This window comes from Streptomyces sp. NPDC045899 (assembly GCF_056431485.1).
Genome location: NZ_JBWKKP010000021.1, coordinates 1 through 112,341 on the forward strand (window position 1 = coordinate 1; position 112,341 = coordinate 112,341).

A 112,341-nucleotide genomic window follows, 5' to 3' on the forward strand; every position below is an offset into this window, starting at 1 on the left:
ACCGAGTTCCAGAACACCATCGCCCCCTTCACCCCGACCGGCGCGGACGAGGCCGAGGACACCGGCGCCCGCGAAACCGTCGTCGTCGAGGTCGGCGGCAAGCGGCTGGAGGTGTCGCTGCCCGCGTCCCTGGGCGTGGCGTCGGCACCGGCGGCCGCGGGGGCGAAGAAGCCCAAGCGCAAGGCGTCGAAGAAGTCCGGCTCCGCCGCCTCGGGCGACGCGCTGGCCTCGCCGATGCAGGGCACCATCGTCAAGATCGCCGTCGCCGAGGGCGACACGGTGGCCGAGGGCGACCTCGTGGTCGTGCTGGAGGCCATGAAGATGGAACAGCCCCTCAACGCCCACCGGGCGGGCACCATCAAGGGCCTGAGCGCTGAGGTCGGCGCCTCCCTCACCTCCGGCGCGGTCATCTGCGAGATCAAGGACTGACCCCGGCGGAACACACGGAAGCGGCGCGGCCCGGCCCACCGGGTCCGCGGCGCTCCGCGTTTGCGGGACAACTCCACGGCCGCCCGCGGACGTTGCGGTCCGCCCCGCACACGGTGCGCCGAACACCACTGCCCCATCAGAAGGTTGCTCCCCGGCGCCACGGCCACCGTCCCGGCATCCGGACGAGATCGGTCCGGCCGTTCGCCCTGTGATGGCATGCTTGACCTACGGGCAGCTACGGCCACGGCAGGGAGGACCGCGATGGCGATCGAGACGGCACAGACGCCACCGCGCCCCATGCGCGCGGACGCCCGGCGCAACTACGAGCGGCTGCTCGCCGAGGCCCGTACGGCCTTCACCCACACCGGCACCGATGCCTCGCTGGAGGACATCGCACGCCGCGCCGGTGTCGGCATCGGCACCCTCTACCGCCACTTCCCGAACCGCACCGCGCTGATGGGCGCGGTCTTCCAGGGCGAGATGTGCGCCCTGCTGACCCGCTCCCGTGAGCTGGCCGAGGCCCCACAGCCCTGTCACGCCCTGGTCGACTGGCTGCGGGCGATCATCGACCACGCCAGCACCTACCGCGGTCTCGCCCAGGCCCTGATGGCCTGCTCGACCGACGAGAGCTCGGCGCTCTCCCGCGGCTGCAACCTCCCGCTGCGCGAGGCGGGCAGCGAACTGCTCGCCCGCGCCCAGCGGGCCGGGGCCGTACGGCCCGATGTGGTGATCGCCGACCTGATGCAGCTGACCAACGCGATCGCGCTCGCGGTGGAGCAGTCGCCCGACGACCCCGGACTGGCCGACCGGCTGCTGGCGCTCACCTTCACCGGCCTCAAGGCCCGCTGAGCCTCAGCGGCGGCGCGGTGCCAGATCCGCCACCCGGCCCGGCTGCTGCTCCGCGAGCGGCACCGCGCTGCGCAGCTGGGGGCTGGACGGATGCGGGTGGTTACGGCGCGGTCCCGGCAGCGGAAGCCCGTCCTCACCCGCTCTGGGAGGAGGGCCCAGGCGCCCCGGGCGCCCCGGGCCACCTCCCTCACCGCCCACCCCCGTGCCCGGTCCTGCCACGGAGATCTGCACCCCCTGGTCGGCCAGGGCCTGGAGCTCGGTGAGCGCCCGGTCGTCATGGCCCGGTGGCTCATCGGTGACCAGCCGCGTGATCACATCGGTGGGCACGGTCTGGAACATGGTGTCGGTGCCCAGCTTGGTGTGGTCGGCGAGCACCACCACCTCCGCCGCGGCCTGCACCAGCGCCCGGTCCACACTGGCCGAGAGCATATTGGAGGTGGACAGCCCCCGCTCGGCCGTCAGCCCGCTGCCGGAGAGGAAGGCACGACTGACCCTCAGCCCTTGCAGGGACTGCTCGGCACCGCTGCCGACCAGGGCGTAGTTGGAGCCGCGCAGGGTGCCGCCGGTCATCACGACCTCGACCCGGTTGGCATGCGCCAACGCCTGTGCGACCAGCAGGGAATTGGTGACCACGGTCAGCCCCGGCACCCGCGCGAGCCGGCGGGCCAGCTCCTGCGTGGTCGTACCGGCGCCCACCACGACGGCCTCGCCCTCGTCGACGAAGCCGGCCGCGAGATCGGCGATGGCCGTCTTCTCCGCGGTCGCTAGATGGGATTTCTGCGGGAAGCCGGACTCCCTGGTGAAACCGCCAGGCAGCACCGCACCGCCGTGCCGGCGGTCGAGCAGTCCTTCTGCCTCCAGCGCCCGCACATCACGCCGGACGGTCACTTCGGAGGTCTGGACGACGCGGGCGAGCTCCCGGAGCGATACCGCTCCGTTCGCGCGCACCATTTCAAGGATCAATTGGCGACGTTCTGCAGCGAACACGAAACTGACAGTAACGCCAACGACCGTCTGCTTTCAGCAGCTTGCACCAATTAGCAGAAGTTGTTCATCTGCGTGGCCAAGAGCTGCTATAAGGGGGCCGACTACGCCTCACCCTGCGTCTTGCGGGTGTGCAACTGCCGCGCCACCTCGGCGATCGAGCCGGACAGCGACGGATAGACGGTGAACGCGTTGGCGATCTGCTCGACCGTCAGGTTGTTGTCCACGGCCAGCGAGATCGGGTGGATCAGCTCGCTCGCCCGCGGCGAGACCACCACACCGCCGACCACGATGCCGGTGCCCGGACGGCAGAAGATCTTCACGAAGCCGTCCCGGATGCCCTGCATCTTCGCCCGCGGGTTGCGCAGCAGCGGCAGCTTGACCACCCGGGCGTCGATCTTCCCGGAGTCCACATCCGCCTGGGAGTAGCCGACCGTGGCGATCTCGGGGTCGGTGAAGACATTGGCCGAGACCGTCTTCAGGTTCAGCGGGGTGACCGCGTCCCCCAGGAAGTGGTACATCGCGATCCGGCCCTGCATGGCCGCCACCGACGCCAGCGCGAACACCCCGGTGCAGTCACCGGCCGCGTAGACGCCCGGTGCGCTGGTCCGGGAGACCTTGTCGGTCTTGATGTGCCCGGACTCCCGGAGCCGGACCCCGGCCTCCTCCAGGCCCATGTCCGCCGTGTTCGGGATCGACCCGACCGCCATCAGACAGTGGCTGCCGGTGATGACCCGCCCGTCGGCGAGGGTGACCTCCACCCGGTCCCCCACGCGCTTGGCGGCCTGCGCCCGCGAACGGGACATCACGTTCATCCCCCGGCGGCGGAAGACGTCCTCCAGCACCGCGGCCGCGTCCGGGTCCTCGCCCGGCAGCACCCGGTCGCGGCTGGAGACCAGCGTGACCTTCGACCCCAGCGCCTGGTACGCCCCGGCGAACTCGGCACCGGTGACACCGGAGCCGACCACGATCAGCTCCTCCGGGAGCTCGTCCAGGTCGTACACCTGCGTCCAGTTCAGGATCCGCTCACCGTCCGGCTGCGCGTCCGGGATCTCCCGCGGATGGGCACCGGTGGACACCAGCACCGCGTCCGCGACCAGCGTCTCCTCGGACCCGTCCGCGGCCCGGACGGTCACCCGTCGCGATCCGTCCGGCGACTGCGAGGGCTCCAGCCGCCCGCGCCCGCGCATCACCCGGCCGCCGGCGCGCGTCACCGAGGCGGTGATGTCGTGCGACTGCGCCAGCGCGAGCCGCTTCACCCGGCGGTTGACCTTGCCCAGGTCCACCCCGACCACCCGGGCCGCCTGCTCCAGCGGCGGGGTGTCATCGGCCACGATGATCCCCAACTCCTCGTACGAAGAGTCGAACGTCGTCATCACCTCCGCGGTGGCGATGAGCGTCTTCGACGGCACGCAGTCGGTGAGCACCGACGCCCCGCCCAGGCCGTCGCAGTCGACGACCGTCACCTCCGCACCGAGCTGCGCGGCGACCAGCGCCGCCTCATAGCCGCCGGGTCCGCCACCGATGATCACGATCCGAGTCACATGCCCCATTGTCCCGCACCCGCTCATCCGGCCACCCCCGGGGGTTGTCCAGCCCTCTCCCGTACCCTCGACCCATGTCGCTCTACGCCGCGTACGCCGGCAACCTCGACGCGCGGCTGATGTCCCGCCGCGCCCCGCACTCGCCGCTGCGCGGCACCGGCTGGATCACCGGCTGGCGCCTCACCTTCGGCGGCGAGCAGATGGGCTGGGAGGGCGCTCTCGCCACGATCGTGGAGGCCCCGCGCTCCCAGGTCTTCGTCGCCCTGTACGACATCGCCCCCATGGACGAGGACTCCATGGACCGCTGGGAAGGCGTCGGCCTCGACATCTACCGCCGGATGCGGATGCGTGTGCACACCCTGGACGGCGAGGAACCCGTCTGGCTCTACGTCCTCAACGGCTACGAGGGCGGCTTCCCCTCGGCCCGCTACCTCGGCGAGATCGCCGACGCCGCCGAATCCGCCGGAGCACCCCACGACTACGTCATGGAGCTGCGCAAGCGCCCTTGCTAGCCCCGCGTGCGAATCACAATCCGAACACCGCGGCCGATTACGTCTACGCGCGTAGGCAGTAAGCGGCTACCCTCGACCGCGTGAACGCATCAGTTACTTGGGACAGCCAGGGCGACCCCCACGCCGCCGCCGACGCCGCCGCCGCGCGCCTGCGCGAGCTGACCGGCGCGGAGACCCATGACGTCGCCCTGGTCCTGGGCTCCGGCTGGGTCCCCGCCACCGACGCACTCGGAACGCCGGAGCACGAGTTCCCCGTCACCGAGCTGCCCGCCTTCCCCCCGCCCGCCGTCGAGGGCCACGCGGGCACGATCCGCTCGTACAAGATCGACAACAAGCGGGTTCTGGTCTTCCTCGGCCGCACGCACTTCTACGAGGGCCGCGGTGTCGCCGCCGTCGCGCACGGCGTCCGCACCGCCGTCGCCGCCGGCTGCAAGACCATCGTCCTCACCAACGGCTGCGGCGGCCTCCGCGAGGGCATGCGCCCCGGTCAGCCGGTACTGATCAGCGACCACATCAACCTCACCGCCACCTCCCCGATCATCGGCGCCAACTTCGTCGACCTCACGGACCTCTACTCCCCCCGGCTGCGCGCCCTGTGCCAGCAGATCGACCCCACCCTCGAAGAGGGCGTCTACGCGCAGTTCCCCGGCCCGCACTACGAGACCCCGGCCGAGATCCGCATGGCCCGCACCATCGGGGCGGACCTCGTCGGCATGTCCACCACGCTGGAGGCCATCGCCGCCCGCGAGGCGGGCGCGGAGGTCCTGGGCATCTCCCTGGTCACCAACCTGGCCGCGGGCATGACGGGTGAGCCCCTCAACCACGAAGAGGTCCTCCAGGCGGGCCGCGACTCCGCCGCCCGCATGGGCAGCCTGCTGGCCCAGGTCCTCAACCGCCTGTGACCTAGCCGGTCGGGCCACCGGGGCAACGCTCGGGTGCTGCCCGCCCGGGGGCAGCGCCCCCGCGCCCTTCCCGGCGGGGCACACCCGGAAGCCTTGCCGGACCACCGACGGGGTGCCGGGGACGCCCCGGCACCCCTGACCGCACCACCGGCCGGGGCCCGGACAGCACCGGCCGGAAGCCGGAACAGCGCCGGAAACCGCCGCACCACCAAGGGAAAGCCGGGGACTCACCGCACCACCGACAGGAAACCGGCTCCGGAAACCGGACCGCACCACCGGCCGGAAGCCGGGGAAGCACCGGAAACACCGGAAACACCGGAAACACCGGCGGAAGGCCAGCGCACCACCGAGCAGGAAACCGGACAGGCCCCGGAAACTCGACCGCACCACGGCCGGAGGCCGGGACAGCACCGGAAACCTGGCCACACCACCCCGGCGGGGAGCCAGGCACACGCCCGAACCGCCGGCGGACGACCGGCCGGGAGCCGGGCACGCACCGGAAGCCGCTGCCGGGCCACCGGCGGTCAGCCGGCGACGAGACGGGAGGGGCCGGGGTCGCAGGGGTGGGGTCCTGGACGCTGAGGGGTCCCCCATGCCGAAGGCCAGGGGCGTATTTGTGGCGCCAATCTCCGGCCCAGGCTCACGCCCCCGGGCACCGGCGCCGTAAATATACGGTCCAGGACCCCGCCCCGGAGGCCCCGGACCCGCACCCACACGACACCGCATCCACCCCCGCACCCAGGAGACCTCATGGAGCCCGACCTCCTCACCCAGGCCCGCACCTGGCTCGCCGAGGACCCCGACCCCGACACCCGGGCCGAGCTCGGCGAACTCCTCCGCACCGAGGCGCTCGACGAGATCGCCGACCGCTTCTCCGGCACCCTCCAGTTCGGCACCGCCGGCCTCCGCGGGGAACTCGGCGCGGGCCCGATGCGCATGAACCGCGCCGTCGTCATCCGTGCCGCCGCGGGCCTCGCCGCGTATCTCACGCACGAGGAGGCACACGGCTCGGACCACGAACCCGCCCCCCTCGTCGTCATCGGCTACGACGCCCGCTACAAGAGCGCCGACTTCGCCCGTGACACCGCCGCGGTCATGACCGGCGCCGGTTTCCGCGCCGCCCTGCTGCCGCGGCCCCTCCCCACCCCCGTCCTCGCCTTCGCCATCCGCCACCTCGGCGCCGTCGCGGGCATCGAGGTCACCGCGAGCCACAACCCGCCCCGCGACAACGGCTACAAGGTCTACCTCGGCGACGGCTCCCAGATCGTGCCGCCCGCCGACGCCGGCATCGCCGCCGAGATCGCCGCGATCGGCAGCCTCGACGACGTCCCGCGCCCGGACAGCGGCTGGGAGACGCTGGGCGACGACGTGCTGGAGGCGTACCTCGCCCGCACCGACGCCGTCCTCACCGCCGGCTCCCCGCGCACCGCGCGCGTCGTCTACACCCCGATGCACGGCGTCGGCCGCGACACCCTCACCGCGGCCTTCGCCCGCGCGGGCTTCCCGGCCCCGACCGTGGTCGCCGCGCAGGCCGACCCCGACCCGGCGTTCCCGACCGTCGCGTTCCCGAACCCGGAGGAGCCGGGCGCGATGGACCTGGCGTTCGCGACAGCCCGCGAACTCGCCGCGACGGCTGACGCCACCGACACCGCCACCCCCACCGCCCCGGCCGACATCATCATCGCCAACGACCCGGACGCCGACCGCTGCGCGGTGGCCGTACCGACCCCCTCCGGCGACTGGCGGATGCTCCGGGGCGACGAGGTCGGCGCGCTGCTCGCCGCCCACCTGGTGCGCAAGCGCGCCCACGGCACGCTCGCGACGACGATCGTCTCGTCCTCCCTCCTCTCCCGGATCGCGGCCGCCGCGGAGCTGCCGTACGCCGAGACGCTGACCGGCTTCAAGTGGCTCGCGCGCGTGGACGGGCTGCGCTACGCCTTCGAGGAGGCGCTCGGCTACTGCGTGGACCCCGAGGGCGTACGTGACAAGGACGGCATCACGGCGGCGCTGCTGATCGCGGAGCTCACCTCGGAGCTGAAGGAGCAGGGCCGCACCCTCTCCGACCTCCTGGACGACATCGCGCTCACGCACGGACTGCACGCGACCGACCAGCTGTCCGTCCGCGTGGAGGACCTGTCCCTGATCGCCACGGCGATGAAGCGGCTGCGCGACCAGCCGCCGGCCTCCCTCGCGGGGCTGGCCGTGACGACGACGGACGACCTCTCCCAGGGCACGGAGGCGCTGCCGCCGACCGACGGCCTCCGCTACCACCTGGCCGGGAACGGCACCATCCGCTCGGCCCGGGTGATCGTCCGCCCGAGCGGCACCGAGCCGAAGCTGAAGTGCTACCTGGAGGTGGTCGTGGACGTCCCCGGGACGGACGCGCTGACCACGGCCCGTACGACAGCCGAAACGACGCTGGCATCACTCAAGACGGACCTCGCGACAGCGGCAGGCATCTGAACAGGCACATCTCAAGCACATCCAGCGACGGGCCCGAGGCACCTCCGCAAGGGGGCGCCCCGGGCCCGTCGTCGTCACCCGCCGCCCACGTGACCACCACGCGCCCGGAAAGGACGGCTCATCCGATTAATGGCGCGTTCGGGTGAACGTGTTCACCTCATCTGGACGAGGGCGCCAGGAACAGCGTTACTGGGGTCGTAACCCGTTGGGCCGCCCATCCTCTTCGGGGCGCACCGATCGACGCCCGAAGCCTTGTTCGGTGTGGCGACGCGCGGCCCCGGAGCACCAGAGCTCCCTTGCCCGGACCACGCCGCCACTGGCATGTCGTGTGCTCGGCTGCACCGCGTTCGCCGGTGAAGGGACTCCGCATATGAGGTCGGGCACGAGAAGCGACCACCCGCCAGATCACCCCGTCCCGCGCAGGCGCCTTCACGGCGCTGCGCGCCAACGCGTCGGCCTGGGAGCGCCCGCGCGCCCCCGGGACCCGCACCCCGGAAACGCGTCCACTACGGGCCGGAGCCAGTGCGGCACCGCAAGGGGACCGCGTACCGCACCCGTTGGCAGCGCGCGCGGGCCCGAAGCGTCCGGGCCCGAAGCGCACAGGCCCTGGAGCGGCCTCCCGCCCCCACTCCCTGAAGGAGCCATGTCCATGAACAAGACCCCTTTGCCCCGGCTGGCACGGTCTCTGGCCGTCGCCGCGGCGATGGCGACAGCCGTGATCGCTGTTCCCGCCGCCACACCGGCCTACGCGGCCTCGGTCCCGTGTAACGACGCCCAGCTCGTCTCCGCCGTCGCCGCCGTCGCCAACACCGGCGGCACGCTCAGTCTGGCCCCCAACTGCACCTACACCCTCACCACGGCCCAGACCGACCAGGACGGCCTGGCTCCCATCACCGGCGCGGTCACCATCCAGGGCAACGGCGCGACGATCACCCGCAGTTCCGTCGACCCCTTCCGGATCTTCGACGTCAACGGCGGCAGCCTGACCCTCAGCAACCTCACCGTCGACAACGGCTCGGTCACCGGCATTTCCGAGTACGGCGGCGGGATCCTGGTGCGGAACAGCGGAACGCTCAGAGGCAGCTCGGTGACCCTCTCCGACAACTCCGCCGAGCGCAACGGCGGAGGGATGACTGCCTTCCAGAACAGCACCGTCGTCCTCTCCAATCCAACTCCCTCGTGACCGGCAACCAAGCACTATTCGGCGGCGGGCTGAACTCCCTGAGCGGCAGTCTGACGATGTCGGGCACCACCGTGCGCGACAACACGGCCGGTTTCGAGGGCGGCGGCCTCGAGGTCGACGGAACGGCGACCTTCACCGGCGTCTCCATCACCGGCAACACCGTCACCGGTGTGGAAGGCGGGGGAGGTGTGTACATCGGTGGCGGAACCCTGACGCTGCAGAGCAGCACCGTCAGCGACAACGAGTCCACCCATGCTTCGGGACTGGGCGGTGGCATCGAACTCGACACCGGCACTCTCATCTCCAGGAGCTCCCGGATCACGGACAACACCAGCGCGGGCCCCGGCGGCGGGGTGGCCGGCGACGACTCCGGCGACCAGGCGACCTTCAGCTCCACCGTGATCAGCGGCAACAGCGCCGAAACCGGCGGCGGCGTGTACAACGAATCGGGCACCATGTCCCTGACCAGCGGCGCGGTGACCGGCAACACGGCCGTCGACGCGGGCGCCGGTCTCTTCAACACCGGCCAACTCACCCTCACCCGGGTCTCCGTGGGCCAGAACATCCTGACCGGCGCCGGGGCGACCGGTGCCGCCATCTTCAACACCGGCACGCTGGGCATCACCGGGGCCTCGATCCTCACCAACCGCGCCACCGGAGCCGGTTCCGTAACGGGCGGCCTCTACAACGACGGCGGCACGGTCACGCTCTCCGGCAGCAGCATCTCCGGCAACTCGTCGCTTGCCGCCCCCGGTGGCGTCTACACCACCGTCCCCTTCAGCGCCGTCGGATCCGCCATCGTCGGCAACACCCCCACCAACTGCGCCGGTCACGCTCCCGTCCCCACCGGCTGCGTCAACTGACAGCGCTCCGCACGGGCTCGCGGTCGCCGCGCCCTGCCTCACGGCGGGCGGGGCGGCCGGAGCGATGTGCCGGCCGCCTCGGCGTAATACCGGTGCCCGATGGACACCGGCGGGCCTGCCCGGGAGCCCAGGGCGGTCCCGGGCAGGCCCCACCCGCCGAACCGGCCGCCGCCCCACCAGCGGCTCAGCCGGCACCCAGGCGCTCAACCACTTGATCCACTTCAGCCGCTTCGGCCGCGTCGGCCGTCGCTCAGCCGATGGCCAGCATGATCACCAGCAGCACGGCCCCCGCCACCGCCGGTGCGATGACCTCGACCGCCCAGCGGACCTCAGGGGCCCCCTGCGCACCGTCCCGCCCCGCGTTGAGCTCGGCCATCTCCCGCAGGTCGCCGATCGCCGCGTCGGACGGCGCGCGCCGGTCCTCGTGGGTGTCGACGGCGACATGGGCGGAGGTGCGGCTGTAGGGGTCCTCGGCGGCGGACCTGGCCTGCCGCCGCGCGGCCCGCTTGCGCTGGCGCAGCGAGACGGGGATCGCCCACAGCTGGTACTTGCCCCCGGCGGCCAGCACCTCGCTGGTGTAGCCCGCGCGCAGCGCGTCGACCGAGGCCCACGGCAGGGTGATGGTGCGGAAGGGGTTGCGGACCAGCAGCCGGTCCGCGCCCGCGTAGACGGCGGGGCGGACGGTGAAGGCGATGACGACCGGCACCGCGAACAGCAGCCCGGCCAGGGCCAGCCAGGGCGTCCGCCCCTCGCCGCGGATCATCGCGTCGATGCCGAGCCAGGCGCCGACCGCGAGCAGCAGCACCCCGCCGGCGATACCGGCCGTGGACCGGTAGACGCGGTCGGCGAAGGTGCCCTCCTGACCGTCGTCCGAGGACTGCGGGGCCGCGTCCGGACCCGGCGCGGGGGCCGGGTCGCGGCCCGAGTCGCGGGCCGGGTCAGAGGTGGAGTCATCCGGGCTCGTCATGCGCCCGATTGTGCACCACGCCCCCGCGGCACCGGACCCCGGAGCGAAGGACCCGCCCTCCTCAACGGACGACCGAAGGATCCGCCATGGATCCGCCGAAGGATCCCCACCCCGGGGGTGACATCTGCTACGCGCGTAGATATGCTCAGCTGGTGACCATGCCCAGCACAGTTCCCGCATACGGCAAAGAGGCCGCGGAGCGACTCGCGTCCATGGCGGACGTGACCGCCTCGGACGGCGCGCTGCGCCGCTTCCTGCACGGCCTGCCGGGCGTCGACGCGGTCGGCCTCCAGGCGCGCGCCGCGACCCTCGGCACCCGCTCGATCAAGACCACGGCGAAGGCGTACGCCATCGACCTGGCGATCTCGATGATCGACCTGACGACCCTGGAGGGCGCGGACACCCCGGGCAAGGTCCGGGCGCTGTGCGCGAAGGGGGCCGGCCCCGACCCCACCGACCGTACGGTCCCCAAGGTCGCGGCGATCTGCGTCTACGGCGACATGGTCGCGACCGCCAAGGAGGCGCTGGCCTCCGCGGGCGGGAGCGACATCCACGTCGCCGCCGTCGCCACCGCCTTCCCCTCCGGCCGCGCCGCGATGCCGGTGAAGCTGGCGGACACCCGGGACGCGGTGGCCGCCGGGGCGGACGAGATCGACATGGTGATCGACCGCGGCGCCTTCCTCTCCGGCCGCTACCTCGACGTCTTCGAGGAGATCAAGCAGGTGAAGGAGGCGTGCGCCCGCCCGGACGGCGGCGCGGCCCATCTGAAGGTCATCTTCGAGACCGGTGAGCTCCAGACCTACGACAACGTCCGCCGGGCGTCCTGGCTGGCGATGCTGGCCGGGGCCGACTTCATCAAGACCTCCACCGGCAAGGTGGCGGTGAACGCCACCCCGCCGGTCACCCTGCTGATGCTGGAGGCCGTGCGCGACTTCCGCGCCGCCACCGGGGTGCAGGTGGGTGTGAAGCCCGCGGGCGGCATCCGCACCTCCAAGGACGCCATCAAGTACCTGGTGATGGTCAACGAGACGCTGGGCGAGGAGTGGCTGACGGCCGACTGGTTCCGCTTCGGCGCCTCCAGCCTGCTCAACGACCTGCTGATGCAGCGCCAGAAGCTCCGCACCGGCCACTACTCCGGTCCCGACTACATGACGGTGGACTGAGACACCCATGGCACCCACGACTCCCACGAAGCCCATGACCTTCGCCTACGCACCCGCACCCGAGTCCCGGTCCGTCGTCGACATCGCCCCCTCCTACGGGCTGTTCATCAACGGTGAGTTCACCGAGGCGGCCGACGGCAAGGTCTTCAAGACCATCTCGCCCTCCTCCGAGGAGGTGCTCTCCGAGGTCGCCCAGGCCACGGCCGAGGACGTCGACCGCGCGGTGAAGTCCGCCCGCAAGGCGTTCGAGAGCTGGTCCGCCCTGCCGGGTTCGGAGCGCGCCAAGTACCTGTTCCGGATCGCCCGTGTCATCCAGGAGCGCTCGCGCGAACTGGCCGTGCTGGAGTCCCTGGACAACGGCAAGCCGATCCGTGAGTCCCGGGACGCCGACCTCCCGCTGGTCGCGGCGCACTTCTTCTACTACGCGGGCTGGGCCGACAAGCTGGCCCACGCGGGCTACGGTCCCGACCCCCGGCCGCTGGGCGTGGCCGGTCAGGTCATCCCGTGGAACTTCCCGCTGCTGATGCTGGCGTGGAAGATCGCCCCGGCCCTCGCCGCGGGCAACACGGTGGTACTCAAACCCGCCGAGACGACGCCGCTCTCCGCCCTGTTCTTCGCGGACATCTGCCGCCAGGCCGGACTGCCCAAGGGCGTGGTCAACATCATCACCGGCGACGGCGCCACCGGCGCCGAGCTGGTCGGCCACCCGGGGATCGACAAGGTGGCCTTCACCGGTTCCACCGAGGTCGGCAAGGCCATCGCCCGCACCGTGGCGGGGACGTCGAAGAAGGTCACCCTCGAACTGGGCGGCAAGGCGGCCAACATCGTCTTCGATGACGCGCCGATCGACCAGGCGGTCGAGGGCATCGTCAACGGGATCTTCTTCAACCAGGGCCATGTCTGCTGCGCGGGCTCCCGCCTTCTGGTGCAGGAGTCGGTCCAGGACGAGCTGCTGGACGCCCTCAAACGCCGGATGCGGACGCTGCGCGTGGGCGATCCGCTGGACAAGAACACCGATGTCGGCGCGATCAACTCGGCCGAGCAGCTGGCCCGTATCCGCACGCTCGCCGAGGCGGGCGAGGCCGAGGGCGCCGAGCGCTGGGCCCCGGACTGCGAACTGCCGGGCTCCGGCTTCTGGTTCGCGCCCACGCTCTTCACCGGCGTGACGCAGGCCCACCGGATCGCCCGCGAGGAGATCTTCGGCCCGGTGCTGTCCGTGCTGACCTTCCGTACCCCCGAAGAGGCCGTCGCCAAGGCCAACAACACCCCCTACGGCCTCTCCGCCGGGATCTGGACGGAGAAGGGTTCGCGGATCCTGTGGATGGCGAACCAGCTCCGCGCCGGGGTGGTGTGGTCCAACACGTTCAACAAGTTCGACCCCACCTCGCCGTTCGGCGGCTACAAGGAGTCGGGCTACGGCCGCGAGGGCGGTCGCCACGGCCTGGAGGCGTACCTCGATGTCTGACCGCAATGAGCGACTGTCCGTGCTCAAGACCTACAAGCTGTTCGTCGGGGGCAAGTTCCCCCGGTCCGAGAGCGGGCGGGTGTACGAGGTGACCGACGCAAAGGACCGCTGGCTGGCCAACGCCCCGCAGGCGTCCCGCAAGGACGCCCGGGACGCCGTGGTGGCCGCCCGCAAGGCGTTCGGCGGCTGGTCGGGGGCCACGGCCTACAACCGCGGCCAGATCCTCTACCGCGTGGCCGAGATGCTGGAGGGCCGCCGCGAGCAGTTCGTCCGCGAGGTGGCCGACGCCGAGGGGCTCTCCAAGTCCAAGGCGGGCGCCCAGGTGGACGCGGCGGTCGACCGCTGGGTCTGGTACGCGGGCTGGTCCGACAAGGTCGCCCAGATCGCCGGATCCGCCAACCCGGTCGCAGGGCCGTACTTCAACCTCTCCAGCCCCGAACCCACCGGGGTCGTCGCGGTCCTGGCCCCGCAGGACTCGTCCTTCCTCGGCCTGGTCTCGGTGATCGCGCCGGCGATCGTCACCGGTAACACCACGGTGGTCGTCACCAGTGAGGACCGCCCGCTGCCCGCGCTCTCCCTGGGCGAGGTGCTGGCCACCTCCGATCTGCCGGGCGGCGTGGTCAACGTGCTCTCCGGCCGCACCGCCGAGATCGCGGCCCCGCTCGCCTCGCACCAGGACGTGAACGCGATCGACCTCACCGGCGCGGCGCCCGGGCTCGCCGCCGAACTCGAGGCGGCCGCGGCGGAGAACCTCAAGCGGGTCGTCCGTCCACAGGCTGTGGACTGGACGGCCGATCCGGGCACCCGCCGGATGCTGTCGTTCCTGGAGACCAAGACGGTCTGGCACCCCATGGGCGTCTGAGGTCGTCCGACCCCGACGGCCCACCGGCCCCCGCTCCTCCCGTCCGAGGATGCGGGGGCCGGTGCACATCACATCCCCCCCCGCCGCATTTGTCCGGACCCGGGAGGTCACAGCGGCGGCGCCATACGCCACACTGGTCTTCCGTGACCTTCGATCCCGCCCCCGCCCGTGTCGTCCTGCTGACCGGCCCGTCCGGCTCCGGCAAGTCCTCGCTCGCGGCCCGCACCGGGCTGCCCGTGCTGAACCTCGACGACTTCTACAAGGAGGGCGACGACCCGACCCTCCCCCAGCTGGCGGAGGACGGGAGCACCGACTGGGACTCCCCGCTCTCCTGGGACGCGGACGCGGCGGTGGCGGCGGTCGAGGAGCTGTGCCGTACGTCGCGGACGACCGTGCCGGTGTACGACATCGCCTCCAGCTCCCGCGTGGGCGCGGAGCCGTTGCACATCGGGCGGACCCCGCTGTTCGTGGCCGAGGGGATCTTCGCGGCGGACATCATCGGCCGGTGCCGGGAGCTGGGACTGCTGGCGGACGCGATCTGTCTGCGGGGCCGTCCCTCGACCACCTTCCGGCGGCGGCTGCTGCGCGATCTGCGGGAGGGCCGCAAGTCGGCGCCGTATCTGGTGCGGAGGGGCTGGCGGCTGATGCGGTCGGAGCGCGGCATCGTGGCGCGGCAGACGGCACTGGGCGCGTACGCGTGCGGCCGGGACGCGGCCCTGGGCCGGATAGCGGCGGCGGCCGTGGCGGGCCGGCGGCCCGCGGGGGTCAGGACCTGAGTTTTCCGGACACCCCGAGAATCCCCCTTGAAATAATGCGGCGGAGCGCCCCGGAATCGGGACGCTCCGCCGTGGTATTCAGCCCGCGGCCGGAACGGACCGCCGAATGGCTGATTTACCAGGGGTACATGATGACCGCGTCGCCGTGCGGCACGCAGTTGAACCCGGTGAGCTCACCCTGCTGGGCCAACTTGTTGCCCAGCGTCTGGCACTCGAGGTAGGAGTTCGTCCAGTGCGGGAGGAGACGGGTCTCGGCCGAGGCAGTGTTCGCCATGGCGACCGGCAGGGCAACGGCGGCTGTGGCGACGGCGGCTACGGCGAGCGCCTTCGCGCGTCGGGTCTTCTTCATGTGAGCCTCCAATGAAGTGGGGGATACACAACAGAGCCTTTTCCAACCACGGTCGGCCACGTCTTCACAGCGGCATTCCGCCACCGGAATTCCGGGCCGCCGTGGCGACGCGAAAGACGCTATCAGCGCACTTGGCGCTTTCGTCCGACCGACAATAGCGAAACAAGGGGAAGGCAATTCTCGCGATTTCTGGAACCTGGAATCCCCCCAGCGCGTCAGGCGCTGTGCACGCGCACACACGCGAGCGGGACCGGATGGACCCCCCGGCCCTCCGGTCCCGCACTTGTTCCCCCGTGTCCCCCATACTCCCCCGCGGATCCCCCGATCCCCGGTTCCCCCGTACCCCCCGTTTTCCCCCGATCCCCCGTACTTTCCCCCGTGTTCCCCCGTTTCCCCCGCCTTCGATCTCCCGCCGCCGTCAGGCGACCAGTTCGCCGAAGGACTCCTCTTCATCGCGGCCGAAGCTGAGGGCTTCGTCCTCGCGCAGCCGCCGCAGCGACCGCCAGATGCTGCTCTTGACCGTTCCGACGCTTATGTTCAGTATGTCCGCGATCTCCGGGTCCGTGCGGCCCTCGTAGTACCGCAGGACGAGCATCGTGCGCTGGAGCTCGGGGAGCCGGGCCAGGGCCTGCCACAGCACGGCGCGCAGCTCGGTGCCGCGCATCGCGTCCTGGTCGCCCGCCGTCTCCGGCAGCTCCTCCGTCGGGTACTCGTTGAGCTTGCGGCGCCGCCAGGCGCTGATGTGCAGATTGGTCATGGTCCGCCGCAGATAGCCGCCGACCGCCGCCTTGTCACTGATCCGGTCCCAGGCCCGGTAGGTCGAGAACAGCGCGCTCTGCAGCAGGTCCTCGGCCTCGAACCGGTCTCCGGTCAGGTGGTAGGCCGTGGCGTACAGGGAGGCGCGGCGCTCCTGGACGTAGGCGGTGAACTCCGCCTCCGACGCAGTGCGCCGCTCCCCCATTGCCTCCCCGTACGAGCCGCCCCCGTTTCCCCCGTGCCCCCCGAGGCCGCCGGTGTCCCCCTCGGCCTCCGTCTTCGCGTCAATGGCCACCATGTAAGGAGGCCGCTGACGCCCGGCGCCGCGAGCGCACCCCCGCCCGCTCACGGCACCGGACTTCTCGTGGTTCCGGCCGGCGTCGTGAAGGCGTGTGCGAACTGCGCTGGTGGTAGTGAAGTGCAGTGTGCTCATCTCGCGCCCCCCGTCGGTGGAGCCGGTCCGTCCGGTCTGGTTCTGGTTGCTCCGGCCGGTGTACCGCCCCGGTGCACAGATGACTCTGCCGGGCCAGTTTCATCGCGCTGTCTGTCGACTGTCACAGGCTCGTCACAGGGGATCGGGCCGATAAACCCCCGGCGGTCGAACTACAGGCCCCTTGTAGGCCAGAATGACCAACGTGCCTTTCCTGTTGCTGATCGAGGACGACGACGCCATCCGCACGGCCCTCGAACTCTCACTGTCCCGCCAGGGCCACCGTGTGGCGACGGCGGCGACAGGCGAGGATGGCCTGAAACTGCTGCGCGAGCAGCGGCCGGATCTGATCGTGCTGGATGTGATGCTGCCCGGGATCGACGGCTTCGAGGTGTGCCGTCGCATCCGCCGCACCGACCAGTTGCCGATCATCCTGCTGACCGCACGCAGCGATGACATCGATGTGGTGGTCGGGCTGGAGTCGGGAGCCGATGACTATGTGGTCAAGCCTGTGCAGGGGCGGGTGCTCGACGCCCGGATCCGCGCGGTGCTGCGCCGGGGCGAACGGGAGGCGAACGACGCCGCCTCGTTCGGCAGCCTGGTGATCGACCGTGCCGCCATGACCGTGACCAAGAACGGTGAGGATCTCCAGCTCACCCCCACTGAGCTGCGGCTCCTGCTGGAGCTCAGCCGCCGACCGGGGCAGGCGCTGTCCCGGCAGCAGCTGCTGCGGCTGGTGTGGGAGCACGACTACCTCGGCGATTCCCGGCTGGTCGACGCCTGTGTGCAGCGACTGCGCGCCAAGGTGGAGGACGTGCCGTCCTCGCCGACGCTGATCCGTACCGTGCGCGGAGTGGGTTACCGGCTGGACGCTCCGCAGTGAGCGCAGCCGGGGCCCGGAGCGCAGGCGCCGAGATCCGGGGCGGAGACGTAAGGAATTGAGCGGGGTGAGCGAGGAGCCCGGTCGTGCGCGGGGCTGGACCGCGGGTCTGCTGCGGTGGCTGAGTCTGCGGCTGCGGCTGATGCTGGTCTTCGGTCTGGTGGCGCTGGCCGCCGCCGTGTCCGCCTCGGCCATCGCCTACTGGCTGAACCGTGACGCGGTGCTGACCCGTACCCAGGACGCGGCGCTGGACGAGTTCCGCAAGGCGCTCAAGGAGGACACCGACCCGCTGCCCGCCATACCGACATGTCCCGAATTGCAGGACGCGGCGGACCGTATGTCGGACAACAGCCAGAAGTACGAAGTGCTGCTGATCTCCGGTACGCGCGGCGGCGGGACCTGTGTCGCGGCCTCGGACGAGGCGCTGTTCACACAGAAGGTGGTGCCGAGGTCGCTGCGTCACGCGGTGGACCAGCGGCGCGCGAGGGACGGCTCCAACGAGGCCCCGTATCACCTCTACTGGCAGCGGATCACGCTGGACGGTACGCCGTACCTGGTCGGCGGGGCGAAGGTGAACGGGGGCGGCCCGACGGGCTACATGCTCAAGTCGCTGGACACCGAGCGCCAGGACCTCAATTCGCTGGCCTGGTCGCTGGGGATCGCCACCGCCCTGGCGCTGATCGGTTCCGCGCTGCTGGCCCAGGCCGCCGCGGCCACCGTGCTGCGGCCGGTGCAGCGGCTCGGCGAGGCGGCGCACCGGCTGGGCGAGGGGCAGTTGGACACCCGGCTCCAGGTGTCCGGCTCCGACGAGCTGGCCAATCTCTCCCGCACCTTCAACCGGACCGCGGAGCGGCTGGAGACGCGGGTGGCGGAACTGAGCGCCCGGGAGGCGTCCAGCCGCCGCTTCGTGGCGGACATGTCGCACGAGCTGAGGACCCCGCTCACCGCGATCACGGCCGTCACCGAGGTGCTGGAGGACGAGGCCGATTCGCTCGACCCGATGATCGCCCCGGCGGTGCAGCTGGTGGTGAGCGAGACCCGGCGGCTGAACGACCTGGTGGAGAACCTGATGGAGGTGACCCGCTTCGACGCGGGCACGGCCCGTCTGGTGCTGGACGACGTGGACGTGGCGGACCAGGTGACGGCGTGCATCGACGCGCGCGCCTGGCTGGACGCGGTGGAACTGGACGCGGAGCGCGGGATCATGGCCCGGCTCGATCCGCGGCGGCTGGACGTGATCCTGGCGAACCTGATCGGGAACGCGCTGAAGCACGGCGGTTCACCGGTGCGGGTGTCGGTGCACACCGACGGCGACGACCTGCTGATCAGGGTGCGGGACCACGGCCCCGGTATCCCCGAGGACGTCCTGCCGCATGTCTTCGACCGCTTCTACAAGGCGAGCGCCTCCCGGCCCCGGTCGGAGGGGAGCGGACTCGGTCTGTCGATCGCCATGGAGAACGCGCATATCCACGACGGTGACATCAGCGCGGCCAACTCCGAGGAGGGCGGGGCGGTCTTCACCCTGCGGCTGCCGATGGACGCCTCGCAGCTCGCCTCGGAGGAGCGGCGCAAGGACGAGGAGTGCAAGACCGAGCGGCGCAAGGGCTCCGAGCAGCGCAAGAACGAAGGGGGCGCCCGATGAAGCGGGCGGTCGACCGGCGCCGTACCCGTCCGGCGCTCGCACTGCTGACCGCGGCGGCCGCGCTGCTGGCCACCGGCTGCGGAATCCGGGGGACATCAGTGCCGGTGGACGCGGGGGCCGCGCCCTCGCGCGCGTCGTGCGAGGCGCCGGAGCCGGATCGGTCGGCCGAGCGGACGGGCCGCGTCTCGATGCGGATCTATCTGCTGTGCGGTTCCCGGGTGCTGTCGGTGAGCCGCGAGGTGCGGATGCCGGACGAGAAGCCGCCGGCCGAACCGGTGCAGATCGGGCGCACGCTGCTGGAGCAGTTGCGGCAGCCGCCGTCGTCGGCCGAGACGGGGGCCGGGTTCGCCACCGCGGTGGAGGACTGGGTGCAGGTCTCCGCGCCCGCGCAGGACGATCCGGACCGGGCGCTGCGGCTCAACCGGCCGCCGGAGGAACTGCAGTCGATGGCGCTGGCCCAGATCGTGTGCACGCTCGCGGAGTCCACCGCGGCGGACGAGCACCACCGGGTGGTGCTGGGCGGTCCGGAGAGCGACCGCGATCCGCTCAAGCGCTACACCTGCTCCGAGGAGATGCGCCGCCATCCCGAGATCGCGGTCAATTCCGGGGTGCTGCTCTCCTGATCACCTCTGACCGCTTCTCGTATCGCGGACGACCGCTCGTGATCGCGTGAGGATTCGTTACGTTTCATCAGCCGGTCACCCCAGGTCGGGCCCCTCTCGGTAACAAGCTGCTGACCAGCGGGGCACAGGCGGAACCGGCACCCCCGCACGGCGCGTCCTGTGATGCGTGCAGGGTCGTTCCGGCCGAAGGGCCGCCTTCCGCTACCGCGCCACGGGCGTCGTACTCCTTGTCGTACACCTGTCGTTCGTGGGCTGGCTGACCCTGCGCCCGCTCACCGCGCCCTGGGTGTCCGCCGAAACCCTGGAGCCGCTGGCCACCATCCGCGCCGATCTGGCGCTCAGCCCGTGGGCGGCGATCCGCTCGATCGGCGGCGAACTGCTGCTGCTCGCACCGCTGGGGCTGCTGCTGCCGCTGGCCGCGGGCCGGGTGGAGGCGTATCCGCTGACCTCACTGGCGCGTACGGTGCTCACCGGGGCGATGGCGGCCCTGGCGGTCGCGCTGCTGCGCAGCGAGGTGACCGGGCAGATCATGAACGTGGACTCGGTACTGCTGAACACCGCCGGGGTGGCGCTCGCGCATGTCCTGGTGGTCCCCGCCGTCAGGGGCGGACTCCGCCGCCGGGCTGACCGGGCGCGCTCCACGGCCCTCCCCCGGGAGGAGGGCACGCCGACGGTGACCCCGACGATTCACAGGGTCGGGCTGGCACCCTGGAGCGACGCCTCGACGGGCTCGCGTCCTTAGCGTTGGAGGTATCGGGAAGAGCTTCCCGGGTACCCCGGCCTCCGGTCCACCACGGATCGCACCGGTCCGGGAGTCCGACGAGACGAGGAGTCACACCATGGCCGCCGCACTGTCCCGCCCCCGCCACCAGAAGATGATCGCCGGAGTCTGCGCGGGGCTGGCCCGCCGCTTCGGCACCACCCCGACCACGATGCGGGTGATCTTCGTGGCTTCCTGTCTGCTGCCGGGTCCGCAGTTCGTGCTCTATCTGGCGCTGTGGTTCCTGCTCCCGGCGGAGGACGGCCACCGCGAGGCGTGGTGACGCGGGGCGGTGCGACCCGCCCCGGGCGCACCGCGCCGCACCGCGGCTACAGCCCCGCCTTCTCCAGCTTCGCGAGCTGCTTGTCGACGATCACCCGCGGCACCGGGAACTCACTGAGCCCCTTGAAGTCCACACCCATGAAGAGGGCGACGGTCGAGCCGGAGCGCACCGCGACCACCCGCATCGGGATCTTCGTCCCCTGGGCGGAGGCGGTCAGTCCGTAGCCGACGCTGTCGTCCCCGGCCGCCTTGAGGGGCTCCTGCCGCACCTCGCTGTAGCGCACGGTCCGCCCGCTGAGCGTGGTGCTGAACCCGCCGGCGCAGTCGTCGAGCGCGGCTTTCAGCTCGCGCATGAAGGTCTTCGCCTCCGCCGCGCCGTAGCTGCTGATCCCGGCCGTGACGCCCTTGTACGGCGCCTTGTGGCCGTTCACCCCGCGCCGCACGGTCTCCTTGGCCTCGGGACTCGGCTCGTCACCGGTGGCGTCGGCGAGCGGCTGGCAGGCGCGGGTGCCGGACTTCGGCTGACCGCTGGCCCAGTTCTCGGCCTTGCGGGTGGTGACCCGGTAGCCCTTGAGATCGCCCTGCGCCAGGGCGGCCTTCTCCAGCCGGGTGGGGGCCGGAGCGGCGGACCGGCTGCGGTCGGCGGACGGGGTGGCCTTGGCGTCACCGTCGTCCGAGCCCCCGCCGCACGCGGTGGTGAGGGCCAGGAGGGGACAGGCCAGGAGGGCCGTCACGCTGGTCGCGCGGGTCCGCCCGGACCGCGCCGCCGGTCTGTTCGTCGATGTCCGCACGGGAGGCTCCCCCACAATCGGCCGCCGGTCTGTCGCGGCATGTCGGCATGATCCTGGCATACGGCGCGGCCGGGCCGCACACCCCTGTACGGGGCGCGCGGCCCGGCCGGTCGCCGGTACTGCGGATCAGCCCAGGCGCAGGCCGTTGCCCAGCACACCGCCGACCGGGAGCTTGCCGAGCAGCCCCTGGTCGGGCGCGGCCTTGCCGGCCGCGGGCTTGCCGGCGCCCTGACCGGGGATCTGCGGGGTGGCCGCGCCACCGCCGGGCACCGGGGCGTGCGAGACCGCCGACGCGGTGCTGCCTCCGGCGATGATGGCGACCGTGCCGAGGGCAACGACGCCGAGGGTCTTCAGGGTTCCCTGCTTCATCAAATCTGTCCTTGAGACGGGGGCTTGACCGACACGAAAACGTAGTCATGGATTTCGCCTGCCCGCAAACACCGGAAACGGCTGCCGTGACATGACTCCGCATCGGTCAACTCCGCGCCCCGCCTCGCGAGATCAGCTCTCGTCGCGGACAGAACCCCTGGTCACAGCGGACTCGGAAGCCACCTGACGGAACAGCCATTCGGACTTCAATTCAGCGTACCCAGGCTTGATCACGTCATTGATCATCGCCAGACGTTCACCAAAAGGAATGAAGGCCGACTTCATGGCATTGACCGTGAACCACTGCATGTCGTCCAGCGAATAGTGGAATGTTGATACGAGATGCTGGAATTCAGCACTCATACTCGTTCCACTCATCAGACGATTATCCGTGTTGACGGTGGCCCGGAAGTGCAGCCGGCGCAGCAGTCCGATGGGGTGCTCGGCGTACGAACTGGCCGCGCCCGTCTGGAGGTTGGAGGTCGGGCACAGCTCCAGCGGGATGCGCTTGTCCCGGACGTAGGAGGCGAGACGGCCCAGGGTGATGCTGCCGTCGTCCGCCACCTCGATGTCGTCGATGATGCGGACGCCGTGGCCGAGCCGGTCCGCACCGCACCACTGGAGCGCCTGCCAGATGGACGGCAGCCCGAACGCCTCACCCGCGTGGATGGTGAAGTGGTTGTTCTCCCGCTTCAGGTACTCGAAGGCGTCCAGGTGGCGGGTGGGCGGGAAGCCCGCCTCGGCACCCGCGATGTCGAACCCGACGACGCCGAGGTCGCGGTAGCGGTTGGCGAGTTCGGCGATCTCCAGGGCACGGGCCGCGTGGCGCATCGCGGTCAGCAGGGCCCCCACCCGGATGCGGTGGCCGTTCTCGCGGGCCCGCCGCTCACCCTCGCGGAAGCCCTCGTTGACGGCCTCGACGACCTCCTCCAGGGACAGCCCCTTCTCCAGGTGCTGCTCGGGGGCGTAGCGCACCTCGGCGTAGACGACCCCGTCGGCGGCGAGGTCCTCGGCGCACTCGGCGGCGACCCGGACCAGCGCGTCCCGGGTCTGCATGACGGCGCAGGTGTGCGAGAAGGTCTCCAGATAGCGCTCCAGCGAACCGGAGTCGGCGGCCTCGCGGAACCAGACGCCCAGCTTGTCCGGCTCGGCCTCGGGCAGCGCGTCGTACCCCGTCTCGCGGGCGAGGTCGATGATGGTGCCGGGGCGCAGCCCGCCGTCGAGGTGGTCGTGCAGCAGCACCTTGGGGGCGCGGCGGATCTGTTCGGGGGTGGGTTGGTGGGTGTGCTCGCTCGTCATCTGCGAAGCCTAGCCCCTACGCGCGTAGATCGGGGTGGATAGATACGGAACAGTGACCCGCACGGGTAGTGGAGTACACCTGTCCTTCTGCGATCGTGTCGGCATGGTTCAGCAAGCGTTGCCCGAACGGGGCGCACGGCTGGGGCGGCCGATGGGCGCGGCCGCCGCGCGGAGGACCGTACAGGGTGTGGTGCTGCTGCTCCCGGGCGGTGAGGCCGTCGGGACCCGGCGCCCCTCCCGGATGTCGGCGGCGGCCGTGCTGCCACTGGCCCGAAGACTGGTGCGGGCCGGTCAGGAGGAGGGTCTGACCGCCCATGTCGTCCGCTACCGGCGGCGCGGCTGGAACGGCTCCGCCGCGGACCCCGCCGCGGACGCCGCGTGGGCGGCGGACGAGGTGGGACGGCTCTACGGCGATGTGCCGGTCTGTCTCACCGGTCACGGCATGGGCGGCCGGGCCGCCCTGCACGCCGCCGGACACCCGGCCGTCACCTCGGTGGTCGCCCTCGCCCCCTGGCTGCCGGAACCGGCCACGGACCTGGCCCCCGAACCGGTGAAGCAGCTCACGGGGCGGCAGGTGTTGATCGCTCACGGAACCAATGACGAGCGCACCGACCCCGATCTGTCCTACCGGCTGGCGGAACGGGCCAAGAAGATCAACCGGGATGTGTGCCGGTTCGAGGTGCACACCGACGGCCACGGTCTGCACCAGCACCGCTCCGAAGTCCAGGCCCTCACCGCGGACTTCCTGCTCGGCTCCCTCTTCGCCACCGGCTACTCCCGCCCGGTGGCCGACGCCCTGGCGGCTCCGCCGCCGCTGGGCCTGCGGATGCCGCTGGCGGCGGGCTTCGGCTCCACGCTGCGCCACTGAGCGCTGCGCGGGGCCGTTGCCGTGGTGCGTCCGCGGCCACGTCGTGGCCGGCCGCCCCCACACGGCGGAGCCGTATGTCGACACGGCCCCGTGCCCCTTCGGGCCCGCCCCGGGAGGCCGGGTGTCCCGCGCCGTACCGGCCGGGGGCACCGGTGCGCGGTGACCATGCCGGAACAGCGGCCGGAACACGCCACCGGCGCACGGACGGCCACCGCCGCCACGGGCGGACCGTGTCCGGCGCACTCCGGAGGCGGCTCCGCCGTGCGAGTGCCGCACCGGGCCCGGAAGGGGCGGAGCGGCCGCTCGCTGGACAGGGGCGAGCGGCCCCTCCGGGCCTGTGGGGGGCCGTTCAGGCGCGGACGGGGACACCGCGCAGGGCCTGGCGGGCCACCTCCGCACGCCGCTCCACCTGGGCCCGACGGGTGCCGTAGAGCGTGATCCCCGCCGCGCCGGTCACGGCCGCGAGGCCGAGCACGACCACACCGGACCATCCGGCCGCGTGGAAGGCGAGGGCGCCCAGCGCCCCGCCGGCGCTGCTGCCCAGGTAGTACGACGCCTGGTAGAGCGCCGCGGCCTGGGCCCGCCCGGTCTTCGCGGTGCGGCTGACCGCCGAGGAGGCCGCCGCGTGGCCCGCGAAGAAGCCCGCGGTGATCAGCACCAGACCGAGCAGCACCGCGCCGATCGAGTCCAGCAGGGACAGCAGCAGTCCGGCCGCGGTGGTGGTCACCGCGACGTACAGGGCGCCGCGGCGGCCCAGACGGCCGACCAGCTTGCCGGTCGCGGCCGAGGAGACCGTGCCGACCAGGTAGATCAGGAAGATCGAGCCGATCACGGACTGCGAGAGGCCGAAGGGCTCGGCCACCAGCCGGTAGCCGATCACCGTGTAGACGGCGCCGAAGACGGTCATGAAGAGCGCGCCGATCGCGTACAGCCGGCACAGCAGCGGGTCGCGGAGGTGTCCGGCGACGGTACGGCCCAGGTCGCGCGGGCTCACCACGGTCGGGGTGAAGTGCCGGGCCGGGGGCAGCAGCAGCCGGAAGGCCACCGCACACAGCAGCGCCATGACGCCGACCGCGGCCAGCGCGGTCCGCCAGCCCCAGCCGTCGGCCACCCAGCCGGTGAGGATCCGGCCGCTCATACCGCCGACACTGTTGCCCGCCACGAACAGCCCGATCGCGCCGATCAGCGCCTTGGGCTGCACCTCCTCCGAGAGGTACGCCATCGCCGAGGCGGGGATCCCGGCCAGGGCCGCGCCCTGGACCGCGCGCAGTCCGATCAGCCAGTCCAGGTCGGGTGCGAACGGCACCAGCAGGGCGAGCGCCACCGCGATGGTGAGCGAGCCGGTCATCATCGCGCGGCGGCCGAACCGCTCGGACAGGGCGCTCAGCGGGAGCACCGCGAGCGCCAGGCCCGCGGTGGCCGCGGAGACGCTCCAGCTGGCCCGGTCGGCCTGGACATGGAGGTCGCCGGAGATGGCGGGCAGCAGCGCCTGGGTCGAGTAGAGCAGGGCGAACGTCGCGATCCCTGCGGTGAAGAGGGCGAACCGCATCCGGACGTAGCCGGGGCGGCCCGGGCTCATCCGCTCGGGAGCGGGCGCGGCGGCGGTGGAGAGAGGTGCGGAGGACAGCGCGGGGGAGGCGTCCACACGGTGGTTCCCGGTGGACGCCCCGGTATCAGCGGGAGGCATGGTTCGACCGTATGTACCCACAGCTGATGCGTCCAATGCACGGAATCAAGATAATCGTTCCACCACAGCATGAGCCGAGGTCAGGGGCGCACGTGTCACGCATCAGTTACGAACACGACATTCCGGTGACAGGAGGAATGGAGGCGGAGGAGGAGTCATGGGCGGTGGCGCTCACCCCGCGGCTCGCCCAGTTCGCCGCCGTCGCCCGCCACGAGCACGTCACCCGGGCCGCCCAGGAGCTCGGGGTGCCGCAGTCCACGCTCAGCCGGGCGATGGTCCGGCTGGAGGAGGACCTCGGGGTCGCGCTGTTCGCCCGGCGCGGCCGCACGGTGGCGCTCACCCCGGCGGGCCGGACCTTTCTGCGCTCGGTCGAACGGGCCCTGGCCGAGGTGGACCGCGCCGCCGAGTCGGTACGCGCGGACGCCGATCCCGCCGCCGGACGGGTCTCGTTCGGCTTTCTGCACACCCTCGGCTCGGAGACGGTGCCCGGACTGATCCGCGCCTTCCGGGTGGACCATCCCCGGGTCCGCTTCCAGCTGGTGCAGAACTACGGCGAGGCGATGATCGAGCGGATGCGGGCGGGCGGCCTCGACCTCTGTCTGACCTCCCCCGTCCCCGACGCCCCCGATCTCGTCGCCCGCCGACTGGACGAACAACGGCTGCGGCTGGTGGTGCCGGACGGCCACCGGCTGGCGAACCGCCGCCGGATCCGGCTGGCCGAGGCCGCCGCCGAGGTGTTCGTCACCCTCGAACCGGGCTACGGGCTGCGCCGGATCACCGACGCGCTCTGCGCCGAGGCGGGGTTCACCCCGAAGATCGCGTTCGAGGGCGAGGAGGCCGAGACCATCCGCGGTCTGGTGGCGGCCGGACTGGGGGTGGCGCTGCTGCCGCCCCCGGCGGTGCGGCGCCCCGGAGTGGCCGAACTGACGGTCACCGCGCCGCGCGCGGTGCGGGAGATCGGCGTCGCCTGGCTGGACGGCCATCCGGACACCCCTCCGGTGGCGGCCTTCAAGCGGTTCCTGCTGAGCAGGAGGGGGCAACTGCTGGACTGACGCCCTGGACTAACATTCGATCAACTCGGGCCGCCGGCGGGCGAAGCCCGGCATCGACAAGAGTTCTTTCTCTGAAAGGGCAACGGGGACTTGCGATCCAACAGAAAGCTGCGCTCCAGCAGGAAGCGCCGGATATCCATCGTCGCGGTGTGCGCCGCGGCGGCGATCACCGGCGGCGTGCTCTCGTCCAGCGCGTTCGGCACCGGCGACGAGGAACGGCCCGCGGCGGCGAAGCCGTCCACGCCCTCCCTGCCGGTCACGGACAACGCCGGGGCCGCCACCGATGACGCCACCTTCGACAAGGGCGTCATGACGCTGAAGGCGGCGCCCGCCGCGCAGCGCAAGGCCGCCGCGGCACAGCCCCACGGTGAGGGCTGGAAGCTGGGCGGTCCGGGCAAGGCGCTGGCCACCGGCTACACGATCAAGTTCTACGACCAGAAGTCCGCGGACTGGCTGTCCCGTTACGCGAAGGCGACCGCGGCGGACCTCCGACGGGTCACCCATCTGCCGATCACCGTGGACACCACACCGGTCGGCTGGGAGTACGAGCGGCCCAGGGGCGAGATCGTCATGGGCGTGCTCAAGCGCCCCTGCGTGCCCCCCGCGGACGGCGGCAGCCACGGCTGGAAGGTCGTCCACGACGGCTCCGGCACCAAGAACCTCAGCTGCGGCTTCTACTCCTCGTCGGTGGCCGACACGGTCACCAGCGGCCACGCCTACATCGACAGCTCGTTCTTCACGGCGGAGGGCAAGCCGCTGCCGTCCTGGGGCGAGACGTTCATGCGCAACCACATCAGCCATGAGCTCGGGCACACGATGGGTATGACGCACGCCAACCGCAGCTCCGCGCGCGGCGACTGCGTCAAGGGCGGCGACTCCGGCCAGAAGCCGGTGATGTGCACCCCGGCCGACGCCTACCAGGACAAGCGCGCGGGCACCTACGTCCAGCAGTTCGACGTGCAGGGCCTGCGCCACCTCGCCAAGGGCGCCGGGGCCACCCTCTCGCCGCAGGGCAGGGTGACCGGCCTGGGCGCCAAGTGCCTCGACGTCAAGGGCGGCAAGGCCGCGGCCGGCACCCAGATCCAGCTCTACCGCTGCAACGGCGGTGCCGCCCAGTCCTGGCTGCTGGAGCAGGACGGCACCTTCCGCGCCCTGGGCAAGTGCCTGGACAACGCCGGCAACGCGGCCACCGACGGCAACAAGATCCAGCTCTCCGACTGCACCGGCAAGGCGTCGCAGAAGTGGTCGGTCAACGCCAAGGGCCGGATCGTCCACGTCGCCTCGGGCAAGGTGCTCGACGTGACCGGTGGCTCCACCGCCGACAGCACCAAGGTCCAGCTCCACTCGGCCAACAGCAACAAACGGCAGGTCTGGGTCACCCCGAAGTAGCGCCTACACGCCGAGAGGGCCGGACGGGGAACTTCCCCGTCCGGCCCTCCGCGTCGGTGCGCCGCGCGTTACGCGATGCGTTCCATGACGATGGGCGAGGCGGTGAACCCGGTACCGGCCGGGGCGTAGTCGACCGCGCCGTCCAGGGCCTGGAGGGCGTAGTCGAACTTCTCGGGGGTGTCGGTGTGCAGGGTCAGCAGCGGCTGACCGGCGGTGACCCGCTCCCCCGGCTTGGCATGGATCTCGATACCGGCGCCCGCCTGCACCGGGTCCTCCTTGCGGGCGCGGCCCGCGCCCAGCCGCCAGGCGGCGACGCCGACCGCGTAGGCGTCCAGCCGGGTGAGCACCCCGTCGGCGGTGGCCGGGACCACCTGCCGCTCACGGGCGACCGGCAGCTCCGCGTCCGGGTCGCCGCCCTGGGCGGCGATCATGCGGCGCCAGTGGTCCATCGCGGAGCCGTCCGCGAGGGCCTTGGCCGGGTCGGCGTCGGGCAGTCCCGCCGCGTCGAGCATCTCCCGGGCCAGGGCGAGGGTGAGGTCCACGACATCGGCGGGACCGCCGCCCGCCAGCACCTCGACGGACTCGCGGACCTCGAGCGCGTTGCCCGCCGTCAGACCGAGCGGGGTGGACATGTCGGTGAGCAGCGCGACGGTGCGCACGCCGTGGTCGGTGCCCAGGCCCACCATGGTCCGGGCCAGCTCCCGGGCGGCGTCGATGTCCTTCATGAAGGCGCCGGAGCCGACCTTCACGTCGAGCACCAGCGAACCGGTGCCCTCGGCGATCTTCTTGGACATGATCGACGAGGCGATGAGCGGGATGGACTCGACGGTGCCGGTGACATCGCGCAGCGCGTAGAGCTTCTTGTCGGCCGGGGCGAGCCCGTCACCGGCGGCGCAGATGACCGAGCCGACGTCCCGCAGCACGTGCATCATCTCGTCGTTGGACAGCAGCGCCCGCCAGCCGGGGATGGACTCCAGCTTGTCGAGGGTGCCGCCGGTGTGGCCGAGACCGCGGCCGGAGAGCTGCGGTACGGCGGCGCCGCAGGCGGCCACCAGGGGCGCCAGCGGCAGGGTGATCTTGTCGCCCACCCCGCCGGTGGAGTGCTTGTCGGCGGTGGGGCGGGCGAGCGAGGAGAAGTCCATCCGCTCACCGGACGCGATCATGGCGGCGGTCCAGCGGGCGATCTCCGAGCGGTCCATCCCGTTGAGGAAGATCGCCATCGCGAGCGCGGACATCTGCTCGGGGTCGACCTCGCCGCGGGTGTAGGCGTCGATGATCCAGTCGATCTGGCCGTCGTCGAGGCGGCCGCCGTCGCGCTTGGCGCGGATGACGGAGATGGCGTCCATGGTGGGGTGCGGGCCCTTTCTCAACGGGTGCGGGCGCCGCATGTTCGGGGCGCCGGGGAAGGAGGGGGTGCGGCCCGGTGATGGCCGGACCGCACCCGGAAGGCCGCCGTCAGGCGCCGAGGCGTTCGAGGTCGGCCGGGCCGAAGGCGTCCGGCAGCAGCTCGGAGAGCGGTCGGACGCCGGAGGCCGTGTCGATCCGGAGGGCGGGGCCGCCGTGCTCCCACAGCAGCTGGCGGCAGCGGCCGCAGGGCATCAGCACCGCGCCCTCGCCGTCGCAGCAGGTGAAGGCGGTGAGCCGGCCGCCGCCGGAGGCGAAGAGCGCCGAGACCAGTCCGCATTCGGCGCACAGGGCGACACCGTACGCCGCGTTCTCCACATTGCACCCGGTGACCGTGCGGCCGTCGTCGACGAGCGCCGCGGCGCCCACCGGGAAACGGGAGTACGGGGCGTAGGCCCGGGACATCGCGTCCCGGGCCGCCGCGCGCAGCGACTCCCAGTCGGGAGCCGCCGCAGCGGGTGCCGTCATGTGCCCTGTCCCTTCCGGTAGGGCCGGTTGTTGGCCTTGGGCATCCGCAGCCGTTGTGAGGCCAGGGCCATCACCAGCAGGGTGACGATGTACGGGGTACCGGCGACCAGGTCGTTGGAGACGGTGTCGGTCAGCAGGTACCAGACCATCAGCAGCACCGCACCGGCACCGGCCGTCGCGCCCGCCAGATAACTCTTGCGGAAGAGCCGCCAGCCCGCCAGCAGAGCGAGGCCGAGTGCCACCAGCAGGAGCAGCGCGTGCACGGTGGCACCGCCGTTGCGCAGCTGGAGGGCGTCGGAGTAGCCGAAGAGACCCGCGCCCATCGCCAGCCCGCCGGGCCGCCAGTTGCCGAAGAGCATCGCGGCGAGACCGATGTAGCCGCGGCCGCCGGTCTGGCCCTCGTTGTAGATGTGCGAGCGGACCAGGGCGAGGAAGACCCCGCCGAGGCCGGCCAGGGCACCGGAGGTGATCACGGCCGCGTACTTGTACAGGTAGACGTTGACGCCCAGGGACTCGGCCGCCGTCGGGTTCTCACCGCAGGACCGCAGCCGCAGTCCGAACGAGGTCTTCCACAGCACGAAGAAGCTGCCGACGACCAGCACGAGGGTCAGCACGGTGAGCGCCGAGATGTCGGTGACCAGACCGCCGAGGATCCCGGCGACGTCCGAGACCACGAACCAGTGGTGGTTCTCCAGGGTGGACAGCCAGTCGGACAGACCGGGCACGGTGAACGTCGGGAGGTCGTCGACCTGCGGGGAGTTCTTGGGCGAGCCGCCGATGTCGCTCAGCGGTTCGAACCAGCGCTTGGCCAGATAGGTGGTGGCACCGAGCGCGAGGATGTTGATCGCCACACCGGAGATGATGTGGTCCACCCCGAAGGTGACGGTGGCGACGGCGTGGACCAGACCGCCGAGGGCGCCGCCGAGGACACCCGCGAGCACACCTATCCAGGGGTTGCTCTGGTAGCCGGCCCAGGCGCCGAAGAAGGTGCCGAGGATCATCATGCCCTCGAGACCGATGTTGACCACACCGGCCCGCTCGGCCCACAGACCGCCGAGGCCCGCGAGCCCGATGGGCACCGCCAGGCCCAGCGCGGCGCCGATCTGGTCGGCGGAGGTGACGCGGTCGAAGTCCGCCTGCTGGGCGGCGTCGACGAAGGTCCGCAGCACCGACAGGGCGATCAGCGCCCCGGCGATGATCAGCAGCACCTTGGCCAGGGACATCCGGGAGGCGGGCCCCGCGGCCTTGCCCGGCGTGTCCGTGCTCTTGGTGGTGGTCACCGTGGCACTCATGCCGGCACCTCCTGCTTGTCACTCTTGGCGGCCTTGGCCTGGGCGGCGAGCTCCGCACCGACCTTCTGCTGCTGGCGCTTGAGGCCGTAGCGGCGCACCAGTTCGTACGCGATGACGACGCACAGGACGATCACGCCCTGCATCACGCCGACGATCTCCTTGTCGTAGCCCTCGAACTCCAGCCGGTTGGCACCGCGCTCCAGGAAGCCCCAGAGCAGGGCGGCCAGGGCGATGCCGACCGGGCTGTTGCGGCCGAGCAGGGCGATGGCGATACCGGTGAAGCCCACGCCGATGGGGAAGTCGGCGGTGAACTGGTGGGTGTCGTTCAGCACGGTGGGCATGCCGATCAGACCGGCCATCGCGCCGGAGAGCAGCATGCTGGTGAGGACCATGCGCTTGACGTTGACACCGCTGGCCTCGGCGGCGGACTCGGAGCGGCCCACCGCGCGCAGGTCGAAGCCGAACCGGGTGCGGCCCAGCAGGAACCAGAAGCCGACCCCGGCGAGGACGGCGACGACGATGAAGCCCCAGATCGGGTCCAGGTCGCCACCGGCCGGGATGGTGAAGAAGTGGCTGGACTCCGGCAGCGCCTTGGTGGCCACGATGTTGGTCTGCTTGTCCAGGACGCCCAGTCGGCCGTCCACCAGCAGATAGCTGATGAGGATGCCCGCGAGGGAGTTCAGCATGATGGTGCTGATCACCTCGCTGACGCCGCGGTAGACCTTGAGCAGACCGGCGATCGACGCCCACATCGCGCCGACCAGCATGGCGACCAGGATGATCAGCGGGATCTGCACCAGACCCGGCAGCCCCATCGCGCCACCGGCGGCGGCGCCGAAGAAGGCGCCCAGCCGGTACTGGCCGTCGACGCCGATGTTGAACAGGTTCATCCGGAAGCCGATGGCCACCGCGAGACCCGCCAGGTAGTACGTCGTCGCCTTGTTGAGGATGTAGACCTGGCTGTCGGACTTCACCCCGTACTCGAACATCACGCCGAAGGCTTCGAACGGTGCCTTGCCGGTCGCCGCCAGCACCAGTGCGGTCAGCAGGAACGCGCTGACGATCGCGAGCAGCGGGGCCGCGACCGCGAGGAGCATCCGCTCCTTGTCGAACTTCTTCATCGGTCCTCTCCCCCAGCCGGGGCGGCGTCGGCCGGTGCGGCGGCCGGGACGGTGTCGGCCGGTGCGTCGGCGTCGGCCGAGCCCTCCAGATGGCCGGACGCCGCGCCGGTCATGGCCGAGCCCAGTTCCTCCGGGGTGATCGTGCAGGGGTCGGCGTCGGCGACCAGCCGGCCGCGGTACATCACCCGCAGGGTGTCGGACAGGCCGATCAGCTCATCGAGATCGGCCGAGATCAGCAGCACCGCCAGGCCCTCGCGGCGGGCGGCCCGGATCTGGTCCCAGATCTGCGCCTGGGCGCCGACGTCCACACCACGGGTGGGGTGCGCGGCGATCAGCAGCTTGGGGTGGTGGCTCATCTCCCGGCCGATGATCAGCTTCTGCTGGTTGCCGCCGGACAGGGAGGCCGCGGTGACCTCGATACCGGGGGTGCGCACGTCGTACTCGGCGACGATGCGCTCGGTGTCACGGCGCGCGGCGCCCGGGTTGAGCAGTCCGCCCTTGCTGTTGGGCTCCTCGGTGACATGGCCGAGGATGCGGTTCTCCCACAGCGGGGCCTCCAGCAGCAGGGCGTGCCGGTGGCGGTCCTCGGGGATGTAACCGATGCCGTCCTCACGCCGCTTGCGGGTGGGGGCGTGCGAGATGTCGGCGCCGTCGAGGGTGATGACACCCGCGTCGGGGTCCCGGATGCCCATGACGGCCTCGACCAGTTCGGCCTGGCCGTTGCCCTCCACACCGGCGATGCCCAGGACTTCGCCCTTGTGGATGGTGAAGTCGATGCCGTCGAGCACCGCGCGCTCCACACCGTCCACATCGGTGGCGGTCAGCCGCAGACCGTCGACGGTCAGCATCTTCTGGTCGGTGACGGTGGACTCGCGGGTCTCCGGGGAGGGCAGTTCGCTGCCGACCATCAGCTCGGCGAGCTGCCGGGGGTTGGTCTCGGAGGGGACGACGGAGGCCACCGTGGTGCCGCGCCGGATGACGGTGATGTCATCGGCCACCGAGAGCACCTCGCCCAGCTTGTGGGAGATGAAGATGACGGTGAGGCCCTCGGACTTGAGCTCGCGGAGGTTGTCGAAGAGCGCGTCGACCTCCTGCGGCACCAGGACCGCGGTCGGCTCGTCGAGGATCAGCGTCCGGGCGCCGCGGTAGAGGACCTTGAGGATCTCCACCCGCTGGCGGTCGGCGACACCGAGCTCCTCCACGAGGGCGTCGGGGCGCACCCCCAGACCGTAGGAGTCGGAGATCTCCCTGATCCTGGCGCGCGCCTTGGCGCCGATGCCGTGCAGCTTCTCCGCGCCGAGGACGACGTTCTCCAGCACCGTGAAGTTGTCGGCCAGCATGAAGTGCTGGTGCACCATGCCCACGCCGCGGGATATCGCGTCCGCCGGGGAGTGCAGTTCGACCGTGTCGCCGTCGAGCGCGATGGTGCCCTCGTCCGGGCGCTGCATCCCGTAGAGGATCTTCATCAGGGTCGACTTGCCCGCACCGTTCTCGCCGACGAGGGCGTGGACGGTACCGCGGCGCACGGTGATGTCGATGTCGTGGTTGGCGACGACTCCGGGGAACCGCTTGGTGATTCCGCGGAGTTCAACGGCGATGTCCTGGACGTCGCCGGCGGGGGCGCCCTGGGGCGGGCTGGCGGCTTTGATGGCGCACTCCTGAGGGGCGTGAGCGGTGGGGCTGGCCGGGGAGTGCCACGGACCCGGGCGGACGGCGGGTCCCCCGGGTCCGTGGCGGAAGGAGATCAGTCCTTGTAGGTGTCAGCCACCTTGATCTTGCCGTCGATGATCTTCTTCTTGGCCGTCTCGATCTTCGGCTTGATGTCGTCGATGAATCCGCCGGAGTAGGAGAGGGAGACGCCGCCGCGCTTCAGGTCGTAGGACTGGATGCCGCTCTCGGGCTTCTTGTCCTTGGCCACGCTCTTGATGAAGTCGTAGACCGAGCCGTCCACGGTCTTGATCATCGAGGTCATGATCGTGTGCTTGTACTGGGCCAGGCCCTTGTCGTAGTACTGGTCGCCGTCGACACCGATCGACCAGGTGCCCTTCTTCTTGGCGGTGGCCTCGATGGCGCCCGCGCCGGAGCCGCCGGCCGCCGAGAAGATCACGTCAACCTTGTTGGAGAGCATGCCGTCCGCGATGTCCTTGCCGCGGTCGGGCATGCCGAAGCCCTTGGCCGAACCGACCTGGACCCACTGGACGTTGAGCGACGCCTTGGGGTTGGTGTCCTTCAGGCCCTGCTGGAAGCCACCCGCGAACTTCTTGATCAGCGCGCTGTCGGTACCACCGATGAAGCCGACCTTGTTGGTCTTGGTCTTCAGGCCGGCGGCCACACCGGCGAGGTAGGAGCCCTCGTGCTCGGCGGAGACCAGGCTCGCGACGTTCTTGAGGTCGACGACCGAGTCGACGATCGCGAAGTCGGTGTCCTTGTACTTCTTGGCGGCCTTGGAGAGCGAGGGGGTCCACGCGTAGCCGACGCCGATGACCGGGTTGTAGCCCTCCTCGGCGAGGCTGGCGAGCTTGTCGTAGCGGTCGGCGTCGGTGTCGCCGTCCTTCGCCGTCAGCTCCTTGCCGCCGATCTTGAAGTCCTTCTTGGCCTTGTCGTAGCCCTTGGCGGCGGAGTCGTTGAAGGAGTGGTCACCGCGGCCGCCCACGTCATAGGCCAGGCCGATGCCCTTGTCCTTGCTTCCTGATTCCGAACTGCTGCCACAGGCGGTGGCGGAGAATGCGAGGGCCGCGGTGGCAAGCCCCGCGACAACTATCCTGGATACCCGGCGCACGAGGGTCCCCTCTGACTCGAAGCGCCTCCTTTGGCGCTGGCTCCGCCGCATCGTAACGCGCGTAGATGTCAGATAAAGCCCCCCTCGGAAGCCGTTATCGGATCGTCGCGAACGTGCCTTGACCGAGGGGGCGCGAGGGGGTGACGGGGCGGTGACGCGGGGTCTACAGAAGGTTCCGGTCGAGCAGCGCGGCCGCGGTGAACAGCTCCACGCCGACCTGGATGGCGCCCTCGTCCACATCGAAGTCACCGCAGTGCAGATCGCGCCGGGTGGTGTCGCCGACCCGGCGGACGCCCAGCCGGGCCATCGCGCCCGGCACCCGCTCCAGGTACCAGGAGAAGTCCTCGCCGCCGAGGCTCTGTTCGGTGCCCTCGACCGCGGTCGAACCACGCCGGGCGACCATGGCGTCACGCAGCAGCTCGGTGGAGCTCACCTCATTGACCACCGGGGGGACCCCTCGGATGTAGTTGATCTCCGACTTGGCCCGGTGCAGGGTGGCGATCTCGTCCACCGCGGCGTGCACCAGGTCCGGGGCCTCGCGCCAGGCGGGCAGGTCCAGACAGCGCACGGTTCCGGACAGCTCGGCGTGCTGCGGGATGACGTTGCAGGCGTGACCGGACTCCACCCGCCCCCAGGTCAGGGCGAGCCCGGAACGGGCGTCGGCCCGGCGGGCCAGCAGTGCGGGCACCTCGGTGATCACCTTGGCGGTGGCGGTCACCAGGTCGGTGGTCAGATGCGGGCGCGCGGTGTGGCCGCCGGGCCCGTCGAGGGAGATCTCCAGCCGGTCGCAGGCCGAGGTGATCGGCCCGGTGCGCAGCCCGATCCGGCCGACCTCGACCTTGGGGTCGCAGTGCAGGGCCAGGATCCGGCCCACGCCGTCCAGCACCCCCGCCTCCATCGCGTCGGCCGCGCCGCCGGGCAGCACCTCCTCGGCGGGCTGGAACAGCAGCCGCACGGGGCGGTGCAGCCGCCCCTCACGGGCCAGCTCGGCCAGCACCAGGCCGGCGCCGAGCACCACGGTGGTGTGCACATCGTGGCCGCAGGCGTGGGCCCGGTCGGCGAAGGTCGAGCGGTAGGGGACGGTCTTGGTGTCCGGGATCGGCAGTCCGTCGATGTCGGCGCGCAGCGCGAGCAGCGGCAGTGTCGTCGACAGGCTGTCCTGGGGGCCGATGTCACAGATGAGACCGGTGCCGGAGGGAAGCACCCGCGGAGTGAGGCCCGCACGCTCCAGCCGCGCCTTGATCGCGGCCGTGGTGCGGAACTCGCAGTTGCCGAGCTCCGGGTGCATATGCAAATCCCGCCGGAAGGCGATCAGTTCGGCGCGGAGCGCGTCGGGGAGCGCACCGGGCAGTGCCGCGTCGGCGGTGGGTGTGGCATCGGTCTCATCGAGGGACATCAATTGCTTCACCTGAAGAAGCGTAGAACGGCGACCCGGCCGTCCGAATGTCGATCAACAAAACTTCAACCGGATCGGGGAAGGAAAAGTCCCCCTCCCGGCGCATGATCTCCCTAGTCAGGGGGTATAACAGTCCGCTTTGTCGTGAGAAGCGCCACACGCCCGTCCGAGCGATGCTGTCAGGAAGCTGCCACGGCGGTCCCGGGGGTCGCGGGCCGCCCCGGGGACGACGCGGGCGGTGTCGGCGGCACCGGCGGTGCCGGGGCCGTCCCGGTCGCCGCGCCGGGAGACGGGCCGGGAGACGGGCCGGTCGCCGCCCCGGGGGGCGGGCCCAGCCGGGTCACGTCCCGGGCGGTACCGGTGACGCCCGACAGGAAGCCCTGCGCGCGCGGCGAGGCGTCGCTCGTCAGCCAGGCGGGGTCCACATCGCAGACCGCGACCTGCACCCCGGTGCCCACCAGCGCCAGCGGGAGGGTGTGCACCACGGTCGAGGGGAAGCTCACGATGGTGTGGCCGATGGGGCCGCGGCGCGCTATCAGCTCCAGCGGCAGATCGGGCCGTACGATCTCCAGCCCCACCTCGGCCGAGACCCGGTGCAGCTTCTCGGCGCTCTCCCGGCGGTGCGCGAAGTAGCGGGTGGCGCCGTGGGCACGGGCCAGACCGGCGACCGCCTCCAGATAGCGCTCCAGGTCCACCACCCCGGTCTCCACCAGCGAGGTGCCCACCAGATCGGTACCGCGGGTGAGCCGGGGCGGGCCGAAGCGGGACCGGGTCCAGGCGAAGTCATGGGCGGTGACGGTCACGCCGGGGGGCGGTTCGACCGGCATGGAGCTGAAGACCTCGACCCGGCGCTTGTCGCCCGGGGTGAGCCGACGGCGTGCGGTGGCCGACACCGGCGCGAAGACCAGCTCGCGCGCCCCTCGGCCGCTGCCGCGGCGGTGCCAGCGCTCCAGCCGCTCCCCGCCCGCGAGCTGGGAGATGAACTCCATGGTGGCCGTGCCGTCGTCCACCACGACCAGGTCCCGGGCGCGGGTGAGGGTCAGCAGCAGCTGGACGTAGCGGGAGAAGGGATCGCCGATGACGATCCGCCCGGCGCGGCGCAGCGGTCCGCGCAGTCCGCCGATGGTCTTCAGCGGGGCGCCCGCCCCGCCGCGCGCGTCCTCCCAGCGCACCGTGAGGCCCTCGTCGCGGGCCAGCTCGGCCATCCGGCGCAGCTGGCCGCGGGTCATCGGATCGTGCGGGGAGAGCACCACCACGGTGAGGTCCAGGGCCGCGCCCAGCGACGGCGGCCGCTCCGGTCCCGTAGTACCGCGCCGCACGTCCGCGTACGCCCACTCCAGCACGTTGAGCAGCTGGACCGGGCTCTCCACGAAGGCGAGGGTGCTCGGGGGTGACGAGGGGGCGGGGGGCATCACACCGTCCACGAGGGCATCGCACCGTCCGGGGGAAGGGCCCGGACCCGGCGGGCGGCTCCCGAGTGTTCGGGGCCGCCCGCCGTCTCCGGGCGCGGGCCGGTCTCACCGGCCGGTGGGTTCACGTCGAGGTGTCTCAGACCGCGACCGGCTCGCGCTCGGCGGTCTCGCCCTCGGCGACGACACCCGGGACCCGGCGCAGCTTCTTCATCGGGCCGAGCTCGCTCTCGTAGACCTTCTTGACGCCGTCGCCCAGCGACTCCTCGACCACGCGGATGTCACGGACGAGGCGCGTCAGGCCCTGCGGCTCCACCGACGCGGCCTGGTCCGAACCCCACATGGCGCGGTCCAGGGTGATGTGGCGCTCGATGAAGGTCGCGCCGAGCGCGACGGCGGCCAGCGTGGTCTGCAGACCGGTCTCGTGGCCGGAGTAGCCGATCGGCACGTTGGGGTACTCGGCCTGGAGCGTGTTGATCACGCGCAGGTTGAGCTCCTCGGCCTTCGCCGGGTAGGTGGAGGTGGCGTGGCAGAGCAGGATGTTGTCGCTGCCCAGCACCTCGACCGCGTGACGGATCTGCTTGGGGGTGGACATGCCCGTCGACAGGATGATCGTGCGGCCGGTCGCCCGCAGGGCGCGCAGCAGCTCGTCGTCGGTCAGCGAGGCGGAGGCCACCTTGTGGGCCGGGACGTCGAACTTCTCCAGGAAGGCGACGGCCTCGGTGTCCCACGGGGAGGCGAACCAGGAGATGCCGCGCTTCTTGCAGTGCTCGTCGATGGCGCGGTACTCGTCCTCACCGAACTCCACGCGGTGGCGGTAGTCGATGTAGGTCATCCGGCCCCAGGGGGTGTCGCGCTCGATGTCCCACTGGTCGCGAGGGGTGCAGATCTCCGGGGTTCGCTTCTGGAACTTGACCGCGTCGCAGCCCGCGTCGGCGGCCGCGTCGATCAGCTTGAACGCGTTCTCCAGGTCGCCGTTGTGGTTGATGCCGATCTCACCGGTGACGTAGACCGGCTGACCGGGGCCGGCGGTCTTGTCGCCGAGGGTGCGGAGGCGGGAGATGGAGCTCACTTAAGACAGTTCCTTTCCGAGAATCCACGAGGCGATCTCGCGGATCGCGCCGTCACCGCCGGGGGTGGAGGTGACCGCGCGCGCTGCGCCGCGCACGACGTCGTGCGCACCTGAGACCGCCACGGGCCAGCCGACGAGGCCGAAGCACGGGAGGTCGTTGACGTCGTTGCCGACGTAGAGCACGCGCTCCGGCGCGATGCCCTGCTCCTCGCACCACTGCTTCAGTGCGAGATCTTTTCGGTCGATGCCGTGGAGCACGGGGACCTGGAGTTTGCGGGCCCGTGCGGCGACGACCGGGTTCTTCTCCGTGGACAGGATCAGCAGCGCGAGCTCCGCCCGGCGCAGGGCGGCGATCCCGAGCCCGTCACCGCGGTGCACGGCGACGAGTTCACGTCCTTCGGAGTCGATCAGCACCCTGTCGTCGGTCTGGGTGCCGTCGAAGTCGAGTACCACCGCGTCGATGTCGTCGCGGGTGGGGAGGGAGCCCGCCCGGCCCGGGTCCAGCAGCGGCGCCAACGCGCGGGCGCGGGCCAGGTCGTGCGGATCGTCGACCTCCAGCACCCGGGCGGCGTCGGTGCGCACCAGGTCGGTACGGCCGAAGAAGCGGTGCCCGGCCTCGCGGAAGCCCCGGGCGTCCATCGCGTAGGCGGCGCCGGTCTCCAGGAAGTCCTGCGGGCGGTCCTGACGGCGCGGGCGGTACGCCTTGTCGTGGTTGACGCCCATGCCGCCTGCGGCGGCGGGGACCGGGTTCACGCCTGCCGGCGCGGCGGGCGCCGCGTCGGGCATGGCGGAGGCTGCCGCGGTCCCGCCCCCCGGCTCGGCGTCGGCCGGGCTCGCGGCGTCACCCGCGGTTCCGGCCGCGGCCGGAACCGCGCTGCCCGGGACGGAGGAGACCGCCGTCGGTGCGGTCGGGGCGCCGCTGTTCTCGTCCTCGCGCCAGACGAAGCCGTGGAACGGGGCGACGGTCAGGGCGCTGTCGGCGCCCTTCTCGACCACCGCCGCGGCCACTCCGTCGATGTCCTCGCGGACCAGGAACGGGCTCGTGCACTGGACCAGCAGCACCACGTCCACCGGTCCGCCGCCGAGCGCCTCGCAGCTGTCCATGGCGTGGATCACCGCGGCCTCGCTGGTGGCGGTGTCGCCCGCGATGGCCGGGGGCCGGTGGACCACCTCGGCGCCCGCGCCGCGGGCCGCGGCGGCGATCCCGGAGTCGTCGGTGGACACCACCACGTCCGTCACCAGGCGGCTGGCCCGGCACTCCCGGACGGCCCGCGCCACCAGCGGTACGCCGCCGACGGCGGCCAGGTTCTTGGCGGGGACGCCCTTGGATCCGCCGCGGGCGGGGATCACGGCGAGTACTCGCCGGTCGGAGGACGGGGGCATCGCGGCTCCTTCGGTGCGTGGGCAGGTGGTCGCGGGGGCGGTGGTCGCCGGGGCGGTGGTCGCGGGGGTGGTCACAGCTCCCCCATCCGCCGGATGACGGGTGCCACGCGCTGGACGCCGTGGCGGTAGGCGCCGCGGGCCGCCTCGCGCATCGTGTGGCGCACCACCCGGCGCAGCCCCCCGGCCCCGTCCTCGGGGGCGGCGCCGGGGCGCGGCCGGCCGTCCGGTGCGAAGCCGTAGCGGGCCAGCCGTCCGGGCAGATAGCCGGGGGCGGTGGCACGGGTGTAGTAGGGGTCGAGCGGCGGCAGGGTGTCCGCGGCGACCAGTGCGGCGACCCGCTCCCGGGCGGCGTCGAACCAGGTCTCGTACGGCCCGTCGGCGGCGACGCCCTGTCGGGCCAGCCACCCGGGGTCGGGCTCGGGCCGGTGCCCGGCGTCCAGCTGGTCCCAGGAGGCCAGACAGCCGGAGCCGAGGAAGTGGTGGTTGCCCAGGGCCTCGCGGATCCCCAGGTCGGTGAGGACGGCGGTGGGGACGCCCCGGTGCAGGGACTCCAGGGCGGCCGTGGAGCTGACCGTGACCAGCAGGTCGGCGGTGTCCAGGACCTCGCCCATGTTCCCGTACGCCAGGCGGAGGTTGGCGGGGACGCCGTCGCCGAGCCGGTCGATCAGCTTCTGGTAGGGCAGTTCCTCGATATGGGTGGTGTGCTCACCCGGCTTGCTGCGCAGTTTGACCACGACCTCGCGGTCGGGGTGGCTGCGGGCGTGCTCCACCGCGCGGCGCAGCAGATAGGTGCGGTCCGCGCGGTTGTCGGGGACGGACGGCTGGACGGCGAAGACCACGGTGCCGCCGGGGTGGGCGCGGCCGAGCCGGGCCCGCTCGTCGTAGCGGGCGCCGCCGAGGAACGGCAGCGCGCACTCCACGACGCTGTCCGCCGGGGCGCCCACGCCCCGGTAGACCTCGCGGAACCGCTCCGCGTCATGGCGGGAGTTGGCGAGCACGACATCGGCGCCGTGGCGCAGCAGCAGTCCGTCGGCCAGCTTCTCGTAGACCACGCCGACGTAGCCGGTGACGACCACCGGGCGGCGGGCGGCCCCGCGCCAGGTGTGTGCCAGACCGTGCACCATGGCCTGGACGGCCCCGCCGACCAGCGAGAGCACGATGACGTCGTAGTGTTCACGGTCCATCGCGCGGACGAACTCGGGTCCGGTCACCTCGCGCAGCGCGTCGGCGCGCACCCCCACCTCGGCGAGCTGCCGGACGGTCGGCGTCGCCCGACCGCGCAGCAGGAAGCCGTCCAGGCGGCCGCCCGTCTCCGGACCTTCGGGGACGAGGCGCTGCGCGGTGAGCGCGCCCCATTTCCACCGGGTGTCGGAGTCGGCGAGCACGGCCACTCGCGGGGATGCAGGGATAGGTGAGGACACGTCGAAGACGCTAGGAAGCGATATCGATTCACGGCCCAACGCGGGAGCAACAAAGGGTTAACAGCGCGTCGACGATTGGCGAATCGGCCGCCGGGAAGAGCGGGTTAACCGTTCCGACGTTCTTCGTTCACCTTCAGGTACTCCACTGGTCAAGACGAATGCCGGACGGCGACCTAGCGTCACCCGCGTGGTTAAGCTCTCCGTCATCGTGCCGTTCTACAACGTGCAGACCTATGCCCCCGACACGCTCAGAAGCCTGCGTGCGAACGCGCGCGAGGACTTCGAATTCATTCTCGTCGACGACTGTGCCACCGATGGGACACCGGAGATCCTGGAGCGCGCCGAGCGCGAGCTGCCGGGTGCGGTGTACCTGCGGCACGAACAGAACGGCGGGCTCGCCACCGCGCGCAACACCGGGCTCGACGCGGCCCGCGGCGAGTACCTGACCTTCCTCGACGGCGACGACTGGCTGGCCCCCGGGTACTACGCCCGGCTGCTGGCCGCCATGGAGGACCTGGACTGCGACTTCGTCCGTACCGACCATGTGCAGTGCACCGGCCGCGCACGGTCGGTCCACCGGGTGCCGCACGGCCGCCGCGGGGTGGTGCTGGACCCGCGGGAGGCCATCCTGCCCGCCGACCGCTCCACCTCGGTGGACTACGCGTTCGCCTGGGCGGGCATGTACCACCGGCGGCTGCTGGACGAGGGGCTGCTGCACTTCACCCACGGGCTGCGCACCGCCGAGGACCGGCCCTGGATCTGGCGGCTGCACCGTGAGGCGCGCACCTTCGCCGTCCTCGGTCTGTACGGGGTGTTCTACCGGCGCGGGGTTTCCTCGTCGCTCACGCAGATCGGCGATGTGCGCCAACTGGACTTCATTCGCGCATTCGATCAGGTCATCGAGGAAACGGCCCGCGACCGGGACGCCGACACCCTGCTCCCGAAAGCGGTCCGCACCTATTGCGCGATCATTTCCCATCACCTCGGAAACATCGAGAGATTCGAACCCCAAGTGGCCAGGAAACTCCGTTCCCTGTCGGCGGCCGCGATGAAACGAATGCCCCAGGACGTACTGAAGGACGCGCTGGATTCCATGGACTACGAGCGCGCCGCACGACTGCGGCGGGTCAAGCGCCGCCCCGCACCGGAGGTGGCGGCCTGATGTCCGGCTACACCCCCCGCGCCGAGCGCGGACGCACCCAGATCTTCCTCGCCTCGACCCTCTACGGCGCGGCGACCCTGGCGGCCGCCGTCGACGCGGGGAGCATCGGACCGGCCGACCGCCGGCTGCTGCTCATCAGCAACAACGCGGCGACCCCGGAGACCACCCCGGCCGTGGACGAGATGCCCGGCTTCGAGCGGCTGCGCGGCCGCTTCGACCGGGTGCTCTCCTGGAACGAGACGATCAGCCCGTTCCACCCCGGCGGCTGGTCACCGCGGTCCGACGACACCCCGCTGTGGGAGCGCCATCTGCGGCTGCTGTGGAACCTCGGCGAGGACGACATCGAACTGGTCCTGGAGTCCATCCAGGTCAACCCGGCGATGGCGGTGGCGGGCGTCTTCCAGGGCGCGCCCATCGACGTCTACGCCGACGGCCTGATGAGCTACGGCCCGACCCGCAACAAGCTGGACCCGCTGATCGGCACCCGGATCCGGCGGCTGCTCCATCTGGACCTGGTGCCGGGCCTGCGGCCGCTGCTGCTCACCGAGTTCGGGGTGGAGCCGGAGGTCCTGCCGACCGAGGTGTTCACCAAGGTGCTCGGCGAGGTCGCCGACGCGGCCCCGCGCGGGGTGGCCTCCGCCAGCGAGCGGATCGCCACCGGCGACGGACCGGCGCTGATGCTCGGCCAGTACCTCTCCGCGCTGGACATCCTCACTCCGCAGGAGGAGGAAGAGCTGCACGTACGGATGTTGCGCGGCGCCGTGGCGCTCGGCCACCGCACGGTGGTCTTCAAACCGCATCCCACCGCCCCGGCCCGCTGGTCCCGGCTACTGGAGAAGAAGGCCGCGGAACTGGGCGCGGAGCTGACCGTGCTGGACACCCCGGTCCTGGCCGAGGTGCTGTACCAGCGGATGCGCCCGGCGCTGGTGATCGGCTGCTTCTCCACCGCGCTGCTCACCGCGAGCGTCTTCTACGGACTGCCCGTCGCCCGGATCGGCACCGAGGTGCTGCTGGAGCGGCTGGCGCCGTACCAGAACAGCAACCGGGTGCCGGTGACCATCGTGGACGCGCTGCTGCCGGACCTGGAGGACCACCGCGCGGTGGCCGCGGGCGCCGCGCCGGTCGACGAGCGCGCCGGACGGCGGCTGACCGGGCTGGTCTCCGCGGTGGGCTTCGCGATGCAGGCCAAGATCTACCCCGGGCTGCGTCCGGCCGCCGAACGCTATCTGTCGGCCCACCTGGACGCCCACACCTGGCGCTACTTCAAGCGGCGCAGGCTCACCGCGCTCGCCCTGCCCGGTGCGGTCCCCTCCCAGCTCGCGTTCATCCCGCGCAACGAGGCGGTGCGCCGGGTCGCCCGCCGGGCCCGCGCCCTGAAGCGGTCGGCGCTGAAGCGGACGGCCACCGGATGAGCCGGACGCCCTGCATACGGTGCCCGCGTCCGGGGGCGGGCGGATGAGCGCCACCACCGTCCCCGACGCGGGCCCCCGGTCCCTCTCGTCCTCCCCCGCGCGCCCGGCCGGAGCCGAGGCACGCCCTGCGCGCACCGCCGGTCCGCCGCGGCTGCGTGCCCTGGACGGGCTGCGGCTGCTGGCCGCCCTGATGGTCGCCGCGTACCACTACGGCGGCCGCACCGGTGAGATCGGCCAGGCGTGGGGCACCTCGCCCCGTGAGCAGTTCCCCACCGCCTCGTCCTTCTTCGCCTACGGCTGCCTGGGCGTCCAGGTCTTCTTCGTCATCAGCGGGTTCGTCATCTGCATGAGCGGCTGGGGGCGCCCGCTGCGCTCGTTCTTCGCCTCCCGGGTCTCCCGGCTCTTCCCCGCCTACTGGGCCGCGGTCATCCTGGTGACGGCGGTCTTCGCCCTCCCCTGGGTCGTCTACGAGGCGGTCTCGCCCAGTGACGCGCTGGTCAACCTGACCATGCTGCAACAGCCGCTCGGGGTGGACCGGGTGCTGGGCGTGTGCTGGACCCTCTGGGCCGAACTGCGCTTCTACGCCCTCTTCGCGCTGTTCGTCGTCCTGCCCGGCGCCAACCGCCGCCGGGTGGTGCTGTTCTGCGCCGTCTGGACCCTGGGCGCGGCCGTGGCCGAGGCGGCGGACCTGCCGCTGCTGGACGTGGTGCTGATGCCCGAGTACGCCTCGTACTTCATCGGCGGCATCGGCCTGTATCTGGTCCACCGCTACGGCCATGACGCCCTGGCCTGGGGCATCGTCGCGATCAGCTTTCTGATCGGCCAGCACTACGCGATCGCCGGGCTCTGGCACCCGGCGGACGTGGACGCCTTCTCCTACCGCTCGTCCACCGGCATCATCGCCGTGGTGGCCTTCGGCTACGCGGCCGTCGCACTCATCGCCCTCGGCGGACTGCGGTGGGCCGACTGGCGCTGGCTGACCGTGGCCGGGGCGCTGACCTACCCGTTCTACCTGGTGCACGAGCATCTGGGCTGGGTGGTGGTCGGGGTGCTGCACCGGAAGCTGGGACTTCCCTCCTACGCCACCCTGGTGCTGACCGTGTCCCTGATGCTGGGCCTGGCCTGGCTGCTGTACCGCTTCGTCGAGCGTCGTCTGACCCCGGTGCTCAAGCGGTCGCTGTCCGCCGTCCGGCTGCCGTAGCCGCACCGCCGTCACACCGCGGGCGCCCCTCCCGGGCCGAGGTCCGGGAGGGGCGCCCGCGTCGTCCGGCGACTGGCCGCCAAGCAGCCGCGCGACGTCCGGTGCCTTTCGGGTGCGCCCCGAAGGGGCGCGGGGAACTGCGCGACCGGCCACGACGCAGCCGCAGACATACGACGGCATCGCTCGGACGTCCTGCGGAGCTCAACCGCAGTGCTGGGCCTTCTCCTCCTCCGTCATCGGGCGGGTGTGCTGGGTCTTGGTGCTGGACGCGTCCTTCTTGGGCGCGGTCGACTCGAACGGCACGTACCAGATGTAGTGACCGTAGAACCGGTCCTCGAAGTGCAGTTCGTAGGTGCCCTTGACCTTCTCCAGGGTGGGTTCGCGGGTCACCCAGCCCACCTCACCGGGGCGGACGTCGACATTGGTGGTGTCGGTCTCGGTGTGCGAGGTCTCCCAGGTGTGCCCGTAGCTGGTCTCGATGCTCACCTTGAAGACCTCGGAGAAGCCGTACTCGGCGCTGAGCGAGACCCCGAGGCTGTTGGACTCCCCGGTGGTGTCGGCCCACGCGATGCTCGACCGCTGGAGGTCCTCGGTGCAGTTGTAGGCGGAGTCACCGACCTGGTGCGCCTCCCCCATGGAGTCCGTGGGGGCGCCCTCGGGATGGAAGACGCAGGAGTCGGTGCCGTTGTCGCACTTGTCGAGCAGTTCGCGCAGGGTCGGCGTCTCCTCGGCCTGTGCGCCGGGGGCCATGGCGACGCCGCCCAGGACGGCCACCGCGGACAGCAGAACGGCGGCGCGGGTGCGACGGATCCGGTGGGGACGGTCGCCGGTGCTGGTGCGTATGCGGTTGTTCATGTGCAGCCCTCCCGTGGGGGGTGTGCGATGAAGGGGGATACCGGGCGCCGGTTCAGCGCGGTGGCGGTCAGCTGAACCCGATCGACTGGGTGCGGTCGTTCATCATCTGGCCGACGTCCGCGGTGTTCTCGTCGAACGGGCCGTCGCGGTCACCGCCGAGACCCGGCTCCGGGTAGAGCCAGATCGCGCAGTTGCCCCACGGCTGCACCGAGGAGACGCGGTTCTTCCAGTCGTCGGCCAGGTCGGCCTGGTAGTCGACCCAGCCGTCCTTCTCGCACAGACCCGGACCGGTGATGGTGAGCGAGGAGCCGGTGAAGCCCTTCTCGTCGAAGAACGTCCCCTGGATGACGTCCCCCTCCGCCGCCTTCGACCGGGCCCCGGACGCCGCCGCGGTACGGGCACCGGTCAGCTCCGCCCGGAAGGACGCCGACGCCGCGGCCTCCCGCGGGGTGGCGGGGGCATCGGTGACCCGGCCGTGCGTGGCTCTGTCGACGGCCGCGGTGAAGGTCGCGAAACAGCTCTGCTGTCCGGAGCGGGCATCCACCACGCAGTGCCGCGGGGCGGGTTCGGCGGCGGTGGCGGTCTGCGTCCACGGAACGCAGACCACACCGGTGACGACGGCGACGGCCGCCCCGGCGAACCGGGCGCGGAGGGTCTTGATCGCCATGCGAACACCTCCTGACTGTGTGTCACGGGCAGTTCTCACCACCGCGTGTGCTCGCCCTGGTACGGACCAAAACTACGAAGTCCCCTAGCAGATCTAGGGATTCCCTCAGGGCGCTTTCCAGCCAGTGAGCGAAACCTCCGAGGTCAGCGCCAGACCGGAGCGTCGGTTCCCCAACGGCCGGGCGGGCGACTCCAGTTGAAGCCCCCGCCGCCGGGCCGGACGAGTGGCGAACGGGCGTACCGCAGCGTGCCGTACGGCGATTCCGTCTCGGCCAGCCATGGGGCCGGGTCATGGCCGGGCCCTTCCTCCGCGACCGGGGTGATCCCGTGCAGCAGCCAGGACGCGGTGCCCGCGAGCGAGAGGCGCAGACGCCGCCCGGCGCCGGTGTCCTGGCGCTCGGTCAGTGCGCGCAGCACCGCCGCCGCGATCAGATAGCCGGTGCCGTGGTCCAGCGCCTGCGCGGGCAGCGCCCCCGGGATGCCGTCCGGTCCGGCCTCGAGCGCGGCGATCCCGGTCCCCGCCTGGACCAGGCTGTCGAAGCCGCGGCGGCCGGTCCACGGTCCGGACCAGCCCCAGGCGCACAGATGGACGGCGATCAGCCCGGGGTACCGGTCGGCCAGGGTGTCCGGGTCGAGGCCGAAGCGGTCCAGCGCACCCGGGCGGTAGCCGCTGACCACCACATCGGCACGGGCGAGGAGTTCCCCGAAGGTCCGCCGGTCCCCGGGGTCACCGAGGTCCAGCCGGGCGGAGCGTTTGCCGAACCCGGTGTCGGCGTGCGAGTCCGGGTCCTCGGGCAGTCGCGGCGCGTCGATCCGCAGTACGTCGGCGCCGAGCGCGGCGAGGGTGCGGGTGGCCACCGGTCCGGCGAGGACCCGGGTCAGATCGAGCACCCGCACCCCCTCGGCGGGCAGCGGCGCGGCGGGCAGCGGACGCGCTCCGGCGTCCGGTCCCGGCCGGGCCTCGACCAGCGGGAGTCCGTCCAGCGGCATGGCGGTGGCACCGGGCCGGGCCACGGCCACCGCCAGGGCACCCGCCGGGTACGCCGTCTCCTGCACCTCGTGCGCGCGGCGGCCCGCCAGCTCCGCGCGCAGCCGCTCCACCAGCTGGTCCGGGGTACCGCGGGCGGGGATGCCGAGGGCGGCCAGCAGCCGGGCGCGGTGGTGGGGGTAGTTGGCATGGGTGCGGACCCAGCCGTCGGCCGTCCGCCAGAATCCGGACAGCGGTGCGAACGCGGTCGGCTGCCGTCCGTCGATCCGCAGCAGCCGCTCGCTGTGGAACGCCGTGGCCACCGCGGCCTCGGCCACCCGGATACCGCCCTCCCCCGCCGGCGGACGGCCGGAGCGCCGGGCGTCCAGTTCGGCGGCGGCCAGTGAGCACACCCCCACGGTGGCGCGGGCCATCTCCCGCACCGGGAGCCCGGCGGGCAGCGCTCCGGCCGCCGGTGCGTAGCTCACGGCGGCGGCCGGCTCCGGCGCCCCGCCGAGGGCGGCCCAGGCGTACGCCGTCGCGCTGTCGGCCCCCGCGTGATCGTCCCCGTGGTCGTGCGCGCGGTCATCCCCGTTGTCGTCCATGGGCTGATTCTGTGCCGGGGCGATCACGGGTATGCGGCGTCCGCGTGTGACATGAGCCGGGGCCCGTCCGGCCGACCGGTGTGGTCGATCGGACGGGCCCCGGACCCGTGGCGCGGAGGGACTACTTCTTGAAGCCGTAGTCCATCAGCTTCTTGGCGTCGGAGGTGCGGGCGTCCACCGAGGTGGAGGCGAGCACCGTACCGATCATCGTCTTGCCGTTCCGGGTGGCGGCGAAGACCAGGCAGTACTTGGCCTCCGGACCGGAGCCGGTCTTGACGCCGATCGTGCCCGAGTAGCCGCTGAGCAGGTTGTTGGTGTTGCTCCACGACATGTAGCGGTAGCCGCCGCTCTTCGTGGTCACCTTCTGCTTGGTCGACTTGGTCTTCACGACCGACCGGAAGGTCGAGTACTTCATCGCGTTGCTGGCCAGCTTGGTCAGATCACGCGGGGTGGAGTAGTTCGCCCCGTGCCCGATGCCGTCGAACGAGTCGAAGTGGGTGTTGGCCAGACCCAGGTTCCTGGCGGTGGTGTTCATCTTGCCGATGAACGACTTCACCCGGGCGGACCGCGTGGAGCCACTGCCGAACTTGTCGGCCAGCGCGTACGCCGCGTCACAGCCGGACGGCAGCATCAGCCCGTAGAGCAGCTGCCGGACGGTGACCTTGTCGCCGACGATCAGCCGCGCCGAGGAGGCGTAGTTGTTGTCGACGATGTAGTCGCTGTACGCCTTCTGGACCGTGACCTTGGCGTCGAGGTTGAGGTTCGGCTGGGCGAGCACCACCCTCGCCGTCATGATCTTCGTGGTGGAGCCGGTGGAACGACGGGTGTCCGCGGCCTTGGTGTACAGGCTCTTGCCCGTGCCGTTGTTCATCACATAGCCGCCCTTGGCGGCGATCGAGGGCGTGGCGACCGCGGCGGCCTGCGCGGTGGCGGAGAACGCCCCCGCCGCCAGCACGGCTCCCGCGGTGACGACCGCCGCGGTGGCGCGACGTACGCTCTTCATGCCGTATCTCAAGATAAAACTCCAAATGCCCCTGCCGTACGGCGGCATAGCAATGCCGCTCCACTTGATGACGCGCGACAGGGGCTGATGGATGTGCTCCATGCGGATGTTTTTTCCGCACACTTCCCCGACGGGGCCCGGAGCGCGGAGCGCGGCCCTCCGGGCAGGGGCCTCAGAGCACGAGTGAGAGCAGCATCACAAAGCCGAGCCCGGTCACGGAGATGATGGTCTCCATCACCGACCAGGTCCGCAGGGTCTGCCCCACACTCATCCCGAAGTACTCCTTGACCAGCCAGAACCCCGCGTCGTTCACATGGCTGAAGAAGAGCGAACCGGCGCCGATGGCCAGCACGAGCAGGGCCGTGTGGGTGGTGGACATATCGGCTGCCAGCGGTGCCACCAGACCCGCGGCGGAGATGGTGGCCACCGTCGCCGATCCGGTCGCCAGCCGGATGGCGACCGCGATCAGCCAGGCCAGCAACAGCGCGGAGATGTTCCAGTCCTTGGAGAAGTCCAGGACCATCTGACCGACGCCGATGTCGATGAGCGTCTGCTTGAAACCGCCGCCCGCGCCGACGATCAGCAGGATCCCGGCGATGGGGGCGAGCGAGGTCTCCACGGTGGTGGTGATCCGCTCCTTGGTGAAGCCCGCGGCCCGGCCGAGGGTGAACATCCCGACGATCACCGCGGCCAGCAGCGCGATCAGGGGCGAGCCGATGACGTCCATGGTGCGCTGGACCCCGGCCTCCGGGTCGTCCACCACGATGTCGGTGAGCGCCTTGCCCAGCATCAGCACCACCGGCAGCAGCACGGTGGCCACGGTGGCGGTGAAGCCCGGCCGCCGCTCCAGGTCCTCCGAGGGGCGCTGCGGGATCATCCGGTCCGGCGGGGTGATGTCCACCCAGCGGGCGGCGTACCGGGCGAACAGCGGTCCGGCGATGACCACGGTGGGCAGCGCGACCAGCACCCCGAGGGCCAGGGTGACGCCCAGGTTGGCGTGGACGGCGTCGATCGCGGCCAGCGGACCGGGGTGCGGCGGCACCAGGCCGTGCATCACGGACAGGCCCGCGAGCGCCGGGATGCCGATGCGCATCAGGGAGTAGTTGCCGCGCTTGGCGACCAGCAGGACGACGGGGATCAGCAGCACGATGCCGACCTCGAAGAAGAGCGGCAGTCCGATCAGTCCCGCGATCAGCGCCATCGCCCAGGGCATGGCCCGTCCGCTCGCCCTCGCCAGGATGGTGTCGACGATCTGGTCGGCACCGCCGGAGTCGGCGAGCAGTTTGCCGAGTATCGCGCCCAGCGCGATCAGGACTCCGACACCCGCGACCGTGGTGCCGAGTCCGGCCGTGAAACTGGCGATCGCCTTGTCCAGCGGCGCCCCGGCCGCGGCGCCCAGCACCAGTGAGCCGATGGTCAGCGACAGGAACGCGTGCAGCTTGAACGTGGTGATGAGCAGGACGATGACGGCGATGCCGAGGAGGACGGCGATCCCCAGCTGTGCGTGACCGGCCGAGGTGATCGGCTCGACGGTCTCCGCTGCCAGCATCTCGACGCTGAGTCTGGTCACGGGATGTTCCTTACGTAGCGGTGTCAGTTCTGCGCGATGCGCCGCCGCAGCTCGGCGGCGGCCCGCTCGGCGATGGCCTCGGGCTCCGGGGAGATGTCCACGGCCATGCCGTTCTCGTCCGGCTCGAGCGGTTCGAGCGTGGCGAGCTGGGATGCGAGCATCCGGTCGGAGAAGAAGTGGCCCGTGCGGGCCTTGATCCGCTCGGCGATCCGTGCGCGGTCGCCGGTCAGATGGAGGAAGACCACCTCGGGGTTGGCCGCGCGCAGCCGGTCCCGGTAGCCGCGTTTGAGGGCGGAGCAGCTGACCACCCCGCCACCCGCGGCGTGGTCCCGGGCCCATGCGCCGATGGCGTCGAGCCAGGGCCTGCGGTCCTCGTCGTCCAGCGGGGTCCCGGCCGACATCTTGGCGATGTTGGCGGGCGGGTGGAAGTCGTCGGCCTCGGCGTACGGCACGCCGAGCCGGTCGGCCAGCAGCGGCCCGACCGTGGTCTTGCCCGTTCCGGACACTCCCATGACGACAACTACCTGGGGGACGTGCATTGCGGTGAAACCTCGCTGTCTTCGTCGACCTCGGCGCCGCGGCACACTCAACCTCACAGATACGACGTATTCAAGAGTCCGTGACTCAAAAGTCATACTTATTTGCTCCGAGCGGGGCACGTAGGCTGATCCCATGGACAACCAGGGGCCGGACGATCAGGGGTCCAAGGGGCGGGGGCCGCACGCCCGGGTGCTGCAGACCCTCGGGCCCGCGATCACCGCGGGTGACTATCCGCCGGGCACCGTGCTGCGCACCGATGAGCTGGAGCAGCGGTTCGAGGTGTCCCGCACGGTGGTCCGGGAGGCGGTGCGGGTCCTGGAGTCCATGCACCTGGTGGAGTCCCGGCGCCGGGTCGGGGTGACGGTGCGCCCCGCGGAGGACTGGGATGTCTTCGATCCGCAGGTCATCCGCTGGCGGCTGGCCGGTCCCGACCGCCCCCGCCAGCTCCGCTCGCTGACCGCGCTGCGGTCGTCGGTCGAACCGGCCGCGGCGGCGCTGGCCGCCGAGCACGCCACCCCCGAGCAGTGCGCCGAGCTGACCGAGCACGCCCTCGGCATGGTGGCCACCTCACGCGGGCAGCAGCTCGCCGGATACCTGGTGCACGACATCGCGTTCCACCGGGTGATCCTGCGCGCCTCCGGCAACGAGATGTTCGCGCGGCTCGGCGATGTGGTGGCCGCGGTGCTGACCGGCCGTACCGAGCACGAGGTGATGTTCACCGACCCCGACCCCGAGGCGGTCACCCTGCACGTACGGGTCGCCGAGGCGGTCCGGATGCGGGACGCGGAACGGGCGGAGGCGTACACCCGCGAGATCACCGTGGGCGCCCTGCGCGAGCTGGACATCCTGGCCCCCTAGCCCGTGTCCGCAGCGCCGGACCGCGGGGCGGCCGCCGGCGGCGGCGGGGCCCGGTGCGAGACTGCCCCGATGGCCCTCACCACCGCCGCGCCCTCCGTCGATCCGGTCCGGCTCCGCCCCGGGCTCGCCCCGCACGCCCGCACCACCGTGCGGCTGCATCCGCGGCGCGGCACCCCCGGAGTGACGGACAGTCATCTGGGCGGACCGCTGTACTGGCCCGTCGGTGAGCCCTGGCCGCACTGCGCGGACCACCGGGATGTGGGCGGTCGTCCCCTCGGGCCGTACCCGATGGTCGCGGTGGCCCAGCTGACCGCGGCCGACTTCCCCGAGATCACCTTTCCGGCCGGAACCGATCTGGTCCAGGTGCTGTGGTGCACCGACTGGCACGACCAGCCGCACCCCGAGGGCTGGGGCCAGTCCTGCCGGGTGTTCTGGCGGCGGACCGCGGAGATCACCGCCGTACGGGAGCCCGCCGCCGGGGAACCGGGCACCGGTGACGCGCACGACGAGGACATGGTGCCGCGGCCCTGTGTGCTGCGGCCGGAGCGGGTGGTGGAGTACCCCTGGTACGAGGAGCTGCCCGGCGGACTGGGGGAAGGACTCGGCGAGTGGTACGAGGAGGTGTCCACGTTCCCCGGCTGCAAACTGGGCGGCGCGATGGGCTGGGCGACGACCGATCTCCCGGCGGCGCTGGACTGCGGCGACTGCGGCCGGCCGCTCGCGCTGTTCCTCCAGTTCGACACCTATGAGTTCCTGGGCGGGCCCGAACCCGACCGCTGGTGGCCGCTGGAGGAGCGTCATCTGGTGCCGGGGACCGCGGAGTTCACCGCGGCGCGCGAGCCGACGGGGATGACGGTGGGGCGGGGCGGCCACGCCGGGCTGTTCCTCTGCTCGGCCGACCCCGCCCACCCGCCGTCCTTCTTCACCCAGTAGGACGCACCGGGCGGTCGTTCCGCAGCTGCTCGAAGAGCCGTTGCGCACGCCTGTCGTCCCACTTCACCGCGCTGCCCTTGGACGTCGGGAAGCCGAGGCTCGCCACGGGCACGTTCAGCTGCCTCCCGGACCCGCCCGCGACGCCCCGCATCGCCTCGAACATGGACTTGAGCGTCGGCAGGTCCATGTCCTCGTCCACGATGAGGGTGTCCAGACCGGCCCCCACGGTCGGGAAGACCTTCCACGGCACCAGGGCCTGGCCCGGCTCCGCGGCCTTCTTCGCGAGGGCGGACAGGAACTTCTGCTGGTTCGCGCTCCGGCCGAGGTCACCCTTGGCCTCCTGGTGGCGCTGACGGACGAAGGCCAGCGCCTGGGCGCCGTCCAGGGTCTGGCACCCGGCCTTCAGATCGGCGCCCGACTTCTTGTCCTTGATGGCCCGGTCGAGGCACATCGGGACCCCGCCGACCGAGTCGACGACGTTCACGAAGCCCGCGAAGCCGATCTCCGCGTAGTGGTCGATCCGCAGTCCGGTGTTGTGCTCCACGGTCCGCACCAGCAGCTCGGGACCGCCCAGCGAGAACGCGGCGTTGAGCTTGTTCTTCGACGCTCCGGGGCGTTTGCCGGTCATGGGGTAGGTGAACGGCGGGAGGGTCACCCATGAGTCGCGTGGCAGGCTCATCAGCGTGCTGCCGTGGGCCCCGGTGTGCAGCACCATCATCGAGTCGGTACGGCGCCCCTCGGCCGAGCCCGTGGTCAGATCCTTCTTGTCCTTGCTGGAGAGCCCGTCCCGGCTGTCGGAGCCGACGATCAGGTAGTTGGTGCCCTCGCCCTTGGCGGGGCGGTCCTCGACCCGGCTCAGATCGACATCGGTGTTGAGCTGGGACGTGGCCCAGCCATAGGCGGTACCGGCACCGGCGAGGGCCAGCGCGAGTACGACGACCACCGTCCGCCGCAGCCGCCGGGGCCACCGGCGGCGGGGCGTTCCCCGGCCGCCCTCGCCGCGCCCGCCGCTCGCGGGTTCCTCGCGCGGCCGGTACGGATCCGGCGGTATCCGCCGCAGCGGTACCGGCCGCTGGCGCTCCGGTGGCGGGTCGACGCCCTGGGCGGGCGCGTATCCGGGGTCGGTTCCGTCGTAAGGCCACGGGTTACCGTGGTACGGCCCGTTCCCGTGGTACGGCCCGTTCCCGGCGTACTGCCCGTTCCCGTCGTACGGCCACTGGTTCGGCATGGTCCTCCTCGGCCCGCTCATCGGGATGACAGGCTCTCCGGCCGCGCGGCCGGGTCGTAGGTCAGCTGGTCACCGGCCGAACCGGAGCGCTGCATGCGGTGCCAGCGCAGCCGGGTGCCGAACAGGGCGCTGACCACGGACTGGATGATCACCAGATACATCAACTGCCGGTAGACGAAGAGCTGGAAGGGCATCGACCACAGGGCCCTCAGCCGCTCCTTGTCCAGCCGCAGCGCGTATCCGGCACCGAGGAGCTGCACCACCAGGAATGCGAACCACACGCCGATCGACTCCAGCGGATCGGTGAACAGCACGCCGTACACCGCGAAGACGTCCACGATGGGCGCCATCAGCGGCAGCACGATCTGGAAGACGAAGAGGTACGGCAGCGCCCGGCGGGCGAAGCGTCCGGCGGGCCCCATCTCGACCAGCGCCCGCCGGTGCTTCCACATGCTCTGGAGGGTGCCGTAGCACCAGCGGTAGCGCTGCCGCCACAACTGGCGCAGTGAGGTGGGCACCTCGGTCCAGGCGATGGCGGACTCCTCGTAGACGACCCGCCAGCCCGCCCGCCACAGCGCCATGGTGAGGTCGGTGTCCTCGGCGAGGGTGTCCTCGCTGACCCCGCCGACGCCCATCAGCGCGTCACGGCGGAAGGCACCGATGGCGCCGGGGATGGTCGGCATGCACTCCAGCACCTCGTACATCCGGCGGTCGAGGTTGAACCCGAAGACGTACTCCAGGTGCTGCCAACGGCCCAGCAGACGACGGCGGTTGCCGACCTTGGTGTTGCCGCTGACCGCGCCGATGGCGGGGTGGGCCAGCGGCTGGATGAGCCGCTGGACGGTCTCGGGCTCGAAGACGGTGTCGGCGTCGACCATGACCACGATGTCGTGGTGCGCGTGGATCAGACCGGTGTTGAGGGCGGCCGCCTTGCCCGCGTTGCGCTGGCGGATCACCATGACCCGGGGGTCGTCGATCCCGGTGGCGAGATCGACGGTGCGGTCCGTAGACCCGTCGTCGATGACGATGACCTGGAGCTGCCGGTGGGTGGAGGCGAGCAGCGACCGCACGGTGGACTCGATCCCCGCCTCCTCGTTGTAGGCGGGGACCAGGATCGTCACCGGTTCGTCGACCTCGCGCAGCCAGGGCGCGCCGGGCCGGAAGCGGTGCAGCCGCCGGACATGGGCCCGTGCGAGGAAGAGGAGCACCAGCAGCCGCAGCAGGGCCAGCGCCCCGGCGATGCCGAGCACCCAGGTCATGGCGGTGACGAAGGAGTGCCCGATGCCCTGGACCTGGATCAGCGCCCGGCCCTGCCAGTGGCCGACGGTGGAGGCCGGGGCGTTGACCGAGGACTGGCCGAGCCCCCCGGACACGGTGGTGAACCTCTCCACCTTCCGGTTTCCGAGGAGCTTCTTCACCTGGCCGTAGGCGGTGTCCGTCTGGCTGTACTGCCGGACGACACCCCGCTCCGGCTTCCGCAGCGGCCGGTCGGCCGCGATCACGAGGTACCCCTGGGCGGCGGCGCGCCGCGCGGCGGTCCACTCGCCGCCGCACAGGGTGTCCGCCTGGGTGGTGAGCGGCAGCCGCAGGAGCTTGGTGGTGACACCGGTGGTGCCCGCCAGCGCGGTCTGGGCCAGTGAGAGTTCCAGCCGGGTACGCGGCCCGGAGGCCGTTCCCAGGTCGGAACCGGTGTAGGTGAGCGAACCGAGTTCGTGCCCCTCGGCGCGGATCCGCCGGACCAGCTCCGGGTGGCGGACCGCCTGGGCGCCGGAGACGAAGAAGGTGGCGTGTGCGCGGTGCTCGCGCAACAGGTTCAGCAGGCGCGGGGTCCACACCGGATCGGGGCCCCCGTCGAAGGTGAGGGCGACGGTGCGGGCCGGCATCCCGGCCGTCTGCACCGTGCCGTCGGCGATGCGCAGCACCGGCTCACCGGTGTCGGCGGCCTTGGGGATGGGGTGGGTGCAGGGTTTCCGCGTCGGCTCGGAGGCGACCTCGTGGGTGGTCCAGCCCTCGAAGACCAGCGCGGCGGCGACCGCGGAGATGACGATGATCAGCAGCAGCCAGTGGCCGCGCGGCGGGGGGCGGAGTGCATGGCGGCTCACCAGGGGCTGCCTCCGGTGCGCGGGGCCGTGGCAAGGGGCGCGGACACCCCGGCGCCGTGGAGGTGTGCGCCGGACCAGGACCCGGAGGCCGGGGCGCTGCCGGTGGTGGAGAGCTCAGCGGTCCCGGGAGGCTCCGTCTCGTCCTGCCAGATCACCCCGGACAGGGCCGCCGCCAGCAGCAGCAGAAAGCCGAGGCAGACACCGCCGACCGCCAGCGCCACAAGCCTCAGCAGCTGCCTCCGGCCGCCGGAGGCGTTGACGAATATCTGTCCGTTGTGTTTTCTGCGCCGTCGCTTCGCGGTCACCTTCTTCACCATGTGGCGGGAGTGTAGTGATGATCTTACGTATGCGTGACCGCATCGGAAGAGCCCGTTCCGCACCGCTCAGGGTGCCGCGGGGTCCGAATGTCCGGCCGACTGCCCCGCCAGCTGGGGCCAGTGCTCGAACCAGCGCTGGTCGGCCTCCAGCTGGGCGGCCAGCGAAATGAGACGGGGCTCACTCCCCGCCGGGCCGAGGAGCTGGGCTCCCAGCGGCAGGGTGTTGCCGGCGTCGGCGAACCCGGCCGGTACGTTCACCCCCGGCCATCCCAGGACGTTCCACGGCCAGGCGTAGGGGCAGGCCGCGATCATCGCGCGGTCGGTGCGCCACCCGGAGAGCCCGGACATCGCCCCGATCCGCAGCGGCGGGGTGGCGGTCGTCGGGGCCAGCACCACATCGAATCCGTGCCGGTGGAAGATGGCGCCGACCCGGCGGTGCAGCCGCAGCTCCGCGGCGCGCGCCCAGCGCAGCGGACCGCCGCCGAGCATCCGTCCGTGGCGGGCGGCGGCCTGGGTGCGGACGTCCAGCAGGCCCTGGTCCGGCACCCGCGCGGCCCATTCGCGGATCCCGGCGGTGGCGCGCGGCACGAAGGCGAGCCCGACCATCCCGTAGCGCGGCTCGGCCTCGACGACCTCGTGGCCGAGGGCGGCCAGCCGCTCCGCGAGCCGCAGCACCGCGGCCTCGACCACCGGGTCCAGCTCCTTGGGCGTCCCCGTGAACGCCGGCTTGAGCGAGAGCGCGATCCGCAGCCGTCCCGGGTCGCGGCCCACCGCGGACAGCACGTCCACCGGCTCGGGCCGGTGGAGGTCGCTCTCATGGTTGCCGCTGGCGGCGTGCAGCAGCAGGGCGGCGTCCGCGACCGTGCGGGCCAGCGGGCCGTTGCAGGTGATGCCGTTGAACGCCTCGGCGTCCGGCCAGGTGGAGATCCGCCCGCGCTGCGGTTTGATGCCCACCAGATGGGTCCAGGCGGCGGGGATCCGCACCGAGCCCGCGCCGTCCGAGCCCAGCGCGGCGGGGACCAGCCCGGCGGCGACGGCGGCCGCGGCCCCACCGGAGGAACCGCCGGGGGTGTGCGCGGGGTTCCAGGGGTTACGGGTCTCACCGAAGGCCGGGCCCTCGGTGAAGGGCCACTGGCCCAGCTCGGGGGTGTTGGTCTTGCCGACGATCACCGCACCGGCCGCCCGCAGCCGCCGGACGACCTCGCCGTCCTCGGTCTTGAGGGGGAACTCCCCGGGGCAGCCGAACGCCGTCGGCTCCCCCGCCAGATCCGTATCGTCCTTGATCGCGATCGGCACCCCGAGCAGCGGCGCCCGCTCCCCCGCCGCCAGCCGCCGGTCCGCCTCGTCGGCCTCCCGCAGCGCGGCCTCGGTCCGGACCCGGCGGAAGGCGTTGAGGGTGCCCTGCGTCGCGGCGATGCGCTCCAGCGCCTGTTCGACCAGGGCGCGGGAGGACACCTCGCCACCGGCCAGCGCACGGGCCTGTTCGCCCAGACCCTTGGGAATGACGCTGGTCACCCTGGACCTCCTCGATTCGCACGGATTCGCACGCGGAACGGCGTGACGGTACACGGCCTACGGGTGAGTTCGGCCACTCCCCCTTTACCCCGGGTGGGTCGTCACGCACCCTGGTGAAGCACGGGGTGACCGATTCATCCCGTTCGTCACGATCATCTCCGAGCACCGAGGACACCCGCATGACCGACATGGCGGCACGCCGCATCGGCCTCCGTCCCCGCACCGGCGGCCCGAAGGACGACGACCAGCTGAAGGAGCACATCGCGGGATGGGCCCTCGCCATCGTGATCGCGATGCTCACCGTCCAGCTCGGACTCTTCTTCTAGGCCGCTGTCAGGCCGCGCAGGCCGCTTCCAGGCCGCGACGCCCCGCGTCCCGCGTCAGCGCACCCGCCGCAGCTCCGGACCACCCGCCGACGGGCCGTCCGGCAGCCCACCACCGGTGCGGCCCCGCAGCCAGGTGTCGAAGAACCCCCGCACACAGGCCCGCTCGGCGGCCATCGCCCGCCGCGGCCGGACCGTGCCGAGCACCTCGGTGACGGTCCTGCCCGGCAGACCGAGCCGCCGGACGATCTGCGGCAGCAGCGCGACGGCGTCGGTGAACGCCGCATGGCGCGAGCCGCGCAGCGTCAGATCGAACCGCGGCCCGGAGCTGTGGTCCCACAGCGCGCCCCACGAGGGCACGGTGTGGTGATCGTTGCCCTCCATGCCCATGAGCAGCACGGGCCGGTCCACCCCGTCCCGCGCGGCGGTCGAGAGGTTCCCCGGGTCGTGGTCCTCCCTGACGTGGGCCAGCACACCGTCCAGGTTCGCGGCCGCCGCGATCCGCCGGTCGTCGTGCATGCCCTGCACGGCCGCGAACCCGCCCGCGGACTGTCCGAACATCCCGACGGCCGAGACCTCCGTCCCGGCCGGGACCAGCGTCTCCAGCCGGTCGAGGACGAAGCGGGTGTCGGCCACCCGCACCGCGCAGGTCTTCTCCAGCAGGGCGGTGAAGGTCCCCTCGCGCTCGGCCCGCTCCCACTCCTCCGGCAGCCGGCTGGTCTCCACCCGGCCGTCCGGGAACTCGACCGCCGACGCGTCGTAGGTGTGGTCGACGCAGACCACGACATATCCGTATGAGGCCAGCTCATCGGTGAGGGTGGTGCCCAGCGAACGCGGATCGCCGACACCGGGCGAGTAGAGCACCACGGGCCACCGGCCGGTGCCGCACCGCGCGGCCGGGGCGCCCCGGTGCCCGAAGGTCCGGGTCGCGGCCCAGTCGACGCGCCCCTCCGGCACACCGGTGAAGGAGTTCAGCCGGTCGAAACCGGCCGCCTCGCCCGGCAGCAGCTGCGCCGCACGCGGATACCCCCCGACGTCCCGGGCCGGATAGCGGACGCTGATCATCAGCTCCCGGGAGGGCCTGGCCGCCACCCAGGGATCGGGGCGGGCGTGGTCGACGAGGTGGCGGGAGACGGTGCCGACGGGATACGGCCCGGTCGGGGCGGGCAGCGTCAGCCGGGCCCGGCCGCCGGAGGTGTGCGGTGCGGCCCGGGCGGCGGGCGCGGCGACCGCCGCCCCCAGTGCGGCGAACGCCGCGGCGGCCAGTAATCCCCTGCGGTCCGGCCCGTGGCCGGAGGTGCGCTGATCCATACCCAGAAGGCTCCCGTCCGCGCCGGTCGCGCCGCCATCCGGCTGCCCACCGTTCCGGGGTGGGGTCCGCCCCCGTGGGCCCCGCACCCATGGTCCAGCATGCTGCACCACGCCGTATGCCATAGTGGACCAGCCGGACCCACGCGCGAGCGCGCCACCGCAGGGAGAGAACCATGATCAACGACGTAGCGGGCTGGCTGGAGTCCGCCGCCATCGACCCGGCCGTCCACGCGCTGCGCCCCGACTACCGCGCGCTGCTCATCACCGCGGAGGGGCTGCGCCCCGGACCGGGTGACGGCTTGAGCGAACGCCTGCTGGCCGAGGCCGAGTCGGCCGCCCGGGAGCGGTTCGGGGACGGGCCGGTGGAGGAGGACCCGCACCTCGCCGCCTGGCGCGAGGCGTTCCGCGGCTTCGGGGCCAAGCCGCAGCGCACCCGGCCCAGCGCGGAGGCCCTGCTGCGCCGGGTCGGCGCCGGTCTGCCCCGGGTGGACCGGCTGACCGACCTCTACAACGCGGTCTCGGTCACCCACGCGGTGCCCCTGGGCGGTGAGGACCTGGACCACTACAGCGGCCCCGCGCGGTTGGTACGTGCCACCGGCGAGGAGGACTTCGTGACCACGGCCGGGGGCGAGGCCGTCACCGAGCACCCCGCGCCGGGCGAGGTGGTCTGGCGGGACGACGCGGGTGTCACCTGCCGTCGCTGGAACTGGCGCCAGTGCGTCCGCACCCGGCTCACCCACACCACCACCCGGGCCTTCTTCGTCCTGGACGCGCTCGGGCCGCTGGACGACATCGCGCTGAAGGCGGCAGGTGACCAGCTGACCGAGGCCCTGGCGGAAAGCAGCCCCGGGGTGCGGCTCGCGTCCCGGCTGGTGACGGGCGGCTGACGGCGGCCGCGCCACGGCCCGCACACGACACAGGCGACACGACAAAGGCAAGGAGTTCGACCACTCCTTGCCACTCTCAACATATAGCGCACCGGGGGCCTTGCGGCAAGGCCCCCTCCGTACCGCAGAATTCACCGTCCGAAAGCGATGACCTGCGGAAACGGGGGATTGTCAATGATCGATGTGATCATCGCCGGGGGTGGTCCGACCGGGCTGATGCTGGCCTGCGAGCTGCGGCTGGCCGGGGTGCGGACGGTCGTGCTGGAGAAGCTGGCCGAGCCGACGAGCCAGTCCCGCGGTCAGGGGCTGCACGCACGCAGCGTGGAGCTGATGGCCCAGCGCGGTCTGCTCGACCGGTTTCTGGCGGTCAGTGAGACGTTCCAGGCCGGTGGTCTCTTCGGCGGCATCGTCACACCGTGGCCGGACGGGCTGGACACGGCCCACCCCTACGGCGTCGCCACTCCGCAGCCGGTCACCGAACGGCTGTTGCAGGAACGCGCCCTGGAACTGGGCGCCGAGATCCGGCGCGGCCGTGAAGTGACCGGGCTGAGCCAGGACGAGGACGGAGTGACGGTCGAACTGGCCGACGGGACCCGGCTGCGCTCGCGCTACCTGGTCGGCTGTGACGGCGGCCGCAGCACGGTGCGCAAGCGGCTCGGCGTCGGTTTCCCCGGCCTGCCCGCCACGGTCGAGACGCTGCTGGGCGAAATGGAGATGACCGAGGATCCGGCGACGGTCGCCGCCGTCGTCGCGGAGGTCCGCAGGACCCAGCTGCGGTTCGGCGTCACCCCGGGTGAACACGGGGTGTGCCGTGTCGTCGTACCCGCCGACGGGGTGGCGGAGGACCGTGCGGCCGAGCCGACCTTCGAGGAGTTCACCCAGCGGCTGCGGGCCGTCGCGGGCACCGACTTCGGCGCGCACTCACCGCGCTGGCTGTCCCGGTTCGGCGACGCCACCCGGCAGGCCGAGCGCTACCGGGTCGGCCGGGTGCTGCTGGCCGGGGACGCGGCGCATATCCACCCGCCGACCGGCGGACAGGGACTCAACCTCGGTGTGCAGGACGCGTTCAACCTCGGCTGGAAGCTGGCCGCGACGGTCAACGGCTGGGCCCCGGAGGGGCTGCTGGACAGCTACCACTCCGAACGGCACCCGGTGGGCGCGGCCGTACTGGACAACACCCGCGCGCAGATCACGCTGCTGGGCACCGATCCGGGCGCCACCGCGCTGCGTGAGCTGTTCTCCCGGCTGATGGACTTCGAGGAGGTGAACCGGTACGTGACCGGGATGATCACCGCGGTCGGGGTCCGCTATGACGTCGGCGAGGGCCATGAACTGCTGGGCCTGCGGATGCGGGACCTGGAGCTGAAGCGCGGCCGTCTCTACGAGCTGACGCACGACGGCCGCGGGCTGCTGCTCGACCAGACCGGACGGCTGTCGGTGGCGGGCTGGGCGGACCGGGTCGACCACGTCGTGGACGTCAGCGGCGAACTGGAGGTGCCCGCGGTGCTGTTGCGGCCGGACGGCCATGTGGTGTGGGCCGGTGAGGATCAGCGGGAGCTGCTCGCCCGGCTGCCGCGGTGGTTCGGCACCGCCACCTGAGCACGGGCGGGGACGGCCGTCCGGGGCGCGGGACCGGGGATCAGAACAGCGCCTGCTGTCCGCCCGTCGGCGGATCGTCCCCGCCGAACAGTTTCGGCGGGGCGCTGAGCAGCGGCGCGATCCGCCGCGACCCGGGACAGGAGACCAGTTCGTAGTCGGAGCGGCGGCCCGGCGGATCGTGGCGGGCGAACCGCCCGCCCACGACCGCGATCTCTCGGGTGCAGACCGGACAGGCGCGGCGGGGAGCAGACATGACCCCAGTGTCGCTCACCCGCCGCCGAGGCCGCGGGCCAGTTCGCGCGCGGACTCACGGGTGAAGCCGCCCGAGATGACCACCGTGCCGCCGGTGATGGAGCTCGGCACCGACGGGGCGGACAGCACCCGGCCGTCGCGCACGATCGCGAGCTGGTTCCCCGGCGGCTGCTGGGTGGAGAGCTCCTGGGTGAGCCGGGCGAAGCGTGCGGCGTCCCGGCTGTTGAAGGTGACGGTGACGATGTGGCCACCGCCGTTCTCGTCATGACCCGCCTCGGCGGACCGGGGCTCGTCGACGGTCATCCCGTCGTCCGGCCGGACCACGTAACAGATCTCCTCCCGGTCCTGGTAGGTGGCGTAGCCGTCCGGGTCCGCGGTGAACGGCACGCTCGGACAGGTCCCGGGGGCCGACATCACCACGGGCAGCAGACGCAGCGGCTCCGCGAGCGGTGTGGCGGTGCGGGGCGCACCGGTGTCCGCCGGGGCGCTCGCCGTGACACTCGCGCTGGGGGCGGGGCCGCCGCGCGGGTCCCTGCCGCCCCCGCCGTCACCGTCGTCGCCACCGCATCCCGTGAGCGCCGCCATCACCAGCACCAGCCCCACGGCCGCCGCGCCCCGTACCCGTCCGGCCCCCATCGGCCCGCCCCTCGCCGTCGTCCGCGTTCCCGTCCGTGCACCCGGACTCCCGTCCGTGAACCCCGGACCGCTCAGAATGCATCAGCGGGCACATAGGTGCCCCACACTTCGCGCAACGCGTCACACACCTCGCCCAGCGTGGCCCGTGCCGCCAGCGCGTCCTTCATCGGATAGAGCACATTGGCCGTGCCCGGCTCGCTCTCCGCCGCCTTCTTCAGCGCCGCCAGCGCCGTACGGACCGCCTCCCCGTCCCGCCCGGCGCGCAGCCCCGCCAGCCGCTCGCGCTGCCGGTCCTCGATCGCCGGGTCCACCCGCAGCGGCTGATAGGGCTCTTCCTCCTCCAGCCGGAAGCGGTTGACGCCCACCACCACCCGCTCGCCGTCGTCCTGCTCCCGCGCGATGCGATAGGCGTTGCGCTCGATCTCCTCCTTCTGGAAGCCCTGTTCGATGGCGGCCACGGCACCGCCCCGGTCCTCCACCCGCCGCATCAGGTCCAGGGCGGCGGCCTCCACCGCGTCGGTCAGCGACTCGACGGCGTACGAGCCCGCGAACGGGTCGACGGTGGCCGTCACATCCGTCTCGTACGCCAGCACCTGCTGGGTGCGCAGCGCCAGCCGGGCGGACTTGTCCGTGGGCAGCGCGATGGCCTCGTCGAAGGCGTTGGTGTGCAGCGACTGGGTGCCACCGAGGACGGCCGCGAGCCCCTGCACCGCGACCCGCACCAGATTGACCTCGGGCTGCTGCGCGGTGAGCTGGACCCCCGCCGTCTGGGTGTGGAAGCGCAGCATCTGCGACTTGGGGTTCCGGGCGCCGAACTCCTCGCGCATCACCCGCGCCCAGATCCGCCGCGCGGCCCGGAACTTGGCGACCTCCTCCAGCAGGGTGGTGCGGGAGACGAAGAAGAACGACAGCCGTGGCGCGAAGTCGTCGACGTCCATGCCCGCGGCCACCGCCGTGCGCACGTACGCGATGCCGTCGGCCAGGGTGAAGGCGATCTCCTGCGCGGGTGACGCCCCGGCCTCGGCCATGTGGTAGCCGGAGATCGAGATCGTGTTCCACCTGGGCAGCTCGGCCCGGCAGTACTTGAAGGTGTCGGCGACCAGCCGCAGCGAGGGTCCGGGCGGGAAGATGTAGGTCCCGCGCGCGATGTACTCCTTGAGCACGTCGTTCTGGATCGTGCCGGTCAGCAGCTCCCCCGTCACCCCCTGCTCCTCGGCCACGAGTTGGTAGAGGAGCAGCAGCAGCGCGGCGGGCGCGTTGATGGTCATGGAGGTCGAGACCCGGTCCAGCGGGATGCCGTCGAAGAGCACCCGCATGTCCTCGACCGAGTCGATGGCCACGCCCACCTTGCCGACCTCGCCGTGGGCCAGTTCGGCGTCGGAGTCGTACCCCATCTGGGTCGGCAGGTCGAAGGCGACCGAGAGCCCGGTGGTGCCGTGTTCGATCAACTGCCGGTAGCGGGCGTTGGACTCGGTGGCGGTGCCGAACCCGGCGTACTGCCGCATGGTCCAGGGGCGGCCGGTGTACATCGTCGGGTAGACCCCGCGGGTGAAGGGGTACGCCCCGGGCTCGCCCAGCAGCGCGTCCGGGTCCCGGCCGGTGAGCGCGCCGGGTCCGTACACCGGTTCGACAGGGAATCCCGACTCCGACTCGCGCGCCATGGCTCCACGCCTTCCTGGTGGCTGATACCGGCTCTTGTCCCGGTTCGGGCCCTCTTTCACAGCATGCGTCGATGTTCGCCGGACGGCAGCCCCGGGAAACATCCCGGGCGAAATATCAGTGGACCGGGTGGACTGGGGGATGAGATGCACCGGATGCCGGTGATCCGCGCGGCGCTCGCCACGGCCACCGCCGCGGCGCTCCTCGCGGGGTGCAGGGCGGGGTCGGTGACCACGGACGGACGGCCCCAGGACAGACCCCAGGCCCGGACGAGCACCAGCACGCCCGCGCGGGACGCCCCGCGTCCGCACCGCACCTTCACCCACACCCCCCGGCCGGAGGCCGAGCGCACCCCGGCCCGGGCGCGTCCGGTGCGGCCGCCCGCCCGGGTGCCCCGGCGGGACACCGCGCCCCGGGCGGCCCCGGCGGTGATCGCGGTGGGCACCAGCGGTGAGCGGGTGCGGGACCTCCAGGCGCGACTGCGCCAACTGGGTCTGTTCGGGCGCAATCCCACCGGGTACTACGGCTCGGTCACCCGGGCGTCGGTCCTCTCCTACCAGCGCGGCCACGGTCTGGTGGCCACCGGTTCGGTGGACCGGCGCACCCTGGGCTCGCTGCGCTCCCGGACCCGGCCGCCCGCGCGGGACGAGCTGTATCCGCCGACCACCCTGCCACTGGCCGAGCCCGACCGGCGCTGTCTGACCGGGCGGGTGCTGTGCATCAGCAAGAGCAGCCGCACCCTGGCCTGGATGGTGGGCGGGCGGGTGGTCTCCGCGATGGACGTGCGCTTCGGCTCGCAGTACACCCCGACCCGGGAGGGTCTGTTCCAGGTCAACTTCAAGAGCCGGGACCATGTCTCGACGATCTACCACACCCCGATGCCGTACGCGATGTTCTTCAGCGGCGGCCAGGCGGTGCACTATTCGGCCGACTTCGCGGCCCGTGGTTACGCCGGCGCCTCGCACGGCTGTGTCAACGTCCGGGACAAGAAGAAGCTCGCCTCGGTCTTCGGCCAGGTGAAGGCTGGGGACAAGGTCGTGGTCTTCTCCTGAACGGGACCTCGGGGAGATCCTTCGCGGAAGACCGGCGGGAGAGCTGGGAGAGCGGCGCGGGCAGGGCCGGGGGAACGTGCCCCGCCCGCGCCGGATGCGCGGAGCCGTCGGTACGGGGGGAACCTCGGCTCTCGCGCGGCCGATGACCAGTCGGCCCGTTTCTTACAGCGTCACCGTCGAAAAAAACGTCACACCTAAGATCTTGAGCGCTCAACCTGCGGTCGGATCGGGCGGCCGCCCGGCCTCCGGTCAGACCGGATCGCCGGTCACCGAGGCGGTGTCGGCCGGTGCGGACGGCGTCGGGGGCGGCGGCTCGGGGTCGTTGCCCCCGGAGCCCCCGGACCAGCCGTCGTCCCCGCCGGAACCGCCGGAGCCGTCCCCGTCGGAGCCGCCGTCGCCCGTACCGTCGTGGTCGCCGTCGCCGTCCTGACCACCGTCGTCCTTGCCGCCGGAGTCATGGCGCGGCAGCTCCACCCCGCTGTCCAGCAGGAGCTGGACGCAGTAGCCGTGGAGGGTGGTCCGGCCCGCGGACCTCTTCAGCTTGTACAGCGCCCTGCGGTCCAGCCCGCTGGCGTCGCCGTACTCCGCGGACAGATAGCGGTGGCAGGCACGGAGGGCCCACGGCCCGGTGTGCCGCCCGTCGCCCGCGGAACCGTCCGAGGGGTGACCCTTCTCTCCCTTGTCACGGCCCGAGCCGCGGCGCCCGTCCTTGTCGTCCGGTGCGGTGGATCCCTGGCCGCCGTTGGCGGACGGATCGCTGGCATCGTTGTCGGTGGACCCGCTCGGACCGGGCTGCGGTGTGGTGGGGTCCCGGGAGATCTCGGGCTGGACCGGGTCACTGGCCGAAGGCCCGTCACCCGGCATGCTCACCGAGGGCGCCGGACCGCCGCCGCCCTCCGTGAACGGGGTCGGCAGCACACCTGCCGCGGCCGCGACCGCGAAACCGCTGAGCGCACAGCCCGCCAGCGCGGCCACCATGCCCGCGCGCACCTGGCGGCGGGCACCGAACCGGCCATGGCGCAGCGCGCGCACAAAACCTTCACGCCCGGCGGTGGACCGTTCGGCTCCGGCGGCCGCCGCGGCGGACTCCTCATGGGCCGCGAGGAAGGCGGACACGGCCGCGTCCTCCCCGGGCAGCGGGGTCGTGCCGGGTCCGGTCACCGGGCGGGTCGCCTCGGCCACGGCGGAGAGTACGGCGGCCAACCGTTCCGCTTCGGCGCACGGCTGATGCCGGTCATCGGTGACACTCTGCTGCCCCTCGACCGGTTCCCCGCTGAGCAACCGCTCCGCGGCACTGTCATCCAGCCAGCTGTAGCGGTGGTCTTCGGCCATCACATGTCCTTCTGCGTTGGCGCGCACGAATCCGTCACACCCGCAGACTTCGCTACCCCCGAGTTGGTTGCCTCCCCGGACGACTCCCGTTGCACGGGAACCCCGTCCAGAACGGCCGGATCACCCCCCGCCCGGGGGTCGATCAGATCGGCCAGCCGCCGCAGTCCGCGGTGGGCGGCGGTGCGCACCGCACCCGGTCGCTTGCCGAGCACCGTGGCCGCGCTCTTCGCGTCGAGTCCGAGGACCACCCGCAGCGTCACGGCCTCGGCCTGGTCCTGCGGCAGCTGCGCGATCAGCCCGAGCGCCCGGCCGGTGCCCAGGGCCTCCATGGCCTCGCCCGCCGTGTCCGCCTCCGAGGCCCGGGTCGCCAGCTCCGTCTCATCGCCGCCGATGGCAGGGCGGCGGCCGCGCATCCGTATGTGGTCCAGCGCGCGGTTGCGGGCTATCCGGGCCGCCCAGCCCCGGAACCGGTCCGCGTCTCCACTGAAACGTTGCAGGTCGCGAGCTATCTGGAGCCACGCCTCCGAGGTGATGTCCTCCGCGTCACCATCGCCGACCAGGGTGCGCACGTAGCCGAGGAGGCGAGGGTGCACGGACCGGTACACGGTCCGGAAGGCGGTCTCGTCCCCGTCCTGCGCCGCACGCACCGCGGCGGTCAGTTCCGCGTCGTCCCCCTGCTGCACGCTCTCTTCCTGCCCTCGGAGGTTCTGAGGTCCGCGCTCGCCCGCGATGGATCAGCCGTGGCCGTACGGCGGGTACGGCTGGCCGGGACCGGGAGGGCCCGGCGGCACCTGCGGCGCACCGTACGGCGGCTGCCCCTGCGGCGGGACGCCGTACGGCGACGGCGCGCCCGCACCGTAGGGTGCCGGCCCGCCCATCGGCCCCACCTGCGGGGGCAGCGCCGCGCGCTGCTCCTGCATGGCGGTGATCTGGCGGACCAGCAGCAGTGCCAGGACCGCCGCCGCCATCAGGACCACGAGCGCGAACATATCGAAGGCGAGGATGTCATGCAGACTTTCGACATCTTCTTTCGCCTCCGAGAAAGAAGGGGAGTAGCTGTCACTCTCGATCTTGCCGCGGAGGGCGCTGTAGCGGATGCTGCCGATGCTGTTGAGGACCATGGCGACGATCCAGGTGACCCACCAGGCGTTGAGCAGCCCGCGGTTGGCCGCGTGGGGACCCTGCGGGGAGCTGGTGCGCCAGATGTCGTTGGCGATCTGCTTGGGGAACCACAGGTTCACCACCGGGGTGAACCAGGCGCCCGCCGCCCAGCCGGGGCTGAACCGGTGCGCACCGGGCGCGAAGACCTCGGCGTTGAGCCGGAGCCTGCGGAACCAGACCGCCCAGACCACCGCGAGCGCGATGGTGAGCAGCACATAGAGGACCCAGACGCCCGTGAAGAAGTCATCCGCGTCGTCCAGGTCCTTCTGGGTGACCGACTCGCCGTCGAGCATGTCGCCGATGACGGACCACTGGCCACCCCGGGCCACCAGCACCAGAATCAGCGCGGGGAGCGCCACCGCGAACAGCACGGTGAGCGTGGTCGCGAGACCACGGCGCAGATCGACGCCCCCGGCGGGCATTCCCATCGCCGGTGCGACGGGATAACCTCCGGGCGCCTGTGGCTGCTGGTACTGCTGCTGAAACGTTCCGCATGCGGCACAGCGCCCGTCGGGCCCGACGGCGACAGCGCGGCAGTTCCCGCACGGATACATGTGAGTCCCCCTGGGGACGTGGCCCGCACCAGGCCACGTACGAGATAAGCAATTGACCGCGCCCAAAGCGCGGACCTGCACGTTACGGGCATTCGCCCGGTCCCGTCCAGAGCCGAAGGGGCCCCCGGACGCGCTCCGGGCCCCCGGGTTTCCTGCCCGCCACAGGTGTGACGCATTCGAGCCGTGCGACGCTGTAGGGAGTAAGGGCTCCACGCGGGCCCGCGCTGGACGGCGGTCGGGGCCTCTCCTGTGGGGGGTGGCGGCCCCGGCCGTCCTTCCTTTCCCGGCCTTCTCCCGTGCTCTCTACACGCCCAGCCGATCGGCCAGCTTGCTGAAGTCGGCCCAGGTCAGCGGCGGTGCTCCGGGATACCAGAGTCGTTGGGCGAGCGCCGCGAGCGGCAGTCTGATGCCCTGGGCGACCTCCGCCTGGGTCTGCGCTCCGGGCTGGTCGGACCAGACCGCGAAGCGTGCGCCGAGTACCCGGCTCGGACCGGTCAGCTTCTTGCCGGCGACCGGCTTGGTGCCCCGCAGGGTCCCGGGCGTCCAGTCCTCGTAGATACGTTCGCCCGTGGGGTAGAGGAAGCCATTGGGCTCACCGAGGACGTAGTAGAGGTACTCGGAGTTGAGGTTGACCAGGTCGCGCCCCTCGCGCAGATACTCCTCCGGCTGCCGGGCGGGCCACTTCAGCCGCCCCGTCCAGTACTCGACCTCGATCCTGCGGTCGGGGGTGACCACGCCCCCGGGGAAGAAGCCGTCGTTCCACGCTTTGGGCTGCTTGCCCAGCTCACGGGCGACCGCCGCCCGGTCGTTCAGCCAGCCGGTGGCCAGGTCCTGGACCGTCGCCCGGGATCCGTACTTCCGCTCGGCGGCCTGGGCCAGCCGCGGGAACGACGCCTGGGGGTCCTTCACGGTGAGCGCCATGTACTCATCGGCGCCCAGGTGCCAGTAGCGGCCGGGGAACAGCGGGGCGTACTCGCGCATCAGCTCGTCCACGATCCGCGCCGCGGCCGGATCTGAGATGTCCACCGCGCCCTCGAAGCTGGTCCCGGAGGCGTTGCGCAGCTGGAGGCCGGGGTGGGCGGCGATGACCGCGCCGAGATGGCCGGGCGAGTCGATCTCGGGGATGACGGTGATGTGCAGCCGCTGGGCGAGGGCGACGATCCTGCGGACCTCGGCCTTGGTCAGATGCTGCTGGGAGACGATCTCGGGGTGGCTGCTGCTCTGGATGCGGAACCCCTGGTCGTCCGAGAAGTGCAGACCGAGCTGATTGAGCTTGAGGTCGGCCATCTCACGCAGCCGGGCCTCGATCCAGGAGGCCGTGTAGAACTTACGGGCGATATCGAGGTTGAGACCGCGCTGGGCACGGCCGGGCCGGTCGTGGATCACGCCCGCGGGGACCCGGTCACCGGAGCGCAGGGCCTGTTTCACGGTGCGGGTGCCGTAGAAGACACCGGCGTCGGCGGCGCCGGTGATCCGTGCGCTGCCGTCCTTGACGGTCAGGGCGTAGCCCTCGCGGCCACCGCTCTGCCCGGGTTTCAGCGCCAGGGAGAGATCGCCGCGGTGGGCTGTGCCGGACACGGCCTTGATCCCGAGCTCATCGGCGATCATCCGGGCCTCATCGGCGAGCGGACCCTTGAGGTCGGCCACCACCCGGCTGTCCCGGCCCGGCCGCCAGCCGGATCCCGTCCCGGGGTCGAATCCGCGGACCGAGGGGATGGTGCGGGGCGGGTTGGACGGCGCCTTGCCGGGCGCCGAGGCCGAGGGGGACGCGGCCGGGGTGCCGGACGGGGCCTCGGACGAGGAGGAGCCCGGCTGCTGACAGCCGAGCGCTATCAGTACGAAGGTCGCGGCGGCACCGGCGACGGTGCCGCGGACGCATGCGGCCCTGGTGATCCTCCGAGGCATTCCCATGGCGCAAACCTCCTGTTTCAGGCGTAATCCGCCTCGCGCCTCGACATGCCGTCCACTCCTCATAACAAAACGTCCCCGTACGGGTGAATTTACGCTCTCTGCGGCACACCGGCCTGTTCAGATCGTTAACGTGGGCCGCTCACACCCCGAACACAGGCCCCTCATGTACCCCTGTCATGCCCTCTACGTCTTCCAGCCCTTTCTCACTCCACACCTCATGCCGCCCCCTTGAACCGCTCGCCTCATGTGCCCCCGCCACGCGCGTCCAAGGAGCCCACGCTGTCCAGGTCCAGGTCCCGTGACCCAGTCCACAGCCTCGACCGGCTCAACGCCGCCACCGCCGAGGCGGCCGAGGAGGTGCTGCTCACCTGCTGCGGCAGCCGCCGCTGGGCACGGCTGATCGCCGGCCACCGCCCGTACCCCGATCTGGACGCGCTGCTCGCCGCCGGGGACGAGGCCAGCTACGACCTCACCACCGCCGATCTGGACGAGGCGCTGGCCGATGAGTCGATGGTCGGCCATCCGCTCCCGGCCGCCGACAGCCTGGGGACCCTGGCCGCTCACACCGCGCTACGGGCCGCTCACGCCGAGTACGAGCGCCAGTTCGGCCACGCCTTCGTGATCTGCCTGGACGGCCTGGACCCCGACGCGATGCTGGACCGGCTGCTCACCGGGATCCGCACCCGGCTGGGCAATGAGCGCGAGGTGGAGCGGACCAACACCGCGGAGGAGCTCCGGCGGATCGCCCGCGGCCGCCTCACCCGGCTTGCCCGGGATCGCGAGGTATGCCGCGAATCGGGCGGTTACGGGCCCCCTGATCGGCCGTACGTGCCTCTTTGATCACACCTGAGCACCCCCGGGCGGAGGAACCGACAACACGTCGCTACGATGGCCAGGGCCGGTGGACCATACCCGGCCGGGCCAGACCGACAGTGAAGCCGGCAGGCCCCAATCCCCGCTTCCGGAGGGTTTTCCGTGCCGGCTGGAACGCTGTATCGCGGCCGGGAAGGTATGTGGTCCTGGGTGGCTCATCGAGTCACCGGCGTCCTCATCTTCTTCTTCCTGTTCGTACACGTCCTGGACACCTCGCTTGTCCGTGTGTCTCCCGAGGCCTACGACGACGTGGTCGCGACGTACAAAAATCCCATCGTGAACCTGATGGAGTACGGCCTCGTCGCCGCCATCCTGTTCCACGCCCTCAACGGTCTGCGTGTCATCGCCGTGGACTTCTGGTCCAAGGGCCCGAAGTACCAGCGTCAGATGCTCTGGTCCGTCGTCGGTATCTGGGTCGTGCTGATGGCCGGGGCCTTCTACCCGATCCTCCAGCACACGCTGCGCGAACTGTTCGGGAGCTGACGCATGTCCGCCGAGACCACCACCCCCGCGAACGACGCGGTCAGCGCGTACGACGTGGATCACCCCGCGCCGGTCATCGAGCCGCCGCGGGCCCGCACCCGCAAGACGCCCAAGGCGACCCGCACCAACTTCGAGATGTACGGCTGGCTCTTCATGCGCCTGTCCGGCATCGTGCTGGTCGTCCTGGTCCTGGGCCATCTGCTGATCCAGCTGGTCCTCGACGGCGGCGTCTCCAAGATCGGCTTCGCCTTCGTGGCGGGCCGCTGGGCCTCGCCGTTCTGGCAGGCATGGGACCTGATCATGCTCTGGCTCGCCACGCTGCATGGCGCGAACGGTCTGCGCACGGTCATCAACGACTACGCGGAGCGGGACAACACCCGCCTGTGGCTGAAGGCGCTGCTCTACACGGCGGCAGGATTCACCATCGTGCTCGGCACTCTGGTGATCTTCACCTTCGACCCGAACATCCGCTAGGCCCCGGGGCTGAGGTATCCACATATGAAGATCCACAAGTACGACACCGTCATCGTGGGCGCCGGCGGCGCCGGTATGCGCGCGGCCATCGAGTCGACCAAGCGCAGCCGCACGGCGGTGCTCACCAAGCTCTATCCGACCCGGTCCCACACCGGCGCCGCCCAGGGCGGCATGGCCGCCGCCCTCGCGAACGTCGAGGAGGACAACTGGGAGTGGCACACCTTCGACACGATCAAGGGTGGCGACTACCTGGTCGACCAGGACGCCGCCGAGATCCTGGCGAAGGAGGCCATCGACTCGGTCCTGGACCTGGAGAAGATGGGCCTGCCGTTCAACCGGACCCCGGACGGCACCATCGACCAGCGCCGCTTCGGCGGCCACAGCCGGAACCACGGCGAGGCCCCGGTCCGCCGGTCCTGCTACGCCTCGGACCGCACCGGCCACATGATCCTCCAGACGCTGTACCAGAACTGCGTCAAGGAGGGCGTGGAGTTCTTCAACGAGTTCTACGTCCTGGACCTGCTGATGACCGAGGTCGACGGGGTCAAGCGCACCGCCGGTGTGGTCGCCTACGAGCTGGCCACCGGTGAGCTGCACGTCTTCCAGGCGAAGGCCGTGGTCTTCGCCTCCGGCGGCTGCGGCAAGTTCTTCAAGGTGACCTCCAACGCCCACACCCTCACCGGTGACGGCCAGGCGGTCGCCTACCGGCGCGGTCTGCCGCTGGAGGACATGGAGTTCTTCCAGTTCCACCCGACCGGCATCTGGCGGATGGGCATCCTGCTGACGGAGGGCGCCCGTGGTGAGGGCGGCATCCTCCGCAACAAGGACGGCGAGCGCTTCATGGAGAAGTACGCGCCGGTCATGAAGGACCTCGCCTCGCGTGACGTGGTCTCGCGCTCCATCTACACCGAGATCCGCGAGGGCCGCGGCTGCGGTCCGGAGGGCGACCACGTCTTCCTGGACCTCACCCACCTGCCGCCGGAGCAGCTGGACGCCAAGCTGCCGGACATCACCGAGTTCGCGCGGACCTACCTGGGCATCGAGCCGTACACCGACCCGATCCCGATCCAGCCCACCGCGCACTACACGATGGGCGGCATCCCCACCAACGTCGAGGGCGAGGTGCTGTCGGACAACGACACCGTCGTCCCCGGCCTCTACGCCGCGGGCGAGGTGGCCTGCGTCTCCGTGCACGGCGCCAACCGCCTGGGCACCAACTCGCTGCTCGACATCAACGTCTTCGGCCGCCGCGCGGGCATCGCCGCCGCGGAGTACGCCGCCACGGCCGACTTCGTCGAGCTGCCGGAGAACCCGGCCGCGTTCGTCCGCGACCAGGTGGAGAACCTGCGGGACGCCACCGGCACCGAGCGGGTCACCGAGATCCGCAAGGCGCTCCAGGAGACCATGGACAAGAACGTCATGGTCTTCCGGACCGAGCAGACGCTCAAGGAGGCCGTCGAGGAGATCGGCCATCTCCGCGCGCGCTACAAGAACTGCAGCGTCCAGGACAAGGGCAAGCGGTTCAACACCGACCTGCTGGAGGCCATCGAGCTGGGCAACCTGCTCGACCTGGCCGAGGTCATGGCGATCTCCGCACTGGCCCGCAAGGAGTCGCGCGGCGGTCACTACCGCGAGGACTACCCGAACCGCGACGACGTCAACTTCATGCGTCACACCATGGCGTACCGCGAGGTGGGCGCGGACGGCTCGGAGTCCATCCGACTCGACTACAAGCCGGTCGTGCAGACCCGCTACCAGCCGATGGAGCGTAAGTACTGATGAGCACCCCCACGCTTGAGAAGTCCTCGGAGGCCCCGGGGGCGAGTGACGCCACCGCGTCGCACCTGATCACGGTCACGTTCCGGATCCGGCGCTTCAACCCGGAGATCTCGGACCAGGCGGTCTGGGAGGACTTCCAGTTCGAGATCGATCCCAAGGAGCGCGTCCTCGACGGTCTCCACAAGATCAAGTGGGACCTGGACGGCACCCTGACGTTCCGCCGTTCCTGCGCCCACGGCATCTGCGGCTCCGACGCCATGCGGATCAACGGCCGTAACCGGCTGGCCTGCAAGACGCTGATCAAGGACATCAACCCGGAGAAGCCCATCACGGTCGAGGCCATCAAGGGCCTGACGGTCCTCAAGGACCTGGTCGTGGACATGGAGCCGTTCTTCCAGGCGTACCGCGATGTGATGCCCTTCCTGATCACGACGGGCAATGAGCCGACGCGCGAGCGCCGGCAGTCCGCCGAGGACCGCGAGCGCTTCGACGACACCACCAAGTGCATCCTGTGCGCCGCGTGCACCTCCTCGTGCCCGGTGTTCTGGAACGACGGCCAGTACTTCGGCCCGGCGGCGATCGTCAACGCGCACCGCTTCATCTTCGACTCGCGTGACGAGGGCGGTGAGCAGCGGCTGGAGATCCTGAACGACAAGGACGGCGTCTGGCGCTGCCGCACCACCTTCAACTGCACCGAGGCCTGCCCGCGCGGTATCGAGGTCACCAAAGCCATCCAGGAGGTGAAGCGCGCGCTGATCACGCGTCGCTTCTGAACCTCCGCGGTCCCGCACCACGCAGACGACGAGGGCCCCGCACTCCACCCGGAGCGCGGGGCCCTCGCCGTTTTCCCGGGCTCCGCCTGCACCCGTCTATTTCTGGAGGCCGTCCCATCCCCAGCGCGGAGTCGGACCCGGGTCCCCCAGATCCGCGTCGGCGGGCTGCCCGGACACGCTCTGAGCGATCCCGGCGCCCCACCGGAAGTACTCGGTCACCTGGTGGCGCAGCCGAGGATCGGGCGGCAGCTCCCGCTCCACCGCCCGGCTCATCAGCTCCACCCAGCGGTCGCGCTGCCCAGGCGTGATGGACCGCCCCACATGGCTGCGCAGCAGTCCCTGGTGGCCGCCGTGCTCCTCGGTGAACGCGGCCGGTCCGCCGAACACCTCGGCGAGCCAGACGGCGACGTGCTCGCGGTGGGTGGCGGTGAAGTCCGCGAAGACCGGCGCCAGCAGCGGGTCGGCCAGGACCTCGGCGTAGAAGGCGTCGCTGAGCCGCCGCAGCGCGGGCAGTCCGCCCACCGCATCGTACAGGGGCGGCTCTCCCGTGGTCCCCCGTGCGCCGGTCATGGCGTCTTCTTCTCGTTCTTGCCGTTGTCCCCGTTCTTCCCGGAGACCACCACGGTGCGCTCGTAGTGCTTCATCTCCTCGATGTCGCCGATGAAGGGGCGGACCGAGTCGAGGAAGGGCCCGAAGAGCGGGCTGCCGCGGAAGCCTTGGAGATGGTCCTCGACCGAGGTCCACTCGATGCGCAGGATGTAGCGCTCCGGCTCCTCCACCCCGTGCGCCAGCTCGTAGGCCAGGCACTCCGGGGACCGGTCGAGCTGTTCGGCGGCGGCCGTGTACGCCTCCTCGAACGCGGTGCGCCGTTCGGGGTCCTCGATGCGGTAGCGGATGTATTCGACGGTCACAGCCTGCTCCTTCGTCGGTGGGGTGTGACCCCGTCACGCTAGGAGCGGACCACGTTGATCAACAAGCGCGACTTGTTGTCGGTCCACAAGCCTTGCTTGTCGCGGGAGTTGGGCGTCCCGGAGACACGGAGCGGCCGTAGCATGCGGTCCCATGGAACCCGAGCTGCGACAGATGCGGTATTTCGTGGCCGTCGCGGAGCGGCGCAACTTCACCCGCGCGGCCGATGATGTCTTCGTCGCGCAGCAGGCACTCAGCCAGCAGATCAAGGCACTTGAGCAGAGCCTCGGGGTACGGCTGCTGGAACGCACTTCGCGCCGCGTCGAGCTCACCCCCGCGGGAGCGGCGTATCTGGCCGACTGCCGCAAGGTGCTCGCGGCCGTGGCGCGGGCAGGGCGGCGGGCCCGGGCGGTGGCGGCCGGGGAGGCGGGGCGACTGCGGGTGTCGTACACCCTGACCTCGGCGTATGAGACGGTGCCGCTGCTGGTCGGCCATCTGGCCGAGACCTGCCCCGAGTTGACGGTGGAGACGCGGGAGATCTTCGCCTCCGATGTGTGCGGTGCGTTGCGGGACGAGCGCTGCGATGTGGCACTCGCGCCCGCGACCGCCAGACCCCGCGGAATCGTCCAGCGCACCGTGCGGTGGGAGGAGTTGAAGGTCGCGGTGAGCGAGTCGCATCCGTTGGCCGGAGCTCCGGCCGTGGATCCGGCGCTGCTGCGGAAGGAGACGTTTCAGCTGTGGCCCCGGGAGATGTCCCCGGGGTACTACGACACCGTGGTCGGGGTGTGCCGGGAGGCCGGGTTCGAGCCGGTGCTCGATCCGGCCGCCTCCGGCACCAACGCCTGGGCGCATATCGCCGCGGGCCGGGGCGTGAACCTGGTGGTGGCCTCCCTGGTGCGCCATCTGCCGCGTGGTATCGCGCTGGTGCCGCTCGCCGAGCCCCGGGCCGGCCTGGCCATCGAGGCGGTCTGGCGGGCCGATTCCCCACATCCCGCGGTCGACCGCTTCCTCGACGCCCTCGCGCTGCTCGGTGAACGCCATGCATGGCTGCCGCCCCCCTCCGGCTGAGCGGGCGCCTGCCAGGACTCCCCTGCTCGTCCTGGTCGTACCCGCGTTCCGCGGGAACCTCCGCGTTCCGTTCCGGCCCAGGACGACTGCCCCTTTCCGGACACGGGCCGCACTCGTCCCGTCTCCCATTGAGCACGAGCCGATCCCTGGGCGTACCTCCTAGGGGAAAGCTGTTGGGTGCGGAGCAAGGGGTGAGACCATGACCGGCGCGGACCAGCCCGTTCACGGGACGCAGGCCGTACGGCCCGATACCGACCGCCGTCCACTGAGTGAACTGCTCGACCGCGAGGGCCGGCTGGAGCCCGGCCGGGCGGCCGGGATCGGTCTGAGCCTCCTCGACGTCATCGGCGCCGCCCACCGCAAGGGCATCACCCACGGCGATCTCAATCCGGCACGGCTGCTGCTTCTGCCCGACGGTGAGATCGTTCTCAGCGGGTTCGGTTCCACCGGCGAGGCCGCCTCCCGCCCGGTCACCGACCCCGCGTTCGCCTCCCCCGAACAGGTCCGCGGTGACGGTGCGACCCCGGAGTCCGATCTGTGGGCCCTGGGCGCGATCCTCTTCGTCATGGTCGAGGGCCACCCGCCGCACCCCGACTGGAGCGGGCTCGACGTGACCAGGGCCGGACCGCTCACCCAGGTGATCCAGGGGCTGCTGCGCGCCGACCCCACCGCGCGGCTGACCGAACCCCTGATCCGCCAGGCCCTGTTGCGCGCCCTTGAGCGGGACCGGCCACCCGCCGAGACACGGACCACGGCATGGCTCCCCTGGCTGCACGGCACCTGTGAGGCACTGCGGCCCAGAGGCCACCGGCTCGAGGGGCGGAGGGGCCGGCCGAAGGTGGCGATCGCGGCCGGACTCGCCCTGGTGGCGGTCGCCTCGGCGGTGGCGCTCGCCTCGACCGGCGCGCTGTCCGGGGGCGATGACGACCGCGCCACCGCCCCCACCCGCACCGCGTCCCCGCCGGACGCGCCACGGCCGAGCCTGCCGCGCGAGCCCACCCCCTCCACGTCCCCCTCGCCCTCCTCCCCCGCCGAACCCTCCGCCCCCGCGAGCCCGTCGGCCCCGGCCTCCCCCTCGAAGCCGCCCGGCAAGGGCGGGGGTGGCGGTGACGGCGGTGACGGCGACGGGGCCCTCGCGTTCGTGCGCTTCACCGCCGAGGAGGAGGGGTTCTCCATCGACATCCCCAAGGGCTGGAAGCGGGTGGAGAGCGGTTCGCGGTTCCATGTGAAGTTCGCGCCCCAGGACGAGGACGACGGCCGGGACCTGGTCGTCACCTTCGGCAGGGGCTCCGAGGACGACGACCCCGTGGAGGTGTGGGAGAGCCTGGTGCCGTCGCTGGAGAAGCTCACCCCGGGCTTCCAGCGGATCGACGGGATCCGCAGGGTCGACTACCGCGACTGGAGGGCCGCGGACATGACCTGGTCCTCCGCCGTCGGCGGTGAGCCGTTCCGCACGTTCGGCCGGGGATTCCTCGTCGGAGGCGGCCGCGGCTTCTCCATCCGCTGGACGACTCCGGCGGACGAGGCGGACTCCGCGGAGAACGAGCGGGCACTCGGAATCTTCCTCAAGTCCTTTGCGGAGACCGAGGACTGAGCCCCACCCCGCCACGGTGCGGTGGTCGCTCATGAGGCACTATACATCCGGTGTATACACATGGCGTATAGTGCCGCGCATGCCTCAAGCGCACCTCCTGCCGATCACCACGGCCGCCGCCGTCTTCCCGCTGCTCGCCCTGGTGCTCCTGCTGCCGACCGCCGTCGTCCTCTACCGGCGCCACGGCGTCATGTCCCAGGGCCGGACGCTGTCGCTGTACGGCTTCCTGTACTACGCGCTGACCGCCTTCTGCATGACCGTCGTTCCGCTGCCCCGTCAGTCGGCCGACATGTGCGCCCGGTTCGGCGCCTTCGCCCGGCCCCAGGTGGTCCCCGGCAACACCTTCGCCGACATCTGGAAGGAGGCGCACCACAAGGTCACCCCCGGCGCGCTGGTCCTCCAGAACCCGGCCGTCGCCGGAGCCCTGCTCAACCTGCTGCTCCTGGTGCCGCTCGGGATGTTCCTCCGCTACCACGTGCGCTGCGGGCTGCGCGCCGCCACCGCCGCCGGACTGGCGTCCTCGCTGTTCTTCGAACTGACCCAGTACTCCGGGGTGTGGGGCCTCTACGACTGCCCGTACCGGCTCTTCGACGTGGACGACCTGCTCACCAACACCGCGGGTGCGGCACTCGGCTGGCTGCTCGCCGGTCCGCTCCTGCGGGTGCTCCCCGCGCTGGAGACCCTGGACGGCCGGGCGCGGGCGCTGCGCCCGGTGCCGTTCGGGCGGCGGCTGGTGGCCCTGATCGCCGACCTGGCGGGGTTCCTGGTCGCGGTGGCCGTGGCGAGCGAGACGTTCGCGTACGGGGACGCCGAGCGCGAACTGTGGGTGCCGGCCGGGGTGTTCCTGCTGTGGTTCGTCGTCCTCCCGCTGCGGACGGGGGCGACACCGGGCAAGCGGCTGTTGCTGCTGCGGATGGAATCCGCCGACGGCCGCCCGCTCACCCCCGGACGGCTGGCCGTCCGCGCCGTGCTCCTCGGGGCGGCGGCGCTGCCCCTGCTCACAGGGATGGCGCTGGCGTCGGCGGTGGTGCTGTCCACGTCATCACTGCCCGGAACGGCCGAGCTGACCGAACTGCTCACGCTCACCCGCGCATCGCTCGGCGCCGACGCCGTGGCCCTGACGGTCCTCGCCCTGGCCCTGCGCCACGGGCTGCGCACCCTGCGGCACCCGGAGGGACTGGCCCCGCACGAGCGGCTGTCGGGGATCCGCACGAGGGCGCTGCCGCACACCCGGGCGGTGGCGGGGGCGGGGCCGGGAGCGAAGCCGACGGCCGGGGCCGGGGCCGTGGCCGGAGGGCCGTCGTCCGCGCTCCCGCTCCCCGTCAGGCGTGAAGCGATGCCAGTTCCACGACCGTGACGTCCGGCGGCGCCCCGACCCGCACCGGCGGCCCCCAGGCCCCGGCTCCGCGGGTGACGTACAACTGGGTGTCGCCGTACCGCTCCAGCCCGGCGACGGTGGGGTTGGCGAGCGCCGCGACCAGGTCCCCGGGCCACATCTGGCCCCCGTGGGTATGGCCGGAGAGCTGGAGGTCCACACCGTGGTCCACCGCGTCGTGGATCACCACGGGCTGGTGCGCGAGCAGTACCGAGGCCCGCGCCGGATCGCGGTCGCCGAGCGCCCGCTCGAAGTCCGGCCCCTCGCCCTCGTCCTCCCCCGCCACGTCGTTCACTCCGGCGAGGTCGAAGCCGGGCAGTTCGGTGCGCGCGTTCTCCAGTGGGTGCAGCCCCAGTTCCCTGACGTGATCGACCCATTGGCGGGCACCGGAGAAGTACTCGTGGTTACCGGTGACGAAGAACGAGCCGTGGCGGGAACGGAGTTCGCGCAGCGGCTCGGCGGCGGGCCCGAGATCCGCCACGCTGCCGTCCACGAGATCGCCGACGACGGCGATGAGGTCGGGGTTGGTGCGGTTGATCGTCTCCACCACCCGCCGGGTGTGGGCGCGTCCGAGGATCGGCCCGAGGTGGATATCGCTGACGACGGCGATCCGGAACCCGTGGGCCGGCCGGGGCAGCTTGGCCAGCGGTACGGTCACCCGCTTCACGGGCGGCCCCCGGAACACGGTGGCCGCGCCGTACGCCACGGTCCCCGCCGCGACGGCGGTGGCCCCCACGGCGATCCCCCGCGCCACGAACAGCCGCCGCGACTGCTCGCCGGCGGTGGAGGCTTCGGGACCGCCCGGGACGCCGTCCGCGGCGGACACCACCGCCGACGGGACATCCACCGCACCGGCCGGCCCGGCCCCGCTGGACGCCTCACCGACGCCGCCCGAGCCTTCGGGCTCACCGGACACCACCCCGGCGTCCGGCACGCGGGACGTTCGGGCACCAGGAGGAACACCCAAGCCCTCCGCGCCGACGGGGCCACCGGGCAAACCTGCCCCGCCCCCCGGCGCATCGGCATCGGACGCCACACCGACGCCGTCGCCGGACACCACCCCGGCGCCCGGCACACCCGGCACCCGAGGGTCCTGGGGAGCGCCCGGGGCCTCGGAGCCACCGGGCGTACCCGGTCCCGCCGACCCGGCCGGCAGGCCACCCGCGCGGAGGAGCAGGGGGCGCAGGGCCTCGCCCAGCAGGAGGGCCAGCGTCAGATAGAGGAGCAGCGCGAGCCACAGGTAGCCGGGCCACGCCAGTACGCGCTGGAGCGCGAACGGCGCTCCGGCGCGGCCCGCGACCAGCGCGCCCACCGTGGTCAGCGGCAGCGCGACGGCCGCCGTCGTGCCCGCGCGGCGGGCGAGGCCGCCGGGTGCCGTCGTATCGCGGATCAGCCGCACCCACAGATACCGGTGCACCCCGGCCAGCAGTCCGACGACAGCCAGTGCGATCAGGACGAAGAGCACGACCATCCCGGTTAATCCCCTTTATCCACCCGGAGTGACTAGCGAAACGGCTACTCCACGGGGTCCTTCCTGCGCAGAGCGCGCAGACCACGCAACCCGATCACTCCGATAGCCGTCCCCAAGAGAAACGAGGTGATCGCGAGCAGCAGATGCACCCAAAAGTACGCGGTGGGGTCGCCGGAGTCGTCGAAGGCGAGACCGCTGCTGTCCTTCCAGAGGTTTTTGACAAAGGTGAACCAGATGACCCAGCTCCAGACCCCGAAGGCGAGCAGGAACCAGGACACGGGGCGGCTGAGCTTCATGGTCTCCAGTATGGGCGCACCCTCGGATGCCTCCACGCGGGGGTCTGACGCCCATACGACGGCGGTCCTGTCGCCGACCACAGGAACGGCGGGTACGTTCACCAGCGTGCAGACATGTTCATATGCCTCCGCGCCACGTACGGGCGACGCGGCCGGTGGAGCGCGCGCGACCGACACCCGCCGCCGTATCGCCGTACCCCTGATCGCCGCCGGCGTACTCGCGCTGTCCAGCCTGCTGCCCACCGCGCCGGCGTTCGCCGACGACGTACCGGGCGCCGCGGACGGCCCCGGGGCCGTGAAGCCCCCGGCCCAGATGTCCACGGTCGGCGGGAAACGGCTCGGCCACCCCGGCACCCAGGTGGACCCGAAGGCGGGCGCGCCGCGGCTGCCGAAGGGGCTCAGCGGACGGTCGTGGCTGGTGGCCGACGCCGAGTCGGGCGACATCCTGGCCGCGCACAACGCCCACTGGCAGCTGCCGCCCGCCAGCACCCTGAAGATGCTGTTCGCCGACACCCTGCTGCCCAAGCTGCCCAAGGAGCAGAACCACACGGTGGTGCCCTCGGACCTGGAGGGGATGGGCGAGGGCAGCAGCCTGGTCGGGGTCAAGGAGAACTACAGCTACTCGGTCCACGACCTGTGGCTCGGGGTGTTCCTGCGCTCCGGCAACGACGCGGTGCACGTGCTCTCCGCGATGAACGGCGGCACGGCGAAGACGGTGCAGGAGATGCAGGCGCACGCCCGCCGGCTGAACGCCCGTGACACCCATGTCGTCACCCCGGACGGCTACGACGAGAAGGGCCAGGTCAGCAGCGCGTACGACCTCACGCTCTTCGCCCGCTCCGGCCTCCAGAAGGCGGACTTCCGGGAGTACGCCTCGACGGCGTACGCGAAGTTCCCCGGGGACTACAAGAAGGGCAAGGACGGCAAGAGGACCCGTCAGAGCTTCGAGATCCAGAACACCAACCGGCTGCTGACCGGCTTCGGCATCCCGACCTACAAGGGGATCGCCGGAGTCAAGAACGGCTACACGACGAACGCGGGATCCACCTTCACCGGCGTCGCCCAGCGCGGTAAGCGGGTGCTGCTGGTCACCGTGATGAACCCGCAGAAGGCCGCGCCGAGCGAGGTCTACAAGGAGACCGCGAAGCTCTTCGACTGGGGCTTCAAGGCGTCGGACTCGGTGAATCCGGTCGGCACGCTCGTCCGGCCGGGCGCGGCGGGCGCCAACCAGAACCGGACGACCGCGCACGGCAACGGCTCGGACGAGCACACCCAGGCGTCGGTCTCCTCGGACGGCGGTTCGGGCAAGTGGACGGCGATCGGCATCACGGGCGGCACGCTGGCGCTGCTGGCCGCGGTGGCGTACGCGGTGCACCGCCGCTGGCCGCTGCCGGAGCTGGTGCGGCGGCGCGGCCGCGGCTGAGCGGGCCGGGGTCAGTCCAGGGGGTTGGCGGGACCGGCGGACTCGGGCTTCGGCTTGGGCGTCGCGTCGGACCCGCCGCTCCCCGCGGCCCCGTCGGCGCCCTCCGGGCTCTCCGCACCGGAGCCGGTGGCGGTCCAGGAGGCGCAGTACAGGGCCAGCTTGGCGGTGAAGTTGATCCACAGCAGCAGCGCGATGGGGACACCGAACGCGCCGTACATGCTCTTGGCCGCCACATCCCGCAGATAGCTGCTCAGCAGCAGCTTGAGCAGCTCGAAGCCGATCGCGCCGATGAGGGCGGCGACCACGACCCGGCGGCGCGGCGGTTCGACCCCGGGCAGCCAGGTCAGCACGTAGCACAGCAGCACGAAGTCGGCCGCGACGGCGACCACGAAGGCGGCGGCCCACAGCAGCCAGCCGCCGGCGCCGTCCTCGGGAATGCCGAGCAGCCCGGTGACCCGGCCGACGGCGGTGGCCGCGAGCGTGGAGAGGCCGAACGAGACGAGGGCGACACCGCCGAGGCCCAGCAGCACGCCCGCGTCCTTGAGCTTGCGGGCCACCGGGTTGCCGGGGTCCTCCTCCAGCTCCCAGACGGCCCGCAGGCATTCGCGCAGCGAGCCCACCCAGCCGATACCGGTGAACAGCAGCAGCGCCCCCGCGACGACCCCGATCGTGCCCGCGTTGTCGACCAGGCCGCCCAGGTCGAGCTGACCGGAGATCCCGGGGATCTGCTGGGCCAGCTTCTTCTGGAGCTGGTGCATCTGGGACTCGGTGAGCGTCGCGGCGCCGATCGCCGCGCCGACCGCGATGAGCGGGAAGAAGGCGAGGAAGCTGATGAAGGTGATCGCGGCGGCGAGCCGGGTCCAGTGGACGCGGTCCAGCCGCTCGTAGGAACGCCAGGCGTGGGTGCGCATCAGCTGGGCGATCGCGGGGCCGACGACTGGCAGCCGGGTCAACCATTCCATGATCAGCAACTACCCTTCTGCGCGGTTTCTCCCCTCGGTGCACGGTGAGGTGCACGGAAGGTCAGAATCCGGGTTCCCCGGAACACACGCGCCTAGCGCGACCGGCGGGGCGAAACGTGGGCGGCGGGGCGAAACGTGGGCGGCGGAACCGGGTCGGGAATCCGTCTGATCATGGATCTCACCGCCGACGGTCCATCAGTGGGCACAGCGGCCGTAAACACCGCGCCCATCACCCGTTCCGGTGAACGTGGCTGACGCGGTGTCGGATGGCGGCGGGCTGAGCCCGGCGGCCCGGCTCGCGGCGCGCCGGGGGTACGGATCAGCAGGAGGGCGCGGCCGGGCGGGAGAGATCGGCCTGACGGGGCACCATGGGCGTCCCGCCGTCCGTCGGCTCACCCGCGCCGAAAGGGTACTCACGGTCCAGCCGCCACACCCCGTCGGCACCCTGCTCGTAGAGGGCGAAGCCGGTGATCGTCCAGGCCGCCGCGTAGTCCTTGAGCTCGGCGAAGGCCCGGTCCATGGCCTCCTCGTCGATCCCGTGGGCCACGGTGACATGCGGGTGGTACGGGAACTGGAGCTCACGCGCGCACGGTCCGGAGCTCTCCCGGATCCGCTCCTGGAGCGCGGCGCACTCGTCCACACCCTCCACGATCTTGACGAAGACGACCGGCGAGAGCGGCCGGAACGTGCCGGTCCCCTCCAGCCGCATCGGGAACGGCCGTCCCTCGGCGGCCACCCGGGCCAGGTGGTCCTCGATGGCCGGGAGCAGCGAGGCGTCCACCTCGGTCGGCGGCAGCAGGGTGACATGAGTGGGGATGCCATGGGCGGCAGGGTCCCCGAAGCCCGCGCGCCGCCCCTGGAGGTAGCTGCCGTACGGCTCCGGGACCGCGATCGAAACGCCGAGCGTTACGGTCCCCACTGCGTTCTCCCTCCTGGCCCTCCCGGGCTGCTGGACTCGATGCCGCTGCACCGGTGTCAGTGTGGCGGCTGTGCCGCCCTCGCGGCTAGGTGCCTCGGTCCTTCGGCACACAGGCCCCAGGGCCCCTGGCCGGGGGCCCGGACCCGGGTGTACTGCTGTCGCGGACACCCCGCGGCGCACCGGCCCCGCGCCCGACCGGTGCGCGCCCGGCGCTCGCCGGTGTCCCGCCGGTGCCCGGCCGTCAGTGCCTGGCGGGCAGGAAGCCCACCTTGTCGTAGGTGACGGCCAGCGTCTCGGCGGCGACGGCCCGGGCCTTGTCCGCCCCCTTGGCGAGGATCTTGTCCAACGTCCCCGGGTCCGCCAGGTATTCCTGCGTCCGCTCGCGGAACGGTGTCACCCACTCGACCAGGACCTCGGCGAGGTCGGTCTTGAGCGCGCCGTAGCCCTTGCCCTCGTAACGGCTCTCCAACTCCGGGATGGCGGTGCCGGTGAGCGTCGAGTAGATGGTCAGCAGATTGCTGACACCGGGCTTCTTCTCCTCGTCGAAGCGGATCTCGGTCTCCAGGTCGGTGACCGCGCTCTTGATCTTCTTCGCGGAGACCTTGGGCTCGTCGAGGAGGTTGACGATGCCCTTCGGGGTGGACGCCGACTTGCTCATCTTGATCGTCGGGTCCTGGAGGTCGTAGATCTTCCCGGTCTCCTTGACGATGTACGGCGCCGGGACGGTGAAGGTCTCGCCGAAACGGCCGTTGAACCGGTCGGCGAGGTCACGGGTGAGCTCGATGTGCTGACGCTGGTCCTCGCCGACGGGGACGTGGTTGGCCTGGTAGAGCAGGATGTCCGCGACCTGGAGGATCGGGTAGGTGAACAGGCCGACGGTCGCCCGGTCGGCGCCCTGCTTGGCCGACTTGTCCTTGAACTGGGTCATCCGCGACGCCTCGCCGAACCCGGTGAGACAGTTCATCACCCATCCGAGCTGCGCGTGCTCGGGCACATGGCTCTGGATGAAGAGGGTGCAGCGGTCCGGGTCGAGGCCGGAGGCGAGCAGCTGGGCGGCGGCGAGGCGCGAGTTGGCGCGCAGTTCGGCCGGATCCTGGGGGACGGTGATCGCGTGCAGGTCGACCACGGTGTAGAACGCGTCGTGGGTCTCCTGGAGCGCGACGTACTGCCGGATCGCACCGAGGTAGTTCCCGAGGTGGAAGGAGCCTGCGGTGGGCTGGATACCGGAGAGCGCACGGGGACGATCGAGGACCATGGCACCCATTCTCTCAGGTGTGGAACCCGACTCCGTCCGCCGGTGTATGAAAGGTGTGAGGACGACACGGAGGGCGCGGGAGGGGGACCTCGTCGCGCGGGACGAAGCGGGGATCATCGCGCGGGTGCGCGCCGGGGAGACCGAGGCGTACGCGGAGCTGATGCGGGCGTACGCACCGGTGGCGCATCGCACGGCGGTGCTGCTCGGGGCCGGTGCCGATGCCGAGGATGTGGTGCAGGACGCCTTTGTGAAGGCGTATCTCGCGCTGGGCGGCTTCCGCGACGGGGCGGCGTTCCGGCCGTGGCTGCTGCGGATCGTCGCCCGCGAGACCTCTAACGCGATCCGCTCGGTGCGTCGGCTGCGGTCGGCGGTCGACCGGGAAGGGGCGCTGGGCGGGACCGCGGCGGTCATACCGGAATCGGCCGACCCGGCAGCGCTGGCGATGGCGGGTGAGCGGCGGGCGCGGCTGATGACCGCTCTGGACCAGCTGAGCGCGGACCAGCGGCGGGTGGTGATCTACCGCTATCTGCTGGATCTGGACGAGGCGGAGACGGCGGAGGCGCTGGGCTGGCCGCGGGGCACGGTGAAGTCGCGGCTGAGCCGTGCCTTGAGACGGCTGGAGCTGCTGCTCGGCCCGGACGAGGCGGAGCGGCCCCTGGGGCGGGACCGGAGCGAGCTGGGCGTGCGGGATGCGCGCGCCGTGCGGAGTGCGCGGGGCGGGCGGCAGACCCGGGCCGCGCGGGGAGGCGGAGCATATGGCCGGAGTGCGGGAGGCGGGGCCGGCCGGCGGCCCAGCCGGGCTGCCGGAGGAGCTGCGGGCGCTGGGGCGCGCGCTGGACGGTCCACCGGGCGGCTCGCCCCGGGGCGGGCCGGATGAGCCGGAGGGCTCGATGGGGGCCGAGACGGTGGTGGAGCGGGTGATGGCCCGGATCGTGGGGCTGGCGGTGCCGGTGCCGCCGGAGCGCAGCCGGATCCGGGAGGAGCAGTGGTGGCGGGCCCTGCCCGGCCTGGCGGCCGGGCAGCGCACCGTCATACCGGTCAGGCGGTCGGCAGACCGGGAGCCGGGTGGGCCGCCATGAGCTCGGCGACCTCGTTCCTGATCTTGGCGAGACCGGAGGTGTCACCGCTCCTGGCGGCGGTCACCCCACGGTCGATCCAGTCGGCCACCGCGGGCATGTGCTCGGTGCCCAGTCCGCGCGAGGTCAGGGAGGGGGTGCCGATGCGGATACCCGAGGGGTCGAAGGGCTTGCGGGGGTCGAAGGGCACGGTGTTGTAGTTCACCACGATCCCGGCCTCGTCCAGGGCCTTGGCCGCGACCTTGCCCGGCACCTCCTTGGGGGTGAGGTCCATCAGGATCAGATGGTTGTCGGTGCCGCCGGAGACCAGGTCGAAACCACGGGCGAGCAGTGCCTCGGCCAGCGCCTTGGCATTGGCGACCACCGCATGGGCGTAGTCACGGAAGGAGGGTTGCGCGGCCTCGTGGAGGGCCACCGCGATGGCGGCGGTGGTCTGGTTGTGCGGACCGCCCTGGAGACCGGGGAAGACGGCCTTGTCGAGGGCCTTGGCGTGGGACTCGCGGGCCATCAGCATCGCGCCGCGCGGACCGCGCAGGGTCTTGTGGGTGGTGGTGGAGACGACATCGACATACGGGACCGGGGAGGGGTGGGCCCCGCCCGCGACCAGTCCGGCGATATGCGCGATATCGGCCACCAGCACCGCGTCCACCTCACGGGCGATCTCCGCGAAGGCGGCGAAGTCGATCGTGCGGGGCACGGCGGTACCACCGCAGAAGATCAGCTTGGGCCGCTCCTTGCGGGCCAGGTCGCGGACCTCATCGAAGTCGATCATGCCGGTGTCCTGGCGCACCCCGTACTGGACACCGCGGAACCAGGACCCGGTGGCGGACACGCCCCAGCCGTGGGTGAGATGGCCGCCCATCGGCAGGGACATCCCCATCACGGTGTCGCCGGGCTCGGCGAAGGCGAGGTAGACGGCGAGGTTGGCGGGCGAGCCGGAGTAGGGCTGGACATTGGCGTGGTCCGCGCCGAAAACGGCCTTGGCCCGGTTGACCGCCAGGGTCTCCACCTGGTCGATGACCTGCTGGCCCTCGTAGTAGCGGCGGCCCGGGTAGCCCTCGCTGTACTTGTTCTGGAGCACCGTGCCCGACGCCTCCAGCACGGCCCCGGAGACATAGTTCTCGCTGGGGATCAGCCGCAGGGTCTCGGACTGGAGCAGTTCCTCGGCGCCGACGAGGGCGGCGAGTTCGGGGTCGGACGCGGAGAGGGCGGGATGGGAAAGGGGCAGGCTCATGGCGTTCCTCCGGGGCGATCGGTGGTGGTCCGGTCGTGATCCCTTCGGTGCCCAGGCGGGCGGCACCTCATGGCGCTGTGGCCGCGCACCGCTTCCTCGTGGTCGGTTCCACGCTCGGCTCGCCAGTCACGGTGCGCGGGCCCACTCTAGTAGGCAGCCCCTCCCTCGCGGACAGCCGACCGTGCCCGGCCGCCATTCAGGCCCAGGATCCACCCGGCACCGAAGCCCCGGCGCCCGGCACCGAAGGGAGTACGCGTTGTCCACCCCGGATCCGCTCACCCGGCGCGCCCTGGCGGCCGCCGAGGCCCACAGCGCGCACAACTACCATCCGCTGCCCGTGGTGATCGCGTCCGCGGAGGGCGCCTGGATGACCGATATCGAGGGCCGCCGCTATCTGGATCTGCTCGCCGGATACTCCGCGCTCAACTTCGGGCACGGCAACCACCGGCTGATCGAGGCGGCCAGGGCCCAGCTGGAGCGGGTCACGCTCACCTCGCGCGCCTTCCACCACGACCGTTTCGGGGCGTTCTGCGCGGAGCTGGCCGCGCTGTGCGGGATGGAGATGGTGCTGCCGATGAACACCGGGGCGGAGGCGGTCGAGACGGCGGTGAAGACCGCCCGGAAGTGGGGCTACCGGATCAAGGGCGTCCCGGACGGCCAGGCGAGGATCATCGTCGCGGAGAACAACTTCCACGGCCGGACGACCACCCTCGTCAGCTTCTCCACCGATCCGGAGGCCCGAGCCGACTACGGTCCCTACACTCCCGGGTTCGAGATCGTCCCGTACGGCGATCTGACGGCGCTGGAAGCGGCGGTCGACGCCGCCCCGGCGGACACCGTGGCCGTGCTGCTGGAGCCCATCCAGGGCGAGGCGGGGGTGCTGGTGCCGCCGCCGGGCTATCTGGCCGGGGTCCGGGAGCTGACCCGGTCCCGGAAGGTGCTGTTCATCGCGGACGAGATCCAGTCCGGGCTGGGCCGCACCGGAACCACCTTCGCCTGTGAGCACGAGGGCGTGGTTCCGGACGTCTATGTGCTGGGCAAGGCGCTGGGCGGAGGGGTGGTGCCGGTCTCGGCGGTGGTCTCCTCCGCCGAGATCCTCGGGGTCCACCGGCCCGGGGAGCACGGCTCGACCTTCGGCGGCAATCCGCTGGCCTGCGCGGTGGCGCTGGAGGTGATCGCCCTGCTGCGGACCGGGGAGTTCCAGCGGCGGTCCGCGGAGCTCGGTGAGCGGCTCCACCACGAGCTGGGGCTGCTGCGGGAGGCGGGCCGGGTGACGGAGGTGCGCGGCCGGGGGCTGTGGGCGGGGGTGGACATCCCCGCCGGCCGGGGCACCGGGCGGCAGGTCTCCGAGCGGCTGATGGACCGCGGGGTGCTGGTCAAGGACACCCACGGCGCCACCATCCGGATCGCCCCGCCGCTGGTGATCAGTGAGGAGGATCTGCTGTGGGGCCTGGAGCAGCTCACGGCGGTGCTGTCGGAATGAGTCCCGCTCAGAGGATCACATGCGGCAGAAAGCGGGCGTACTCATCGGTGATCAGCCCCGCCGACTCCCGGATACCGAGCCCGGCCGCCTCGTCCTCCACGACCCAGGCCCCGAGCACCACACGGTTGCCGTCGATCTCCGGCAGCGGCGCCAACTCCTGGTAGCAGCAGGGCTCGTCCCGGATCACGGGCTCCTCCCCGGGCCGGTGCACGGTGACTCCCGCGCCTTCCCGGCCGAGCAGCGGTTTGGCCACATAGCCCGTGGTACGGGCCAGTTCACGAGGACCGTCCAGATAGGAGGGCAGCAGATTCGGATGACCGGGGTAGAGCTCCCAGACCACGGCCAGCAGCGCCTTGTTGGACAGCAGCATCTTCCAAGCGGGTTCGATCCACAGGGTCGAACCGGTGCCGCCGCCGTTGTCCAGTGTGTCCAGCACATGCGGACCGAAGCGGTCGGTGACCAGCCACTCCCACGGGTAGAGCTTGAAACAGGCGCGGATGAAGCCGAGCCCGCGGTCCACGAACCGCCCGGACAGCCCCTGCCAGCCGATGTCCTCCATGGAGATCGACTCGGTGGCGAGTCCCGCCTGTTCGGCCGTCTCCCGCAGATAGGCGACGGTCATCAGGTCCTCGCCCAGTTCGTCCCCGGCCGAGTGCGCGAAGTACAGCGGGGTGCCCGGCGGCAGCAGCCCGGCCTGTTTCCGCCAGGCGTCCACCAGCCGTTCGTGCAGCGAGTTCCACTGGTCGGCACCGGGGAACCGGTCCTCCATCCAGAACCACTGCGCACTGGCCGCCTCCACCAGCGAGGTGGGGGTGTCCGCGTTGTACTCCAGCAGAGCGGGTGCCGCGCCACCGTCGTAGCGGAGGTCGAACCGGCCGTAGACGCTGGGCTGTTCGGCGCGGCGGTGCCAGGACTCGGCGATCAGCCGGGCCAGCCGGGGGTCGTCGATGCCCAGATCGCCGAAGCGGTCGTGCTCCACGATGTGCCCGGCGGCCGCCAGACACATCCCGTGCAGCTCCTCCACGACCTCTTCCAGCGCCTCGACCTCGGGCAGCGAGAAGGAGTAGTAGGCGCTCTCGTCCCAGTAGGGGCGCAGCGAACCGTCCGGGTAGCGGGTCAGCGGATAGATGACCCCCTGCTCCTCGACCGTGGCCTGCCAGCCGGGGCGGGGGTCGATCGTATGGCGCTCCACGGATCAGCCGCCGCCCGAACCCGAGCAGCCGAAGCCGCCGCGGTCGGCTGCCTGGCTCTTGTCGAAGGTGCCGTAGTCGGCCCAGCGGCCGGTCACATCGGCGTCGTAGTACCAGTCACCGTCCACCGGCCTCTTACCGCGCTTGGTGCCCGTCGAGGAGCCCTGGCAGGCGCTGGAGTCCACGACGCGGTAGCCCTTCATGACGTCGTAACTGTCGCGGTCCACACAGCGCTTGTCCGGTTCGGAACCGCAGGACGTCAGGGCCGCCGCCAGCGCGCCCATACTGCCCAGGATCACCGTGCTCGACCGCAGCCGACGTGGTGTCATGCGCTCCATCGAATGTCCTCCCCCGTGGTGTGAACCGCCCACCCTAGAGTGGCTGCCCGCACATCCGCACGGCGGGGTGGTTCAGGGCAGGACCCGGCACAGCGCCTCGATCGCACCCGAGAACGCGTGGTCAGGCGGTGTCCCGTAGGCGAACACCAGCGCGTCCCGCCGCACCGCGCCGGCGTCCGGGTGCCGGAAGCGGGCCAGGCCGTGCAGGGCCAGCCCCTGCCAGGCCGCGCCCTGGACGACCGACAGCTCGGTGCCCGGCGGGAGTTCGAGCACCGCGTGCAGTCCGGCCGCGATCCCGGTGACCCGCACCCCCGGGGCCCGTTCGGCCAGCGCCGCCACCACCTGGTCGCGGCGGCGCCGGTAGCGCAGCCGCATTCCGCGCAGATGGCGGTCGTAGGCACCGGAGTCGATGAACTCCGCGAGCGCCAGCTGGTCCAGCACACCCGACTGCCACTCCCCCGTGCCCTTGAGCGCCAGCACCGCGTCCATGAGGTGGTCCGGCACCACCATCCAGGCGATCCGCAGCCCCGGTGCCAGGCTCTTGCTCGCCGTCCCCAGATAGACCACCCGCTCCGGGTCGAGCCCCTGGAGCGCCCCGACCGGCTGGCGGTCGTAGCGGAACTCCCCGTCGTAGTCGTCCTCCAGCACCAGCCCACCGGTCCGGGACGCCCAGTCCACCACCGCGGCCCGCCGGTCGGGGTCCAGCGAGACCCCGGTGGGGAACTGGTGCGCGGGGGTCAGCAGCGCGGTCCCCACCCCCAGCCGGTCCAGCTCCGCCACATCCGCGCCGTGGCCGTCCACCGGCAGCGGCACGGTGTCCAGTCCGGCCCGGCGCATCACGTTCCAGTGGATGTCCAGCCCGTAGGACTCGACGGCCACCTCGCGGTCCCCGGCCTGTCGCAGCACTCGGCTGAGCACCGCGAGTCCCTGGGTGAACCCCGCGCAGACCACGATCCGTTCGGGCGCGGCCCGCACCCCCCGGGCCCGCGCCAGATAGTCGGCCAGCACCCGGCGCAGCTCGGCCCGGCCCTGCGGCTTCCCGTAGCCGAACGCCTCGTTGGGCGCGTGGGTCAGTGCGCGCCGGGAAGCGGAGAGCCAGGCCGACCGGGGAAAGGAGGCGATATCGGGTGAACCGGGCGTCAGATCGTAGAGGGGCCCCGCCGGAGTCCGCGGTGTGCGCGGCGGCGCGGGCTCCGGCGGCACCACCCGCCGGGCCACCCGGGTGCCCGAGCCCTGGCGGGCGGTCAGCCAGCCCTCGGCCACCAGCTCCCCATAGGCGTCGGCCACCGTGTTCCGGGCGATACCCAGGTCCACCGCGAGCGAACGGGACGAGGGCAGCCGGGTGCCCGGCGCGAGCCGCCCCTCGCGCACGGCGTCCCGCAGCGAGCGGATCAGCGCCGCCCGCACCCCCGTCCCGCCGGGCAGGTCCAGGTGCAGATCCACGCCCAGGGAAGTGGCCCAGGAATCCTCCATGGAAATGGACCATATCGCTGGGCTACCGGAGTTCTAGCGTGGAGGTCATGACGCACCAGAACAGCCCCCGCATGCAGTTCGTCCACGCCGCGCCCGAGGTCTACAAGGCCATGGTCCAGCTCGACGCGGCGGCCCGGAAGGGCCTGGCCCCGGAGCTCGTCGAACTGGTCAAGATCCGCGCCTCCCAGATCAACCACTGCGCGTTCTGCATCGACATGCACATCAAGGACGCCCGTGCCGCGGGCGAGTCCGAGGAGCGGATCTATCTGCTCAGCGCCTGGGAGGAGGCCGGGGAGACCTACACCCCCCAGGAGCGCGCGGCGCTCGCCCTGACCGAGGCGGTCACCGTCCTGACCGACGGCTTCGTCCCGGACGAGGTCTACGAGCACGCCGCCGCGCACTTCGAGGAGCAGGAGCTGGCCCAGCTGATCGCGGCGATCCTCACCATCAACGCCTGGAACCGCATCGCGGTGACCACCCGGATGGCCCCCGGCTCCTACACACCGCGATGACCTTCCGCGCGCTCCACCACCGAGCGGCCACGGACGCCCCCCTGATCCTCCCGGGCCCGTGGGACGCGGCCTCGGCCCGTGTCTTCGCCGACGCGGGCTTCGCCGCCCTGGCGACGCCGAGCGCGGGGGTCTCGGCGTCGCTCGGCCACGACGACGGTGACACCCCGCCCGACGAGATGTTCGCCGCGGTGGCGCGGATCGTGCGCGCCGTGGACATCCCGGTCTCGGCCGACATCGAGAGCGGCTACGGACTCGCCCCGGCCGAACTGGCCGAACGCCTCCTGGAGACGGGCGCCGTGGGCTGCAACCTGGAGGACTCCGACGCGGGTCGACTCCTCGACCCGGCGTACCAGGCGGACCGGCTGGCGGCGGTGCGGGCCGAAGCGGGACCGGCGCTGTTCATCAACGCCCGCGTCGACACGTTCGTGCACGGCCGGGGGGACATCGACAACGCCATCACCCGCTCACGGCTCTACGTCGAGGCCGGCGCGGACTGTATCTACCCGATCATGGCGCCACCGGAGCTGCTGCCCCGGCTGGCCGCTGCGGTCGATGTACCGCTCAACGCGGCGGCGTTCCGCCCGGACGGCCCCTCCCCCCAGGGGCTCGGCCGGCTCGGCGCGACCCGCGTCACCTTCGGCCCCCGCCTCTTCCGCGAGACGATGGCCGCCGCGCGGAACCTCGTACAACGGCTGGGCCCCGCTCCGTCCACCCGGTGAGGGGACACAGCGGGGCCCGGCCGGGAGCGCCCTGGGGGCGAGCCCGGTGCGGAGGCTGCCTACGGCAGCCACTTCTTCCAGGTGGGCTTGTTCTCCTCGACCCACTTCTTCGCGGCCGCGTCCGCGGACATCTTGTCCCCGGCTATCATTCCCGCGACCTCGTTCTGCTGCTCGGTGGTCCACTTGAAGTTCTTCAGGAACTTCGCCGCCTTGCCGCCGTTCTTGGCGAAGTCGGCGTTGAAGTACTTCTGGAGCGGAGTCTTGGGGTACGCGCAGGTGATCTTCTTCGGGTCCGCGTCACACCCCGTCTTGTACTCCGGCAGCTTCACCTCGACCATGTCCACCTGGTTGTTCAGCCACTGCGGCGTCCACCAGTAGGTGAGGAACGGCGTCTTGTTCTTCACGTTCTGCTTGATCTGGGTGATCTGCGAGGACTCATTGCCCGCGTAGACCGTCTTGAGGTCCAGCTTCAGGTTCTTGATGATCGCGTCGTCATTGGTGACGTAGTCAGGCGAGCCCTCGAGCAGCTGGCCCTTGCCACCGCTCTCGGAAGTCTTGAAGTCCTTCGCGTACTTGTTGAGGTTCTTCCAGTCGGTGACATCGGGGTGCTCGTCCGCGAAGTACTTCGGCACATACCAGCCGATGTGGCCGGTGACGCCGAGGTCGCCGCCCTTCACCACGGTCTTCTTGCCGTTGAGGTACTGCTTCTCCTGCTTGGGGTGGCCCCAGTCCTCGAGGATCCCGTCGATGTCCCCCTTGCTCAGCGCGTCCCAGGCAAGGACCTCGCCCATCTGCTTGGTGTGGACCTTGTAGCCGAGCTCCTCCTCCAGGATGTACTTGGCCACGGCAACGTTGGCCTCCGCGCCGACCCAGGAAGGAACCGTCAGCGTCACGGCCTTGTCGCCGCCCACTTCGTTCTTTTTGCCTGTGTCCGCGGCACCGCACGCGCTCAGCGCGACCAGGCCGACGGCTCCGGTGGCGGCGACAAGAGTTCTGCGAACCCGCTTGCTGTTCATCATGACGAATATGTTCCTCTTCTTCGGGGGTGTGGCACGGGGGGTGACGGCATCGGCCGTACTGTTCACGGGACCTCAGCTCTCCTTGCGGGTAGCGGCGGTGGGCTGGGTGACCCGGTCGAGTACCAGGCCGAGACAGACGATGGCCGCACCGGCCACCAGACCCACTCCGAGTTCTCCGCGCGCGAGGCCGAAGACCACGTCGTATCCGAGAGCGCCACCGCCGACCAGACCACCGACGACGACCACGGCGAGGACCAGCACCACGCCCTGGTTGACGGCGACGAGTAGCGCGGGCCGGGCCAGTGGCAACTGCACCTGACGCAGTTGCTGGGCTCCGCTGGCTCCCATGGAGCGGGCGGCTTCGAGCGCCGCCGGGTCGACCTCCTTGATGCCCTGGGTGGTGATACGGACGACGGCCGGCAGCGCGTAGGCCACCGCCGCGGTGATCGCCGCGACGCGGCCGACGCCCATCAGCGCCACGACCGGGATGAGATAGACGAACTGCGGCAGCGTCTGCAGCACATCGAGCACCAGCCGCAGCCAGCGTTCCACCCATCCGACCCGGGCCGCGAGAATGCCGATCGCGAAGCCCAGCAACAGGGTCAGCGCGAGGCCCACGAGCACCTGCGAAAGCGTGTCCAGCGTCTTCGGCCAGACACCCAGCACACCGACGGCCGCCATGGCCAGCACGGCGGTGAGCGCGGTGCCCCAGGTGCCGACCAGCAGTGCGAGAACAGCGACCAGCAGCAGCAACAGCCACCACGGGGCGTCCAGCAGACCGTCACGGAGCGGGTTGATCATCCACTCGGTGATGTGGTCGGCCCAGACCTTGGTGCCACCCAGGACAGGTACGTCCTGGTAGAGGTTGTTGGTGATCCACTCCTGGAACTTGTTGACGGGCGTGGAGATCTCGTACACCCAGGCTTCCGGCCACAGCGTCGCCCCGGCCAGCCGGCCGGCCACGGTCGCCACCACAGCGCCGGCCGTCACCAGCGCCCAGGCCCGCCAGCCGTGCAACAGCCGCCGGGCCCCGGTCGCTTCGGCCGCCGCGGTCGCGCCGAACCGTTCGCCCGCGGCCCCGGTCGTACGGTCCAGCCAGACGGCGATCAGGACGATCGGCAGACCCGCGGCGAGTGCCTTGCCGACATCCGTCGTCGACAGCGCGGTGAACACCTCCTCGCCCAGACCGCCCGCACCGACGATGGACGCAATGACCACCATCGACAGCGCCATCATGATCGTCTGGTTGAGCCCGAGGAGCATCTGCTTACGGGCCAGCGGCAGTCGAGCGGTCAGCAGGCGCTGCCAGAAGCTCGCCCCCAGCGAAGACGACGCCTCCAGCACGGCCGGGTCGGCTCCGCGCAGACCGAGCGCCGTGAGCCGGGTCATCGGCGGCGCGGCGTAGATGACCGTCGAGAACAGCGCGGCCGGTGTACCGGGGCCGAAGATCAGCACCATGGGCAGCAGGTAGGAGAAGGCCGGCATCACCTGCATGGTGTCCAGCACGGGCCGCAACATCCGGTTGAAGCGCTCGGACAGACCGGCGGCGAGCCCGAGCAGCGCGCCGAGGACGGCCGAAACGGCGACCGCCACCACCATCAGCGCGAGGGTGATCATGGTGGGGTCCCACATCCCGAGCAGTCCGCAGACGGCGAACGCTCCGAGCGTGATGCCCGCGACCTTCAGACCGGCCCGGCCGAGGCCCCCGGCCCGCCAGGCGAAGAGAACGGCGGTGGCGGTGACCCCGATCCAGCCCAGCGAGTCCAGCAGGTTGTAGACGGCGTCGACCGAGTCCGTGGCCGCGTTGCTGAAGTACAGCAGGAAGTACAGGAACAGGGGGTGGGTGTCACGGTTGTCGATGATCCACTGGTTCACGGAGTCCAGCGGCGCCTTGACATCGTGACTGAGCTCGCTCGGCCAGGCGCCGCTGCCCCACAGCACCGCGGCGATGGGTATCAGCACCACGGCGAGGACAGTGAGAGGCACCAGCTTGCGCCCGAGAGGGTGGGTCAGCAGCGCCTTGAGCCCTTCGGCCCGTCGGGGCGCTCCGTCCGGATCTCTCTTCTCGAGGGACGTCTTGTCGGGGGCGGTGGTGGTCACGCTCATGCTGGGACCACCCCTGCCTCCACCCCCGCGACCACGGCGAGCAGTCGCTGATGGTCGACGATGCCGATACAACGGCCGTCCTCGACCACCCGGACCGGGCCACCGCTGCGGGCGGCCACCTCGATCGCCTCGGCCACGGTCACACCGGGGGCCACGGAGGCACCGTCGGTGGCCTCGTCGCCGTCCGCGGGCCGCATGGCCTTGCGCACGGTGATGACCTGCTCACGCGGCACATCGCGGACGAAGTCCCGTACGTAGTCGTCGGCCGGGGAGTCGACGATCTCCTCGGGGGTGCCGAGCTGGACGATCCCGCCGTCGCGCATCAGCGCGATCCGGTCGCCGAGCCGCAGCGCCTCGCTGAGGTCGTGGGTGATGAAGACCATCGTGCGGCCCTCTTCGTGGTGCAGGCGGATGACCTCTTCCTGCATGTCCCGCCGGATGAGCGGGTCCAGCGCGCTGAACGGCTCGTCGAACAGCAGCACCTCGGGGTCGACCGCGAGGGCGCGGGCGAGTCCGACACGCTGTTGCTGACCGCCGGAGAGCTGACCGGGGCGGCGGCGCTCCAGACCGGTGAGGCCGACCTTCTCGACCACCTTGGCGGCCCTGGCGCGACGTTCGGCCTTGCCCACGCCCTGGATCTCCAGACCGTAGGCGACGTTGTCCAGCACCGAGCGGTGCGGCAGCAGTCCGAAGTGCTGGAAGACCATGGCGGCCCGGTGGCGGCGCAGATCGCGCAGCCGGTTCTTGTCCATGGCGAGCACATCCTCGCCGTCGATGCTCAGCTCACCGGCGGTGGGCTCGATCAGCCGGGTCAGACAGCGCACCAGGGTGGACTTGCCGGAGCCCGACAGCCCCATGACCACGAACACCTCGCCCGGCTGGACGTCGAAGGAGACATCGCGGACGGCGGCGGTGCATCCGGTGCGGGCACGCAGTTCCTCCGCCGAGAGCTTCGCCTCGGCGGAGCCGGGTATGCGGTCGGCCTTCGGTCCGAAGACCTTCCACAGGCCACGGACGGAGAACACGGGTGCCGTGCCGTTGTTCTCGGACTTCTCAGGGGACTCGGGGGTCTTGGAGACCGTAGTCGCAGACATCAGGCGTCACCTCCGGGAGCGGATTGCGGGGCTCGGTCCCGGGATCGGCGATGGTCCTGGGTGAGCAGTTCGGCGCACTTCTCGCCCACCATCAGAACGCCGATCATCGGGTTCACCGCGGGCATGGTGGGGAACACGGACGCGTCGGCGATACGTACGCCGTGCAGTCCGCGGATTGTCAGGTCGGGGCCGACCACGGCCTGTTCGTCCGTGGTGGCGCCCATGCGGCAGGTGCCCGCCGGGTGGTACACGGTGTGCGCGACCTTACGGGCGTACTCGCTGATCTCCTCGTCCGAGGTGACCTCCGGCCCCGGGCAGACCTCGCGCTTCAGCCAGCCCGCCAGCGGCTCGGTCTTGGCGATCTCCCGGGCGATCCGGATGCCGTCGACCAGGGTACGGCCGTCGTAGTCCTCCTCGTCCGTGAAGTAGCGGAAGTCCAGGGCGGGCTTCACGGCCGGGTCGGCGCTGGTGAGGTAGAGCCGGCCGCGGCTGCGCGGCTTGGGGATGTTGGGAGTCATCGACACCCCGTGCTCGGGCTTCTCGTAGCCCAGCCGCTCGGGGTTGTCGGTGAACGGGATCTGGTAGAAGTGGAACATCAGGTCCGGGCCCCGGGAGTCGGGGTCGCGCCGGACGAACAGACCCGCGTCGGAGTCCATCGCGGAGTTGTCCGGGATGGGGCCGTCCGTCTCCCACACGATCACCGACTCGGGATGGTCGAGCAGGTTCTCGCCGACGCCCGGCAGATCATGGACCACCGGGATGCCCAGCGCCTCCAGATCGGCCTTGGGGCCGATACCGGAGTGCATCAGCAGCCGGGGGGTGTCCACCGCGCCCGCGCAGACCAGCACCTCGCGCGACGCCTCGATCAGGAGTTCCTCGCCGTCCTTGGTGCGCACCCGCACCCCGGTGGCACGGCCGGTCGCGTCCAGCTCCAGCCGGTACGCCCAGGTCTCCAGCATCAGGTGCAGATTGGGCCGGTCCAGGAAGGGATGCAGATAGGCGACCGACGCCGAGGAGCGCTTGTTGTTCTCCGGGTGGTAGGCGAGGTCGAAGAAGCCGACGCCCTCGTGGAAGGGCTTCTTGTTGAAGCCCTCCACCCGCGGCACCCCGGCGGCGGCCTGGGCGGCCTCCACGAAGTCACGCGCGATGGCGTTCCGGTCCTTCTCGTCCACGGCGACGATGTTGTTGCGCAGCCGGTCGAAGTACGGGTCCATGGACGTGGCGTCCCAGCCCTCGGCACCGGCCGCGGCCCACTCGTCCCAGTCGCCCGGCAGCGGCTTGAAGGAGATCAGGGTGTTGTGCGAGGAGCACCCGCCGAGCACCCGCGCCCGGCTGTGCCGGATGTGGGAGTTGCCGCGCGGCTGCTCGGTGGTGGGGTAGTCGTAGTCGAGGTCGCCGCCGAGCAGCCCCAGCCAGCGGCGCAGGGTGAGCACATCGGGGCGGTCGATATCGGTGGGACCGCCCTCGATGACGGCGACGCGGATGTCCGGGTCCTCCGTGAGCCGGGAGGCGATCACCGATCCTGCGGTGCCGCCGCCGATGACGACGTAGTCATAGCCTTCAGGTACGGACATGGTGGGGGTTACTCCTCGCGGTCTTGCAGGGGCCCGCGACAGCGCGGGCCATGGGGCTGACGCCCCGGTTGGGGACGGATCTCGGTGCGGACCGCCGGCGCCTCGCCGGGCGCGGCCGGACCGGGGCCCGGGGGCGGGCCGGGTCCGGCGCCGTCCGGGAGGGACGCCGGCGGTGGGGTGTCAGCCGCCGAACCAGCGCACCGGGCTGGGCCGCAGGTTCTCGTAGACATGCTTGGACTCCCGGTATTCGGCCAGCCCGGACGGGCCGAGCTCACGCCCGACACCGGACTTGCCGAACCCGCCCCATTCGGCCTGCGGGAGGTAGGGGTGGTAGTCGTTGATCCACACGGTGCCGTGCCGCAGTCGGGCGGCGACGCGGCGGGCCCGTGCGGTGTCGGCGGACCAGACGGCGCCGGCGAGTCCATACTCCGTGTCATTGGCGAGTGTGACGGCCTCGTCCTCGGTCTGGAAGGACTCGACCGTCAAAATCGGCCCAAACGTTTCCTCGCGCACCACGCGCATCTCGCGGTGGCACTGGTCGAGGATGGTCGGCAGGTAGAAGTAACCGGTGGCGGGACGGACCGAGGAGGCCTCGGGCTGCTTGCCGCCGCAGCGCAGCAGCGCGCCCTCCTCCAGGGCGGAGGCGACATACGTCTCGGTCTTGTCCAGCTGCTGGGCGGAGACCAGGGGGCCGCATTCGACACCCTCCTCGGTGCCCCGGCCCAGCTTGATCTTCTCGGCGCGACGGGCCAGCTCGGCCACGAAGCGCTCCCGCACCGACTCCTCGATGATCAGCCGGGCACCGGCGGAGCAGACCTGGCCGCTGTGGATGAACGCGGCGTTCAGTGCCTGGTCGACGGCGGTGTCGAAGCCCTCGGCGGTGGAGCAGGCGTCGGCGAAGACGACATTGGGGTTCTTGCCGCCGAGCTCCAGGGCGACCTTCTTCACGGTCGGCGCGGCGGCCTGGGCCACCTTGGTGCCGCTGACCAGACCACCGGTGAAGGACACCAGGTCCACATCCGGGTGCTCGGACAGCCGGGCGCCCACGGGGTCACCGGCGCCGGTCACCAGGTTGGCCACACCGGCCGGCAGCCCGGCCTCGACCAGCAGCTTCACCAGGTGGACGGTGGACAGCGGGGTCACTTCACTGGGCTTGATCACGAAGGTGTTGCCCGCCGCCAGCGCGGGGGCCACCTTCCAGCTGGCCTGGAGCAGCGGATAGTTCCAGGGGGTGATCATCGCGCAGACGCCGACCGGCTCATGGACCACGACGCTGTGCACATCGGGGGTGCCGGCGTCCACCACGCGTCCAGCGGACTCGCCCGTCACCTGGTCGGCGAAGTAGCGGAAGGCGTTGGTCACGTCATCGACGTCGACCCGGCCCTCCTCGAGGGTCTTGCCGGTGTCCCGGCTCTCGATGAGCGCGATGGTCTCCCGGTCGCGCTGGAGCAGATCGGCCACGCGGCGCAGCAGCGCGGCCCGCTCGGCCACCGGGGTACCGGGCCAGGGGCCCTCGTCGAAAGCGCGCCGCGCAGCGGCGATGGCCGCGTCGGTGTCTTCGGCGCCACCCTCGGCCACCACGGCGAGGGTCTTGGCGTCCGCGGGGTCGAGGACCTCCCGCTGCGCGCCGGATGCGGCCGCCCGCCACACCCCGTCCACATGAATGGTCTCGACTGCCGACACGTCGTTCTGCCTTCCGGTTCTGCGGTCTTTCCCACTGGCCACGCCAGCAACAAGGACCCCTAACCCGATAGGGCGAACCTATGCCCACTTCGTGAAGGAAAGTGGTGGGGCTCACGTCACCCGAGGTGGTGGTCCGGTCACTCGGTCGTGCAGTAGGCCGTGGGACAGAAGGTGTCCAGGGCCGCCTGGTGGACCTCCTGCTCATTCGCCCGGTCCCCGGACGGGCCGATGACCAGCACCGCGTACATCGTGCCGCTGGGCGCGGCGAAGCGGCGGTCCATGATCCGCCGGTGGCCCTCGCTCTTGCTCCGGTAGGTGTACTCCAGCTCCGCCGGGTCCATGGCGGCGGTGCCGAGCGGTGCCAGGGTGACCTGCTCGTAGCCGCGGTGGCGGGAGGCCAGCCGCTCCGCCTCCTGGGCCGACGCGTACGGGGTGGCCTCGGGGCCGTGCAGCTCGAAGACCTGGATCATGGTGCCGTCGTCGGGTGAGGTGTAGAAGACGCTGACGCCCTCGACGGAGCGCTCCCAGCCGTCCGGGACGGCCAGATGGAATCCGGCCGGATCGCTCTGGGTGCTGTAGCCCGCGGGAGGAGCACCGCCGGTCAGCGAGGGGGACGACGGGTCGCCGAACGGGGTGGCCGATGGTGAGGGCACCCCGGGCAGATCCGTGGGCACATCGGTGGCCGACCCGGTGGGCACCTCGGTCCAGGGATCGGAGGTGGGCACACCGTCGGTCGTCGGGGCGTCCGTGGCCGTGGAGGGGCTTTCGCTCACCCCCGGCAGTGGACCGGCCCGGTATCCGGTGTCCCCGTCCTCGCCGAACGCCACCCAGCCGGAGAACGCGGCCCCGACGGCCAGGAAGACCGCCACGGCCAGCGCCTGGTACACCCGGCGGGTCTCGGCGCCCGGCACCGGCGGTGGGGATGGCGGCGGTGCCGGTGCCCACTGCGGCGCACCGTCCGCGAGCGTGTCATCCCACTGCCATGCGGCCTCCTGGCGCTGCCCCTCGCCGTCCGGCCACTGCTGCCGGTCGCCCGGCCCCCCGTGCTCCATGAACGCCCCCCCCATAGCGGAACTCATCTGCCGATAAGGCGAGTTAGCCGACATACGGAGAACCCAGTATGAGGGACATCGCCTCGTCTGCCACCGTCTCGATCCCGGATACTTCGCCGGATCCGGTCCACCGCACCGAACGCGGGCCGACCACACCGGACGCGGGCCACCGCCCGTGGCACCGCCCGCCCTACGGCTCCGATCCCGCCGGGCAGTACGCGGTGGGGCAGAAGGCGTCCAGCACGATCTCCTGCCGCTTCCGCTGCTCCGGCCAGTCCGCGGCCGGACCCGCGATCAGCACCGCGTACTGCACTCCGTTCTCCCCGGAGAAGGCACGGTCGAGGATGCGGCGCTGACCGTGCTTCTCGCTGCGGTAGCCGTATTCGAGCTCCGCGTCCGCCCCGTCGCCGGGGCCGAGCCGCTCCAGCCGGTAGCGGTGGTAGCCGGGGTTCTTGCGCAGTCCCGTCTCCGCCTGGCGCAGCGCCTCATACGGGGTGATCTCGGGCTCGGTCAGCGCGAAGACCTGGATCAGACCGCTGGCGTCGGACGATTCGTAGAACACCCCGGTATCGCGCTTCACCCGCTGCCAGCCCACCGGGACATCGAGGGTGAAGCCCTCCGGGTCCCGGGTGCGCACATAGCCCGCGGGTGCCTCGCCGCCCGCACCCGAGGAGGCCGACGGCACCACGGACTGCGGCGACGAAGGCACGGGGGAGGACGGAGTGGACGGAGTGGACGGAGTGGACGGAGTGGACGCGGAGGACGACGGGGGCGGTACGCCGTCCCCGTTCGGCCACTCCGCGCTCGCGGTGGAACCGCTCCGGTCCGGTTTGCCGTCGCCGTCACCGTCCAGCAACTTCCAGACGCCGAAGCCGATCCCGCCGACCAGCAGGACCGCGAGCACCGACAGCAGCACCACGCCCTGATGGGGCCAGGGCGGCCGGCGGCCCGGGGCCGACGGCCCCGCGCCCTCCCCCACCCAGCGCTGTGTCTCCTCGTCCCAGCGGGGGCCGTGCCCGCCACCCGGGGTGGTCATCTCAACCGCCCAGCAGCACGCCGACCGCCTGCCCCACGGCGACGCCCGACGCGAGCATGCCGATGCTGGCGCTGGCGTCCTGGAGCAGGGCCCGCACCCGGGCCAGCCGCCCGACCCCGGCCCGGCCGGTGCGCTGGATCTCTTCCTGGGCGGTGGCCAGTTCATTGGACAGGGCCTGGACCTCCGGTCCGGGGACCATCCGCTCCAGATCGGCAGCGAGCTGCCGGACCGCCTCCAGCAGCTCCTCGTACGCCGGGTCGCACGCCGCCTCGCTCTGCGGCGCGTTCACGATGCGGTTGTGGTCGCCGAAGCTGACCGTGCTGCCGCGCACACCGCCGATGCGGATGTCCCCGAACTTCCGCCCGCCGCCGTTCGTCGGGCCGTGCTCGCCGTCCGTGTCAGCCGTCGTCATGGCCGCCTCCCGCTCCATTGCGTGGGGTGTTGCTGATGGTGTTGTTGTCGCCGAAGCTGAGGGCGCTGTTCTCGGCGGACTCGATGAAGATGCCGCCGCCGCTGACGTTGATGACCTTCTGCTCGAACTCGCCGGTCTCCCAGCCGGCTTCGGCCAGCGCCTGCCGGACGCCATTGGCCACCCGGTCCTCGACGCTCTTCAGATAGCGGCTGACGTCCATCTCCTGGAACAGCGAGGCTCCGGTGTCACTGCCCAGCTCACGCACCGAGGCCCAGGGGCCGTCGGGGATCGCGGCGTCATAACCGCCCGCGTACATCCGCCAGAGGAAGGCGAGCGACTGGAAGAGACTGATCAGCGACCGGCCCGCCGCCGTCGGGGTGCGGGCCAGCGCCCAGACCGCCTTGCCCGGCATCCCGCCCCGGCGGTGGGAGTCGGAGATCCGGTCGACCGCGCGGAAGGCCGGGCGGATCGGGCGCAGCACATGGGGCGCGAACTCCAGCATCAGCATGCCGCCCTGGGTGTGCACCCGCACGAAGACGGTGACCACGACCTCTTCCCGCCACGCCCCGACCCGGACCCGCAGGAAGTGACGGCGGATCTCCCCGCCCTCCTCGACGGCCTCGGCCCGCTCCCGGGCGAACTCCGCCTCGCCGTACGGCACCAGGGACCGGCTGCGCAGACCGGTGGCCTTGAGGAAGACACACTCGTCCAGCTCCAGACCGCGCAGCCGGTCACGGACCGCGCCGTCCTGCGGGGCATGGCCGGCGGACGGTGTGCGCAGCGCCTCGACCAGCGGGCGGATCCGCTCCAGGATCACGCGGTTGTCCAGTGGTACGGCCGTGGCGCCCTCGCGCGGGCGCAGCTCCACGGCGAGGGTCCAGGTGGCATGGGCGGTGCCCGCGCCGAGGAAGGGGTGCTGATCGTGGTAGAGGATCGCCGGTGCGTGCTGCTCGCGCCGGATCAGGGCGCGCACCCGCTGGAAGCGGGCGCCGTCGAACCGCTCGGCCGGGTCCCTGCCGGGGTCGGCGAAGGCCGTCTGATCCAGCTCGGTGGCCAGCACCCGGGCGATGTGCTCCCGGTGCCAGGCGACCACACCGGCCATCGCGGCGGGGATCAGCAGCGCGAACCAGGCCGCGGTGGGATCCGCCCCGGCCAGCAGCTGCGGCGGCAGCGCGACGCTCAGCGCGGTCGGGTCCGCGTCATCGGCGAGGGCCAGCTCGAGGGCGCCGGCCACATAGGAGACCAGCGTGAGCCATCCGGCCACCCGCAGCACCGCGGCCAGCCGCCGCCGGTAGAGCCCGACCCGGTCGGCCCCCGGATAGTCGGCGCGGAACGGGCCGGAGGCGCCGCCCCTGGCCCAGGAGGCCATCAGCAGCAGTGCGCTGGACAGCAGGAAGGCGTAGAAGAAGCCCTTGGCGAGCAGGAAGTCCATCAGCCATAACGCCGCCAGCAGCGCCGTCCAGCCCGCCTCCACCCGGCGGGCGCGCAGTGCGTGGGCGAGCACCCGGGCCGCGTCGACCCCGAGGGACGGCGCCACGGAGCGCTCCTCGTGGACATACAGCTCGTCCACGACGGCGTCCCGGAAGTCGTCGTCGAGATAGGTGCCCGCGCACAGCAGCCGGGTGGCCTCGCTGCTGGTGTGGGGTGAGGGTGACGAGGGAACGGGGCGCACGGGCTCCGGCCGTGGACGCGGCGGACGTACGGCGTGATCGGCGCGACTGTCCCTGGCCATGCTCTCCCCCCGAGGCCGGCGTCAACTCCTCCCACGGTAGGGGAGGATGAGCCGACTTCACAGGGAATGGCCGAAGGGTCACACTCCGGAGTGAATACCGGAGTGTGACCCTTCGGATGACTGCCCGATGGAGAACGGGCGCCGCTCAGGCGTCAGATGAGGCCGAGACCGCGCACCGCCTCGCGCTCCTCCTCGAGCTCCTTGACCGAGGCGTCGATCCGGGTGCGCGAGAACTCGTTGATGTCCAGGCCCTGGACGATCTCGAACGCGCCGTCCTTCGCGGTGACCGGGAAGGAGGAGATCAGGCCCTCCGGCACACCGTAGGAACCGTCGGAGACCACACCGGCGGAGGTCCAGTCACCGGCGTCGGTGCCGTTCACCCAGGTGTGGACGTGGTCGATGGCCGCGTTGGCGGCGGAGGCCGCCGAGGACGCGCCGCGCGCCTCGATGATCGCCGCACCGCGCTTGGCGACGGTCGGGATGAAGGTGTCGGCGAGCCACTGCTCGTCGCTGACGACCTCGGCGGCGTTCTTGCCGGCGACCTCGGCGTGGAAGACGTCCGGGTACTGGGTGGCGGAGTGGTTGCCCCAGATCGTCAGCTTGGTGATCTCGGCGACCGGCACCCCGGTCTTCTTCGACAGCTGCGACAGGGCGCGGTTGTGGTCCAGCCGGGTCATCGCGGTGAAGCGCTCGGCCGGTACGTCCGGCGCGGCGGCCTGCGCGATGAGCGCGTTGGTGTTGGCCGGGTTGCCGACCACGAGGACCTTGATGTCGTCCGCGGCGTGGTCGTTGATGGCCTTGCCCTGCGGCTTGAAGATGCCGCCGTTGGCCTCGAGCAGGTCGCCCCGCTCCATGCCCTTGGTGCGCGGACGGGCGCCCACGAGCAGCGCCACGTTGGCGCCGTCGAAGGCCACGTTCGGGTCATCGGAGATGTCGATGCCGCGCAGCAGCGGGAAGGCGCAGTCGTCGAGCTCCATCGCGGTGCCCTCGGCGGCCTTCAGTCCCTGTGGGATCTCCAGGAGACGCAGCGCGACCGGCACGTCCGGGCCGAGCAGCTGACCGGAGGCGATACGGAAGAGCAGCGCGTAGCCGATCTGGCCTGCCGCGCCGGTGACGGTGACATTGACGGGAGTGCGGGTCATGGCGGTCTCCTGCGCTGTGTTTTCTGTCAAGATCTCTTGGTGTCGAGATACCTGCGTCAGGCTATCGGACGGCGTCACGGGCCCGGCCTCCCGGGCCTCTGTGTCACCGCTCACCGCTCACATGCCTGGGCGGCCGCCTGCCAGGAGGGGGAGTGCAGGCGGCCGCCCATAGCCGCACCCGTGGGGGGGTCGGCGTGCGTCTGCCCCCATTCCCGAGTGTCATTCCCCCTGAATCAAAAATCGTCCGGACGAGTTCCGAAGAGCCCTCTCACCCGTTCGCGGTACGGTCCGTGCAGCCACGCTTTCCACTGGTCAGCGTGGCGCAGGCGGTGGCCTGCGCAGTGGTCTCCACCGGAACCATCCGCGTGTACGCGTCGCCGTCGGCGTCGACCTCGCCCCGCTGACCGGCCCCCGCGCCACCGCCGGGGGCGGTGACCCGTATCTCGTCGCCGGGGGCCGCCCGGGTGATCCGGGCCCAGGCCGCGCCACAGGTCTCGCTGTAGCGGACCTCGACGTAGGCGGTGCCCACCGTGAGGTTGGCGGAGGTCGTCGCCTTCGCGCCGCCGCAGCCCATGTCCTCCGGGTCCTTGCCGGCGCAGCCCTTCCCCGCGCACTTCACCCCGCGCGGCAGGCTGGGCGCGGTGGTGGCCGGGGCGGTCTTCGGGGCCGCCGCCGGTTTCCCGTCGTCGCCGCCCGTGCCGACCAGCGCCACGGCCCCGGCGGCGAGCAGCAGCGAGCCCACGACGCCCCCGGCGAACAGCGCGATCCGGCGCCGCCCGCCCTTCTTCCCCTCGGCGGGCGCGTCCGGATGCGCGGCCGGGTGCGCGGCGGGAGGTGGGGCAGCGGGCGTGGCGGCGGGTGGCGTGGGAGGCACGGAGGACACCGGAGCCGCGGGGGCCGTGGCGGCCGGAGCGGTGGGCAGCAGCGGCTGCTCCGGTCCGGGCAGGTCGACGGACCGCCCTGTGCGCTCCGTCCGCGCGGGCCCGTCGGCGCGCCGGCCGTTCTTCCCGCCCCTTCCCTTCTTCTCCTCCTCCGGCGCGAACTCCTCGATGGCGGCCCGCGCCTGGGCGACGCTGATGGCCTCCATCGTCACGTCGTGCCGGTTCTCGGAGCGGCTCCAGGACCTTTCCGCCAACTCCCAGAGGGTGATGAGGTGATGGGTCCCGGCGCCGGTGGCCTCCGCCAGCGCCTCCACCGCGCGCTGCGGCGGCAGCAGCCGTCCGTTGAGGTACCGCTCCCAGGAACTCTTGCTGAAGCCGGTGCGGTCGGCGACGGCCACCACGCTCATTCCGCTGCGGTCGACGATCCTGCGCAGCTGACCGGTGAACTCCCGCACCTGCGGGTCAAGTTCTTCCGGAAGCTCCCTCCAGCGAGGCATGGCCTCCCCCTGTTCCCCCCGTGTAGATCCGGTGAATCTTCTCCAGGATGTCAGTTCCTCCGCCGGGGGCGCATAGCGGCTTTCGATATACGCCGAGCGCGCTCCTGCGCCCCAGCTCATCGTTGCGCAGCCGAGAACTCGTACCGGAATGGTCACCTCCGCGCCACAGGCTGCCAACGTCCATTGATCCCGCACAGCCGACACACAACGCTGAGGCCCATACGGTCCGTCCTTCCTCGGGGGAGAGGGCGGACCGTCGCCGGGTCCGAAGGACCCGGCCCACAGCCGAACGGCGGCCCGTCCTCCCACGGGGGAGAGGACGGGCCGCCGTTCGTCCGGGGCAGCTCCTGAGGGAGCGTCAACCCGGCTAGGCCCTGATGATCCCGACAACGCGGCGAGGCGCGGTGCCAGGCGTCGCGGGCCCGCGAAGACCGGCAGGACAGGGCCTAGCGCACCGTGAAGTGGACCAGATCCTCCAGGAACGGAATCGTCACCCAGGGATGCGGCTGGGCCATCAGGGACAGCAGCACGATCACCGCGCCCAGCAGCCCGTACGTGAGCATGTCGGTGAAGCGCGACCGCACCGCGAGCATCCCGACCTCCGGCAGCGCCCACCGCAGCACCGCGCCCGCCAGCAGCGCGAGGCCGATCACCAGGGTGCCCGCCCGGAAGGCGTCCAGGGCGACGATCATCAGCCCCAGGCCGACCCCGCCCATCACCGTGAGCAGCGGCCACTGGCGCACCGGCGCCGGAGCGCCGCCGGACGCCGCCCGGCCACCGCCCTCCGGACGCGCGGTGTCCCGGGTGATCAGCGGGAAGCGCCGCGACTTCCGGGCGGGAGGCCCGGTCTGTGGCTCACCCGCCGCCGGTTCGCTCGCCTCAGCCGTCATGACCGGCTCCGCCGTCGGCCGCCCCCGCCGCGCGCTCGGCGGCCTCCACCACGTTCACCAGGAGCTGGGCGCGGGTCATCGGGCCCACTCCGCCGGGGTTCGGCGAGATCCACGCCGCCACCTCGGACACCCCGGGGTGCACATCTCCGGCGATCTTGCCGTGCTCGTCCCGGCTGACACCCACGTCCAGCACCGCGGCGCCCGGCTTGACGTCCTCCGGCTTGACCAGGTGCCGCACCCCGGCCGCCGCCACGATGATGTCGGCCTGGCGCAGCACCGAGGGCAGATCACGGGTACCGGTGTGGCACAGGGTGACCGTGGCGTTCTCGGAGCGCCGGGTCAGCAGCAGCCCGATCGAGCGGCCGACGGTGATCCCGCGGCCGACGACCACCACATGCGCGCCCTTGATCTCCACACCGTGGTGGCGCAGCAGCTGGATGACGCCCTGGGGGGTGCACGGCAGGGGTCCGGGCTCGTTCAGCACCAGGCGGCCGAGGTTCATCGGGTGCAGTCCGTCGGCGTCCTTGGCGGGGTCCATCAGTTCCAGCACGCGGTTGGTGTCGATGCCCTTGGGCAGCGGGAGCTGGACGATGTACCCGGTGCACTCCGGGTCCTCGTTCAGCTCGCGGACCACCGCCTCGATCTCCTCCTGGGTGGCGGTCTCCGGCAGATCGCGCCGGATGGAGGCGATACCCACCTCGGCGCAGTCGCGGTGCTTGCCCGCCACGTACCACGTGCTGCCGGGGTCCTCGCCGACCAGCACCGTCCCCAGTCCGGGGTGGATGCCCTGCGCCTTCAGCGCCTCCACGCGCGCGACGAGGTCGGACTTGATCGCGGCTGCGGTTGCCTTGCCATCGAGAATCTGGGCGGTCATGTCTTTCATCCTCCCGGATGCGGGGACGTCGGATCCAATCAGGTGCGGCGGGGCCGCGCAAAGCCTCGGTCGCGGCCGGGCCGCGCAAAGGCCGCACCCCCGGACCCGGGGGTGCGGCCTGGTGGTGACGGACGACTCAGTGGAAGAAGTGGCGGGTGCCGGTGAAGTACATGGTCACGCCCGCCTTCGCGGCGGCCTCGACGACCTGCTCGTCACGGACCGAACCGCCCGGCTGCACCACGGCGCGGACCCCGGCGCGGGCCAGCACCTCGAAGCCGTCCGGGAAGGGGAAGAAGGCGTCGGAGGCGGCGTACGCACCGCGCGCCCGCTCCTCCCCCGCCCGCTCCACGGCAAGCTTCGCCGAGTCGACCCGGTTGACCTGGCCCATCCCGACGCCGACCGTGGCGCCCTCCTTGGACAGCAGGATCGCGTTGGACTTCACGGCGCGGCAGGCGCGCCAGGCGAAGGACAGCTCGGCCAGACCGTCGGCGTCCAGCGCCGCACCGGTGGCCAGCGTCCAGTGCGCCGGGTCGTCGCCCTCGGCCTGGAACCGGTCCTTGGCCTGGACCAGCGCACCGCCCTCGACCGGGCGCTCCTCCACGGTCGCCTCGGGGGCGTCCGCGCAGCGCAGCACGCGGATGTTCTTCTTGCGGACCAGCACCTCGACCGCGCCGTCCTCGTAGTCCGGCGCCACGATGACCTCGGTGAAGATTTCGGCGACCTGCTCGGCCATGGCGACCGACACCGGGCGGTTGACCGCGATGACCCCGCCGAAGGCCGACAGCGGGTCACAGGCGTGCGCCTTGCGGTGCGCCTCGCCGACGTCCGCGCCGACCGCGATCCCGCAGGGGTTGGCGTGCTTGATGATCGCGACGCACGGGGCGGCGTGGTCATGGGCGGCGCGCCGGGCGGCCTCGGTGTCGACGTAGTTGTTGTACGACATCTCCTTGCCGTGCAGCTGCTCCGCGTGCGCCAGGCCCTTGCCCGAACCGTCGGAGTAGAGCGCGGCGGCCTGGTGCGGGTTCTCGCCGTAGCGCAGCACGTTGGCGCGGGTGACGGTGGCGCCCAGGAACTCGGGGAAGCCGGAGTCGTCGGCGGCGGCGTAGTCACGGGCGAACCAGTTGGCCACCGCCACGTCGTACGCGGCGGTGTGCTGGAACGCCTCGGCGGCCAGC

105 protein-coding genes and 1 riboswitch (1 of these 106 only partly in view) are annotated in these 112,341 nt (G+C 71.6%); of the genes, 42 read left to right on the forward strand and 63 right to left on the reverse strand.

What is annotated here, in order from left to right; all coding sequences use genetic code 11:
• On the forward strand, positions 1–429 hold a 429-nt coding region (locus tag AC07FT_RS26695; protein ID WP_479178375.1), incomplete at its 5' end, for a biotin/lipoyl-containing protein.
• A gap of 261 nt (positions 430–690) precedes the next feature.
• Entirely contained in the window at positions 691–1,278 is a 588-nt protein-coding gene (locus AC07FT_RS26700; protein WP_479178376.1) for a TetR/AcrR family transcriptional regulator, read from the forward strand.
• Positions 1,279–1,281: 3 nt separating this feature from the next.
• Here AC07FT_RS26700 and AC07FT_RS26705 read toward each other — a convergent pair whose 3' ends face one another.
• Both AC07FT_RS26705 and AC07FT_RS26710 read right to left on the reverse strand, forming a co-directional pair.
• Positions 1,282–2,229 (reverse strand): DeoR/GlpR family DNA-binding transcription regulator, encoded by a 948-nt coding sequence (locus AC07FT_RS26705; RefSeq protein WP_479178490.1) that lies wholly within the window; start codon positions 2,227–2,229, stop codon positions 1,282–1,284.
• Positions 2,230–2,366: 137 nt separating this feature from the next.
• Positions 2,367–3,833, reverse strand: a complete 1,467-nt coding sequence (locus tag AC07FT_RS26710; RefSeq protein ID WP_479178377.1) for an NAD(P)H-quinone dehydrogenase — start codon at positions 3,831–3,833, stop codon at positions 2,367–2,369.
• 47 nt (positions 3,834–3,880) lie between these two features.
• Between AC07FT_RS26710 and AC07FT_RS26715 the strand changes: the two genes are divergently transcribed.
• The 5 genes from AC07FT_RS26715 (at position 3,881) to AC07FT_RS26735 (ending at position 9,729) form a co-directional block, all read left to right on the forward strand.
• Complete coding sequence (locus AC07FT_RS26715) at positions 3,881–4,318, forward strand: gamma-glutamylcyclotransferase family protein (RefSeq protein WP_471200793.1); 438 nt, start codon at positions 3,881–3,883, stop codon at positions 4,316–4,318.
• A gap of 80 nt (positions 4,319–4,398) precedes the next feature.
• Positions 4,399–5,220, forward strand: a complete 822-nt coding sequence (locus AC07FT_RS26720) for a purine-nucleoside phosphorylase (protein WP_479178378.1) — start codon at positions 4,399–4,401, stop codon at positions 5,218–5,220.
• Positions 5,221–5,970: 750 nt separating this feature from the next.
• Entirely contained in the window at positions 5,971–7,683 is a 1,713-nt protein-coding gene (locus AC07FT_RS26725; protein ID WP_479178379.1) for a phospho-sugar mutase, read from the forward strand.
• A gap of 649 nt (positions 7,684–8,332) precedes the next feature.
• Positions 8,333–8,866, forward strand: a complete 534-nt coding sequence (locus AC07FT_RS26730) for a hypothetical protein (protein WP_479178380.1) — start codon at positions 8,333–8,335, stop codon at positions 8,864–8,866.
• The gene (locus tag AC07FT_RS26735) at positions 8,863–9,729 is read left to right on the forward strand and encodes a right-handed parallel beta-helix repeat-containing protein (RefSeq protein ID WP_479178381.1); all 867 of its coding nucleotides are present in this window, start codon (positions 8,863–8,865) and stop codon (positions 9,727–9,729) included. The genes AC07FT_RS26730 and AC07FT_RS26735 overlap by 4 nt, the downstream gene beginning before the upstream one ends.
• A 250-nt stretch (positions 9,730–9,979) precedes the next feature.
• Here the strand turns inward: AC07FT_RS26735 and AC07FT_RS26740 are convergent, their stop codons facing one another.
• Positions 9,980–10,696 (reverse strand): PH domain-containing protein, encoded by a 717-nt coding sequence (locus AC07FT_RS26740; protein ID WP_471200804.1) that lies wholly within the window; start codon positions 10,694–10,696, stop codon positions 9,980–9,982.
• 158 nt (positions 10,697–10,854) lie between these two features.
• On the opposite strand from AC07FT_RS26740, the gene deoC reads away from it, so the two are divergent.
• The 4 genes from deoC (at position 10,855) to AC07FT_RS26760 (ending at position 14,962) form a co-directional block, all read left to right on the forward strand.
• Entirely contained in the window at positions 10,855–11,859 is a 1,005-nt protein-coding gene (gene deoC / locus AC07FT_RS26745; protein WP_432587981.1) for a deoxyribose-phosphate aldolase, read from the forward strand.
• Between the two features lie 34 nt (positions 11,860–11,893).
• Positions 11,894–13,324: an aldehyde dehydrogenase family protein gene (locus AC07FT_RS26750; RefSeq protein ID WP_479178491.1), complete on the forward strand. Its 1,431-nt coding sequence runs from the start codon at positions 11,894–11,896 to the stop codon at positions 13,322–13,324.
• Positions 13,317–14,186, forward strand: coding sequence for an aldehyde dehydrogenase family protein (locus AC07FT_RS26755; RefSeq protein ID WP_479178382.1), 870 nt, complete (start codon positions 13,317–13,319; stop codon positions 14,184–14,186). Before AC07FT_RS26750 ends, AC07FT_RS26755 begins: the two co-directional genes overlap by 8 nt.
• Before the next feature lie 143 nt (positions 14,187–14,329).
• Positions 14,330–14,962, forward strand: coding sequence for an ATP-binding protein (locus AC07FT_RS26760; protein ID WP_479178383.1), 633 nt, complete (start codon positions 14,330–14,332; stop codon positions 14,960–14,962).
• A 115-nt stretch (positions 14,963–15,077) separates the two neighbouring features.
• Here the strand turns inward: AC07FT_RS26760 and AC07FT_RS26765 are convergent, their stop codons facing one another.
• Together AC07FT_RS26765 and AC07FT_RS26770 are read right to left on the reverse strand one after the other, a co-directional pair.
• A complete protein-coding gene (locus AC07FT_RS26765; RefSeq protein WP_254744600.1) occupies positions 15,078–15,311 on the reverse strand; it encodes a hypothetical protein in 234 nt (77 codons plus the stop codon).
• A gap of 418 nt (positions 15,312–15,729) precedes the next feature.
• On the reverse strand, positions 15,730–16,500 hold the full coding sequence (locus AC07FT_RS26770; protein ID WP_432587977.1) for a SigE family RNA polymerase sigma factor: 771 nt from the start codon (positions 16,498–16,500) through the stop codon (positions 15,730–15,732).
• 202 nt (positions 16,501–16,702) lie between these two features.
• Between AC07FT_RS26770 and afsQ1 the strand changes: the two genes are divergently transcribed.
• The 5 genes from afsQ1 to AC07FT_RS26795 all read left to right on the forward strand — a co-directional run bounded on the left by afsQ1 (position 16,703) and on the right by AC07FT_RS26795 (position 20,685).
• Positions 16,703–17,380, forward strand: a complete 678-nt coding sequence (gene afsQ1, locus AC07FT_RS26775; protein WP_176182505.1) for a two-component system response regulator AfsQ1 — start codon at positions 16,703–16,705, stop codon at positions 17,378–17,380.
• Between the two features lie 109 nt (positions 17,381–17,489).
• The gene (locus AC07FT_RS26780) at positions 17,490–19,019 is read left to right on the forward strand and encodes an ATP-binding protein (RefSeq protein WP_479178492.1); all 1,530 of its coding nucleotides are present in this window, start codon (positions 17,490–17,492) and stop codon (positions 19,017–19,019) included.
• Positions 19,016–19,642 (forward strand): hypothetical protein, encoded by a 627-nt coding sequence (locus tag AC07FT_RS26785; protein WP_479178386.1) that lies wholly within the window; start codon positions 19,016–19,018, stop codon positions 19,640–19,642. Before AC07FT_RS26780 ends, AC07FT_RS26785 begins: the two co-directional genes overlap by 4 nt.
• 166 nt (positions 19,643–19,808) lie before the next feature.
• Positions 19,809–20,384 carry a VanZ family protein gene (locus AC07FT_RS26790; RefSeq protein WP_471200818.1) on the forward strand — a complete coding sequence of 192 codons (576 nt, stop codon included), beginning with the start codon at positions 19,809–19,811 and terminating at the stop codon, positions 20,382–20,384.
• 97 nt (positions 20,385–20,481) lie between these two features.
• The gene (locus AC07FT_RS26795) at positions 20,482–20,685 is read left to right on the forward strand and encodes a PspC domain-containing protein (protein WP_479178388.1); all 204 of its coding nucleotides are present in this window, start codon (positions 20,482–20,484) and stop codon (positions 20,683–20,685) included.
• Positions 20,686–20,731: 46 nt separating this feature from the next.
• On the opposite strand, the gene AC07FT_RS26800 is transcribed toward AC07FT_RS26795, so the two are convergent.
• The 3 genes from AC07FT_RS26800 to AC07FT_RS26810 all read right to left on the reverse strand — a co-directional run bounded on the left by AC07FT_RS26800 (position 20,732) and on the right by AC07FT_RS26810 (position 23,143).
• Positions 20,732–21,475: a hypothetical protein gene (locus AC07FT_RS26800; protein WP_471200821.1), complete on the reverse strand. Its 744-nt coding sequence runs from the start codon at positions 21,473–21,475 to the stop codon at positions 20,732–20,734.
• A 126-nt stretch (positions 21,476–21,601) separates the two neighbouring features.
• Positions 21,602–21,844, reverse strand: coding sequence for a hypothetical protein (locus AC07FT_RS26805; protein WP_471200824.1), 243 nt, complete (start codon positions 21,842–21,844; stop codon positions 21,602–21,604).
• 132 nt (positions 21,845–21,976) lie between these two features.
• Positions 21,977–23,143 carry an adenosine deaminase gene (locus AC07FT_RS26810; protein WP_479178389.1) on the reverse strand — a complete coding sequence of 389 codons (1,167 nt, stop codon included), beginning with the start codon at positions 23,141–23,143 and terminating at the stop codon, positions 21,977–21,979.
• A gap of 103 nt (positions 23,144–23,246) precedes the next feature.
• On the opposite strand from AC07FT_RS26810, the gene AC07FT_RS26815 reads away from it, so the two are divergent.
• Positions 23,247–24,011: an alpha/beta hydrolase gene (locus AC07FT_RS26815; RefSeq protein WP_479178391.1), complete on the forward strand. Its 765-nt coding sequence runs from the start codon at positions 23,247–23,249 to the stop codon at positions 24,009–24,011.
• 349 nt (positions 24,012–24,360) lie between these two features.
• On the opposite strand, the gene AC07FT_RS26820 is transcribed toward AC07FT_RS26815, so the two are convergent.
• Entirely contained in the window at positions 24,361–25,698 is a 1,338-nt protein-coding gene (locus AC07FT_RS26820; RefSeq protein WP_479178392.1) for an MFS transporter, read from the reverse strand.
• Between the two features lie 35 nt (positions 25,699–25,733).
• Between AC07FT_RS26820 and AC07FT_RS26825 the strand changes: the two genes are divergently transcribed.
• Together AC07FT_RS26825 and AC07FT_RS26830 are read left to right on the forward strand one after the other, a co-directional pair.
• Positions 25,734–26,750, forward strand: coding sequence for a LysR family transcriptional regulator (locus AC07FT_RS26825; RefSeq protein ID WP_479178393.1), 1,017 nt, complete (start codon positions 25,734–25,736; stop codon positions 26,748–26,750).
• A gap of 90 nt (positions 26,751–26,840) precedes the next feature.
• Positions 26,841–28,139, forward strand: a complete 1,299-nt coding sequence (locus AC07FT_RS26830; RefSeq protein ID WP_479178395.1) for a ricin-type beta-trefoil lectin domain protein — start codon at positions 26,841–26,843, stop codon at positions 28,137–28,139.
• 68 nt (positions 28,140–28,207) lie between these two features.
• On the opposite strand, the gene AC07FT_RS26835 is transcribed toward AC07FT_RS26830, so the two are convergent.
• From AC07FT_RS26835 to AC07FT_RS26885, 11 genes are all read right to left on the reverse strand, one after another.
• Positions 28,208–29,485 carry a thymidine phosphorylase gene (locus AC07FT_RS26835; RefSeq protein ID WP_479178396.1) on the reverse strand — a complete coding sequence of 426 codons (1,278 nt, stop codon included), beginning with the start codon at positions 29,483–29,485 and terminating at the stop codon, positions 28,208–28,210.
• Positions 29,486–29,594: 109 nt separating this feature from the next.
• Positions 29,595–30,011: a cytidine deaminase gene (locus tag AC07FT_RS26840; protein ID WP_479178398.1), complete on the reverse strand. Its 417-nt coding sequence runs from the start codon at positions 30,009–30,011 to the stop codon at positions 29,595–29,597.
• Entirely contained in the window at positions 30,008–31,303 is a 1,296-nt protein-coding gene (locus AC07FT_RS26845; RefSeq protein ID WP_471200864.1) for an ABC transporter permease, read from the reverse strand. The genes AC07FT_RS26840 and AC07FT_RS26845 overlap by 4 nt, the downstream gene beginning before the upstream one ends.
• Positions 31,300–32,424 (reverse strand): ABC transporter permease, encoded by a 1,125-nt coding sequence (locus AC07FT_RS26850; RefSeq protein WP_471200867.1) that lies wholly within the window; start codon positions 32,422–32,424, stop codon positions 31,300–31,302. Before AC07FT_RS26850 ends, AC07FT_RS26845 begins: the two co-directional genes overlap by 4 nt.
• The gene (locus tag AC07FT_RS26855; protein ID WP_471201247.1) at positions 32,421–34,073 is read right to left on the reverse strand and encodes an ABC transporter ATP-binding protein; all 1,653 of its coding nucleotides are present in this window, start codon (positions 34,071–34,073) and stop codon (positions 32,421–32,423) included. Before AC07FT_RS26855 ends, AC07FT_RS26850 begins: the two co-directional genes overlap by 4 nt.
• Before the next feature lie 95 nt (positions 34,074–34,168).
• Positions 34,169–35,203, reverse strand: coding sequence for a BMP family lipoprotein (locus AC07FT_RS26860; protein WP_479178400.1), 1,035 nt, complete (start codon positions 35,201–35,203; stop codon positions 34,169–34,171).
• 163 nt (positions 35,204–35,366) lie between these two features.
• The gene (locus AC07FT_RS26865; protein WP_479178493.1) at positions 35,367–36,599 is read right to left on the reverse strand and encodes an amidohydrolase; all 1,233 of its coding nucleotides are present in this window, start codon (positions 36,597–36,599) and stop codon (positions 35,367–35,369) included.
• A gap of 179 nt (positions 36,600–36,778) precedes the next feature.
• On the reverse strand, positions 36,779–38,011 hold the full coding sequence (locus tag AC07FT_RS26870; RefSeq protein ID WP_479178402.1) for a hypothetical protein: 1,233 nt from the start codon (positions 38,009–38,011) through the stop codon (positions 36,779–36,781).
• A gap of 136 nt (positions 38,012–38,147) precedes the next feature.
• The gene (locus tag AC07FT_RS26875; protein ID WP_479178403.1) at positions 38,148–39,080 is read right to left on the reverse strand and encodes an N-acetylneuraminate synthase family protein; all 933 of its coding nucleotides are present in this window, start codon (positions 39,078–39,080) and stop codon (positions 38,148–38,150) included.
• Positions 39,081–40,463: a cytidylyltransferase domain-containing protein gene (locus AC07FT_RS26880; protein WP_479178495.1), complete on the reverse strand. Its 1,383-nt coding sequence runs from the start codon at positions 40,461–40,463 to the stop codon at positions 39,081–39,083.
• Between the two features lie 71 nt (positions 40,464–40,534).
• Positions 40,535–41,848, reverse strand: a complete 1,314-nt coding sequence (locus AC07FT_RS26885) for a DUF6716 putative glycosyltransferase (protein WP_479178496.1) — start codon at positions 41,846–41,848, stop codon at positions 40,535–40,537.
• 223 nt (positions 41,849–42,071) lie between these two features.
• Between AC07FT_RS26885 and AC07FT_RS26890 the strand changes: the two genes are divergently transcribed.
• From AC07FT_RS26890 to AC07FT_RS26900, 3 genes are read left to right on the forward strand one after another with little or no spacing between them, the layout of a single operon-like run.
• Entirely contained in the window at positions 42,072–43,046 is a 975-nt protein-coding gene (locus AC07FT_RS26890) for a glycosyltransferase family 2 protein (protein ID WP_471200878.1), read from the forward strand.
• Complete coding sequence (locus AC07FT_RS26895) at positions 43,046–44,458, forward strand: polysialyltransferase family glycosyltransferase (protein WP_471200881.1); 1,413 nt, start codon at positions 43,046–43,048, stop codon at positions 44,456–44,458. The genes AC07FT_RS26890 and AC07FT_RS26895 overlap by 1 nt, the downstream gene beginning before the upstream one ends.
• Positions 44,459–44,501: 43 nt before the next feature.
• Positions 44,502–45,659 carry an acyltransferase family protein gene (locus AC07FT_RS26900; RefSeq protein ID WP_479178405.1) on the forward strand — a complete coding sequence of 386 codons (1,158 nt, stop codon included), beginning with the start codon at positions 44,502–44,504 and terminating at the stop codon, positions 45,657–45,659.
• Between the two features lie 201 nt (positions 45,660–45,860).
• Here the strand turns inward: AC07FT_RS26900 and AC07FT_RS26905 are convergent, their stop codons facing one another.
• The 6 genes from AC07FT_RS26905 to AC07FT_RS26930 form a co-directional block, all read right to left on the reverse strand.
• Positions 45,861–46,514, reverse strand: a complete 654-nt coding sequence (locus tag AC07FT_RS26905) for a hypothetical protein (RefSeq protein ID WP_479178407.1) — start codon at positions 46,512–46,514, stop codon at positions 45,861–45,863.
• Positions 46,515–46,581: 67 nt separating this feature from the next.
• Positions 46,582–47,181 carry a hypothetical protein gene (locus AC07FT_RS26910; RefSeq protein WP_479178408.1) on the reverse strand — a complete coding sequence of 200 codons (600 nt, stop codon included), beginning with the start codon at positions 47,179–47,181 and terminating at the stop codon, positions 46,582–46,584.
• A gap of 143 nt (positions 47,182–47,324) precedes the next feature.
• Complete coding sequence (locus AC07FT_RS26915; protein WP_479178409.1) at positions 47,325–48,752, reverse strand: CoA transferase; 1,428 nt, start codon at positions 48,750–48,752, stop codon at positions 47,325–47,327.
• A 121-nt stretch (positions 48,753–48,873) separates the two neighbouring features.
• Entirely contained in the window at positions 48,874–49,755 is an 882-nt protein-coding gene (locus AC07FT_RS26920) for a D-alanyl-D-alanine carboxypeptidase family protein (RefSeq protein ID WP_479178410.1), read from the reverse strand.
• 172 nt (positions 49,756–49,927) lie between these two features.
• Positions 49,928–51,325 (reverse strand): GntT/GntP/DsdX family permease, encoded by a 1,398-nt coding sequence (locus AC07FT_RS26925; RefSeq protein WP_479178412.1) that lies wholly within the window; start codon positions 51,323–51,325, stop codon positions 49,928–49,930.
• Positions 51,326–51,348: 23 nt separating this feature from the next.
• On the reverse strand, positions 51,349–51,864 hold the full coding sequence (locus tag AC07FT_RS26930) for a gluconokinase (protein WP_479178413.1): 516 nt from the start codon (positions 51,862–51,864) through the stop codon (positions 51,349–51,351).
• A 133-nt stretch (positions 51,865–51,997) separates the two neighbouring features.
• Here AC07FT_RS26930 and AC07FT_RS26935 point away from each other — a divergent pair, with 133 nt between their 5' ends.
• Entirely contained in the window at positions 51,998–52,723 is a 726-nt protein-coding gene (locus AC07FT_RS26935) for a FadR/GntR family transcriptional regulator (protein ID WP_479178414.1), read from the forward strand.
• Positions 52,724–52,792: 69 nt separating this feature from the next.
• On the forward strand, positions 52,793–53,656 hold the full coding sequence (locus tag AC07FT_RS26940) for a YwqG family protein (protein ID WP_479178416.1): 864 nt from the start codon (positions 52,793–52,795) through the stop codon (positions 53,654–53,656).
• On the opposite strand, the gene AC07FT_RS26945 is transcribed toward AC07FT_RS26940, so the two are convergent.
• The 4 genes from AC07FT_RS26945 to AC07FT_RS26960 form a co-directional block, all read right to left on the reverse strand.
• Positions 53,646–54,884 carry an LCP family protein gene (locus AC07FT_RS26945; protein WP_479178417.1) on the reverse strand — a complete coding sequence of 413 codons (1,239 nt, stop codon included), beginning with the start codon at positions 54,882–54,884 and terminating at the stop codon, positions 53,646–53,648. The genes AC07FT_RS26940 and AC07FT_RS26945 overlap by 11 nt on opposite strands.
• A 17-nt stretch (positions 54,885–54,901) precedes the next feature.
• Entirely contained in the window at positions 54,902–56,989 is a 2,088-nt protein-coding gene (locus tag AC07FT_RS26950; protein WP_479178497.1) for a bifunctional polysaccharide deacetylase/glycosyltransferase family 2 protein, read from the reverse strand.
• Positions 56,983–57,303, reverse strand: a complete 321-nt coding sequence (locus AC07FT_RS26955; RefSeq protein WP_479178419.1) for a hypothetical protein — start codon at positions 57,301–57,303, stop codon at positions 56,983–56,985. The genes AC07FT_RS26950 and AC07FT_RS26955 overlap by 7 nt, the downstream gene beginning before the upstream one ends.
• Before the next feature lie 66 nt (positions 57,304–57,369).
• A complete protein-coding gene (locus tag AC07FT_RS26960) occupies positions 57,370–58,818 on the reverse strand; it encodes an amidase (protein ID WP_479178420.1) in 1,449 nt (482 codons plus the stop codon).
• A 179-nt stretch (positions 58,819–58,997) separates the two neighbouring features.
• Here AC07FT_RS26960 and AC07FT_RS26965 point away from each other — a divergent pair, with 179 nt between their 5' ends.
• The gene (locus AC07FT_RS26965) at positions 58,998–59,144 is read left to right on the forward strand and encodes an SCO1431 family membrane protein (protein WP_479178421.1); all 147 of its coding nucleotides are present in this window, start codon (positions 58,998–59,000) and stop codon (positions 59,142–59,144) included.
• A 54-nt stretch (positions 59,145–59,198) separates the two neighbouring features.
• Here AC07FT_RS26965 and AC07FT_RS26970 read toward each other — a convergent pair whose 3' ends face one another.
• Positions 59,199–60,452 carry an alpha/beta hydrolase family protein gene (locus AC07FT_RS26970; protein WP_479178423.1) on the reverse strand — a complete coding sequence of 418 codons (1,254 nt, stop codon included), beginning with the start codon at positions 60,450–60,452 and terminating at the stop codon, positions 59,199–59,201.
• Between the two features lie 173 nt (positions 60,453–60,625).
• On the opposite strand from AC07FT_RS26970, the gene AC07FT_RS26975 reads away from it, so the two are divergent.
• Positions 60,626–61,339, forward strand: coding sequence for a B3/B4 domain-containing protein (locus AC07FT_RS26975; RefSeq protein ID WP_479178425.1), 714 nt, complete (start codon positions 60,626–60,628; stop codon positions 61,337–61,339).
• 174 nt (positions 61,340–61,513) lie between these two features.
• Entirely contained in the window at positions 61,514–62,938 is a 1,425-nt protein-coding gene (gene rox, locus AC07FT_RS26980) for a rifampin monooxygenase (RefSeq protein WP_479178426.1), read from the forward strand.
• 40 nt (positions 62,939–62,978) lie between these two features.
• On the opposite strand, the gene AC07FT_RS26985 is transcribed toward rox, so the two are convergent.
• The 3 genes from AC07FT_RS26985 to AC07FT_RS26995 form a co-directional block, all read right to left on the reverse strand.
• Complete coding sequence (locus AC07FT_RS26985; RefSeq protein WP_432037293.1) at positions 62,979–63,191, reverse strand: hypothetical protein; 213 nt, start codon at positions 63,189–63,191, stop codon at positions 62,979–62,981.
• Positions 63,192–63,205: 14 nt separating this feature from the next.
• On the reverse strand, positions 63,206–63,826 hold the full coding sequence (locus AC07FT_RS26990) for a SecDF P1 head subdomain-containing protein (protein ID WP_479178428.1): 621 nt from the start codon (positions 63,824–63,826) through the stop codon (positions 63,206–63,208).
• A 71-nt stretch (positions 63,827–63,897) separates the two neighbouring features.
• On the reverse strand, positions 63,898–65,487 hold the full coding sequence (locus AC07FT_RS26995) for an acyl-CoA mutase large subunit family protein (RefSeq protein ID WP_479178429.1): 1,590 nt from the start codon (positions 65,485–65,487) through the stop codon (positions 63,898–63,900).
• Positions 65,488–65,631: 144 nt separating this feature from the next.
• Here AC07FT_RS26995 and AC07FT_RS27000 point away from each other — a divergent pair, with 144 nt between their 5' ends.
• The gene (locus AC07FT_RS27000; RefSeq protein ID WP_479178431.1) at positions 65,632–66,537 is read left to right on the forward strand and encodes a L,D-transpeptidase family protein; all 906 of its coding nucleotides are present in this window, start codon (positions 65,632–65,634) and stop codon (positions 66,535–66,537) included.
• 249 nt (positions 66,538–66,786) lie between these two features.
• Here AC07FT_RS27000 and AC07FT_RS27005 read toward each other — a convergent pair whose 3' ends face one another.
• From AC07FT_RS27005 to AC07FT_RS27020, 4 genes are all read right to left on the reverse strand, one after another.
• Positions 66,787–67,869, reverse strand: a complete 1,083-nt coding sequence (locus tag AC07FT_RS27005; RefSeq protein ID WP_479178433.1) for a hypothetical protein — start codon at positions 67,867–67,869, stop codon at positions 66,787–66,789.
• The gene (locus AC07FT_RS27010; RefSeq protein WP_254744505.1) at positions 67,869–68,552 is read right to left on the reverse strand and encodes an RNA polymerase sigma factor; all 684 of its coding nucleotides are present in this window, start codon (positions 68,550–68,552) and stop codon (positions 67,869–67,871) included. The genes AC07FT_RS27005 and AC07FT_RS27010 overlap by 1 nt, the downstream gene beginning before the upstream one ends.
• 51 nt (positions 68,553–68,603) lie before the next feature.
• Entirely contained in the window at positions 68,604–69,458 is an 855-nt protein-coding gene (locus AC07FT_RS27015) for a DUF4328 domain-containing protein (RefSeq protein ID WP_479178435.1), read from the reverse strand.
• Positions 69,459–69,887: 429 nt separating this feature from the next.
• Positions 69,888–71,495 carry a beta-N-acetylhexosaminidase gene (locus AC07FT_RS27020; protein ID WP_479178436.1) on the reverse strand — a complete coding sequence of 536 codons (1,608 nt, stop codon included), beginning with the start codon at positions 71,493–71,495 and terminating at the stop codon, positions 69,888–69,890.
• Between the two features lie 228 nt (positions 71,496–71,723).
• Between AC07FT_RS27020 and AC07FT_RS27025 the strand changes: the two genes are divergently transcribed.
• From AC07FT_RS27025 to AC07FT_RS27045, 5 genes are all read left to right on the forward strand, one after another.
• The gene (locus AC07FT_RS27025; protein ID WP_479178437.1) at positions 71,724–72,335 is read left to right on the forward strand and encodes a 2-oxo-4-hydroxy-4-carboxy-5-ureidoimidazoline decarboxylase; all 612 of its coding nucleotides are present in this window, start codon (positions 71,724–71,726) and stop codon (positions 72,333–72,335) included.
• 135 nt (positions 72,336–72,470) lie between these two features.
• On the forward strand, positions 72,471–72,851 hold the full coding sequence (gene sdhC / locus AC07FT_RS27030; RefSeq protein WP_176182458.1) for a succinate dehydrogenase, cytochrome b556 subunit: 381 nt from the start codon (positions 72,471–72,473) through the stop codon (positions 72,849–72,851).
• A 3-nt stretch (positions 72,852–72,854) separates the two neighbouring features.
• Positions 72,855–73,325, forward strand: a complete 471-nt coding sequence (locus AC07FT_RS27035; RefSeq protein ID WP_254744499.1) for a succinate dehydrogenase hydrophobic membrane anchor subunit — start codon at positions 72,855–72,857, stop codon at positions 73,323–73,325.
• 24 nt (positions 73,326–73,349) lie between these two features.
• Positions 73,350–75,104 (forward strand): succinate dehydrogenase flavoprotein subunit, encoded by a 1,755-nt coding sequence (sdhA, locus tag AC07FT_RS27040; RefSeq protein ID WP_479178438.1) that lies wholly within the window; start codon positions 73,350–73,352, stop codon positions 75,102–75,104.
• Positions 75,104–75,877, forward strand: coding sequence for a succinate dehydrogenase iron-sulfur subunit (locus tag AC07FT_RS27045; RefSeq protein ID WP_471200954.1), 774 nt, complete (start codon positions 75,104–75,106; stop codon positions 75,875–75,877). The genes sdhA and AC07FT_RS27045 overlap by 1 nt, the downstream gene beginning before the upstream one ends.
• 96 nt (positions 75,878–75,973) lie before the next feature.
• Here AC07FT_RS27045 and AC07FT_RS27050 read toward each other — a convergent pair whose 3' ends face one another.
• Together AC07FT_RS27050 and AC07FT_RS27055 are read right to left on the reverse strand one after the other, a co-directional pair.
• Positions 75,974–76,447, reverse strand: a complete 474-nt coding sequence (locus AC07FT_RS27050) for a group II truncated hemoglobin (RefSeq protein ID WP_479178439.1) — start codon at positions 76,445–76,447, stop codon at positions 75,974–75,976.
• Positions 76,444–76,788, reverse strand: a complete 345-nt coding sequence (locus AC07FT_RS27055; RefSeq protein WP_254744490.1) for a putative quinol monooxygenase — start codon at positions 76,786–76,788, stop codon at positions 76,444–76,446. Before AC07FT_RS27055 ends, AC07FT_RS27050 begins: the two co-directional genes overlap by 4 nt.
• Positions 76,789–76,939: 151 nt before the next feature.
• On the opposite strand from AC07FT_RS27055, the gene AC07FT_RS27060 reads away from it, so the two are divergent.
• From AC07FT_RS27060 to AC07FT_RS27070, 3 genes are all read left to right on the forward strand, one after another.
• Entirely contained in the window at positions 76,940–77,854 is a 915-nt protein-coding gene (locus AC07FT_RS27060) for a LysR family transcriptional regulator (protein ID WP_479178440.1), read from the forward strand.
• A 199-nt stretch (positions 77,855–78,053) separates the two neighbouring features.
• A complete protein-coding gene (locus AC07FT_RS27065) occupies positions 78,054–79,448 on the forward strand; it encodes a serine/threonine-protein kinase (RefSeq protein WP_479178442.1) in 1,395 nt (464 codons plus the stop codon).
• Positions 79,449–79,527: 79 nt separating this feature from the next.
• A complete protein-coding gene (locus tag AC07FT_RS27070) occupies positions 79,528–80,805 on the forward strand; it encodes a VanZ family protein (RefSeq protein WP_479178443.1) in 1,278 nt (425 codons plus the stop codon).
• Here the strand turns inward: AC07FT_RS27070 and AC07FT_RS27075 are convergent.
• Together AC07FT_RS27075 and AC07FT_RS27080 are read right to left on the reverse strand one after the other, a co-directional pair.
• On the reverse strand, positions 80,771–82,294 hold the full coding sequence (locus AC07FT_RS27075; protein WP_479178445.1) for a metallophosphoesterase: 1,524 nt from the start codon (positions 82,292–82,294) through the stop codon (positions 80,771–80,773). The genes AC07FT_RS27070 and AC07FT_RS27075 overlap by 35 nt on opposite strands.
• Before the next feature lie 44 nt (positions 82,295–82,338).
• Positions 82,339–82,590 (reverse strand): SCO4848 family membrane protein, encoded by a 252-nt coding sequence (locus AC07FT_RS27080; protein WP_254744480.1) that lies wholly within the window; start codon positions 82,588–82,590, stop codon positions 82,339–82,341.
• A 10-nt stretch (positions 82,591–82,600) separates the two neighbouring features.
• On the opposite strand from AC07FT_RS27080, the gene AC07FT_RS27085 reads away from it, so the two are divergent.
• A complete protein-coding gene (locus tag AC07FT_RS27085; protein ID WP_479178446.1) occupies positions 82,601–84,013 on the forward strand; it encodes a D-alanyl-D-alanine carboxypeptidase family protein in 1,413 nt (470 codons plus the stop codon).
• Between the two features lie 11 nt (positions 84,014–84,024).
• Here the strand turns inward: AC07FT_RS27085 and AC07FT_RS27090 are convergent, their stop codons facing one another.
• The 3 genes from AC07FT_RS27090 to trpS all read right to left on the reverse strand — a co-directional run bounded on the left by AC07FT_RS27090 (position 84,025) and on the right by trpS (position 87,149).
• On the reverse strand, positions 84,025–84,975 hold the full coding sequence (locus AC07FT_RS27090) for a YihY/virulence factor BrkB family protein (protein WP_479178448.1): 951 nt from the start codon (positions 84,973–84,975) through the stop codon (positions 84,025–84,027).
• 319 nt (positions 84,976–85,294) lie between these two features.
• Positions 85,295–85,894: a 2'-5' RNA ligase family protein gene (locus tag AC07FT_RS27095; protein WP_471200980.1), complete on the reverse strand. Its 600-nt coding sequence runs from the start codon at positions 85,892–85,894 to the stop codon at positions 85,295–85,297.
• A 241-nt stretch (positions 85,895–86,135) separates the two neighbouring features.
• Positions 86,136–87,149: a tryptophan--tRNA ligase gene (trpS, locus tag AC07FT_RS27100; protein WP_479178449.1), complete on the reverse strand. Its 1,014-nt coding sequence runs from the start codon at positions 87,147–87,149 to the stop codon at positions 86,136–86,138.
• A gap of 55 nt (positions 87,150–87,204) precedes the next feature.
• Here trpS and AC07FT_RS27105 point away from each other — a divergent pair, with 55 nt between their 5' ends.
• Entirely contained in the window at positions 87,205–88,026 is an 822-nt protein-coding gene (locus AC07FT_RS27105; protein WP_479178450.1) for an RNA polymerase sigma factor, read from the forward strand.
• A gap of 13 nt (positions 88,027–88,039) precedes the next feature.
• On the forward strand, positions 88,040–88,228 hold the full coding sequence (locus tag AC07FT_RS27110; protein ID WP_479178452.1) for a hypothetical protein: 189 nt from the start codon (positions 88,040–88,042) through the stop codon (positions 88,226–88,228).
• On the opposite strand, the gene AC07FT_RS27115 is transcribed toward AC07FT_RS27110, so the two are convergent.
• Entirely contained in the window at positions 88,188–89,459 is a 1,272-nt protein-coding gene (locus AC07FT_RS27115; protein ID WP_479178453.1) for a serine hydroxymethyltransferase, read from the reverse strand. The genes AC07FT_RS27110 and AC07FT_RS27115 overlap by 41 nt on opposite strands.
• Before the next feature lie 42 nt (positions 89,460–89,501).
• A riboswitch (ZMP/ZTP riboswitch) is annotated at positions 89,502–89,599 on the reverse strand.
• Positions 89,600–89,715: 116 nt separating this feature from the next.
• On the opposite strand from AC07FT_RS27115, the gene rocD reads away from it, so the two are divergent.
• Positions 89,716–90,942, forward strand: coding sequence for an ornithine--oxo-acid transaminase (gene rocD, locus AC07FT_RS27120; RefSeq protein ID WP_471200993.1), 1,227 nt, complete (start codon positions 89,716–89,718; stop codon positions 90,940–90,942).
• A gap of 7 nt (positions 90,943–90,949) precedes the next feature.
• Here rocD and AC07FT_RS27125 read toward each other — a convergent pair whose 3' ends face one another.
• The 3 genes from AC07FT_RS27125 to pdxR all read right to left on the reverse strand — a co-directional run bounded on the left by AC07FT_RS27125 (position 90,950) and on the right by pdxR (position 93,943).
• A complete protein-coding gene (locus tag AC07FT_RS27125) occupies positions 90,950–92,134 on the reverse strand; it encodes a glutathionylspermidine synthase family protein (RefSeq protein WP_479178454.1) in 1,185 nt (394 codons plus the stop codon).
• Between the two features lie 3 nt (positions 92,135–92,137).
• Positions 92,138–92,470, reverse strand: a complete 333-nt coding sequence (locus AC07FT_RS27130; protein ID WP_479178456.1) for a hypothetical protein — start codon at positions 92,468–92,470, stop codon at positions 92,138–92,140.
• A gap of 72 nt (positions 92,471–92,542) precedes the next feature.
• Positions 92,543–93,943 (reverse strand): MocR-like pyridoxine biosynthesis transcription factor PdxR, encoded by a 1,401-nt coding sequence (gene pdxR, locus AC07FT_RS27135; protein WP_479178457.1) that lies wholly within the window; start codon positions 93,941–93,943, stop codon positions 92,543–92,545.
• Positions 93,944–93,990: 47 nt separating this feature from the next.
• Between pdxR and AC07FT_RS27140 the strand changes: the two genes are divergently transcribed.
• Both AC07FT_RS27140 and AC07FT_RS27145 read left to right on the forward strand, forming a co-directional pair.
• Positions 93,991–94,455: a carboxymuconolactone decarboxylase family protein gene (locus AC07FT_RS27140; RefSeq protein ID WP_432011471.1), complete on the forward strand. Its 465-nt coding sequence runs from the start codon at positions 93,991–93,993 to the stop codon at positions 94,453–94,455.
• Positions 94,452–95,174: an isocitrate lyase/PEP mutase family protein gene (locus AC07FT_RS27145; protein WP_479178459.1), complete on the forward strand. Its 723-nt coding sequence runs from the start codon at positions 94,452–94,454 to the stop codon at positions 95,172–95,174. Before AC07FT_RS27140 ends, AC07FT_RS27145 begins: the two co-directional genes overlap by 4 nt.
• Before the next feature lie 59 nt (positions 95,175–95,233).
• On the opposite strand, the gene AC07FT_RS27150 is transcribed toward AC07FT_RS27145, so the two are convergent.
• The 14 genes from AC07FT_RS27150 to purH all read right to left on the reverse strand — a co-directional run.
• Positions 95,234–96,190, reverse strand: a complete 957-nt coding sequence (locus tag AC07FT_RS27150; RefSeq protein WP_471201263.1) for an ABC transporter substrate-binding protein — start codon at positions 96,188–96,190, stop codon at positions 95,234–95,236.
• A 75-nt stretch (positions 96,191–96,265) separates the two neighbouring features.
• Positions 96,266–98,299, reverse strand: coding sequence for an ABC transporter permease subunit (locus AC07FT_RS27155; RefSeq protein ID WP_479178461.1), 2,034 nt, complete (start codon positions 98,297–98,299; stop codon positions 96,266–96,268).
• Positions 98,296–99,393 carry a quaternary amine ABC transporter ATP-binding protein gene (locus AC07FT_RS27160; RefSeq protein ID WP_479178463.1) on the reverse strand — a complete coding sequence of 366 codons (1,098 nt, stop codon included), beginning with the start codon at positions 99,391–99,393 and terminating at the stop codon, positions 98,296–98,298. Before AC07FT_RS27160 ends, AC07FT_RS27155 begins: the two co-directional genes overlap by 4 nt.
• Complete coding sequence (locus tag AC07FT_RS27165; RefSeq protein WP_479178464.1) at positions 99,393–100,967, reverse strand: GMC family oxidoreductase; 1,575 nt, start codon at positions 100,965–100,967, stop codon at positions 99,393–99,395. The genes AC07FT_RS27160 and AC07FT_RS27165 overlap by 1 nt, the downstream gene beginning before the upstream one ends.
• A gap of 180 nt (positions 100,968–101,147) precedes the next feature.
• Complete coding sequence (locus AC07FT_RS27170; protein WP_471201020.1) at positions 101,148–102,650, reverse strand: aldehyde dehydrogenase family protein; 1,503 nt, start codon at positions 102,648–102,650, stop codon at positions 101,148–101,150.
• A gap of 137 nt (positions 102,651–102,787) precedes the next feature.
• Positions 102,788–103,702, reverse strand: coding sequence for a serine/arginine repetitive matrix protein 2 (locus AC07FT_RS27175; protein ID WP_479178465.1), 915 nt, complete (start codon positions 103,700–103,702; stop codon positions 102,788–102,790).
• Between the two features lie 190 nt (positions 103,703–103,892).
• Entirely contained in the window at positions 103,893–104,738 is an 846-nt protein-coding gene (locus tag AC07FT_RS27180) for a hypothetical protein (protein ID WP_479178466.1), read from the reverse strand.
• A gap of 1 nt (position 104,739) precedes the next feature.
• Positions 104,740–105,150, reverse strand: coding sequence for a hypothetical protein (locus tag AC07FT_RS27185; RefSeq protein ID WP_479178467.1), 411 nt, complete (start codon positions 105,148–105,150; stop codon positions 104,740–104,742).
• Positions 105,137–106,882 (reverse strand): hypothetical protein, encoded by a 1,746-nt coding sequence (locus AC07FT_RS27190; protein ID WP_479178468.1) that lies wholly within the window; start codon positions 106,880–106,882, stop codon positions 105,137–105,139. The genes AC07FT_RS27185 and AC07FT_RS27190 overlap by 14 nt, the downstream gene beginning before the upstream one ends.
• Positions 106,883–107,034: 152 nt before the next feature.
• Positions 107,035–108,024, reverse strand: a complete 990-nt coding sequence (locus AC07FT_RS27195; protein WP_254744438.1) for a malate dehydrogenase — start codon at positions 108,022–108,024, stop codon at positions 107,035–107,037.
• Between the two features lie 268 nt (positions 108,025–108,292).
• A complete protein-coding gene (locus AC07FT_RS27200) occupies positions 108,293–109,402 on the reverse strand; it encodes a helix-turn-helix domain-containing protein (RefSeq protein WP_479178470.1) in 1,110 nt (369 codons plus the stop codon).
• Positions 109,403–109,848: 446 nt separating this feature from the next.
• A complete protein-coding gene (locus AC07FT_RS27205; protein ID WP_471201039.1) occupies positions 109,849–110,292 on the reverse strand; it encodes a DUF3017 domain-containing protein in 444 nt (147 codons plus the stop codon).
• On the reverse strand, positions 110,282–111,166 hold the full coding sequence (locus AC07FT_RS27210) for a bifunctional methylenetetrahydrofolate dehydrogenase/methenyltetrahydrofolate cyclohydrolase (RefSeq protein ID WP_479178471.1): 885 nt from the start codon (positions 111,164–111,166) through the stop codon (positions 110,282–110,284). The genes AC07FT_RS27205 and AC07FT_RS27210 overlap by 11 nt, the downstream gene beginning before the upstream one ends.
• Before the next feature lie 136 nt (positions 111,167–111,302).
• Positions 111,303–112,341, reverse strand: partial view of a bifunctional phosphoribosylaminoimidazolecarboxamide formyltransferase/IMP cyclohydrolase gene (gene purH, locus AC07FT_RS27215; RefSeq protein ID WP_479178472.1) — the 3' portion only. The gene runs 527 nt beyond the window's last position; the window shows 1,039 of its 1,566 coding nt (coding positions 528–1,566); its start codon lies beyond the right edge, outside the window — the gene reads right to left on this strand; the stop codon is at positions 111,303–111,305.

Bases quoted from the DNA above. Each gene is read 5' to 3' on its own strand.
- AC07FT_RS26805 (WP_471200824.1), bottom strand. From the start codon at position 21,844: ATGAAGCAGGGAACCCTGAAGACCCTCGGCGTCGTTGCCCTCGGCACG.
- AC07FT_RS26785 (WP_479178386.1), top strand. From the start codon at position 19,016: ATGAAGCGGGCGGTCGACCGGCGCCGTACCCGTCCGGCGCTCGCACTG.
- AC07FT_RS26810 (WP_479178389.1), bottom strand. From the start codon at position 23,143: ATGACGAGCGAGCACACCCACCAACCCACCCCCGAACAGATCCGCCGC.
- AC07FT_RS26740 (WP_471200804.1), bottom strand. From the start codon at position 10,696: ATGACGAGCCCGGATGACTCCACCTCTGACCCGGCCCGCGACTCGGGC.
- AC07FT_RS26985 (WP_432037293.1), bottom strand. From the start codon at position 63,191: ATGTCTGCTCCCCGCCGCGCCTGTCCGGTCTGCACCCGAGAGATCGCG.
- AC07FT_RS27065 (WP_479178442.1), top strand. From the start codon at position 78,054: ATGACCGGCGCGGACCAGCCCGTTCACGGGACGCAGGCCGTACGGCCC.
- AC07FT_RS26895 (WP_471200881.1), top strand. From the start codon at position 43,046: ATGTCCGGCTACACCCCCCGCGCCGAGCGCGGACGCACCCAGATCTTC.
- AC07FT_RS27130 (WP_479178456.1), bottom strand. From the start codon at position 92,470: ATGGAGCGCATGACACCACGTCGGCTGCGGTCGAGCACGGTGATCCTG.
- AC07FT_RS26975 (WP_479178425.1), top strand. From the start codon at position 60,626: ATGATCAACGACGTAGCGGGCTGGCTGGAGTCCGCCGCCATCGACCCG.
- AC07FT_RS27140 (WP_432011471.1), top strand. From the start codon at position 93,991: ATGACGCACCAGAACAGCCCCCGCATGCAGTTCGTCCACGCCGCGCCC.
- AC07FT_RS26755 (WP_479178382.1), top strand. From the start codon at position 13,317: ATGTCTGACCGCAATGAGCGACTGTCCGTGCTCAAGACCTACAAGCTG.
- AC07FT_RS27080 (WP_254744480.1), bottom strand. From the start codon at position 82,590: ATGAAGCTCAGCCGCCCCGTGTCCTGGTTCCTGCTCGCCTTCGGGGTC.
- AC07FT_RS27090 (WP_479178448.1), bottom strand. From the start codon at position 84,975: ATGGAATGGTTGACCCGGCTGCCAGTCGTCGGCCCCGCGATCGCCCAG.
- deoC (WP_432587981.1), top strand. From the start codon at position 10,855: ATGCCCAGCACAGTTCCCGCATACGGCAAAGAGGCCGCGGAGCGACTC.
- AC07FT_RS27020 (WP_479178436.1), bottom strand. From the start codon at position 71,495: ATGGGAATGCCTCGGAGGATCACCAGGGCCGCATGCGTCCGCGGCACC.
- rox (WP_479178426.1), top strand. From the start codon at position 61,514: ATGATCGATGTGATCATCGCCGGGGGTGGTCCGACCGGGCTGATGCTG.
- AC07FT_RS27195 (WP_254744438.1), bottom strand. From the start codon at position 108,024: ATGACCCGCACTCCCGTCAATGTCACCGTCACCGGCGCGGCAGGCCAG.
- AC07FT_RS27200 (WP_479178470.1), bottom strand. From the start codon at position 109,402: ATGCCTCGCTGGAGGGAGCTTCCGGAAGAACTTGACCCGCAGGTGCGG.
- AC07FT_RS27070 (WP_479178443.1), top strand. From the start codon at position 79,528: ATGCCTCAAGCGCACCTCCTGCCGATCACCACGGCCGCCGCCGTCTTC.
- AC07FT_RS27000 (WP_479178431.1), top strand. From the start codon at position 65,632: ATGCACCGGATGCCGGTGATCCGCGCGGCGCTCGCCACGGCCACCGCC.
- AC07FT_RS26865 (WP_479178493.1), bottom strand. From the start codon at position 36,599: ATGTCCCTCGATGAGACCGATGCCACACCCACCGCCGACGCGGCACTG.
- AC07FT_RS26820 (WP_479178392.1), bottom strand. From the start codon at position 25,698: ATGCCTCCCGCTGATACCGGGGCGTCCACCGGGAACCACCGTGTGGAC.
- AC07FT_RS27035 (WP_254744499.1), top strand. From the start codon at position 72,855: ATGTCCGCCGAGACCACCACCCCCGCGAACGACGCGGTCAGCGCGTAC.
- AC07FT_RS27045 (WP_471200954.1), top strand. From the start codon at position 75,104: ATGAGCACCCCCACGCTTGAGAAGTCCTCGGAGGCCCCGGGGGCGAGT.
- AC07FT_RS26870 (WP_479178402.1), bottom strand. From the start codon at position 38,011: ATGCCCCCCGCCCCCTCGTCACCCCCGAGCACCCTCGCCTTCGTGGAG.
- AC07FT_RS26900 (WP_479178405.1), top strand. From the start codon at position 44,502: ATGAGCGCCACCACCGTCCCCGACGCGGGCCCCCGGTCCCTCTCGTCC.
- AC07FT_RS26910 (WP_479178408.1), bottom strand. From the start codon at position 47,181: ATGGCGATCAAGACCCTCCGCGCCCGGTTCGCCGGGGCGGCCGTCGCC.
- AC07FT_RS26715 (WP_471200793.1), top strand. From the start codon at position 3,881: ATGTCGCTCTACGCCGCGTACGCCGGCAACCTCGACGCGCGGCTGATG.
- AC07FT_RS26955 (WP_479178419.1), bottom strand. From the start codon at position 57,303: ATGGTGAAGAAGGTGACCGCGAAGCGACGGCGCAGAAAACACAACGGA.
- AC07FT_RS26725 (WP_479178379.1), top strand. From the start codon at position 5,971: ATGGAGCCCGACCTCCTCACCCAGGCCCGCACCTGGCTCGCCGAGGAC.
- AC07FT_RS26795 (WP_479178388.1), top strand. From the start codon at position 20,482: ATGGCCGCCGCACTGTCCCGCCCCCGCCACCAGAAGATGATCGCCGGA.
- AC07FT_RS27190 (WP_479178468.1), bottom strand. From the start codon at position 106,882: ATGGCCAGGGACAGTCGCGCCGATCACGCCGTACGTCCGCCGCGTCCA.
- AC07FT_RS26945 (WP_479178417.1), bottom strand. From the start codon at position 54,884: ATGCCGAACCAGTGGCCGTACGACGGGAACGGGCAGTACGCCGGGAAC.
- AC07FT_RS26990 (WP_479178428.1), bottom strand. From the start codon at position 63,826: ATGGGGGCCGGACGGGTACGGGGCGCGGCGGCCGTGGGGCTGGTGCTG.
- AC07FT_RS27175 (WP_479178465.1), bottom strand. From the start codon at position 103,702: ATGGAGCACGGGGGGCCGGGCGACCGGCAGCAGTGGCCGGACGGCGAG.
- AC07FT_RS27205 (WP_471201039.1), bottom strand. From the start codon at position 110,292: ATGACGGCTGAGGCGAGCGAACCGGCGGCGGGTGAGCCACAGACCGGG.
- AC07FT_RS27110 (WP_479178452.1), top strand. From the start codon at position 88,040: ATGGGGGCCGAGACGGTGGTGGAGCGGGTGATGGCCCGGATCGTGGGG.
- AC07FT_RS26840 (WP_479178398.1), bottom strand. From the start codon at position 30,011: ATGACGGCACCCGCTGCGGCGGCTCCCGACTGGGAGTCGCTGCGCGCG.
- AC07FT_RS26710 (WP_479178377.1), bottom strand. From the start codon at position 3,833: ATGAGCGGGTGCGGGACAATGGGGCATGTGACTCGGATCGTGATCATC.
- AC07FT_RS26940 (WP_479178416.1), top strand. From the start codon at position 52,793: ATGGCCCTCACCACCGCCGCGCCCTCCGTCGATCCGGTCCGGCTCCGC.
- AC07FT_RS26845 (WP_471200864.1), bottom strand. From the start codon at position 31,303: ATGAGTGCCACGGTGACCACCACCAAGAGCACGGACACGCCGGGCAAG.
- AC07FT_RS27160 (WP_479178463.1), bottom strand. From the start codon at position 99,393: ATGTCTGCGACTACGGTCTCCAAGACCCCCGAGTCCCCTGAGAAGTCC.
- AC07FT_RS26700 (WP_479178376.1), top strand. From the start codon at position 691: ATGGCGATCGAGACGGCACAGACGCCACCGCGCCCCATGCGCGCGGAC.
- AC07FT_RS26770 (WP_432587977.1), bottom strand. From the start codon at position 16,500: ATGAGCACACTGCACTTCACTACCACCAGCGCAGTTCGCACACGCCTT.
- AC07FT_RS27155 (WP_479178461.1), bottom strand. From the start codon at position 98,299: ATGAGCGTGACCACCACCGCCCCCGACAAGACGTCCCTCGAGAAGAGA.
- AC07FT_RS26970 (WP_479178423.1), bottom strand. From the start codon at position 60,452: ATGGATCAGCGCACCTCCGGCCACGGGCCGGACCGCAGGGGATTACTG.
- trpS (WP_479178449.1), bottom strand. From the start codon at position 87,149: ATGGTCCTCGATCGTCCCCGTGCGCTCTCCGGTATCCAGCCCACCGCA.
- AC07FT_RS27210 (WP_479178471.1), bottom strand. From the start codon at position 111,166: ATGACCGCCCAGATTCTCGATGGCAAGGCAACCGCAGCCGCGATCAAG.
- AC07FT_RS26905 (WP_479178407.1), bottom strand. From the start codon at position 46,514: ATGAACAACCGCATACGCACCAGCACCGGCGACCGTCCCCACCGGATC.
- pdxR (WP_479178457.1), bottom strand. From the start codon at position 93,943: ATGGAGGATTCCTGGGCCACTTCCCTGGGCGTGGATCTGCACCTGGAC.
- AC07FT_RS26730 (WP_479178380.1), top strand. From the start codon at position 8,333: ATGAACAAGACCCCTTTGCCCCGGCTGGCACGGTCTCTGGCCGTCGCC.
- AC07FT_RS27115 (WP_479178453.1), bottom strand. From the start codon at position 89,459: ATGAGCCTGCCCCTTTCCCATCCCGCCCTCTCCGCGTCCGACCCCGAA.
- AC07FT_RS26815 (WP_479178391.1), top strand. From the start codon at position 23,247: ATGGTTCAGCAAGCGTTGCCCGAACGGGGCGCACGGCTGGGGCGGCCG.
- AC07FT_RS27050 (WP_479178439.1), bottom strand. From the start codon at position 76,447: ATGACCGGCGCACGGGGGACCACGGGAGAGCCGCCCCTGTACGATGCG.
- AC07FT_RS26705 (WP_479178490.1), bottom strand. From the start codon at position 2,229: ATGGTGCGCGCGAACGGAGCGGTATCGCTCCGGGAGCTCGCCCGCGTC.
- AC07FT_RS26750 (WP_479178491.1), top strand. From the start codon at position 11,894: ATGACCTTCGCCTACGCACCCGCACCCGAGTCCCGGTCCGTCGTCGAC.
- AC07FT_RS27150 (WP_471201263.1), bottom strand. From the start codon at position 96,190: ATGAACAGCAAGCGGGTTCGCAGAACTCTTGTCGCCGCCACCGGAGCC.
- AC07FT_RS26920 (WP_479178410.1), bottom strand. From the start codon at position 49,755: ATGAAGAGCGTACGTCGCGCCACCGCGGCGGTCGTCACCGCGGGAGCC.
- AC07FT_RS27185 (WP_479178467.1), bottom strand. From the start codon at position 105,150: ATGACGACGGCTGACACGGACGGCGAGCACGGCCCGACGAACGGCGGC.
- AC07FT_RS27145 (WP_479178459.1), top strand. From the start codon at position 94,452: ATGACCTTCCGCGCGCTCCACCACCGAGCGGCCACGGACGCCCCCCTG.
- AC07FT_RS26765 (WP_254744600.1), bottom strand. From the start codon at position 15,311: ATGAAGAAGACCCGACGCGCGAAGGCGCTCGCCGTAGCCGCCGTCGCC.
- AC07FT_RS27015 (WP_479178435.1), bottom strand. From the start codon at position 69,458: ATGGGAATGCCCGCCGGGGGCGTCGATCTGCGCCGTGGTCTCGCGACC.
- AC07FT_RS26930 (WP_479178413.1), bottom strand. From the start codon at position 51,864: ATGCACGTCCCCCAGGTAGTTGTCGTCATGGGAGTGTCCGGAACGGGC.
- AC07FT_RS26850 (WP_471200867.1), bottom strand. From the start codon at position 32,424: ATGAAGAAGTTCGACAAGGAGCGGATGCTCCTCGCGGTCGCGGCCCCG.
- AC07FT_RS26880 (WP_479178495.1), bottom strand. From the start codon at position 40,463: ATGCCCCCGTCCTCCGACCGGCGAGTACTCGCCGTGATCCCCGCCCGC.
- AC07FT_RS27165 (WP_479178464.1), bottom strand. From the start codon at position 100,967: ATGTCCGTACCTGAAGGCTATGACTACGTCGTCATCGGCGGCGGCACC.
- AC07FT_RS26915 (WP_479178409.1), bottom strand. From the start codon at position 48,752: ATGGACGACAACGGGGATGACCGCGCGCACGACCACGGGGACGATCAC.
- AC07FT_RS26935 (WP_479178414.1), top strand. From the start codon at position 51,998: ATGGACAACCAGGGGCCGGACGATCAGGGGTCCAAGGGGCGGGGGCCG.
- AC07FT_RS26825 (WP_479178393.1), top strand. From the start codon at position 25,734: ATGCACGGAATCAAGATAATCGTTCCACCACAGCATGAGCCGAGGTCA.
- AC07FT_RS27075 (WP_479178445.1), bottom strand. From the start codon at position 82,294: ATGGTCGTGCTCTTCGTCCTGATCGCACTGGCTGTCGTCGGACTGCTG.
- AC07FT_RS27005 (WP_479178433.1), bottom strand. From the start codon at position 67,869: ATGGCCGAAGACCACCGCTACAGCTGGCTGGATGACAGTGCCGCGGAG.
- AC07FT_RS27085 (WP_479178446.1), top strand. From the start codon at position 82,601: ATGGGCGCACCCTCGGATGCCTCCACGCGGGGGTCTGACGCCCATACG.
- AC07FT_RS26995 (WP_479178429.1), bottom strand. From the start codon at position 65,487: ATGGCGCGCGAGTCGGAGTCGGGATTCCCTGTCGAACCGGTGTACGGA.
- sdhA (WP_479178438.1), top strand. From the start codon at position 73,350: ATGAAGATCCACAAGTACGACACCGTCATCGTGGGCGCCGGCGGCGCC.
- AC07FT_RS27060 (WP_479178440.1), top strand. From the start codon at position 76,940: ATGGAACCCGAGCTGCGACAGATGCGGTATTTCGTGGCCGTCGCGGAG.
- AC07FT_RS26965 (WP_479178421.1), top strand. From the start codon at position 58,998: ATGACCGACATGGCGGCACGCCGCATCGGCCTCCGTCCCCGCACCGGC.
- AC07FT_RS26835 (WP_479178396.1), bottom strand. From the start codon at position 29,485: ATGGACGCCATCTCCGTCATCCGCGCCAAGCGCGACGGCGGCCGCCTC.
- AC07FT_RS27180 (WP_479178466.1), bottom strand. From the start codon at position 104,738: ATGACCACCCCGGGTGGCGGGCACGGCCCCCGCTGGGACGAGGAGACA.